The organism is Microscilla marina ATCC 23134 (assembly GCF_000169175.1).
In the GTDB taxonomy this organism is placed as follows: domain Bacteria; phylum Bacteroidota; class Bacteroidia; order Cytophagales; family Microscillaceae; genus Microscilla; species Microscilla marina.
Map to the genome: position 1 here is coordinate 57,672 of NZ_AAWS01000017.1, position 115,343 is coordinate 173,014.

A 115,343-nucleotide genomic window follows, 5' to 3' on the forward strand; every position below is an offset into this window, starting at 1 on the left:
TCTTGCAACAAAAGACTCCTATGTTTGTTTGATAACCGACATTAAAAATTTGTGTGGGTATTAAAACCCAATTTTAATACTATTCTCAGAAAACTTAAGTTCATCCTGATTATATATGTTAGCCAGCGTCATGGCTTCTTTTACTTCATTTTTATAGCCCAGTTTGTCCGACAATTGCTGTGCTTTTCTCTGAGCCAATTTTCCAAACTCATACATGGCAATCAAACGCCCCTTACGTAGCAGCGCCTTATCTATTTTGCTAATGTGCGCATTAAATGTACACAGTATTTGAATATTAAGGCAGTCAGACAGCAAGCCATCTGCTACATTCAGCAGGTTTGCTACCGAAGCGTTTCGATAACCATCCCTTTCTTCTACTATGTTTTCAGCATCTTCAATGATCAGTATAGAATTTGGGTTGGCAATCAACAATGTCAAGAAGTCCGGCGAAGCAATCTTGTGGGCATACTCCGGCGGAATATAAATCATTTTTTTATCTATCAAAGAAGTCAAATAACGAATATAGCTTGTTTTGCCCGTACCCGGTATGCCATGCAACAGTACCAGCCCTTTATCGTCAGGAGTATTGAGCCTTTCTACAATAAGCTGATGAATGTCGGCAAAGTTGTCATTGTAATTGCTGCCAATATCCAGCACACTTTTCTTTACTTCAAAATCTTTGAGATACAAGTAATTATTATTCTCATACAACAAAAAAATCTTACCCTCAGCCTTGGTTTCGCCAAAGCTTTCTCTGATATGATTGACAATTGTATCAATAGTTTGTTGGGGTATATTATCGCTGTATAGAATTTTGATGTAACTATCATCCTCATCGAAGCACACCAACAGGTCTTGCTCAATGTGAATGATAAAGTTAGAAATGGTTATTTTGTCTTTTTTACGGGAGTAGCTTTCATATTTCCACATTTTATCTGCGTCTATATCAAAGCTTGATTGTATTTTGGCGAGAAATTTCTCAATGTCTACACTCTCGTAAAAAGCAATGACATTGGGAATAAGGCTATTAACAGCTACAAAGTATTTAGAGGCTTCAATCTGACACTGATAGTCTATAATATTGGCATAATCATAATTGAAAGAAACGGGTGAAGAATCATTTTGAAAAACATAATTTTTCATGTGCAAATCCTATTAAACTAATATTCGTATGGAGTTTATTTTCAAATCTAATGATTGATGCCGAATGATTGGGATAATATCAGTATTTTTTATTGGTAATCGGACAGATAAAATTGAAAGGATGCCTCAACATAAATTTGCGACATCCTCACTATATTAGTTTTGTATATGTAATTACTAAGTATCTATTAACCTACACTACCTTCCAGGCTAATCGCCAATAGTTTCTGAGCTTCTACTGCAAACTCCATTGGAAGTTGTTTAAGCACTTCTTTGGCGTATCCATTGACAATCAGCGCCACTGCAGCTTCTGGGTCTATACCTCGTTGGGTACAGTAAAACAATTGGTCTTCACCAATTTTAGAAGTAGTAGCTTCATGTTCAATTACTGCTGTAGGGTTGTCAGCTTCTATATATGGAAAAGTATGTGCTCCACACAAGTCACCCATTAACAGCGAGTCACACTGCGAATAGTTACGGGCATTGTGTGCACGTTTCATTACTTTTACCTGACCCCGGTATGCGTTTTGGCTATGTCCCGCAGAGATACCCTTAGACACAATACGACTCTTGGTATTTTTACCAATGTGAATCATCTTGGTTCCAGTATCTGCTTGTTGATAATTATTAGTCACTGCTACCGAATAAAACTCTCCAATAGAGTTGTCTCCCTTGAGTATACAGCTGGGGTACTTCCAGGTAATCGCCGATCCAGTTTCTACTTGTGTCCAGGATATTTTTGAATTTACCCCATCACAAATACCGCGTTTGGTTACGAAGTTATAAATACCTCCCTTACCGTTTTTATCACCAGGATACCAGTTTTGTACAGTAGAGTACTTTATTTCGGCATTGTCCATGGCTATCAACTCAACCACTGCAGCATGCAATTGGTTTTCGTCACGCATAGGAGCAGTACAACCTTCAAGGTAACTTACATAGCTACCTTCGTCAGCTACAATCAAAGTACGTTCAAACTGCCCGGTTCCCGCAGTGTTGATACGGAAATAAGTAGAAAGTTCCATCGGACAACGGACACCTTTGGGTATGTAACAAAACGAGCCGTCACTAAATACAGCAGAGTTCAACGCCGCAAAATAGTTGTCGTTGGTAGGTACTACTTTACCTAAGTACTTACGTACTAACTCAGGATGTTCCTGAAGAGCTTCACTCATAGAGCAAAATATGATTCCCAACTCTCCTAATTTTTCTTTAAAAGTAGTGGTAATAGACACACTATCTACTACGGCATCTACCGCAACTCCAGTAAGTCGTTTTTGCTCTTCTAAAGAAATACCTAGCTTCTCAAAAGTTTTCAGCAACTCTGGATCAACCTCGTCGAGGTTGTTTAGCTTTGCTTTTTTCTTAGGAGCAGCGTAATATATAATATCTTGATAGTCAATCTTTGGGAAGTCTACATTTTGCCAATTGGGTTCAGTCATTGTTTTCCATTGAGCAAACGCAGCCAGGCGCCACTCAAGCATCCATTCTGGCTCATTTTTTTTGGCTGATATAAAACGAATGGTGTTTTCATCAAGACCTTTAGGAGCCGATTCGGTCTCTATTTTGGTCTCAAAACCATATTTGTAGTCAGAATTGATGTGTTCTTCTAATATGTCGGTTTCTTTACTCATGCTACCCAATTTTGCATTCGTTATTTAGAATGATTATAATCTTTACAAAATTACAAGTAATTGTACAAACTATCAAAGTTTGTTGAACCTAAAACCCAAAAGAGGTGCTTTTTGTTTAAAAAAAATTAAGTAATTAGATTAAAAGTGATAGTATTACTATTTTTTTGAGAAGTATTATTACCAAACCAACGACTTTGAACCTGCAGAAAACATCAAATATGAGCATTATAATCATTACTTAATTTTCTGTTATGTACAATGCTTTCGGTACTCTTCGCTTATAAGATCAACCCCAGTGGGATGTGCCAATCCCAGTTCAATTGCCAGCGACCATTGGTGGCAAGCCTGTGCTGTGTTACCTATTTCGTGATAAGCTTTCCCTTTTAAGTATAGAATGTACCCTTTGTCAAAATCTGACAAGGGAGCATTTAAAGCCTGACCTAGTAACCTGATTGTTTTACGGTATTTTTGTTCTTCAAAAGCCATATCAGCTTGGTTGATCATTTCAATGGCGTCATTACGCGAGATTTTTGGGAATAAATTTTCTGGAGAGTCACTCATTTTCTTTCCATCGTGCTTATTGTCACACATAAATTTTATAGTGTCATATTTAACCATGTCTTTAGCATTGACAGGTATTTGGAATTTAGTAACGTGCTCAAAATAAGTTTCTGGTTTTTGGGGCAAATACGCACAACTGACTGAGGCATTTTTTGCGCTCGTAGCAGCGCTACGGGCAATAAAAATAACGAAAGGCAGTGAAGCGGATTTATTCTAAATCGGACAGTTATTGCGAACACGTTACTTAGCCAGCGGTTATTTTGAAGCATTGTATTAAAAGAGCTCATAGCTTGGTTGTAAAATAATGATGCATCATTGATTTTACAGCCTATACTTGACCATATACAACAACAGGTTGTATGAGAGGTAAAGGTGATAAGTGAATAGGATGGGGTTGAATAAATTGGCAGAGATTAGCTTGAGAATGGTTGATGTGGGGATTTTTGAAAGATGAGTTCACAAATGTAGTAAAATTCACGGGAGTAATAAAATATTCTGCCTATTAACTATTGTCATGTACCTAATAATTAGGCAATTATACCTATACTCAAAAGTAGGAAAAATCTACAATTTTGATATTGAGTGAGGAGTTTTTCTACTTTTAACCGTTTATGAGACGGTCTTGCAACATTGGGAACGTCATCGAATGCTTATAGATAAACTATGCGTTTTGTTTGGTAAGAGAGGTGTTCAGGTGTAATAATGCCCGATGTAAACTGCAAATGGTTTACAAACTTTATTTAATCATCAGTGAGTCATTCAATGGATATAATAGACTGTCACTATATTAATAATATAAATTGTATCTATTTTATATTACTGTGTATATAAAACTGTGTACTAGGCAACTAAAAGCCTGTTGTAATATTAGTTGTATGATATATTAAATATGAAGGAATTTAGTCTGGTGTTGAATCCGTTTTAAAGGGTAATGTTATTATCTGAGGGATATAAAAGGTTGGGTAAGGTGTCTTTTAATTCACTTGGTATTTAGACAATGCTTCTTCTACAAAGTCTACTCCTAAAGAATGTACTATATTTAATTTTTGTGCTTCATTCCAGTCAATGCATGCTTCTTCTATGTTGCCTACTGCTTCATAAGTACAACCTCTCATATACAGTGTGTAAGCCAGGTTATTGAGCGTAGTGCCCAAGTCAATGACTCTTGTATAGTATTGTATGGCTTCGTTATAGTTATTAGATTCAAATAACTGCTTGGCTTGCTGCATGAGGATAATAGCTTGATGACTGCGCGAGAGTTTTGCTTTATTATTCTTCATGATATTGTTTTTAATATAGCTTGGGTTGGTTAAAGTAGTCATAATAATTCCTGAAATTTATAAGGTATGTTAAGAAAATATAAGTGTTGGGCGCCAGAAATCAAGTTTTTGTTTATTCCCGACTATATTGACCAAACGTGTTGAATTTTATAAGGTTTCATATTTTTATTGAATTGTAAAACATTTTATAAGCCATGTGATGATTTATTGTACTTTTACAATAATCGCGCAAGCTTGGCGTTCGATATGCCACCTGTAATCTTGCTCCATTTTCGGTTTATTGTAGGTGCTGAGAGGCTGCCTCCAGTGTTTTTAAGCGGGGAAATTTTTGTTCGGCTTGGGCAAGGCTATATTGAAAGCTTTTTACCACATTATCTCGTTGTTTTATGTTGTTTTTCAACTCCTTGACCAACTGTTTATTTTTGATAATCTGCACTTGAGCCTTTTTTACTTCGAGAGAATTCAAATAACTAAAATGATTGGTACGTCTTTCTAGTTTTCGGTACCTCACCCTGAGTTGTTTGAATTTTTCAAGTATTGCCCCATGCTTGCTTAACATAGCATCTGCGAGTGCTACAGGCTTTTCTTTTTGTTCAAGTTTTGCCTGTACTAAACCTTTGATATGTCCCATCACCAATCCATTAGATTTTACTACCCGCTCTTGTTTCCATATTTCATTATGCCCTATCTTTTGTAGTTGTCTTATTTGATAGTCTACTTGGTTAAGGTGTCTCAAGTAACGACGGAGCTCAGTAATTTGCCTGTAATGCTTTTGCATACCTTTGCGTAAGCGTTTGATGTATATTTGATTGTGTTTGATGAGGCGTTCAGCTTGTACTACCATTTGTTCGCTTTGTGCATTGAGGGCGTTGAGGTGGGCTATGCGTTGACGTTTTTGTTCAATGGCTGTTTGCATACTCTTGACAAGTGACTGTTTGCGGAGGATCAAGGCGTTAATTACTTTTTTTGGCGCAGTGCTAAATATCAACGCAAGGCAAAGGGCGATTAGATTACATTTTAAAATGGCAGTTTTGCTGTACCACTCAAACTGTCTGAGTATTCTGCGTTTATCAAGTGGGATAAAGGTGTGTTGTTGTTCGTTGACCAGCTGCCGAACTTCTTCTAAAAACCTAGCGTGAAAACGATTGCCTTGTTCACGAAAGTAAATAAAAAGTAATAAAGCTATGAAGAATAAACCCAAAAATACCTGCAAAACAGGTAGCCAGTTTGTTAGCTTCCAAGGGAACAAAAATATAAACAGGGTAATGCCAGTACCTATAGCTGCCAATGCTATAAGAACCATCACAATACCACGAAGTTTGCGGGTAGTAATAAACAGTGCTTGCCAAGGTTTTTCGTTGGCCATTTCAGCTGTGATCACAAACCAAGCCTGCAACCGTTTATGCCATTGTTTAGAAGTTTTGTCAGGAGCTGGTAAGCTATTTAAATCTTGCATCAAAAAAACTAAAATTATGAATTATAGCACAAGCCAAGTGGTTATATTGGGTGCACTTGTTACAAATACCGCATTTTTCTGTTTTATCCAATGAATATTACTTTTATTTGCAAAAATTTTGTTGTCAAGCCTATCAATGAACTACTTAATTCACAACGTAGAAATAATAGACAAGCATTCCGAATTTAATCGCCAACGCAAAAGTATTCTCATCGAAAACGGCGTAATTACTCAGATTTCTGATATTTCACCTACACAATCTACTGACCACTTAACGGTCATTAGTGGGCAAAATCTTCAGTTATCGGCTGGTTGGTTCGACATGCGCGCATCGTTTTGCGACCCCGGATTTGAGTACAAAGAAACACTCTCTACCGGATGTAATGCTGCTCAGGCAGGAGGTTTTACTGAGGTAGCCGTATTGCCCAACACTCAGCCAGTAATACAAACCAAAAACGAGCTGGCTTATCTAAAAAGCCATAATTTAAGACATTTGGTTCAAATTTACCCAATAGCTGCGGTATCTGTCAATGCAGAAGGCAAAGAGCTTACCGAAATGTTGGATTTGCACACCCATGGGGCGATCGCCTTTTCTGATGGAATACAACCTGTGTGGCACTCCGACATATTGGTAAAAACTCTGCAGTACCTTCAGAAATTTGACGGGTTGCTTATTAATCGCCCAGAAGATTTGATGCTTACCCGCTTTGGAACAATGAATGAGGGCGTGAGCAGTACTATGCTGGGGCTTAAAGGCATGCCTGCTCTTGCCGAAGAAATGATGATTAGGAGAGATTTAGACTTCTTGGCTTATGCTGGAGGTAAAATTCACTTTTCTGCTATTTCCAGTGCTCGTTCGGTGCAATTAATTCGTGAAGCTAAAGCCCAAGGCTTGCAGGTGAGTTGTGATGTGGCAGCACACCAAATTGCTATAGATGATGCTGCTTTGATGAGTTTCGATTCGTTTTTAAAAGTAAATCCTCCCTTCAGAGGAAAGACAGACATAGAAGCGTTGCTGGAAGGGTTACAAGATGGCACAATAGACGTAGTAGTGTCTGATCATCGTCCACAAGATGAAGAAAGTAAAAACCTAGAGTTTGACCTTGCCGAGTTTGGTGCACTAGGGCTGGAAACAGCTTTTGGAGTATTGAATACTTTTGGTAAAAAACACCTAAGCCTGGAGGATAAAATAGATAAGCTCACATTTAGACCAAGGCAAATCTTGAAACTGCCACAAGCACATATAAAAGTAGGGGAGGAGGCCAATCTTACCCTGTTTGATGCACAACAAGAGTGGACAGTAGAACCAAAGCATATTCAGTCAAAATCTAAGAACTCTCCATTTTTGGGGACTACACTTACCGGGAAACCTGTCGCAGTGTTTAGTGGGGCTCAAACCAATTGGCAAGAGAAAAATTAATCAGGTTAGTTTTTAATTATTATTGATAAAATAGAAAGTATGAAGCAGTTACTGAAAGTTGGAGCGATCACCGGATTGATTGGGGGAGGTCTTTTCATGCTATTTTTTCTGATTCTTTTTTGGGCAGTAGATAACCCTATGGAAGCCGGCTATAAATCAACCGATTTCTTTGTATATCTTGCGGTGTTTGTGGTGTTGTATTTTTTGTACCGTTATCAATTAAGCTTCCGTCAAGGGTTCTTAATGGGTAACGTCACTACACTAGTAATGGTGGTAGTGTCAGTATTGTTTATGTATTTGTTTTTAGGCAGTAAAAGTAATAGTGTGTTAGATACTCACATTAAAACCGAAATAGCCTTACAGGAAAACTCGCCAAGTAAAGCAAAACGCATTGAGAAGTTAAACAAGCAAGGCAAAAATGGGCAAAAAATATTTGATGATTATATACAATCGTTAAAAGACTGGAAGAGAAGTAGTTGGTTATCTCACGTGATAGAAAAAGAATTTATGTCTAAAATATTTTTAGGCATTATTATCTCTTTGTTGTTGTCTCTAGTACTTAGAAAATACAAACCTAAAGAACCTATGCCTACAGTACAGGAATAGGTTATAATTTATACTAATAAACAAACTATGGCACTGGCAAAAAAAGGGTCAAGAAGCATATTGGTAGACGAGGTTCAATACAGATGGAAAGCCCGTAGCGAACCAGATGGTACCACCCATGTGGTAGTAGAGCTCTACGATACCCCTCAGCAATCAGTAGTAGCATTTTTTCAATCTACTTTGCCCAATAACCCTGAAGAACGCCGAGCCATTACCCCTGCTACAGTCAGTGCTATAGTTACTTATGCGCTAGAGAATGGGTGGAATCCAGAAAAAAAAGCCAAGCAATTGAATGTAGGTTTTTTAGATGATAAAATCACGGTCTAAACAGGTTTAAATATGGGGTGGACAGTGATTAAAAGAAAACTAGGAAGAGCTGGAAGTATCAAACAACGTACTGCCCGGCAACGAGAGTGGGACAAAACCCATGGAGAGGGCAATTGGGCAGTAGGGTATGTACTAGATGGAGAGTTTGTAAGTCAGGATGATGCCTATCACTCAATATATTATGCCAGCTATGTTGCCCATTTTGAAAACCACTCACAAGACCTCAAAGAACTAATAACTACCGCTAAAATGCTGCGAAACCCTCATGCTGAAGCTACTACTGGAGTAGACCTGCAGGTTCCCGCCATCCAGCAATACCTCGACGAGCATCATTTATATTTGCAAGGCACCCAAGTAGTAGATATAGGCTCTTGGCAAGGAAAAGCCTCTCATGCGTTGAGTATACGACTGAGTCCTTTGCATATTAAGTTTGTTCATAATCCTAAAATGACCCTTGAGAAGTTTTGGCAGGAAAAAAAGTGCCTGGCTATTTGGGAAGAAGATTAAGTATATCTGGAGATTTTCATTATCTTACTAAGAAGTCACCTTGGCTTTTAGGTTGAAAGTGAAAAAGTGAGGCGATGTTTGATTAATAAATTTATAAACATTTGAAAATAAGCGTACTATGAGTATGTTAGTTGCTGATGGAACAAGGTGTACCTAGAACCTTGTCGGGGCTTCTAATTATTGATCGTAACTGTTATCTTAAAAAAGGCAATTATTTCTATGCAAGACACTTTCTCAAACAAAATAGTAAATATAGGCTATGATGCTAAGCTTCAAATTATGCGTATTAACTATAAGGGGTTTGGAGTTTCGGAGCTTTATCGCGAAGCAGTGACAAAAAGCTTTGAAATTGCTTATAAATATTTGTGTAACCGTTGGTTAATCACGCAGGCAGAGTTTAGGGGAGTAAGCCCTCAAGACAGCCATTGGCTTACCAATGAATGGGGACCTTACATTGCAGCTAAGTATAAAGAAAAAGGCATTGCAAGGCGCAAGACAGCTGTAGTAAAAGCCGACAATGTTTTTACAGATTATATTGCTGAGAAAGTAGCCGAGGGTTTGCAAAACAGTGAAGAATGTCAGTTTTTTGATAATGAAGAAGCTGCCCTTGCCTGGTTGTTAGCCTAATATCTTATATCAACCGTGTTACTTTAGTTCGTAGGTATAAAATGGAGTGATCTCCAGCGAACCTCCTGTTTTGGCGTACAGTTTTTTAGCTGCTTCATTGTCCATAGAGGTACCAACAAAAATAATGGCAATGTGTTGCTGATAACAAGTTTGCTTCAAGGCTTCAATGAGTGCAGTAGCAATCCCCTGTTGTCTTGCCTCTTTGTTTACTCCTATTTCAAACAAAAACATCTCTGTTTCTTCAGTATCAAACATTTCCATTTCATAGGCAGTTAACCCTCCTACTACTTGATCGCCCATGATTGCTACATAGGCGTGAAAGCTCTTTTTGGTGAGTAGCTTGTTCAAATACTTTTCCCTGGGATAAATCACTTGGGTGGCTCCATCGTCTGTATGCCAAGCCTCAATGAGTTGCTTGGCCAGTGCTACATCTGTCCGAGTAAGCTTTTTGATGGTGTAATGCATGGTGCTATCTATTTAAAATGTGAGTTTGGATTAGGTATATATAACTTTTGAGAACTTGGTAAAACTATGTTAAGTAATTGATAGTCAAACTGTTTTTAAAATATCAATTTATTTGGCAGCTCTAAAAGTGTTTGAGTAACAGCGTCTTTCATTCCGCCTTAGTTTGTTAGCGTTAAGAAATTACCTTACGGTGAGCTCGGCACAGCGTAGCTGTAGCCATCGGTTTACGTAATGAAGCCGATAAAACAGATCACTGAGTGAGGTACGAGCGAATGTTTGAGCTGTTCGGCGTAATGAAGTAAATTTTAGCGAGCAAACTACAGATACTATCTGCGAAATCAAGCTTTTTGATATAATTTTTTCAAGATTTTGAGTTTATTTTAAAAAACGGTTTTATCTTTACTTTACCCAAAAGGAGTTATTTAATAACTACCTAGTGTAGGAGGGCATTCTTGCTCTTCTACAACTTTTTGTTTTGCATAGTTGAGATCAAAGTTTTCTTCTTTTTTCCATAAAGTATACATCACTACCAGAAGTTTCCTTTGTACTGCTGTATAGGCTTTCATCTTTTTCTTGGTTCGTTCAAATACTCTTGAATATAATTCCTGAAAAATATTTTCTTGCTTGACTGTCTTGAGGGCAGGAAAGTGTAAAGCTCTTCTAATATGTGTATTTCCTTTTTTAGATATACGTGTTTGCCCAACATATTTTCCTGATTGATGTTCAACAATATCATACCCTGCATAGCTAGTAAGTTGTTTCTGGCTGCTAAATAGCTCAAAGCCATTAGTTTCAGCGACAACCACCGCAACAGTTAAAATACCTATTCCATAAATAGTAGTTAAACGCTTCATTTTTTCGTGTAACACCTCATCTTTCTTGGTAGTTTCTAAAATCTGTTGATGAACGCTTTCTTTTTGCTTCTCGAGAAATTTGAGGTGGTTTTTAAGTTGTTTTAGGACAAACTTATTAGGGTCATGGCTATGCTCAAGCGCATGTAGGCGATTATAATTTTGAGTGAGTTCTTTTTGAATAACCTCATAATAACGCGCGATTGTGCGTAATTCCTTTAAAACAGGACTAATTGGTTTCCAATAACGAAGGTTTTGACGAGCACCATTTTTGCCAAACCTTGGGCATCTATCTTATCAGTTTTGCTCTTGATCCCCTCACTTTTCAAGAATGCTTTTGCTTGATTAGGTAACACCACGATTACTTTATGTGCTTTTTCATAAAGTGTCCAAGCTAGGTTTTCGTGGTAAACACCTGTAGCTTCCATTAAATATTCAGCCTCTGTTATTGAGTGTTTATTTAGGTTTTTTTGTACCCAATGGTTAAATTCGCTAAAACCTTTGGTATTATTTGAAAACTTCCGGCTGGCAATTACTTTAAAAACTTTCTGACCATTGCTACCCATAATACAAGCTCTAAAATCTGCTTTGGATATATCTAAAGCAATCCCAACTTGAACGAAAGTTATTTTTTTCATAAGGCATAAAATTAAACGATGAATCACCTACTTCTTACTCAACTTCACTTATGAGATGCAGGCTATAGAACACATCTATGCCTTGGATACTTAATTCAATTTAGAGTAGAAAGGTAGATGATTGTGATCTCTGTAGTGCTGTATCTATCTTGTGATAGTACTTAGCGGCGGCTATGTAAGAACTATTGTAATCATCTACCATTTAGGTTTTATCTAATATAATGATTTATGTGTTATTTTAAGATAAGGTAAAGATATAAGCGGCGGAGCTTGAACTCCGAACTTGATTCGGAGCTTTTTTTGGTTCGTTTTTTTAGCTACAGAAAATCCATGATCCCGAACTTGATTCGGGGAAATGAACGGATGCTGAGGTTCACGAAACTTGGTTTTATTTCAGAACCTTGCTGATTATGAAGCCAAAATGATTTTTGCCAAGTTTTCAATAACTTGCTTGTAATGGAAGGATTTACATAATCTGTAGATTTGACTAGAGGCGATAGTGCAACGTTGTTCCTTAGTGTAGATTTTATAGTGTACGTCAGTTACTATCGACCGTGGACTATGGACAAAGGCGCACCCAGAACTTTCAGTTAAACAAGGTTTAAGGAAACAGCATTGGGCGATAGTGGTTGAAGGTTGCCATAGTTTATACTACTTTACCATTCCAACCCATGATGCCACCTCTTAGGTTGTTTACCTGTTCAAATCCCTCTTTAGCCATAATTTTACAAGCCTTGGCACTACGCATACCACTGCGACAATATACATAATAAGTTTTGGATTTATCTAAACCTTGAAGCTGGTTCTTAAATTTAGGGGTCATTACATTGATATTGCGTGCTTTTGGAATATGACCTGATTGAAACTCGCCTGGAGAGCGTACATCTAATAGTTGCGCTCTTTGATCGTTTTTTAATATTTCCTGGAGTTCACCTGAGCGAATGGTTTGGTAAGTTGCTCCTCTGGAACCTCCCAATAATTTTAACAGTTTTCCTAACATTATATAATAGTATTTATGAACATATTTAAATGTATCAATGTAAAGTTAATAGTTTTGGATTGAAAAAGATAGTGAGGCCTTGCTTTTTATGCTACAAATAGTGGTACAGGCAACCAGCTGAATAGTGTACTGACTGATAAATAAAATATGATGATCAGAACAGTTTTTTATAAATACTTTACCCAGGAATCACAACTTGTTAATTTTCCCCAGCCAAATCTCTCCTAATACCAAAAGACCTCATTTTTTTTTTTAGATTTGTTGTTGAATTAGCCTCTTTTAGGCTCCTTATTCAAATAAAAAAAATAATTGGCTTGTAAAGCACTGATAAACAGTGGTTTGTATTTAAAATTAAAAACAAAATTCAATGCTACGTACACATACTTGCGGAGAACTTAGGATAGACCATGTAGGGCAAAAAGTGACCTTGTGTGGTTGGGTACAAAAAAACAGAGATAAAGGCGGGTTGATATTCGTCGATATTCGTGATCGTTATGGGGTTACCCAATTGCAAGCCGATGAAACCAATACTGATGACCAAGTAGTAGAACGTTTGCGCCAACTAGGGCGTGAGTTTGTTGTATATGCTACAGGCAATGTCATTGAGCGTGCATCTAAAAACCCCCAAATGCCTACAGGTGATGTAGAGGTGCAAGTAACTGATATAGAGATATTAAATGAGGCTAAAGTGCCTCCTTTTTTAATAGAAGATGATACCGACGGAGGAGATGAGTTGAGAATGCAATATCGTTACCTTGACTTGCGCCGTAATGTAGTACGTCAAAAACTGGAATTGCGTAATCAAATCAATCGTGAGGTACGCAACTTTTTAGATACTCAGGATTTCATTGAGGTAGAAACCCCGGTCTTGATCAAATCTACTCCTGAGGGTGCCCGTGACTTTGTGGTACCTTCACGAATGAACGAAGGGCAGTTTTATGCCTTGCCTCAATCCCCTCAAACTTTTAAGCAATTGTTAATGGTTTCAGGCTTTGACCGCTATTATCAAATCGTAAAGTGTTTTCGTGATGAAGACCTCCGTGCCGATCGTCAGCCTGAATTTACTCAAATAGACTGTGAGATGTCTTTTGTAACGCGTGAAGATATTTTGTCTACTTTTGAGGGCTTGATCAGGCACCTATTCAAAACAGTGAAAGGGGTAGATTTGCCTGAAGTACCTGTAATGGAATATGACGATGCTATGCGCCTGTATGGTTCAGACAAACCCGATACCCGTTTCGGGATGGAGTTTGTAGAACTAAATGATGTGGCTCAAAACAAGGGTTTCAAAGTGTTTGATGATGCCCAATTAGTAGTAGGTATTTGCGCCAAAGGCATTGCAGAAGAATATTCTCGCAAAAAAATAGATGAATTGACCAACTTTGTTAAACGTCCACAAATAGGTGCAAAGGGCTTGGTATATGTAAAATACAACAAAGATGGCAGCTTTAAATCTTCTGTAGACAAGTTTTATAGTCAGGAAGATTTGAAAGAGTGGGCGGTAAAAATGAATGTCGAACCTGGCGATATGTTGTTAGTGCTTTCGGGTAACACCAATACTGTACGCAAGCAACTCAACGAATTACGTCTGGAGATGGGCAATCGTTTAGGCTTGCGTGATCCTCAAAAGTTTTCGGCTTTGTGGGTGGTAGATTTTCCATTGCTTGAGCAAGACGAAGAGACCGGAAAATGGCATGCCATGCACCATCCGTTTACTTCACCCAAGGCAGGACAAGAGGCATTACTAGAAAATGACAGCCAGTTGGCAAATATCAAAGCCAATGCTTATGATATGGTCATCAATGGTGTAGAGCTAGGTGGTGGGTCTATCCGGATTTACCAACGACCTATGCAAGAAAAAATGCTTTCTTTATTAGGGTTTACCCCAGAAGAAGCCAAAGCCCAGTTTGGTTTTTTGATGGACGCATTTGAGTATGGTGCTCCGCCTCATGGAGGCATTGCTTTTGGTTTTGACCGTATTTGTGCTGTTTTTGGTGGGGTAGACTCTATTCGGGATTTTATAGCTTTTCCTAAAAACAATTCAGGGCGAGATGTGATGATCAATGCTCCTTCGGCCATTGACAATGAGCAATTGACTGAGTTAGGATTGAAACTAAACCTGGTAGAGGCAGAAGAAAAAGTAACAGAGTAAATTAAACAAGCCTTAAAACCATAGTTGTTGATTGTTTTTTCAACGACTATGGTTATTCTCAACAAATAGAGAATATTACCTGAATATGAGGGCGTGGAATGGAAATTGTTATTAGCTTGTAGTTAGTCAATGAGGCATTTGTAATACTATATTTTTTAATACCCAATAATCAACATTTAAATTAGTTCAACGTTTTTAAAAAAAGAACAGCAATCTAATTACTACCACATTGTTTGTATCTTTGCAATCAAATCAGGGATGCTGGTATCCAACTAAACACCAATCTTTTTACAATGAAAGTCAGAAGTGTCACACAACATGGGCTGTTTCAAAGCATCAGATCAAAATTGTTGATAGCTTTTTCTGCTTTCTCTCTTATTGCCTTTTCCATTGTATTTGTATTCTTTTGGCTTGAGCGCCGCCAACACCGCATTGAAGATATTACCAAAAGCCTTACCCGTCTTAATCTACAAATCAATGATGTAAATAGCCTTGAGAAAGATTTTTTTAGTGATGATGTATTTGACAAAAACTTTTATGTAACAGGTAAAAGTGATTATCTCTTGAAACATACCGAATTACTTGAGCAAATCAAACGTGAATTGACCCTTTTGAGCGATGTAAAAGATTTACAGCGTAAACAACTTGCTCAAGAAATTGTAAAAGTAAATCGCCAAATTAATAAACTTGAAAAACTATTCGAACAACTAGTGCAAATTATTCGAACGAAAGGTTTTAAGGACGTTGGTTTACAAGGGAATATGCAAAATTCTATTAGTCAGTTGTTTAAGAAACAGTCTGAATATAATTTGACAGAAGTTTATATCTTGAAAATTCGCAAACATGAAAAAGATTTCATCATAGCCAAAGAAATTCAATACGTAGAGAAGCTTAAGCAGGCGGTGGAGATTGTGCGTCAAGAAGTTAAACAAAAGGTGCAAGATAGGCAGGCGCAAGCAGACTTGTTGAATGATTTGAATACATACCAACAAGCCTTTTTAGATTTGGTAAAAATAGAAAAACGCATAGGTTTTCATAACCAAAGTGGCTTAAAAAAGAAACTCAATGATTCGCTTGAGGAGCTTGAAAAAAACATTCAGCAAATAGATACCCTGGTTTTTGCTGCTGCCAGCCGGGTAAGAACAGTAGTAAAATATACCCTGGTTATTTTGCTCATATTTTTTGTTATACTGAGTATGTTCTTAGGGTATTTTGTAAATCATAAATTTGGTAAACCCATTGCCCGCCTGTCTAACTCAATCAATTGGGTGATTCAAAATAACTTTAATGAAGACAGCAAAATCTATCAGATCAACAACAAGGATGAGATAGGGCGACTTGCCAATGACTTTCAGCACATGCTAGAGGCAGTTCAAGCCCGTACTGAGGAGGTAATGAAGCAAAAAAACTTGTTGGAGAAGAAAAACCACGACATTACCAAGAGTATTAATTATGCCAAGCGAATTCAAGATGCCAAGCTTCCTCAACTTAGTACAATCCAGGAAGTTTTTCCGCAATCTTTTATTATGCTCAAGCCACGTGATGTAATCAGTGGTGATTTTTACTGGTTTTCGGAGGTAGTAGATAAAAACGGCGATACCAAGTATGTCATTGCCTGTAGTGATTGTACTGGACATGGGGTGCCTGGAGCTTTTATGAGCATGATTGGTTCAGATTTACTCAATGAAACCGTTCACGAAAATAATGTGATTGAGCCTCACCTTATTTTAAATACCTTACACGATAAAATACGCAAAGCCCTCAAGCAACGTACTACTGGCAACCGCGATGGAATGGATATTTCTATTGTGGTAATAGATAAAAAGAACCAAGTAATGGAGTTTGCCGGAGCAAATACGCCAATTGTATATATCCAAAACCATGAACTTACCCTGATCAAAGGTGATAAGGAGGGCATAGGCGGGCTTGAAAATGAGCGTGACCGTGATTTTACCCATCACACCATCAAACTACGCCCCAAATTGAAGACCTCATTGCCAACAGCAGTGGCTTCGCATTTATCGCCCGATGTTACCCAAAGCGAAGAAGAACGGTACTCTCCCACCACTTTTTATATTTTTTCTGATGGCTACCAAGATCAGTTTGGAGGGGCTAAAGGACGTAAGTTTATGTTGAGACGGATGACTGATTTATTTCTGAAAATATATCAGAAACCAATGAGTGAGCAACACGAAATTATGGAACGTACCCTTGCTAACTGGGCAAACGGACAACGACAAATAGATGACATCCTTGTAATGGGCATACATTTGCCATAAACTCACCCTAAACATTCTCTGTTTCTCTCCTAACAATTGCCTTCCTGATTTTTCATAAACCTCTGATTTATTCTAAACTGCCTTCGATTTTTAAGAGCTATCGTTGCATGTCACTAAATTAAATTCTATTTTTGCACTCATTTTTTTAGAAAACTATATATAATTTGGTTTTAAATAGAGAAGAAAAGTGGATACGGTAAGTTACAAAACCATTTCGGCTAATAAAGAAACTGTTCAGAAAGAATGGGTCATCATTGACGCAGAGGGCGCAGTGTTGGGACGTTTGGCTAGTGAAATTGTAAAAGTTTTGCGTGGCAAGAACAAGCCTTCTTTCACACCTCACGTAGATTGTGGTGACAACGTTATCATTATTAACGCCGAAAAAGTGCGCCTAACTGGCAAGAAGTGGAGTGATAAGAAATACGTTAGACATACTGGTTACCCAGGTGGTCAACGTTTCACTACACCTAATGAATTGATGGCTAAGAATCCTGCGCTTTTGATTGAAAAAGCAGTAAGAGGGATGTTACCCAAGAATCGTTTGGGGAGAAAAGTATTTCACAACATGCATGTATATGTAGGTAGTGAACACAAGCATGAGGCCCAACAGCCCCGCAAAATAGAACTAAAATTCTAATGCTTTTAAAGAAGTTCACCAAAGCAGGTGAAAAACTAAGAATTTCATGACAGACGTTAAAGAAGTTAAAATTATCAATACTATAGGGAGGAGAAAGACCTCAATTGCACGAGTGTATTTGCAGGAAGGATCAGGACAGATCACTGTAAACAAGCGTGATTTTGCTGAGTATTTCCCTACTGATGTTTTACAGACTATTGTAAAGCAGCCAATCGTGGCCGTAGATGCAAATGAAAAATTTGACATTCGTGCAAATGTGACAGGAGGCGGTGTTGCCGGACAGGCAGAGGCTCTGAGACATGCGATTGCCCGAGCATTGACGTATAAAGGAAAAGCAAAACAACGTGACGCTCAAGAGCAAAAAAGAGCGATTGCGACAAATGCAGAAGAACAACCTGTATTTACCTACCCTGAGAAACAAAATTATGCTCATCTGATAGATGCCGATGCCAATCGGGAGATTTTGAAAAAGGAAGGACTACTTATTCGTGACCCTCGTATGGTTGAGCGTAAGAAGTATGGTAGAAGAAAAGCACGTAGAAGATTCCAGTTCAGTAAACGTTAAACCAATCAGAGCATGAGTAGAGTAGAATATAAAGATTTGCTTGACGCAGGTGTTCACTTTGGACACTTAACTCGCAAGTGGGACCCAAGAATTGCTCCATACGTGTTTATGGAGAAAAACGGTATCCACATTATTGATTTAAATAAAACTTTGGTTTGTTTAGATGATGCATGCAATGCATTGGCTAAAATCGTGCGTGCTGGAAGAAAGGTAATGTTCGTAGCAACCAAAAGACAAGCACAAGAAATTGTAGCTGAGGAAGCCAAAAGACTAAGAATGCCTTACGTAACTGAACGTTGGTTGGGTGGTATGCTCACTAACTTTGCTACAGTGCGTAAATCATTGAAGAAAATGTCTTCAATGGACAAAATGATGAAAGAAGAGGCTTTCAAAAACATGGCAAAGCGTGAGCGCTTAATGATTACTCGTGAGCGCGAAAAGCTTGAAAGACTATTGGGTGGTATTGCAGACTTGACCCGTTTGCCTGCTGCACTATTTGTAGTTGATGTTAAGAGAGAGCACATTGCTATTGCAGAAGCTCATAAGTTAGGTATTCCTGTATTTGCTATGGTAGATACTAACTCTAACCCTGGCGCTGTACAGTTCCCTGTGCCTGCCAACGATGATGCATTTAAATCAATTCAAGTGATTACAAGCACCGTAGGTAAAGCAATTGAAGAAGGGCTAAGCGAGAGAAAGAAAGACAAAGAGGAGCAGAAGTTAGCCAAAGAAGAGCAAGCTAAGCGTCAAGTAGATGCGAAGGCAGAAGAAGCAAAAGCTGAAGACACAGAGAAAACTGACAAGGTAGAAAAAACCGAAAAAGCAGACTAAATATTTGGTGAGCTTTGCTCGCCTGGTTATAAAAATATCTAGTAACTTACTTAAATCAACATTGGGTCAATAGGGCTAATGTTGATTTTTTTTTTTGATAAGTACCAAGGCAGCATTACACATACCTAATGAGTAGATGTAACTACCATATTATGAGTAAGTTGCTCGTATAGCTAATTACCTGCTGTTACTTATAATGGTGTAGGTTGCCTTGTAGCATAACCTGACCAATCAAGTCAAAAGTGAGTTACTGTTTGTAATATTCAAAGTTTTGCTTTTTTGTTTTCAATGTTATCATTGATTCAACTATTTTTGCACATATCGGAATGAAACACTTCATTCCTTCATCTTTATTTTATCAAACCTTATAAAATTACGAAAATGGCTATTTCAGCACAAGACGTAAAAAAACTGCGCGAAATGACTGGCGCAGGTATGATGGATTGTAAAAAAGCACTTCAGGAAGCTAATGGCGATTTTGATGAAGCTGTAACCATCCTACGTAAAAAAGGACAAAAAATATCTTCAAAAAGAGCTGATAGAGAAACTACCGAAGGGGTAGTATTTATAAATGAAACAGAAGACGGTAAACAAGCAACGTTGGTTGCCTTAAACTGTGAGACTGATTTTGTAGCCAAAAACGAAGATTTTGTAAACCTTGGTCAGGCGGTTTTGAAAGTAGCCACTGACAATGCCCCTGCTGACTTGGCTGCCTTGAAAGGCTTAAGTATCGATGGTCGCTCTATCGAAGAGCATTTGACTGACTTAATGGGTAAAATTGGAGAAAAAATAGAGGTTTCTGCTTATGAGCAACTAAAAGCTGATAAAGTAGTTTCTTATATTCATAGCAATGCCAAAATCGGTGTTTTGGTAGCTTTAAATGGCGACAGCAGTGATGAAGTAGCTGGCGTAGGGCGTGACATTGCCATGCAAATTGCGGCAATGAAGCCTGTATCAGTAGACGAAACTGGAGTACCTGAAGAGGTAAAACAACGCGAAATGGAAATTGGAAAAGAGCAAGCCCGCAAAGAAGGAAAGCCTGACAATATTTTGGAAAAAATAGCGATGGGTAAACTCAACAAATTCTACAAAGAGAATACTTTGTTGCACCAACAATTTGTGAAAGATAGCTCTAAGACTATCAAGCAAGTATTGGCTGATGTAAACAAAGACTTGAAAGTAGATACCTTCAAATTGGTGTCTATTGGTTAAGCAATAGTACATTGCTTATCGCAAATAAAAAAGCCTGATAAACATTTGTTTATCAGGCTTTTTCTTTGGGCTGTTCTAGCAACGATGCCCACAAAAAAAGCACCTTCTTGATCAAGAAGGTGCTTTTTTATTTGATTATAATTTTACTTGTAGATTTAAATTATTTTTGAACTACAAAAGTGATTTTAGCTACACGGGCAGTACCAGTTCCAGAGATTTCATCTACTTTGATGTAACCTTTTTTACCAGTAGCACCATCTTGCACAAAACTATACACGCTACCCACAGCAATTTGAACTGACTTGCTTGTAGACTTAGTAATGTTGTTTTCTACATTTAATGCGGTTACAGCTCCTAAATCAGAAGGTCCACTCGACTCAGCCTTAAAAAATGTAGTTCTTGTAGCAGTCATTGCAGGGTTACCAGCGTTTAGACCTGAACTTACACGAGCATCAGGAGAAATCAAAGATGGTCCACCAGTGTTACCTACACCAAAAGTAATATCAATATCTGCTTGGTTTGCCTGAGCTTCAGAAGATTTGAATACACCAGCTTTAGAAGTAGCTAAGTAACTACCAAAAGTAGCAGTTTCTGCTCCTAATGAAACAGTAGCTGTACCACTCAATAATGGAGCAGCTCCACCACCACCTTGTCCAACTGCGGCTACAGTATATTTGGCTTCTGCGGTTACATTTTGGTCGCTGTTATCTATCAAAGTAACAGATACAGTTACCTCTTGACCAGCATCTTCGGTTACATCTACAGTAAAAGTAGCCGAGACAGCTGTGTCACCAGCGTTTATTCCACTCAAAGTAAATGGAGCATCAACACCACCTACAGTTTTTTTACCACTTCCAGCTTTGTAACCACCAGGAAGAGCAGCAGTTAATTTATAAGTAATTTTATCGCCTTTTTCGTAACTAGGGTTAGTGGCTGTACTGGCATCTGCCAAGGTAGCGGTTGGAGCGGTTACTGTCGCATCCTCGCTTTTTTTACAGCTACTAAAAAATACAACACTTGCTACTGCGATTAGTGAAAAAAGTTTAGTCAATGATTTTGTCATTGTTTATGAGATTTAAATTGTTTAAAAAATATGGTTTAATAAATAGGTCGCAAATTTAGAAGAATGAAAGGTAATGAAGTTAATTTTATTACCTTATTTTTTTCTCCCTTACTTTTTCTTCTTCAGGGCTCTTTTTCTTTTGCGTTTTCCTTTACGGGTATCAGGATATAATGTTACATCAATAGTACCACCTGATCCCGAATTTATTTCTTCTTTGATAAATTTTCGTTTAGAAAATACCAATACCGAACCTGCGCCAGCTTTGATCTTATATTGACCACTATTATTAGTAGAAACGCCAATGGTAGTTCCTTTGATCATGACAGTAATACCAGAAAGGGCGTTGCCTTCCATGTCTTTTACTGTGCCGCTAACTATACGGCTCTGCGCCTGAATTTGTGTCGAGGCAGCCAAGAAAAATGCAAAGAAAAACAGAAATAGGAATTGTTTTTTCATAATTCAAGTTGTTTATGTGATTATTCTAATATGATTATTTTTTAGTCAATATTTGTTCAATCCGATGTTTCAAATCATCCATAGACATTGCCCCTGACTGTCTCCAAAGCGCATTCCCTTGATAAAACAATATAAACGCAGGAATGTTTTGTACCTGGTATTTCTGAACAATGGGTTGATTTTTTTCTACATCAATTTTTATGATTTTAATTTTACTATCCAACTCAGTCGCAAGTGCTTTTAATACAGGAGCCATTGTTTGGCAAGGAGCACACCAGTCAGCGTAAAAATCTACCAACACAGGTATTGTATGAGTGGTAATAAGATCGTGAAAACTCTTTTTCATAAATTTTAGGGTAATGACGCAAAACCATTTGGTAGAGTTGTCAAAAAGCTCAAAGCTCTGCCTTTATTTCGACGAACTTACTTAATTGTTCTACGAAACCAATAATTGATGTTTTTAGAGTTTTTGTACTATTCGAATGAAAAGTTGTTATAGAGTGGCAAGTATTTGTTCTACCTGAGTTTTGCTCATTCCGGGGCGAATTTTATTGCTGTATAGAATTTGTATAAGTTTTTTATCAATAGAGGTATACTGGGTAGCACGCGAAAATTTTTGATAAAAAATACTCTCAGTGTATTTGTGTGAGTCATTCATTAATCCCAATGCTTGAGTAAGTTCTTCTCTTAATAGATGCTTGCGGGTGTCAGGGGCTTTCATCAGACTGGTGTTTACATACATGCTGCCTTTATCTATGCTGTTTTGTGGGGTAAAATATACATAAAACAAAGCAAGGTTTCGGTTGGCGTATTTTCGGGCGTTGGGTTCTATTTTGTTGGTGTAGTCATTAGATGAGCCGAAAAAGATGAAAAAATTGGCTTGAGCTTTACTAAAAACTCGTTGCATTCTGACGGGGCGTATCAGTTGATTAAGTTCCCCAATAATTTTGTTGAGTTCAGTTTCCAGCGCGGGTATTTTTTCACCCATCACAAAAATTTTCATATCTTTTGTCCACTTCACAATTTTGCGGCCTTTTCCAAACTCACTACCTACAGCTATTTCTTTAAAATAACTTTTTACTGCTGATGAGTAACCTTGGGCAAAGGTAGTAGATGAGGTTCCCAGTGCTATAATACTGCACAAACCTATTATAACAAGTTTGTGAGAGTAGAGGGTGTATAAAAATTTATTCATTATGATAGGTGCATTTTGTAATGTTCGTAAAAATATTATGTATAACCTTGATGACTCAAACGTAAAACTGTGTTTTTGGTTAAAAGATTTTATATTTGTTTTACAAATAAGTCGGCGAAATGTTCTAAATCGACTATGAAAAATGTAACTAAGAAGATTAAAGTATAGAATTATGCGAAGATTATACAATATATTATGTTGGTGGATAATGGTAGGGGTACTCTTGCCGATGTTAGATGTCCAGGCACAGCAAAAAAAGGTTGTCACTGTCGAAGATGTTTGGCAGTTTAAGTTTTTTGCGCGAGGGGTAAGAGGAGTAAACTGGATGAAGAATGGTCGATACTATACCACCCGCCAGGGAAACAAAGTCGTCAAATTTGATATCAATACCCGTAAGGCAGTGGCCACACTGTTTGAGGGGGAGTCGCTACGTTTTGATGCATATGGTCTAAGTGCCCGAGAAGATAAGTTGTTATTGGCTACTCAGACCGAGGCAATTTATCGTCGTTCGTCTAAATCATATTATTATGTATACGACATTAGTACCAAAAAACTAGACAAACTCACCAATCAGCCTGGAAAACAGTTGCACGCTAGTTTTTCGCCTGATGGTAGTAAAGTAGCTTTTGTACGTGATAACAACCTGTTTGTGGTGGATCTTGCAACTAAAAAAGAAACGCAAATTACCAACGATGGTCAGTGGAACCATATTATTAATGGAAATGCTGATTGGGTATATGAAGAGGAGTTTTCATTTAGTAAAGCATTTTTTTGGTCACCCGACAGCAAAAGGATTGCTTTTTATAAATTTGACGAAAGTAAGGTGAAAGAGTATAATATGCAGCGTTGGGGAGGGCAAAAACAACCTTATGCTATAGATTATAGATTTAAGTATCCTAAAGCAGGCGAAGACAACTCTACCATACAAATATTGGTGTACAATGTGGCTACTGCCAAAAGCATGAAAATGGATATAGGCGCTGAGCAGGATATGTATATACCCCGCCTTAGATGGACTCAAAACCCTGAACTATTGTCTATAAGACGTTTAAACCGTTTACAAAACAAACTTGAATTGTTGCATGCCAATGCCAGCACTGGTAAAACTCAGGTAATACTTACCGAAGAAAGTAAAACTTATGTGGATGTAGATTTTACAGATGACCTGACGTATTTGAAAAATGGAAAAGAATTTATTCATACTAGCGAAAGAGATGGATATAAGCACGTTTATTTATATAAGCTCAATGGCAAATTAGTTCGTCAGATCACTAAAGGTAATTGGGAAGTGAGAAATTTGGCTGGTATTGATGAAAAACGCAAGCTTTTATATTTTACTTCTACTGAAGTATCACCCTTGGAGCGACATTTATACCGAATTGATATGAAGGGAAGAAAAAAGGTGCGTATGACCAAGGACAAAGGTACCCACCGAATTAATTTTAGCTCTGACTTTAAATACTATATTGATACCTACAATGCAGCTGCTATGCCTACAAGAGTGAGTTTGCATGAAGCGCCTTCAGGTAAGTTGCTACAGGTATTGGAGGAAAATAAACGCCTGAAAAAACGCTTAGAGAATTATCAGATTAGTTATAAAGAGTTTTTTACGCTCAAAACTTCTGAAAATGTATCGTTAAATGGCTGGATGATAAAGCCCCACAACTTTGATAAAAATAAAAAGTATCCAGTGCTCATGTTTGTATATGGAGGGCCAGGCTCGCAACAAGTAACCGATAGTTGGGACGCGTACAACTTTTTTTGGTATCAGTTATTGGCAAGCAAAGGCTATATGGTCGTGTGTGTAGACAACCGTGGTACTGGTGGTAGGGGGAGAGCCTTTAAGCACGTGACCTACAAACAATTGGGTTATTATGAAACCATTGACCAAATAGAAGCGGCTAAATACTTAGCAAAACAGCCTTATGTAGATGCCAGCCGAATAGGTATCTGGGGCTGGAGCTATGGTGGTTATATGTCTTCTTTATGTTTGATGAAAGGAGCTGATGTATTTAAGACAGCTATTGCAGTAGCCCCTGTGTCTACCTGGCGTTTTTATGATACGATTTATACTGAGAGATTTTTGCAACGCCCACAGGACAATGCTGAAGGGTATGATAAAAATTCTCCGTTGAACCATGTCAATAAACTTAAGGGCAACTATTTACTGGTGCATGGCACAGGCGATGATAACGTTCATTTTCAGAATGCGGTAGAGTTGCAAAATGCGCTTATTAAAGCAGGTAAACAGTTTCAGTCTTTTTATTACCCTAATCGTACCCATAGTATTTTTAGCCAAAATGCTCGTCCACATTTATATACTATGATGACTAACTTTTTATTGAAAAATTTATAATTATTATATACCAGAAATGACATATCGCGATTTTTGGCAAAGACAAGGGTGGTTTTTAGGGCTAACCCTTGTTTTTGTTTTTAACACACTTTTTTTAACAGCACAAGGAAAGTGGGTGAGAAAAGCTGATTTTCCAGGAAACTTGGGCACATTGGCTGTAAGTTTTGTACTTGACAATAAAGCTTATATAGGTACAGGGGTAGATAAGTTTAGTGAACTTACTGATGCTATGTGGGAGTATAATCCTGAATTAGATGAGTGGACTCAAAAGGCTAACTTTGCTGGAGGGAGTCGCTCAGGGGCTATTGGGTTTTCTGTAGGTAACAAGGGGTATGTAGGTTTAGGTTTTAGTGCTACTTACAAAAGTGATATTTGGGCTTATGATCCTACCGCCAACATTTGGCAAGCTAAAAATAGTTTTACAGGAAGTGTTAGGTCTGGTGGGGTATCTTTTGTGATTAATGACAAGGCTTATGTAAGTACAGGTTATAACGGAAGCCAATATTTAAATGACTTGTGGGAATATGACCCTGGAAACGATCAGTGGAAACAACGTGCCGATTTGCCTAATGGCAAAAGAAGTAATGCAGTAAGTTTTGTTTTGAATGACAAAGGGTATATAACTACTGGCAACTTGGGCTTTTTGGGGTTTAAAGATGATGTATGGGAATATGACCCTGCAAAAGATGAATGGACTAAAAAGGGACAGTTTCCTGGGGGAGAGCGAATATCTGCCACTTCTTTTGTAATAGATAACAAAGCCTATATTGCTACAGGAAGTTTTACTAATGACTTATGGGAGTATGATGTGGTCAATGATAGTTGGACAAAAAAGGCAGATATAGATATAGAGGGTAGAACTCAAGCAATAAGTTTTGCTTTAGGCAATAAAGGTTATGTAGGATTAGGAAGTGGTGGGTCAAGTGAAAAGCAGATATGGCAATATACTAGCTCATTGAATGAAACCCTGGAACAGGGACTACAATTGACACCAGCCAATAATCATCGATTAAGCATAAAAATAGATTTGCCCCAGGTTGGTAATTTAGCCATTAGAGTATATGATTCGGTAGGCAGGTTAGTATTGGTAAAAGATGCCATTAAGAATCAAACTGTATACAGTGTGCATTTGCCTTTGGCCAGTTGGGCAAATCAAGTGTTAATTGTAAAGGTGGTTTTTAATCATTCAGTTGTTACTCGTCGTTTTTACCTCCAATAGATTAACAAGAAAATAACACTCTGTATAAAGGGTTGATGATTAGGGGTTTATAATAAGTATAGGTGCGTTGTTTACACTTTAACCCAAGGTTTATATAGGGGGTGGTTGCTCTCTGTTGCGTCATAAGAACACCAACAAAGTAAGCATATCCAAATACCCAAGCCTTCAAAGTACAATCAATAAACGGTATGATAGTATTTACAAAGATACCTATAAGTGGTACAATTGTATTTGAGGGAAGTAATTTAGTGGGGTTATGCTTGTTTTTTTACCATAAAACCTTATATTTATCATATTATCACCCTATTTTAAGTCTATGAGCATTACGAACTACGTGCGAATCTTTGGGCTTTTGGTTGTGTTATTGTCAGGAGAATTTATTCAAGCCCAAAATTATCAAGGGTTTCAGTTTAAAAAGCCCCACCGCAAAAAACTCAAAAGAAGTTTCACTCAATACAATAACCTGATTATAATTCCTGTCCAAATTAATGGTTCCAAACCTTTTAATTTTATCCTTGATACCGGTGTGGGCAGTACCCTTATTACTGACCCTTCGGTAGCTTTAGCCTTAGATTTGCCTATGTTCCGAAAACTTAAAGTAGCTGGAGTATCAAGTCAAAATCGGCTTAAGGCACATGTATCAAACATTGAATCTATAAAAATATTCAAGCATATAGTAGCCCTCAAGCAATATGTCATTGTACTGGAAGAAGATGTACTCAACCTTTCAGGGTATGCTGGTATTCCTATTCATGGCATTATTGGCTACGACTTGTTCAGCAAGTTTATTGTAAAAATTAATTATGATTACCATAAGATTACACTTTACAACCCTGAACGTTTTAACTACCGCAAAAAGAAAAAACATGAAGTGTTGCCTATCAGGATAGAGGCTAAAAAACCAATATTAGAGGCAAAAGTATGGTGTGAGCAGCACAAACAGGCGGCACCAGTAAGGTTGGTGTTTGATACAGGAGCAGGACATGCTTTACTATTGTATCAAAACTCCAGCCCTGGTATAAGCCTTCCCGCAAAAACGATCAAAGCTCATTTGGGGGCAACTTTGAGTGGCAACCTTATAGGTAAGCTGGGTAAGCTAAAGCAAATACAATTAGGAAAATATACTTTACCCCAGGTGGTTACTTCATTTCCCGACTCGTCGTCCTATGTTTCTATGAAAGCTTTTACTCCCAGAAATGGTAACATAGGGTTGGGCATTATCAAACGTTTTCATACTATTATAGACTATCCCAATAAGCGTTTGATTGTTAGACCCAACCGCCACTTCAAAGATCCCTTTGATTATAATAGACTGGGAATGGAAATTATAGCCAAAGCTCCTGCGTACAAAACTTTTTATATTGCACAAATGCGTGAAGACTCGCCTGCAATGAAGGCAGGGTTGAAAAAAGGAGATCAGATACTGGCCATTGATAAAAAACCTGTATATAACATGAACATCTCAGAAGTATATGGTAGGTTGTATGATCATAAGAAAAAAACAGATAAAATCTTTATATACGCCTTGAGAGGGCAAGAGCTGATTATTGCTACGCTAAAAGTGGCTACATCGCTTTAAACTTATTGTGATATTGTCATTGTATAGGGAAGTCAGGCGTACACTGCCTGACTTTTTTTGTTCGATCCTGACAGCTTGAGGGTGAAACATTAGCGGTATTGGGTATAGACCTATTTTGGCGTATTTTGAAGAGCCAGATGTGCTACACTAGTTCAATATGTCCGAATTTGCCGTGTTTTATGGGTAATTTGTGTGGTTAAAAATGTCATTTTGACACGTTTTTTAGCTTCTGGGGGCTTGGCACAAGCATTGATCAATACCCAAGTGTAAACTTAGGAAGTGGATGATGGGCATACAGATATAATCTATAACTATCACTACCATCATAGCCTGGTTTTAAATCAAAATCACAAAAAAAATTACTCTAAAATATAATTACTAATAAAATGGGAAAGATCATAGGTATTGACTTAGGTACTACCAACTCCTGTGTAGCTGTGATGGAAGGCTCTGAGCCGGTAGTAATCCAAAATAGTGAAGGAAGACGTACAACCCCTTCTATTGTCGCGTTTTTGGATCAGGGTAAAGGTGAGCGAAAAGTAGGTGATCCGGCAAAGCGTCAATCTATTACAAACCCTCAGAACACAGTTTACTCTATCAAACGCTTTATGGGTAAACGTTATCAGGAGGTAAGCAATGAAGTAGGACGTGTACCTTACAAAGTAGAAAGCGGTGCAAACGATACTCCCCGTATCCGCATTGGTGACCGTTTATATACTCCTCAGGAGATTTCTGCAATGACTTTGCAAAAAATGAAGCAAACAGCAGAAGATTACCTGGGAACAGAAGTAACAGAAGCTGTTATTACAGTACCTGCTTATTTCAATGATGCAGAGCGTCAGGCAACCAAAGAAGCTGGACAAATTGCTGGTTTAGAAGTAAAGCGTATTATCAATGAGCCTACTGCTGCGGCATTGGCTTATGGTATGGACAAGCGCGACAGAGATATGAAAATTGCGGTGTTTGACTTAGGTGGAGGTACATTTGATATTTCTATCCTTGAGTTAGGCGACGGTGTTTTTGAAGTAAAATCTACCAATGGTGATGTACACTTAGGTGGTGACAACTTTGACGAAAGGGTAATTGACTGGTTGGCAGAAGAGTTTCAGAAAGACGAAGGACTTGACCTTAGAAAAGACCCTATGGCTCTGCAGCGTTTGAAAGATGCAGCAGAAAAAGCCAAAATTGAATTATCAAGCTCTACTTCTACTGATATTAACTTGCCTTATATTATGCCAGTAGATGGTGTGCCTAAGCACTTGGTACGTCAGTTGAGCCGTTCTAAGTTTGAACAATTAACTGATGACTTGATTCGTGGTACTTTGGAGCCTTGTAAAGAGGCTATGAAAGACGCTGGCTTGAGTGCATCTGATATTGATGAAGTAATTTTGGTTGGGGGATCTACCCGTATTCCAAAAATTCAGGAAGAAGTTGAGAAGTTTTTTGGTAAAAAACCTTCAAAAGGAGTAAACCCTGACGAAGTGGTGGCAGTAGGTGCAGCTATCCAAGGGGGAGTTTTAACAGGAGATGTAAAAGATGTACTATTACTAGATGTTACGCCTCTTTCTTTAGGTATTGAAACTTTGAATGGTGTATTTACTAAATTGATTGAGTCAAATACGACTATTCCTACCAAAAAATCTGAAACATTCTCTACAGCGGCCGACAATCAACCTTCTGTAGACATTCATGTATTACAAGGTGAGCGCCCATTGGCAAAAGACAACAAATCAATTGGACGTTTTCACTTAGGTGATATTCCTCCGGCTCCTCGTGGAGTACCTAAAATAGAAGTAACCTTTGATATTGACGCCAATGGTATTTTAAATGTATCGGCTAAAGATCAAGGTACAGGCAAAGAGCAACGTATTCGTATTGAAGCTTCTTCAGGACTTTCTCAGGAAGAGATTGAAAGAATGCGTGCAGAGGCACAAGCCAATGAGTCTACTGACAAAGAAGAGCGTGAAAAAATTGATAAAATGAACGCGGCTGACTCATTGATTTTCCAAACTCAGAAACAATTGACTGAATTTGGTGACAAAATTTCAGCGGATAAAAAAGCGCCTATAGAAACTGCTTTGGCAGACTTGAAAAAAGCACATGAGGCTCAAGACATTGGCGGGATTGACTTGGCTACCAAGGCTCTGAATGATGCTTGGTCGGCTGCTTCTCAGGAAATGTATCAGGCACAACAAGAACAACCTGGTGCTGATGCTGGTAATCCTGGTGGAGGTGATCCAAATGCCAATGCCAACGGTAACGGCAAAGACGATGTTACAGACGTTGATTATGAAGAGGTAGACGGTGATAAAGACAAGAAGTAGTTTGTCTGAATCATTTTGAATATATTAATAAAAAAACCGAAGCGAGCGCTTCGGTTTTTTTATTTTGGGAATGATCTAAAAAGTAATTTGTGTGTTGTTGGCGGTGCTACTAATAGATTGACTGATAAAGTTAATCATCTTTCTTATTTCATCTCCTGATGTCCCTACTTTTGCCAAATGTTGTACGCCCATTTCTTTTTGGGCTTGTTCAAACTGTGCAGCATTACCCACCCCAAATAAAATAGTGGTAAATGAAAAAGCATTTTGTTCTTCAGCAATTACCTCATTTATTTTGGTTTTTACGGTTTTGGCAGGTGTATTAGAGCTATTGTCCATTCCATCAGTAATGATAAACAACAATGTTTTAGTCATCACTCCAGACGCTTCCAGGTTTTCGCGGTAATCCATAGCCATTTTTAACCCCTGAGCTGTGGCATCATATAAAGCTGTGCCTACGCCTGAGGGCTTAAACTTAATAGTGGGAATACTCTTAATGGGTTGAAAACCACTTTTTACGTGTACATCATTGTTAAACTCTATAACCGATACCATCAATTGGTCTGCCACGTGCGACTTTTGCATGGTTTGGGTAAAATCGTTGAAAGCGTGATTTAGGTCTTTCTCATAAGAAGCTATAGAAGGTGAAATATCTATAATGAATACTGCATTGATAGTTTCGTCAACCTGTACCTCATCAGGGTTGAAATTATTAAAATTGAGATTAAAATCTATTGCATCAAAATCGCTCATAATTGTAGGTTTTATAGTATGTGTAACTGTTTATAATTGCACCTGGTCAGATTTTACAAAACGTAATCCACGTTTTTTGGCTTCATCATAAATAGGGTCACCCAAATGTCCCATGTTGGGTACGTCTGACATACAGTCTTCAATAATGATCATTTTGTCGGCTAAACCGGGAGCATAGTCCAAAGCTTGTTTTATGCTGGTAGCTACGCAGTGTGAACGTGCCTGACCCGCCACATATACATTCTGAAAGTTTTCCAATGTTTTGACCAAACTCTGGTTAAGTTGAGTTTCGGGGCGGTCAGCTACCGGAATTTGTGCCATAAAAATTCCAAAATGCTCGGTTAATGGATAAGTACCTTTGGTTACTGCCTGATAAAACTTACCACGTCTTGTCCAGTGTTTTAAGGCATTCATGAGATTGTCATCCAAGGCACTTCCTTTAGAGCCTATCAAACAATGCTCTGGCCAAATACAATGGGGAAACTCTCCCTGTGCCTCTAAGTCTTGCAGGTATTTAAGCACTTTTTCGGGGTAAAACCGAGGTGTCCACTTGCCTTCTTGAGCATCTTTGAGGCCAATGATACTAAAAGGAGCCGGAGGGTTGCCACCTTTGTCTTGCCAAAACCCAGGATGAGAAATGTCATTGACTGGATGAGAATCTAATGTAACACAAATATGGTCTACCTTGTCGGCTTGATCGTTGATAAGCTTGCTTAAACGCTCCATGTCTTTTTCGGCACCAGGCACATAAAGTGCTCCATTAGGGTGGCAAAAGTCATATTGAGCATCAATGATTAACAGCGCATTTTTGTTTGCCATAAATGATTGGTTTAGTAATGAATGAATAGTTAGGCTGTAACAATCCACTGTAGTTTGTATGTTGTAGTTTACAGCTTTAATAATTACGTGAAGAAGTTTAAATTAAACAAAAAAAAAGAAGAGTTTTAATCACCTACTCCCTTATTGCGATAGTTCCTCAAGCTTCTCATCCAACCCTGCGCGATTTTTTTAATGACTAAACAAACAACTTAGGAACGTGATCGCCCCGTAAACGGGATTTCGGGCATAGCCCTCAACAATAACCCCGATAAGAAATCGGGACTTTGAAGCTGTCCGGTTTAGAACATATTAGCTTCGCAGAGCTTGAACTTCGTTCTGCGGTTCTCTTTACTGACTTTCGTTACCCCGGCAGTTCCGCCGGGACTATGAGCTTTTATTGTCCGTAGCTATGGCTACGACTGCAAAAAGTGCCTCAGCCAGCCTCGAGTATACGCCCTCAATCTCGACACTTATTTTGAACATGTTCCTTGGTAAAAGTCAGGGTTGGCACCACATCTGCGAAATACTTTATTTTTAGTAACAATTTTTTTATATTACTGCAGTTATCTATACAAATTTATAATCTATTTTATGGTAAATCATTACTGTAGCCCACCATTACTTTTACAAAAACTAACCCTTTGGGGGCTTAGGTGGTGGCTACTAGTATGTTTTTTTACTTCACCAGTTTTTTCTCAGCGCCCTGCCGAGAAAGACAGCCTGCTCCAACTTCTCCAGACCCTCCCTGATGATACCAATAAAGTAAATGTGTTGAATAGGTTGTGTTATTTGTGCCGTGCAAACGACTCTAAGAATGCGTTGTTATATGGGCAAAGAGCAGTAACTTTATCAGAAAAACTTAATTTCCTAAAGGGGGTAGCTTTTTCCTATTTTAACCAAGGAAGAGTATACAGGATTTTAGGGAAATATAATGAGGCTATTTTACACCAAGAGAAGGCTTACACTAGGTGGGGAAAGTTAAAAGATTCTATTGGGTTAGCGGAGAGTTTACGGGAGTTTGGCATTGGCTATAGGAATACGGGTGATTTCCCTAGGTCTCTTGATTACTTCTTGAAGGCAATAAAAATATATGAGGCATTAGAAAATGAACGAGGGATTGCTAATACTGCGGCAAGTATAGGAATGCTGTACTATAAACAACGGAATTATGATCAGTCATTAAATTATCATAAAAAGGCATTAAAAATTCATAAGCTGCTAAATAGTGAAAAGAGTTTGGCGATTGATTATAATAATTTGGGAAATGTATACGCTGATTCAAATAAGCCAGATACTGCTCTTTATTATTACAATTTATATAAGAGAATTAAAGAAAAACTGAATGACCAGAGAGGTGTTGCTATTGCTTTATCTAATATAGGTTATGTTTTTGCAAAGCAGCAAAAATTTAATAAAGCTATTGTTAATCAAGGTCAGGCACTAGCTATTTATAAGCAGCTTAACTTAAAAAAAAATCAGACGTACCCTTTACAGTATTTAGCCGAGGCTTATGCTGCTAAAGGCGATTATAAAAATGCTTATAAAAATGGAAAAGAAGCTTTAAAAATTGCAAAAAGTATAAAAGCAAAGCATCGTATAATTGAAATTACACTTTCCCTATCTAATGTTTACCAACAAGCAGGCGATTATAAAGCATCGCTGGATTATTTTCAGCAATATAAAGCTTTTAATGACAGTGTTTTTAATACTAAAAAGTCTCAGCAAATTGCAGAAATGGAGGCTAAGTATAAAGGTGAAAAAAAAGAGCAGGAAAACAAGTATTTAAAAAATGAGGATATTAAAAATAAAGCACTATTACAACAAAGAAATAACCTGATTGCTGCCATTACTTTTGGTGCTTTATTGTTGATTATGTTGGCAATGGTGCTTTACCAGAGCAACCAACGTAAGCAACGCACCAACCAGGTGTTGTTGTTGCAAAAGCAAGAAATAGAAGTGAAAACCGAAGAAATACTTGCCCAACGTGATATGTTGGAGCAACAGCATAAAGACATTCGTGATAGCATCAACTATGCCCGCAAAATACAAACTGCCATTCTGCCCTTATCTGAGGAGATTTCGGCGGCAATTCCTGAGCATTTTATTTTTTACCAGCCTCGTGACATTGTCAGTGGCGATTTTTATTGGTTTGCGGCTGTAAAAGACGAAGATTCTGGGCATAGTAAATATGTAATCTCTGCCTCAGATTGCACTGGACACGGGGTGCCAGGAGCTTTTATGAGTATGATTGGCAACGATTTGCTCAACGATTTGGTCAAGGCAAGGCAGATTACCCAACCCGATAAAATTTTAAACAAGCTCCATAAAGGAGTACGTAAAGTATTGAATCAGGAAGTAAGCGAAAATACCGATGGCATGGATATCTCGTTGTGCGTGATAGACCCTATAGCAAAAACCATTGAGTATGCAGGTGCCAACAGTGCCTTGGTATACGTAAAAGACGGCGAACGCACCCGGGTAGCGCCTGATCATACTTCGGTAGGGGGCGATATGCCCAAGTTTCAGGAAGGGTTCACCGCCCATACCATTTCTTATGCTGATGCGTCAGTGATGTGTTATTTGTATACTGATGGTTACCGCGACCAGTTTGGGGGCGATCGGGGTAAAAAGTTTTTACGATCGCGGATGCAAGAGTTGATTTTTTATATTTCAGAACTTTCCATGCAAGAGCAACGCCGTCAGGTAGAGGAAACCATCAATGATTGGATGAAAGCGGGTGGGTTTGAACAAATGGACGATATGTTGGTGATGGGGTTTAGATTAAGCTGATGCCTCTACTCTAGCATTGTTTTCCCCTTAGGAATGGACACAAAAAAACCTCACAAAAATTGTGAGGTGATATATCTTCAAGCGTTTGTTTTGTTGTTTAGCAACGACCATAGCGACGCATAAATCGTCTTAAATGGCGTACCATCTGGCGACGGCTATAGCCTGCTTCTTGATACCAATGTGCCATTTTTTGAGGATCATTTTGCCACAAATCCATGAAAGCATCAGGGTTTTGTTGAGCAAAGGCCGTTGGGTCTTCTCCATCCATTCCTCCTTTTACCTGATTCATTTCTTCATTTGATAATACTGTCCACTTGTTATTCAGTTCGTTCGTCATATTGGTATTCGCGATTTGTAAAAAATTAATTAAATCAATTATTAATACATTCTGTCTTTTATACTCCCTTGTATACTTAAAGGTTGCAGAAAGTAAACGTCTTTTTAGTCTAAAAAAATATTTAAATGCACGTTTGTAAGGTTTGAAGGTAAAAGTTGTTTTACTGAGAATATTTAGGTGTCTTACTGCGTAATAAAATTTGGTAAATTTAGCTTTTATTGGTTTAAAATATTAGTTAATGCTCTGTTTATTATGTTTTTGGTCGTTCAGGTAGATAATATTTGGTGGTGCACAGAAGTATAAGTGGGGTGAAAATTTGTTAGTATTATTAATAAATGTGTGTTTTTGGTTATAATTATACCATTATATGCTTAAAAAGAATGTGTAAAGGTACTTTTTATACTTTGTTAAGAATATGCTAATTGATAATATTTGGGTTTTTCCTACGTTTCAGTTTTCAAGTATTCACCCATTATATAATCTTAATGGCGTGTTTCCACATTCTATACATTCCCCTAAGGTGAGGGTACAATAAATCAAGTTCTAGCCTACCTTTACCTGAAATACTAAACCCTTGTTTTTCGTAAAAGCCAATGGCTACCTCTTGTGTGTCCATAGCTTCTAACCATACTATAGTGTGCCCTTGTTTTGCTGCCCTTTGGGTGGTCCAGTCTATGAGGGCTTTACCTATACCTTTTCCCCTTACATTATTGTCTATATAGATTCGGTGTAACTTGGTAGCAGGTTCGTTTGGTAAATCAACTAAAGAAGCGTTGTCTAGCAAGCGTAATATGCCTACTATTGTTTCATCATACACTACAAAACAATACAAAGAGTCAGGGTCTTGTAGTTCCTGTTGGAAGTTTTCCAGTCCATAAATAGTATTTATATAGTGTGTACCCTGGTCTTTCCAAAGGTGTTGGTAAGCCTGCGGATACACATGGTGCATCAGGCGTAATAAGGTAGGGTTGTCACTGATACCAATTTCATGGAGAATCAGGTTATTTGTTATTTTTATCAATGGTTCTTTGCTTTAATTCATAGTAGGAAGTCATTCCTATGATTTGATCGATATTTAAACAGTTTACCTAGTACCTTAAACATTAAGTAAATGCCCTATTATTTGGGATGAGTTTTGTTTTCTGACGCACTTCAAAAATCGCGCATAGCCTTAGCTACGCAAGTTTTTTTTAAGTAAAGTTAGTGGGCAAAAATCGCCGAAATAACCGAGGCTACAGTTCTACTGTGCCGAGCTCTGCTTTAGCTAATGGGTTAGGTGTTTAGTGTTTGAGGTACTAGTGTTCACCTTCCAGCTTTTTATATCAGGGTTAGAGCCCTGATAAATAACAGTGTCCAAATAGGAGCTTAAATATTAATTCACTCATAAAAAAGTGGAGGTAACTTCTTATAAGCAGCAGCAAGTCTTGGGTACCGATGCATATTGGTGAAATTGGTTATAAACTAAAAATAAGCTAATGACATGTATTTAATTATGGCTCAGTACTAGGTGAATCTCTACTAATATACAAGTTTGGATAGTTTTGTAAAAGAAAAACAGTGTTGACTATTTGAATCACTCTGGTAGTGATGAGTAGGAGGAGGCAGAATTTAATAGAGCAAAAGAAATGATAGATTGGAAGAACAGTGTATTCAATACTAGATACTCTCTTGGAGAGAGTAATAAAATACAAAGAGTTGAAATAATGATAGATTGGTGGCGAATGATTTTGTAGAGTTATTTAAGCTTCTTTTTCCAGTACTTCTTCTAACAAGTCTTTACAAATCTTTACTTTTTGCTGAAAATTGAGCCAGGCAACTGCATAACCTAAGCCTACAAAACCTAAAGATGCCAAAAAATACCATAAGTTATGTTCGGCAAACAACAAGAGTAGTCCTAGGATTAAACTAAACACTAGAGCTACCGACATAAAAAAACGTGTACCTTTAAGCAGGGTATAGTCAATAAATAAAATACAACCTTTAGAGGTGGACTCAATTTTACCGTCAATTACAGGCATAAAAGATTCTGGATAGGTAACTTTACGTGAAATGCGAAATCCAGCTTCTTGAATGGCTCCTCGAAAAGGATAGTCTTGCTCCAAACTACGGGCAGGTAACAGCCAGTGCTCAGAAAAAGCATCTTCTTTTACCTTGGCAGGCTTAATGGCAGCCTCTAGCTTGTGTGCAATTTCATCAATAGTATACCCTGAGACAAATACAGAGCTTTGGCGGGGAAAAAGTTTCATAATGTGTGAGAATATTTTAACTGTCAGTTCATAATAAATAGTCAGGAATCTTAGTATTGTCAAGATAATAATTAATTCATTAAAAACTAAAAAGCTATTTGGGTTTTTAATGAGAGATTAAGAGAAAATAGATAGAAGCAAATCAACTATAGATTTGAACCTGTACTTATCTTCTGTTGCGACAAAATTCATACCTTTGTCTACTCCAAATAACACCCAAATAGCTTATCAATGCTTATTTTATCGCTATTGTATGGCAACGCAAGATATTTCCACATTGACATCCTTGGGTAGTCGGCTTACCTCTACCGTTTCGCGGGCTGGTGCATCTTCACCAAAATAACTACCATAAACTTCATTAATACGACCAAAGTTATTCAGGTCTTTTACAAAAATAGAGCATTTGGCAATATTAGAATAGTCCATATTAGCTGCTTTGAGTACTGCCCCAAGGTTCTTCATTACTGCGTGGGTTTCATCCTCTATGCTGCCCTCTATTACTTTTCCATCTATCAGCGCTACCTGTCCTGAAACATACAAAGTGCCATTTACTAAAATTGCTTGGTTGTAAGGTCCTACTGGAGCAGGTGCATCGGCAGTTGTGATAACAGTTCTAGCCATTGTTTGTTTTTTTATGTTTGAAAATAGTCAAAATGAAGAGTAAAAGTTAGGGAGTTTGCAATAAATAGTCTCCCAGGTTTTGGTGAATGGTTTTGATCAAAGACCAGGCGCATTTTAAGGGCGTAGCAGCGCTACGGCCGCAAGGTGCAACGAAGTATTTGGACAAAAAAATCGCCAGAAATGGGTAGCTTATTTTTTGTATGCTCCCTTAAGCTGCAAGCATTAAAAAATATACATTTTGCTTGTAGCAAACCTTATTACTAATCAACTATGCCAAAACTACTTTTTTTTTGAGATTTACCAGCATATCTTCTACCATAGTTGCCAAATTATATTGGTGCTGCCATCCCCAATCCTGACGCGATTGAGTATCATCAATGCTATCTGGCCAAGAGTCAGCTATTTGCTGGCGTCCGTCGGGTTTATAACTTATGGTAAACGCTGGAATATGCTTCTGAATAGCCTGAGTGATTTCTTTAGGAGAAAAGCTGATAGCTGCCAGGTTATAGCCTGTACGTGTCTTGATTTGATTGGCAGGAGCATGCATCAAATCCAAGGTTCCTTTTACAGCATCAGGCATATACATCATAGGTAGGTAAGTGTCTTCAGACAAGAAGCACTCATAGGCATTGTTTTCCAGGGCTTTATAAAAAATATCCACAGCATAGTCGGTGGTGCCTCCTCCTGGCAAAGCGTTGTAACTAATCAACCCAGGGTAACGCAAACAACGGGCATCTACTCCAAACTTGTCGAAGTAATAGTTACACCAATGTTCGCCGGCTTGTTTACTAATACCATACACTGTAGTAGGGTTGATGATGGTTTGTTGAGGAGTATTTTGTTTGGGAGTATCAAAACCAAACACCCCAATAGAACTCGGAAAATATATTTTGTTGAGTTGTTTTTCGCGGGCAATCTCCAATACATTGAGTAGGCTTTCCATGTTGAGTTTCCAGGCAAACAAGGGGTTTTGTTCACCTTTGGCAGACAGCATTGCTGCCAGGTGGTAAATTTGAGTAATTTGGTATTTGTTTACCAACTCAGCCATTTTTTTGCCATCCATTGCGTTCAGTTCTTCAAAAATACCCTGTTCTTTAAATGCAGGATCAGCACAGTGAATATCAGTAGCCACCACATGGTGTTCACCATAAATGTTTCTTAAAGCAACCGTCAACTCCGTGCCTAATTGTCCACATGCGCCAATTACTAAAATATTTTCCTTAGTAGTCATAAATACTTCTATGTTATTAAACTATATTATTTTTTGTATATATAAAGTGAAACACTTCAGGTAAACTTGGGGTGGATTTACCCAACACCTTGAAAGTGCAAGCAATACAGGAAGATGCCTGTCTTAGTGATCATATAACGATAGTTATTTACTGCAATATATTAAATATAACTATACAAAGATATATTTTGATATATTGACGAATAGTAAGCTGAAAAGATTGTTTTAATGAACAATTAATGCAGGGTATATAATTTTGATTAACTATATAATTACCTTACAAAAATGGATTTTGAAGAATTTTTAAAAAATAAAAAAATTGACGAAAATTTGTTCAAAGAAAAAGAACATGCGCGTTGGCAAGAGTGGAAAACCCTTTTTGAGCAGATGCACCCAAACAGTTTTACTGCCCAAAAAAAGTTTTTAATCAATGATATACGCCGAAAATATTTGTTGAAAGAGTAGGGTTTTACAAGGTAGCTTCCCAAAGCTGGGTAAGTTCTACAAAGTGAGCTACCGATAATTGTTCTGCTCTTTTATTGAGCATTTCATTGGGTTTGAGTGTGTCGGGTAATTGGATAGACTTAAGAGCATTACGCAGGGTTTTTCTACGATTGTTAAAGCCCTGCTTTACAATTCTCTTAAAGAGTTTTTCATCGCAATCGAGTTTTTTCACCTTATTTCTTTGCAAAGAAATTACCCCAGAGTATACCTTGGGTGGAGGATTGAATACATCGGGCGGAACCGTAAAGTCATAGCTAATATGGTAGTATGCCTGCAGTAGTACACTTAGTATGCCGTAGGTTTTACTACCTGGTTGGGCAGCTATGCGTTCGGCTACCTCTTTTTGTAGCATACAGACTACTTCCTGTACTTGGTCTCTGTGGTCGAGTACCTTAAAAAATATTTGAGAAGAAATATTGTAAGGAAAGTTGCCTATAATACCTATAGATTGCTGTTTAAACAGCGCCCCCAAGTCAATATTCAAAAAATCTCCTTCTGTAATGTAAGGTACCAAGGTTGGGTAGTGCTTATGCAGATATTCTACCGACTCAGTATCTATTTCTATTATATGAGTCTGAAAATTGTCAGATTTCACCAAAAAATCGGTCAAAACTCCCGTCCCAGCACCTATTTCTACTATAGTTTTATAACCATTGTGCTGTTGCACCTGATTTACAATGCGTTCAGCAATCGATAAATCGGTTAGAAAATGTTGTCCCAGGTGTTTTTTAGGCTTGACCATATTCGAAATTATGCATATTTGATAATTAGTACTAAATTGAAATGCTTATTTGAAAAAGCCTTTACAACAGGTAAGGCAGATAAGCATCCGAAAAACAAAACTAAGCAAACCATTGCTTCATTTAGCTTAATCAAGACAAATATTATAGATTTGTAGCCCAAAATCGACAAATACTTATGCAAGTAAACCTTTTATACCGTTCAGATATTAACGCAAGTCAAAACCTTGTAGTAATTGTACAAGACCTTCAGCAGGCACAGTCTTATTGTACCAGTGAGCAAGTATGGCAGTATCTTCAGAAACAAGTAAAAGACGAAAAAAAAGAACAGGTCAAGCTGATTCATCTCAATCAGTTTACACACCATACTTTTGTGCTGTATAGTCCTCCACAAAACAAAGCTGCCTATTACCTCAAAGAGAGTTATAGAAAAAAAGGACACGAAATAGCCTCTATATTAGCCAGTGAAGATTTATCCGATTTGCAAATAACCAACGCGGTAACAAGTGATATTGCATCTGAAGCAGTATTAGACGTGGCAGAGGGTGTTTTGTTAAGTACTTATGAGTTTTTGAAATACAAATCAGACCCCAGAAAACTTCATCCGCTTGTGCAATTGACATTGTCAGGGCAAGGATTGACTGAAGCTAAAATAACAGCGTTGAACAACACTGTTCATGGAACCTTTGCTGCGCGTAATTTGGTGAATGAGCCATTTGTGTATTTGACGGCACCACAACTAAGCGAAGAAATTAAAAAACTGGGTAAAGAGGCAGGTTTTGAGGTAGAGGTATTTGACAAAGCGCAAATACAAGCCCACAATATGGAAGGCTTACTTACAGTAAATAAGGGAAGCCTTGATCCACCTACTTTTAATATATTGACACATAAACCTGACAATGCCATCAATGAGCATCCCTATATTTTGGTAGGCAAAGGGGTGGTGTACGATACAGGAGGGTTATCGCTCAAACCTACTGGCAATTCTATGGACTTTATGAAGTCAGACATGGGCGGGGCAGCTGCTGTAGTGGGCAGTTTGTATGCTTTGGCAAAAAACAACGCGCCTGTGTATGTCATAGGTTTGATACCTGCTACTGACAATCGCCCAGGGCAAAACGCGATTGCACCAGGTGATGTGATTACATACAGTAATGGCAAGAGTGTAGAAATAATGAATACGGATGCTGAAGGAAGGCTAATCTTGGCAGATGCCTTGATTTATGCGGCCAGGTTTAAGCCTCAATTGGTGCTAGACTTTGCTACCCTTACTGGATCAGCAGTGCGGGCTTTAGGCAATCATGCCATGGTAATGGTAGGTACCGCCAATAGAGATATAAAGAGTCAATTGCTCCATAGTAGTGAGCAGACTTATGAGCGTATGGTAGAGTTACCTTTGTGGGAAGAGTACGGCGAGCCGCTTGAGTCAGACATTGCTGATATAAATAACTTGGGCATATCTGAGGCTCAAGCCATTATCGCAGGAAAGTTTTTGGAGCATTTTGTAGACAATTACCCTTGGATACACTTAGACATTGCAGGCACTGCCTATTTGCATAAGCCTCAAACTTATAAAGGTAAAAATGGAACTGGTTCGGGGGTGCGTTTAATGTATCACTTTTTGACTAATCTGGTAAAATAACTATATAATACATAGGGAGAGGTTTACTCTTCCAGCACTAAATTTAAAAAACAAGCAAGCTTTATGGCAGCAGAAGACAATAAACCGGTCATTGGAATCACCATGGGAGATTACAATGGTGTAGGTACCGAGGTAATACTAAAAGCCCTTGCTAATAAAAGAATTCTGAAAATATGTACGCCCGTGATTTATGGGTCAATGGCGGTAATATCTAAATATAGAAAAATACTTAAGCTGGACAGCTGGTATATAAATCAGGTAAATCGGGTCACCCAAATTAGTTTTAAAAAAACAAATTTGGTGCACTGTACCAAACAGAAAACCCCAGAAATAGTACCTGGAAAAGTGAGTCAACAAGCCGGTGAATTTGCCTTAGAGTCGATCGAAGCGGCCACTAAAGATTTAAAGCAAGGGTTAATTGATGCAGTAATCACTGCCCCTATTAATAAACATACAATTCAAAGCCCTGATTTTGACTTTCCGGGGCACACCGAATACTTTACTACTCAGGCAAACATTACCGAAAGCCTCATGATGATGGTATCTCCTTCTATGAAGGTAGCGGTTTTTACCGGGCATGTGCCATTGGCAGAAATAAGTCAACACATCACCCGTGATAAGATGTTTTCGAAGGTGGCCTTACTGCAAGCTACATTACAAAAAGACTTTAATATTCAAAAGCCAAAAATAGCTGTACTAGGGTTGAACCCACACGCAGGTGAAGAAGGAATGTTGGGTAATGAAGAACAACAAATTATTAAGCCAGCAGTGATAGAAATGAAAAAGAAAGGAAACCTCGTATTTGGACCTTATCCAGCAGATGGTTTTTTTGGTACTCATGACTACAAAAAGTTTGATGCAGTGTTGGCAATGTACCACGATCAAGGGTTGATACCGTTCAAAACTTTGGCCTTTGCAGATGGGGTAAATTATACTTGTGGGCTTCCTTTTGTAAGAACCTCTCCTGACCACGGCACAGCTTATAAAATAGCAGGCAAAAACCTGGCAGATGAGACGTCGTTTCGAGAGGCAATTTTTACTGCTTGTGATGTGGTGAAGAACCGAAAACTACAAATGACTGACCAGGCATAAGACGCAAGTGACTGTATATAATTGTGGTTGTTTGAGTAGAAAACAGTGGGGAGATGGCATATAGGTAGCTAAAATATTTATATGAGCCCATATATTTTTTTTAATTAAAATTATCTGACTAAATTTGCGCATTCATTTTCAAGGCATAAACTGTGAAAGAAATAGCAAACTATAATATAGAGTTATTTAAGATGGCTCTGGGAAAGCATCGCTACGAGTTTAATTCACGTAGTGATTTTTTTACTGCTTTTCCCAACAGTTTGGTTCAAAAAGGTGAATTTAATGTACTATTAGACCTGGAAAAGTCTGAAACGTTGTTAAAGCTCGATTTTCAAATTCAGGGTAAACTTGAGTTAGAGTGTGATCGTAGTCTTGAATTGTTTGATTTTCCCTTTGAGGAAGAAAGAAGCCTCATTCTAAAATTTGGGGATCATAGTGAAGCATTGACAGATGAAATAGAAATCATCAATCGCGACAAACAAACAATTAATATAGCCCAATATGTGTATGAATTCATTGGATTAGCTATTCCAATGAAAAAACTGCATCCAAAGTTTCAGCAAGAAGAGGGTTTAGAAGACATAGAAGACGACGAAGAAAACTCTACATTTGTGTATAGTTCTAAATCATCTGATAGTACCAAGCAAGCCCACGAAGAGGACGATGTAGACCCTCGTTGGCAAGCACTTAAAAATCTAAAAAATAAAGATTAATTAGATTTAATTTTTTCAAAACATTAAAAAAATAGTAGTGTCATGGCACATCCAAAACGAAAAATTTCGAAACAACGACGCAACAAACGTAGAACTCACTATAAAGCAACTGAGCGTACTATAGCTGTTTGCCAAAACACTGGCGAGGCTCATTTGTACCACCGTGCCTACGTAGTTGACGGCAACCTTTACTATCGTGGTAAAATGATAGTTGAAGACTACGAACCTATCGCTTAAAATCCTTTTTTCTTTTCTTTTACAAAAAAGTTTACAATATTAAAATATAATATTATGTAAACTTATTACAGGTTTAAATGCAAAAGCTGGATATGAGAGTTGCAGTAGATGCAATGGGTGGTGATTTTGCCCCTGATGTTGTTATTAAAGGATCCTTATTGGCCTCAGAAGAGGTAAATAAGAACACTAAAATTGTTTTGATTGGGCAAGAAGAGGCAGTTCGTACTGCCTTTTCCCAACAAAACCAACCCATCCCATCCAATATAGAAATTATAGATGCCCCCGATTTTATAGAAATGGGCGAAAATCCCATTAAAGCATTACAAAAAAAGCCTAAGTCCAGCATTTCTGTTGGGTACAACCTCCTTAAAAATAAACAAGTAGATGCTTTTTGTAGCGCAGGAAATACTGGTGCTATGATGGTTGGAGCTATGTTTAGCGTTCAATTGATCCCTGGTATTATTCGTCCGGTCATTATGGCGTATGTACCCAAAGTAAGTGGTGAAAAAGGAATTATACTAGATGTAGGTGCTAATACAGACTGCAAACCCGATATATTAGCTCAATTTGCGCAATTAGGCAGTTTGTTCTGCCAGCATGTATTAAAAATACCTGTTCCCAGAGTAGGACTTATAAACCTTGGAGAAGAAGAGGAAAAGGGAAATTTGGCCGTCAAAGAAGCTCACAAGTTATTGACAAATCATAAGCATATCGAGTTTGTGGGAAATATAGAAGGCAGAGGTATTTTTCTTGATAAAGCTGATGTGTTGGTATGTGATGGATTTGTAGGTAATGTGGTGGTGAAAATGGCGGAGTCAATGTTTGATATTATAAAAAAGCTGGGAATTAGTAATGAGTTTTTTGATGACTTTAACTCAGACGTTGTAGGAGCCAGCCCTATTTTAGGAGTAAATGGTAATGTGATAGTTGCACATGGAGCATCAAACGATCTTGCGATTAAAAATATGATCCTGTTAGGACAGCAAATCACTGAAAGCAATATCACTGAAGAAATCAGAGAAAGTTTTATTGTTGAATCATCAGTGAAGTAAAAATACCTGTTTTTACGAATACACCCTTAATCCAAAAAAATGCCATGACAAAATTAAGAGCTGCTATTACCGGAGTGCAAGGATATGTTCCAGACTATATCTTGACCAATCAGGAACTGTCTAAGATGGTAGACACCAATGATGAATGGATTACTACTCGTACAGGAATAAAAACAAGAAGAATACTTAAAGGAGAGGGCTTGGGTACTTCCCACATGGGAGTCAAAGCAGTGCAGGGATTATTGGAAAAGACGAATACTAAACCAGAAGAAATTGACCTGCTTATTTGCGCCACTACCACTCCTGACATGGTCTTTCCGGCTACAGCCAACCTTATAGCAGATGGAGTAGGAGCCACCAAAGCTTTTAATTACGACGTACAAGCAGCTTGTTCAGGATTTTTATACTCACTGTTTACTGCAGCACAGTTTATAGAAACTGGCATGTATAAAAAAGTAGTAGTGGTGGGGGCCGATAAAATGTCATCTATTATTGATTATACTGATCGTACAACCTGCGTGATTTTTGGTGATGGAGCTGGTGCAGTCTTGTTAGAAGGCGATGATAGTGGGGTTGGAGTACAAGATGCAGTGCTGCAGTCTGATGGGTCGGGCTGGAAACACTTGCACCAAAAAGCTGGTGGGAGTCGTCATCCACCTACCAAAGAAACTGTAGAAAACCGTGAACATTTCGTATATCAGGAAGGCAAGCATGTGTTTAAACATGCCGTAACAAACATGGGATCTTCAGTTGTAGAGTTGATGAAACGTAATCATCTGACTACTGCTGATGTAAACTGGTTAAATCCACACCAGGCAAACATGCGCATTGTAGATGCTACAGCAAAAAGCATGGGACTGGACGAGGGGGTGGAATCTGATAAAGTAATGATGACCATTAGCAAATACGGAAACACTACCAGTGGTACGCTTCCTTTAAATTTTTGGAACTATGAGCCTCAGCTTAAAAAAGGAGACAATATTATATTGGCTGCTTTTGGTGGAGGTTTTACCTGGGGAGCTGTATACCTTAAATGGGCGTATGATGGTCAGGAAATAGCAAAGCGGGAAGAATATAAACACTTATTACCAGATTCTTAAGAAATATACACATTAAGTATAAAAAACAGAATACTTATGAAAGCAAAAGAAATCAGAGATTTAATAGATTTTATTTCCAAGTCGGGGCTTGCTGAAGTAAATATCGAGTCAGATGACTTCAAGATTAGCATTAAGCGAAACACTCCGGTAAATGTAACTGAGGCTCCAGCTACTTTGGTAGCTGCTCCTACAGCAGTCACTACTCCAGCAGCTCAACAAGTAGTTGCACCAGAGAATAGTGTGGCGACTGCAACAGAAGCACCCACAAGCAATGGGAACAACAATGCTGTGGATGAGTCAAAGTTGATCACTGTAAAGTCACCAATGATTGGCACTTTCTATAGGTCTTCAAGCCCCGAAACCCCTCCATTTGTCAATATTGGCGATACGGTAGAGACTGGAAAAACTGTTTGCATCATTGAAGCAATGAAACTGTTCAATGAGATTGAATCTGATGTATCAGGGACAATTGTCAAGGTGTTGGTTGACAATGCTACACCCGTAGAATACGACCAACCTCTGTTTTTGGTAGAGCCTAATTAAAAGACTGTATTATTTTTTGTATTGCAGACTAGTTTAAATACACTACCTCATACTATTTATTCTGAGGAAGTCACGATCATTCCATAAGCAAAGAAAACATATTCTATGTTTAATAAGATATTAATTGCAAATAGAGGCGAAATTGCTCTTCGAATTATTCGTACTTGCAAGGAAATGGGCATTAAAACAGTAGCAGTGTACTCTACTGCTGACCAAAGTAGCCTGCATGTACGTTTTGCTGACGAGGCGGTATGCATTGGACCCCCTGCTAGTAAAGACTCTTACCTTAAAGTTCCTAACCTGATAGCTGCTGCCGAAATTACCAATGCAGACGCGATACACCCAGGTTACGGTTTTTTATCAGAGAATGCAGATTTTTCTCGTATTTGTGCTGAGCACGACATCAAATTTATTGGTGCTTCTCCTGAAATGATTAACTCTATGGGAGACAAGGCTTCTGCCAAAGATACTATGAAAGCTGCCGGAGTCCCGGTTGTGCCAGGATCTGATGGCTTACTAGAGTCGGCAGAGCAAGGTAAAAAACTAGCCGTAGAAATTGGTTATCCTGTAATCATAAAAGCGACTGCCGGTGGCGGTGGTCGTGGAATGCGAATTATCAAATCAGATGAGGAGTTTGAGAATGCCTGGAACAGTGCTACTGCTGAGGCAGAGGCTGCTTTTGGTAATGCTGGCATGTACATGGAAAAATTTGTAGTGGAGCCACGCCATGTCGAGATTCAAATTGCAGGAGATCAGTCAGGCAAAGCTTGTCACTTATCCGAAAGAGATTGCTCTATTCAGCGTCGTCATCAGAAGCTGGTAGAAGAAACACCATCACCTATTATGACACCTGAGTTGCGTGAAGAAATGGGGATGGCAGCCGTTAGAGCTGCTGAAGCCATTGGTTATGAAGGAGTAGGTACTGTAGAGTTTTTGGTAGACAAATACAATAAGTTTTACTTTATGGAGATGAATACCCGTATTCAGGTAGAGCATCCCATTACAGAAGAAGTAACTGACTTTGATCTTATCAAAGAGCAGATAAAAATTGCAGCTGGTATCGCCATTTCTGGGCAAAACTACACACCTAATCTTTATTCTATGGAGTGTCGTATCAACGCCGAGGATCCAGCTAAAGGTTTTAGACCCTCTCCAGGTAAAATTACTAACTTGCATATACCAGGTGGGCACGGAGTAAGAGTTGATAGTCATATTTATGCAGGCTATGAAATCCCTCCATTTTATGACTCTATGATTGCCAAGTTGATCGTAACGGCTCAAACGCGTGAAGAGACCTTGGTACGTATGAAAAGAGCCTTGCAGGAGTTTGTGATAGAAGGCATCAAAACCACCATCCCATTCCACATTAAGTTAATGGATGATGAAAACTTCAAAGCTGGTAACTTTACTACTGCATTTCTAGATGATTTTGACTTTTCGGATTTGTAGCGACTTTTTCCTAAATGGTTAAAAAATAATGAAAACCCCTTGTGATGAGCAAGGGGTTTTTTTTGTGAGTTTATCTTTTTGGGAAAAGATATTATTTATATATTGCTTTGTATCTAATCATTAACTTATATCCCCATGAGTGATAATAATATAGCAAATGATCGCTACTCTAGAAATAACCTATTTATCAATCCAGACCAACAAGAAAAAATTAAAAATGCAAAAATACTTTTTGGGGGGGTAGGGTTGGGAAGTGTCATAGCAGAAACAGCTTTGCGACTAGGGTTTGAAAATTTTGTGTTTTTAGACGCTGACGAGGTGGAAATTAGTAACTTAAATCGGCAAAATTATACACTGGAAGATGTTGGTAAACCAAAAGTAGATGCTATAACCCAGCGTTTACAGGCTATCAATCCAGACGTTAAAATTGAGTACCATCAAGTGTTTTTGGATGAGGGTAACATGAATTCTTTTGTGGATGAAAGTGTTTCTGTAGCTGTTAATGCATTGGATTATGATACTACAGCCCCTTTCACTTTTGATAATGCTTGTCTGGAGTATGGTGTTCCTATTATTCATCCTGGTAACTTAAGTTGGGGAGCTATGACTTTTGTCATAACTCATGATAGCATGAAGTTAGATGAGGTATTGAAGTCTTCTGAGGTAGATACTGTGTTAAGCTTTTTATGGTCACAAATTCAAGAGCAGCATTCTCATTTAAATTTGGACTGGTTTAAAGATATACCACAAAAGGTCAAAAGTAATCCACAGTTACCGTTACCACAGATGTCGGTAGGAGCTAACTTAGTAGCAGGGCAAGCTGTTACGATTATGTGCAACATACTGGATAGTGTAGCTATCAAAACTTTTCCTAAAATATACTTTTTGAGTACTTTGTAGAACCTATAGAACATTAGTATAGTAATCTTACAATTTTTGTATTTGTACATTACTGTGTTTACCATTCAATATATCAATTGTTTATTCAAAATCTGGCATTTAATTTCATTGTGACTAATGCAATGGGATTAAGTGTGTATAACTAATGGTTGTGCAATCTCCTGTTGAAATCTTGTTACCGCACTTTATGAAAACTGTTTGTTGTATAAAAAACAGGAGGTGGAATTCAATTAAACTATCAAATTATATATACTCTTGATGGTGTAGCATCAGGCTAGTGTATTAATATCAGTAAACTTTAATGTGTTATTTTTCATAGATTTAATAAATCTTTTACTAAATTATGTTAAATCTTAGCCCTAAGTAATGATGATTATATTTTAATTTATAACAAAAGACTTAGGTGTATTTTTTGAGCAAAAGATTACCTTAAACGCATTCATTAATATAAAAATATAAACAAGTATGCCTCGAATTAAACTATCTCAAGACGATAATAAGTATTTTACTTCTTACTTTGACGAAGATTTGGGCATGTATGAGCTTTTCTGGAATAAAGAAAGTGAAGACATGGAAGATGAAGACTATAAGACATTAATGCTAAAAGATAAAGAACTATTGGTTGCTTACCCAGATGTAGACTTTTTTCTTTTAGACAATCGTAATTTCTTATTTAGCATGTCACCTGATTTACAAGAGTGGTCAGCGAGAGAAATAACTTCTAAAATGTTTGAGAAAAACCCCAATATTAGAACTGCTATCTTGGTAAGTAGTGATTTTATTGCTCAGTTGTCTATTGAGCAAGCTATAGAAGAAGATGAGCAAACAAATGAAACGACCAAGTATTTTGAGGATGAACAAGAAGCTAGAGAGTGGATTTTAGGTTTATAATAATTATCCTGAGTAGCTAAGTGTTAGTACACGTATAGTTGCTTACTATTGCTAAAATCAATACCATGGTAAAAAATACTATATATCAAAAACTAGCAAATAAGCTTAATGAAATATTAGGTGTTGATAAATTTACCCCTAAGAATACAAGCATTTTTGCAAAATTATTGGATGAGAGTCTAACTCAAACTTACTTAGATGAATTAGAAAAAGTGGCTCATACTAAGGGAGAGAATACAACATTTTCTAAAAATACGGTTTTATATAACCCTTTTGAAGGTGAGAGTAAAATTACGCTTGGAGATAACTGTGATATCAGAGGAGAGTTGATTATCACTAACTATGGAGGTGATATTTCCATTGGAAATGATACTTACTTTGGTGCAGGCAGTCAGATCATTTCAGGGCATAAGGTTACTATAGGTACAAACGGATTTATTGGTTATTATGTGTTAATTGCTGATTCTAATCACCACGAAACAGACCCTTATTACCGTGAACGTTCATTTACAAAGTCTATGGCTCGTGATAAAAACTCAATGACGAGTGCAGAAATTTTTTATCAGACTAAAGACAATAAAGCCACCCCTCATGATGTGATGACAAAAGTAGTAGTAGATGAGGTAAAAATAGGAAACCACGTATGGATTAACCCATTTGCTACAATACTTAAGGGAGTGACTATTGGTGATGGAGCCATTATAGCAGCCCATGCTGTAGTGACCAAAGATGTTCCAGCTTATAGTATGGTAGCTGGAAACCCCGCCAAGGTGGTACAGACTGGGGTTGGCTTTGACAGAGGTACATTAGAAAGCGATAGAAAAACAACAAATGAAAAGTTTTCAAAGGCTTACCCTGTTCCTGAAGGTGTTAGTATCGTAGAAGAAAGCATACAAGGTGTTATCTGTTATTGGTTTACACCAACAGAAATAAAAAACGAAAGATTAATTTTATATCTACATGGTGGAGCATATGTACAAGGTTCGCTCAAGTCACATCAAGGTTTAGTAGCTGATATTGCTATACTTACGGGCTCTGAAATATTATTTGTTGAATATAGTTTAGCCCCAGAACACCCCTACCCAACAGCAGTAAACGAGCTAATAAAAGTGTATAGTTGGCTTATAAGTGATGAAGCTAACAACAAAAAAGTAAATGCTGATAATGTCATTATGATGGGAGATTCTGCTGGAGGAGGCTTAGTACTTGCTACTCAAATAACGTTGCTAAACGAGAGTACCGAGCAGAAATTACCTGCTTTGAATATATTGTTAAGCCCTTGGGTAGATTTAACTTTTTCTTCTGATTCTTGGAAACGGTTGATAGCTTCAGATAAGGTGTTGACGGAGAATGGGAAAGCTTTGAAAGAAGCAGCTGCTATGTATAGAGGAGTTTATGAAACTACTCATCCTGGTGTATCTCCTGTGTATGCAGACTTGACAGGGCTACCTCCTACCCTTATACAAATAGGTACACATGATAGTTTATTAGACGATAGTATAACATTGGCAGATAAAGCAGCGTCAGCTGGAGTAGAAGTTGCTCTAGAGGTATACCCTAACCAACCCCATGTTTGGCATTTAACTCATAAAATATTATCTGAAGATGTTGATAAAGGTATTGATCAAAAGTATATTAACCAAGCAGCAAAAAAATCAAAAGAAGCACTTGATAATCTTGCCGCATTTATAAAACACCAATATCATGAGTAATCACATCATTTCTATAGGCCATAATAGTTATTATATCTCTTCTTTTGACAATAACTTAATGTTGTATGAGTTAATTTGGTTGCCAAATACTGCCAATATGAGTGAAGATGACTATAAGATAGCGATGCTGTCAGATCAAAATAAGTTGTTTAATAATTATGATGTAGTCAATTTTTTGTTATTAGACAACCGTGATTTTTTGATGACTATGTCACCTGAGTTGCAGGAGTGGTCAGCGAAAGAGATTACGTCTGAAGTAATGGAGGCAAACCCTCAACTCAAAATAGCCTTGGTCGTAAGCCAAGATATATTTAGTCGAGTATCAGTGAGCCAAGCAGTAGAGGAGGATGAGACGATGGATAGAGTTACCCATTATTTTGAAAACAAGGAAGAAGCTTATGATTGGATTTTATCTCATCATAAAAAGCATAATTTTAGCTAGGAGCTAAGTTTACTTTCTAAAACAGAAAAACATGGCAAAAATCACCCTCTCAAATAATCAATATTTTGAGTCTTCATTTGATCAAGAGCTTAAACTGTATGAGTTGATATGGCATAAGGCAAGCGAAGCTATAGAAGATGATGAGTATAAAGCTTTGATGAATGCTGATCGTGACAAAGTATTGCAAGAATGTGATAAACTAAACTATATAGTAATCAATATCAAGGAACGCATGGATACCATGTCGCCAGAATTGCAGGAATGGTCTACTGCTGCTATTTCTTCGCAGATTTTTTCTAAGTATAATGTATTAAAAATTGCAGTGATTGCCAGCAAAGATTTTTATACTCAAGTATCTGTAGAGCAAGCCATTGAAGAGGATAATATAAACGAAGGAGTAGTACGTTATTTTGAAGATGAACAACAAGCCACCGAGTGGATTTTAGGTTTATAACTTATTATATTTTGTTAGCCAACCTTGCGCTAACTTCATTTCTATTGTATTCAGACAAAATAGTATTGTGTTGTACCCTTTCTCCCACAGCAGCTATGTATTTAGTGTAGCAATAGATGGATAAATTTGAAGCATTTTTGTTGATATTTGAATAATGGTTCATTAAACCAAAGATTCATTATTAAAAACTGTTTCTATGATCACATTTTACCCCGGACCCTCCAAGGTTTACCCACAAATAGGAAAATATACCCAACAAGCAGTTGAAAAGGGCATTTTGTCGCAAAACCATCGCAGCTCTGCTTTTGTCGAGCTTTCAAGTCAAACCATCAGTTTACTGAAGCAAAAGCTGACTATACCACCTGACTATTGGGTGTTTTATACTTCGTCGGCTACTGAATGTTGGGAAATCATTGCCCAATCGTTGATACAAAAGCAAAGTTATCATGTATACAATGGAGCATTTGGTGAAAAATGGGCAAAGCGTACTCAAGAACTAGGAATCAACACCACTCAGTATGCTTTTGACCCTGCCACTTCATTAGACATTCTGCAATTGACCATCAACCCAGCCCACGAGCTCATTGCTATTACACACAACGAAACCTCCAATGCGACTGCTTTGTCTTCCACGTTTCTGCGTGATTTAAGGCAAAGTTTTCCAGCACAGCTCATTGCAGTAGATGCTACTTCATCATTAGGAGGAGTACAGTTAGACATTTCGCAGGCAGATGTCTGGTATGCTTCAGTGCAAAAGTGCCTGGGTTTGCCCGCCGGAATGGCAATTATGCTGTGTTCACCCAAAGCAATTGAACATGCTTTGGCAATCAATGAACGAAATCATTACAATAGTTTGGCTTTGATGATAGAAAAAATGCAAGATTGGCAAACAACTTACACGCCCAATATCTTGAATATTTACTTGTTGAATCAGGTTTTGCAACAAGTTCCCAGCATAGAGAAAGTAGATAAAATGGTGAAGCAAAGAGCTCAGGCATACTATAGTTTTTTTGAAAAGATAGAAGGCTTACAGTTATTGAACGAAAATCCAGCAGTAAGATCAGCCACAGTAATTTCGCTAAAAGGTAGTTTAAATCGAATAGCCCATATTAAAGATTTGGCAAAGCAAAAAAATATTATTCTGGGCAATGGTTATGGTAAATGGAAAGATACTACCTTTAGAATAGCCAACTTTCCTGCAATTGAAGATTTTGAAATAGAACTATTGAAAGATTTTTTTAACACTATGATGAGTTGATAAGTACTTTAAATATTCTTTTATTACAACCCTGAGGTAAATATTTTAAAACATTATACCTTTGCGCCATTCAAATACAGCCACCTAGTGTGCGTGTTGCTTAATTGTATTTAAGTAATAAGTGTACGGTGGTTTTTTTTATGGTGTCCTTAAATTGAAAGGAGGTAACAATGTTAAGTTTAAAAGAAATTTTATCAGTATCTTTAGTGCTTTTTTCTGTAATTGATATCTTAGGTTCAATACCTATTGTCATTGACCTTAGGCAAAAAGCCGGTGAAATTCAGTCGGTGAAAGCCACTCTGGTGGCAGGGGTAATTATGTTCGTGTTTTTGTTTCTGGGAGAATCTATCCTTAGACTTTTCGGAATAGATGTTGCCTCCTTTGCCATTGCAGGGTCGTTTATTTTGTTTGTGTTGGGGGTAGAAATGGTGCTTGGAGTACACTTGTTTAAGTCTGCCAATGATCCTAAAAGTACTTCTATAGTGCCGCTGGCTTTTCCTATCATTGCTGGGGCTGGAACAATGACCACCATTGTGTCATTAAGAGCAGAATATGCTCAATTGAGCGTGGTAGTGGGTATATTTGTAAACCTGATATTTGTTTTGATAGTTCTAAAATCATTAGGATGGATTGAACGAAAGTTAGGGCAGGCAGGAGCCGATGTGTTAAGGCGCATATTTGGAGTGATTTTATTGGCAATAGCCGTTAAGTTGTTCAAAACCAATGTTATGTTGCTTTAGTGTGCTATAAAGTGAGAATAAATTTATATATTTGATAGTCAGCTGCTTATAAAGTAGCTGGCTATTTTTTTGAGAAAAAATAGAATGCAGGGGGATAGATTTGCCCTGACAGATGTACATAAAAGCAAAGAGGGAGAAAAATAGAATGCAACTTATTGATAAACTAAAACAGGGGGATCAAGAATTATTACAAGCGATTTATCATCAGCATAAAAATCGTTTTGTAAATATTATGAAAGCCCGCTTTCCTGAATGTGATGTGTTGGTGGTAGAAGATGCTTACTCAGAAGCTGTAGAAGTATTGTTTAACAATATTAACCAAGGAAAGCTCACCCACATAGAGCAATCAATCGAATCATATATTTTTGCAATTGCAAGAAATAAACTATACCGGGACTCTAAAAAAGCCCAACAAAATCTCAGACTAAGTGTTGACTTGGAAGATAAGTCAGAACAGGATGTTTGGGAAACAGAGCGGCACCTTATGTCTAAGTGCTTAGAGCAACTGGGCGAACGGTGTCAAAAATTATTAAAACTATTTTATTACAGCTATAAATCTCTTCAATCAATCACAACAGAAATGGGTTTTGGTGATACCCAAAATGCTTCAGCAGCAAAATATAAATGTTCGCAAAAATTGAAGAAAAGGATGCTAAATGAGATGAAAAACCAACGTCATTAAAAAGGAAAGTGACAAAATTTATGGATGGTACAATGAGAGATAATGAATCAAAGTTTGAGCTAATAGAAAAATATTTTGATGGCAGACTAAGTGCTGCTGAGCGAAGTGTTTTTGACCAGCTAATGGCCACAGACCAGGAATTTATCAGTGATGTAGACGATTACAGAAAGTTAACCGCATTTACCGACTTTCTGGATGAAGAAATCTTATTGAAAGGTTTGGATCTGAGCCTTACAAATAAAAAAACTAACTCAAACAAACATCAACTAGTAGCTAATGCACCCCTTAACCAGAAAGATCAGCGCGCAACTGTTAAACCAATATTTTTTCCACGTAGAGTAAGCAACCGTTATGCCGCTGCTATAGCTTTACTTTTTGTAAGTTTGGTAGCCGTAAGTTTGATGTTTTCAAACATTGATTGGAATCAAACCTCAAGCAGTAAAAACTCTAAGGTGCTTACTGTAGAGTATGAGCGCAAAGACAGCAAACCCACTAAGATACCTGAAAAAACAGCAAAGACTGTGACAGAGAAAAAGCCAAAGGCAACACAAGAAATGGCTTTTTTGGCTACCAATTTTGAAGTAAACGATACATTTGAAAAGCTTATTTTAGAGCAATCAAGTGTTTTGAAAAATCGTAGTGAAAACCAGTCCAAATTAAAGTTTGAAATTATCCAACCACAAAAAACCCCATCAGTGGGCAACGAAATGCTCATTCAATGGAAATCGAATGATGCTTCAGTTGAAAACATCACTGTAAAAGTATACAACAATAAAAACCAGATTATGAAAACATATAATTTTCCGAACAAATCTGGTAAAACAACTTTGAATACCCAGTCTTTGAAACAAGGGCTTTACTATTGGCGAGTAATGAGTACGGAGACTGAAGAAGTTTTATTTATTGGTAAGTTTACCAAAAAACAGTAATACTTCTTAAAAGATGATAACCAGTACCTTAAACATTAAGTAAATGCGCTATTAGCTGAAGCAGAGCTCGGCACAGTAGAACTGTAGCCTCGGTTATTTAGGATGAGTTTTGTTTTCTGACGCACTTTAAAAATCGTGCAGAGTTAGTTTACAATTCCGATGCATATCGGAACCGGAGCTACGCAAACTTTTTGAAGTAAAGTCAGCGAGCTAAAGACTCCAAATAATGTGGTAGGAATTTAGTTTCCAGTGCACTAGCCTCAAAAGGCAATAAAAACATAAAGAGCAAATTAGCTTAAAAATAATAATTCCCTCAATATTTTTTGGTAAAAAGCACCTTGCAATGCAGGTGCTTTTTCTTTTCGATATGATTACTACTCTATGCCCATAATTCGCTTGATAGTAAATTTATCATTGGTTTTAATAGCGGTTTGTAGAGCCGCTCTTTGACTAAAAGGAATGTCTTTGAAGTTACTAATAGGTTTACCGCTGGCGTCTAACTTACGCACAGCCACCTTATAGCGGGCGTTTTTTATCCAGCCAAACGGCAAAATCATTTGACTGCCTCCCCCGGCTAAAAACTGAGGAGGAGATTTGGTGCTCAACTGTGGTCCAGCTAAACCTACACTAATGATGGTTCCTTTCGGTATTTGTATTTTTGCCTCCCAGGTAACAGTATTGCCCCAGGCAGTAATTAAAGCACTTTCTTTGATAGTTTTTTCTTTACTTTTGATAGGCTTCAGTGTGACGAAAGATCCCCCCAGCGTAGCGACTCCACCAAATACCCGATAAAATGTAGTAAAACTAGCATTGGTACTGCCCGTAGCATATTGTTGATAATAAAACGTGTTTGCGGGTACTGGGTAAATATTGGCTTGAGTAATCAGTTTTTTTACTTCTGCTTTTACCTGATCTTTGGACATAGGCTTCCAGCCTTTTTTCATGGCAGTCACTATAGGAGCTTTGTAAGCTTCAGAAGGTACCTGATCGTATCCAGAAACAATATTGGCAATGGAATTTTGAGTGGTTGTAGGAGTTTTAACTGTTTTGCAACTCCAGAAGCTTGTCACTAGTAAGGTCAGGAGTAAAGAACTAACCGAGTGTTTAGAGATAGTTTGCATAATCTAATGTCGATAATTTGTGAATGCATAAATATGTTCGTTAAATCCTTGGAATAAAAGCTTTTACATAAAAAAAACTCTCTTTTAGAAAATCCAAAAGAGAGTTTAACAATCATCAATCTTACAATAGTTTAGCTATTTACTATTTCCTGAGTAGTTTGAGGACTTCGTTGACCATGTATAATTTCTTCGAAGGCTTCTTTCAAATAAGGATACTTGAGGGTAAAACCTAATGCTTGCAAACGCCCTGGCACTACTTGGCGGCTTTTTACAATCAGTTCGGTTTCGGTACCAATAAACCAAGCACCTATTTCGAGCATCCATTGCGTGGCAGGCAAACCAAAAGAAACGTTCATGACCTGCCTCAAAGTTTTCATAAACTTTTGATTGGGCTCAGGGTGGGGGCTCGAGACATTCAATACTCCTGTCACTTCTTTGTGTGCCATTAACCACTCTATTATCCGTACAAAATCGTATTCGTGTATCCAGCTAATGAATTGATTGCCTTTGCCTTGAGTACCACCCAGACCGCGTTTTACTAAATTCATAAAAGGGGGAATTACTCCGCCTTCACGCCCAAGTACCATGGCAATCCTTAACATCAATTTACGAGTATGAGGTGTTTTCATTTTGTCAAAAGTAGCTTCCCATTTTTGACATACATCTACCGAAAAACCACTGCCAAATTCCCCAGTAGCTTCATCCATAGGGCGGTCTAGTGCATGGCGGTAAATAGTAGCCGATCCGGCATTGATCCAAAGTGCAGGTGGGTGCTCACATTGGGCTATAGCTACCCCTATCACCTCGGTAGAGAACAAGCGTGAGTCGTAAATTTGTTGCTTGTTTTTCTTATTATAACGACAATTGACTGTTCTTCCTGCCATATTGATGACAGCATCTGCTCCCTCAAAAGTAGTTGCCCAACTGTCTAAATTTTTGCCATCCCATTGTACATATTGTACACCGTCTTTTTGCGTACTTTTTTTTCTGGTTAATATAATCACCTCATCGCCTTGTGCCACAAAATGCCTGGCCATTACCTGACCTATAAATCCAGTACCACCTGGTATTACTATTTTTCTTTGCTTGTTCATGTTCTTATTAGGGTAGTGGGTACTTGCTTACAACGTTCTGTTTTTAATAGAAGTTTCAGAATTTTCTGAAAGTTTGATTTTATTATTGCTTTTTATGTCTCCGAAAAATCAGAAAACCTAAATTTTGCATTCTCCTACTTGTTTTCTACCTTCAATTTTCTTGCGGAGCGTTTGCTCCAGTGCGGAACTATTACAAAATACACAATCATTATGTACGAGACTCTTAAACCTGTATTGGAAAAAGAACTGGCTGAAATAAAAGAAGCTGGTTTATATAAATCAGAACGTATTATTACCTCACAACAAACCGCCGACATTACCACCGACGAAGCGGGTGAGGTGATTAACTTTTGTGCCAACAACTATTTAGGCTTGGCAAACCACCCACGAATAATCAAAGCAGCCCAAGACGCCTTAGAGAAGTATGGTTTTGGAATGGCTTCGGTGCGTTTTATTTGTGGTACTCAAGATATTCACAAAGAGCTTGAACGTCGTATTTCTGAGTTTTTTGGCACTGAAGACACCATTTTATATGCTGCGGCTTTTGATGCCAACGGAGGAGTTTTTGAGCCTTTGTTCAATGCTGAAGATGCCATCATTTCTGACCAGCTAAACCACGCCTCTATCATTGACGGCGTAAGACTGTGCAAGGCTCAGCGTTTTCGTTACAAACATAACGACATGGCAGACCTGGAAGAAAGGTTGAAAGAAAGCCAAAACTGTCGCCACCGTATCATTGTAACTGATGGTGTTTTTTCGATGGATGGCACTATAGCCCAAATGGATAAAATTTGTGACCTTGCCGACAAATACAAGGCATTGGTAATGACGGACGAATGCCACTCTACCGGATTTATGGGTAAAACTGGGCGTGGTGTGCCAGAACATTGTGGGGTAATGGACAGGGTAGACATTGTAACAGGTACTTTGGGCAAGGCTATGGGCGGAGCTTCTGGTGGTTTTACTACGGGTAAAAAAGAAATTATAGAAATGTTACGCCAGCGTTCACGTCCTTATTTGTTTTCTAACACTTTGGCGCCTGCCATTGTAGGAGCGTCTATTGAGGTATTTAAAATGTTGTCAGAAACTACTGCTTTGCGCGATAAGCTGGAAGACAACACAACTTACTTCCGTGAAAAAATGACTGCTGCCGGGTTCGACATCAAACCAGGTGTACATGCCATTGTGCCCATTATGTTGTACGATGCACCACTTTCACAGAAGTTTGCCGAAAAACTCCTTGCTAAAGGCATTTATGTCATTGGGTTTTATTACCCTGTTGTACCTAAGGGGCAAGCACGTATTCGGGTGCAAATTTCGGCAGTGCACGAACGTCACCATCTTGACAAAGCCATTGAGTCGTTTACCGAAGTGGGTAAAGAATTAGGAGTAATATAAATCATTTAAAATATACCTGTCGGTGTTTCAATGCTGGCAGGTATTTTATTGAAACATACATGCAAGACTTACTAAAAGACTACCCTTCGATAATAGAACAAAAAATAGCCTGGGGCGATATGGACGCGGCACAACATATCAACAATACTGTATATTTTAGGTATTTTGAAAGTGGACGCATTGCTTATTTTGATGAGATTGGTTTTTCTGATTTTGACCAAATAGGACCTATCCTTGCCGAAACCAGCTGTCGTTACCGCATTCCTTTGATACACCCTGACACTATCTCTATTGCTACCCGAATACAAACAGATAGCTTTTATGAATTTGGATTTGTCATGGAGCATGTGGTAGTAAGCCACCAACACCAGCAAATAGCTGCCAAGGGTACATCTCGCATTGTGAGTTATGATTACTCGAAACGAGAAAAAGCCCCCTTGCCACAAGTGCTCAAAGACAAAATGTTAGCGTGTGAACGCAAATAATTAACACCAATCAAGCCTAAAAAAATGACTTACCAAATTATAGCCCCCACTGCACCCAAGGTGCCCATTGTGATAAGTGTACCCCATTGTGGAGTAGCTTTTCCTGACGATATTAAGTCGCAATATGTACCCGAACTGATTGCTCAACCCGATGATACCGATTGGTTTGTAGACCGTTTGTATGATTTTGCCCCAGCCTTGGGTATTACGGTGATCAAAGCGCACTATAGCCGTTGGGTAATAGATTTGAACCGTAACCCTGAAAGTAAACCTTTGTACAACGATGGCAGAGTAATTACAGCATTGACACCTACTACCAATTTTCTGGGCGAATCATTGTATATAGGGGCAACTCCTGACCCTGCCGAGGTGCAACGAAGGCTAGAGGCGTACTACTTGCCTTACCACCAAAAGGTAAATGATTTGCTGGATGATTTGCAAAAAGATTTTCCCCACGTGTTGTTATACGATGCACACTCTATCAGACAGGTAGTAAAAACCATTCATTCGAATCCTTTTCCTGATCTGTTGTTGGGAAGTAACGACGAGAAATCGGCGCATGCAGCGTTGATTAAAGTTTCGCTTGAAGGTTTGGCCGCTGGTGATTACTCTCTTGAACACAATACACTTTTTAAGGGGGGGCACATCACTCGTTCGTTTGGGCAACCATCGCGCAAGCGGCATGCACTACAGCTCGAACGCAGCAAAACTTTGTACATGAACGATGCTGAAACTGAGTATGCTCCCAAGCGTGCCGAAAAGTTAAAAGAAATCTTAAAACCTATGTTTAACCAATTGATAACAGCATTGGGAAATTTGGATTGATATAAAATAAGTTGTTGATAGTCAATTGTTTAAGTATTTATAAAGAATAAAGTAGTGGCTTATTATCAGAATTAAATACTGATCTTATAGTTGACTACTTGCAGCTTGTGCTGAATTAAAACTATATTTGCTCAAACTGTTTTAAAAGACCCAGGTACCATTATGGACTTTACGCTCTTTTTCGATGCATTAGACAAGACCCTTTTTGAAGGAATAGCAGGTACTGATACTTGGTATGAACATGTGCAGGTCTATGATAAAAGACCGATAAAATGGGAAAAAAAGCATTTAGCAATTGTTGGGGTAACCGAAGAACGGGGTACCCAAACCAATCAGGGAGTGGCAAAAGCCGCCAACGAAATACGTAAACGCCTGTATCGCCTGAAGAAAGGCAAAGGGGCTTATCAGATTGTAGATTTGGGTAATTTACGCAGTGGTATGAGCCTCGAAGAAACCTACACTCGTTTGCGTCAATCCTGTGAGTTTTTACTCAATAAAAACGTGATCCCTATTGTATTGGGAGGGTCACACGACCTGACTTTGGGGCAGTTTTTAGCATACGAACAGGCAGGTAAAATTATCAATATGGTAAATGTAGACGCTTGCATAGACCTTGAGCAAACTCCCTTGCCAGATATGAGCACTTGCCATGTACATAAAATGCTTACTCACCAACCCGGTTATTTGTTTGCTTTTAGTCACTTAGGCTATCAAAGTTACCTTAACTCCCCTAAAACTCTCGAGACCCTCGAAAAACTCAATTTTGATGCATACAGTGTAGGACAAATGCGGGACGACCTGAACGAAATAGAACCTGTGGTGCGCAACGCCGATATGTTGAGTTTTGACCTGACAGCCATCAAAATGAGTGATGCCGTAGGTAACCGAAATGCGCAAAACTTTGGGCTAACCGGCGAAGAAGCTTGTCAGATTTGTTGGTATGCGGGGTTAAGCGCACGCTTGAGCTCTATTGGTTTTTATGAGTACAACCCCGACGAAGATGTGCGCCATCAAACGGCTTCGTTGATTGCTACAATGATTTGGTATTTTGTAGAGGGGTATTATCACCGCACCGATGAGCTCAACTTTAATGGCAACGCCTTTATGAAATATGTAGTTTCGAGACTAAACAACTCCAGCAACATTATATTTTATAAACACAAGGTGACCCAAAAATGGTGGATGGAAGTACCTTATCCTCAGACAGTTACTTCTAATAAAGAGAAAATGATTGTACCTTGTAGTTATAAAGATTACCAAAAAGCCAGCCGTGGCGATATACCCGATCGTTGGCTAATGACTTATAATAAGTTGGGGTAGTTTGTTGGCATGGTGGGCGACCAATGCTGGTATTGTTTTGTGGTCATACCTGCCAAGCTTTAAAAACCTGGCAGGCATAAAATTGATTAGGCTTGATGAGCGTGTAAAAAACTCAAATCGTTGAGTAAGAAACGGATTTCTAAAAGCCTTTGCTCTAAATGTTGGGCAACATTGGGTAAACCCGGTTGTTGACAATGTTCAATGAGTGCATCGGCGTTGAGCGCAAAAGCCTCGATACGGCTGCGAACCGATTGTTCAAATAATGTGATGTCTAAAGCAATGGGTGCCTCTACACTTTGGGCAGCCGATACAAATGTTTTATATTGCATGCTAATAAATATTTATTGTTTATTAAAAGCCCTTGAGGGAAGTTTCCAAGCTAATACCTCTTGGGCTATATTCTCACCCTGAGAATATGGTGTAAAGATAACTAAAAAACCATCAAAATCAAAGGGTTTTGAGTTTTAATATATTGATATTCAGTGGTTTATATATTGTGCTTGCTTGCATTACCATTACCTCAAAAATACTTCCTTATACTCTCATTTCAATGCATTGATTACAATAAAAATGCGGTATTGACTCCCCATACACTAGGGATGTAATGTGCCAATTTTCAGCCTTAAGTTTGCAATGGTAAAAGCTGTAGACTATTATTATATTTGCGCCAGCAAATAAATTTCTAATAGAACAATGACAAAACCCAACAAATTTATTGTAATAGAAGGGCTGGACGGTTCAGGCAAGTCAACCCAGCTTAAGCTCATCACGGCTCACTTACAAAATGCAGGGATCAAGTACCAACACATTCATTTTCCGGTCATGGGTGAGGGTTACTATGGGCAACTTACGGCTGAATTTTTACGTGGCGATTTGGGTGCCTTAGATCAGGTACACCCCAAAATAGCGGCTTTGATATTTGCGGGTAACCGGGTAGAGCATTTGGAGCAAATCAATCAATGGCTTGCCGATGGGTACGTAGTCATTGCCGATCGTTATGTCAACTCTAACATTGCTTTTCAATGTGCTAAGTTTGACAACCAAACAGAAAAAGACACCCTCAAGAAGTGGATTCTAGAGTTTGAATATGAATTTAATTTGCTGCCTCGACCGGCTTCTTCTCTGTTTTTAGATGTTCCCTTTGCTTCGATCAAAAAATCATTGACCAACCAACGCGAAGGCGACGACCGGGCTTATTTGCAAGGCAAAAGTGATATTCACGAAGACTCACTCGATTTGCAAGAAAAAGTGCGCCAAGAGTACTTACAAATGGTCAAAGAACAACCTGACTTTCATTTGATCAAGTGTTCAGACGAAAAAGGTAATTATTTGCCTCCTGAGCAAATCCACGCCGAGATAAAAGCAAGGTTTGACCAATTGAACGAAGGATAAATGCTTACTTTAGAAAGAACTCATTCGGACAACGAAGATTTTATAGACCTTATCAAACACCTGGATGCTTACCTGAAGGTGCAAGATGGCGAAGATCACGATTTTTATGCCCAATACAACAAGGTAGACGCTATACGCTGGGTGCTAGTGGCTTATAGCAATGGAGTAGCGGCAGGCTGTGGGGCTATCAAACCCTACAATGAGCAAACCATAGAACTCAAACGTATGTTTGTGCATCCCGATCATCGAAGTAAAGGCGTTGCTCAGGCAATGCTGCAACATCTGGAGCAGTGGGCTGCCGAAGAGGGGTTTACCACTTGTGTATTGGAAACTGGAGTAAAGCAAGTAGAGGCGATTAGGTTATATACCAAGGCGGGTTATGAACTGATGGATAACTACGGGCAATATGCTGGATTAGCCACCAGCGTATGTATGAAGAAAGCATTGAAGTAGGCGAATGTAGCCGAGCGGCATATCAAGTGATTCGATGAGACATTGTGCTTCCCCGTGTAAAATCAATAAGTGATTGCAATGAAAATAAAAAACAAGCGACCTTATCTTGTGATAAGATCGCTTGTTAGTTTAATACTGCCCAGTAGACAACATAACCAGTGTACAGGCAAACACAGGCTCTATGCTATTGTCTTTGGCAAGTTGCGCCAACTCCATGTTTTCGGTACCAGGATTAAAAATCAAGCGTTTGGGTTTGGTTTTTAATATATAGTCATACCATTCGCTTTGGTGGCGAGCCCCAATATATAGCGTAATGGTATCTATATTGCCGATTACCTTTTTGTCATTGATGATGTCTTTGCCAAATACTTGTCCCTTTTTTATACCCACTGGAAAAATCTCGTGACCATATCCAGTGAGGCGGTCTGCCGCCAAAAAAGCATAACGTGAGGGGTTGGTGGTTGCTCCTAGAATCAGTGTATTTTTCATTGGTTGATTTACTTTTTTTTAGTTATTCTGAGGGAGGTGCTTGTGCTGTTTTTTCCTCTTCTTGTTGTTTGTTCAGCACCTTTACATCGTCTTGTACTTGCTTGGCTATATGCCAAAAATTTTCCTCAGTAATTTTAGCCAACTTTTCTTTTTGTTCTTCTGTAATTTGTAGTGTACTCATAATTTATGGTATTTTAACTATACAAACATTTATTGTATAACCAATTTTTTAAAGGATGGATAAGCCTGCCAAACCAGTCTTATCGAGCACTTAGAGTACTATTTTTATTTAAAAAAATCAAATAAACTTCGATAACCCTACTTATTTGCTTGATAACCAGTTTTTTATATTTTTGCATGCCAGCATTAATTAGGACAAAAAACAGTTAACAGTGCCGGATATTTTTGAAAACACTTGAGGAGTTAACAGATTCTGGCGAATGTTGATTAACTTTATAATAACAATTGACATCAAGTTTATAGCAAACAGGCAGGCAATTTTTCTAAGAGCTGACCTGCCCTCATTCAAAACAAGAATAAATGCTTTTTAAAATATACAGTTCTTCGGCAGGTTCGGGCAAAACCTACACACTTACCAGAGAGTACCTGAAACTTGCCTTGCAAGGAGACCAACCCCACTACTTTAAATACATTTTGGCCATCACTTTTACCAATGATGCTGCCAATGAAATGAAGGCACGTATTGTCAATGCTTTGCAAGGGTTTGCCCAACCCGATACACTAGACGATAAAGCCCGAAAAGGGAGCGATCAGTTGTTGTTTGGCATAGCCGAAGAGCTAGGGGTAGCGCCTGAAAAACTCAGAACAAGAGCGCAAAAAGTATTTGTCAAAATTATTTATAACTACAGTGACTTTGCCGTAAGTACCATCGACCGATTTGTCAATAAAATTACCACTGCTTTTACCCAAGAGCTGGACATTCCTTATAACTATGATGTAGACCTGGACACAGACAAACTCTTAGAAACCGCTATAGACCGGGTACTGGCAAAGGTAGGGCGAGAAACCAAAGAAAACCTGTCGAATATATTGGTAGATTGGGCAGAAAAGAAGGCAGAAGAAGGTAAAAACTGGGCACAAATTGCACCCGAACTTGCTGACTTTTCTAAAGATTTGATGAATGAAAGGTCGTATAACTACCTCAACCAGTTGAAAAAATTGACCGTAGATGACTTTCAGATTATCAAAGAAGAACTCTTTAATTATAAGAAAAACCTTAAGAGTCAAATTGTAACCATTGCCGAACAAGGCTTGAGCCTCATGCAAGCGCAAGGGGTGGGAGTCAATGATTTTTTTCAGAAAGCCAAGGGAGTAGGAGGCTATTTTCAAAAGCTGGCTCAAGGCAAAGACCTGGAAAAACCTGCCAACAGCTATGTAATGCAAGCATTGAATAATAATAAGTGGTATTCGGGCAAGGCGCAACCTGGTATAGACGCCATTGCTCCATCGCTTGCTCAAGACATTGCCCACTTGCGAAACCTGAAAAGCATTTACTTGTTGGTGTCGTTGATTACCCCACATATTTACAAAATGGCGTTGATCCACGAGGTAGAAAGTGAACTGGAAGAACTAAAAATAGAAAATAACTCGATTCACATTTCGGATACCAACAAAAAAATAGCCGAGATTATCTCTAACGAACCCGTGCCTTTTATTTACGAAAGGGTAGGGGAGAAGTACAACCATATTCTAATAGATGAGTTTCAGGACACTTCGGTACTGCAATGGCAAAACCTATTGCCACTGGTAGAAAACAACCTTGCCGAGCACAATTTTAACCTGATAGTAGGCGATGCTAAACAAGCAATTTACCGCTGGCGGGGTGGCGAAATGGAGCAGTTGGTGCATTTATATAAAAACAATATTGGGGCATTGCTTCAGCCCTCGTTGATGCAAGAAAACACCTTTAACTTGTTGCGCGACCGTTATGCTACTTTGCACCAAAACCACTTGGCAGCCCAGTTGAAGCACAACTACCGCAGTACTCGTGAAGTGATAGAGTTTAACAACAGTTTCTTTCGCGATTTGGTAGACATGTACCGTCACGAGTTTCCATTGCTTGATCAAATATATGATGAAGATTTTGAACAGGCGATTCCCGAACAAAACACCAAAACCGGAGGGCATGTAGAAATACAATTTGTAAACAAAGATACCTACCATACCGATACCCTTGAGTATATTTTGGTCACCATTTCTACGGCGCTCAACCAAGGTTTTGCCAAAAAAGACATTGCTGTACTCACTCGTAGCAATGGCAGTGGGCAGGAAATAGCTGTTTTTCTGAAAAGTAAAGGCTTTCCTGTGATTTCTCAAACCTCTTTGTTGCTTGCCAGCGATGACAAGGTACACTTTATCATTGCTTTTCTTAAGCTAATCAAAAACCCGCACGACCGCTTGTTAAGGTCTGAAGTGTTGTATTTATTTTATCGGGTGATCAAGCGTATTACCCCTGATGATATGATAAATAATGTGATTAAAAGCTTGATTACAAAACCTATAGCCGAGTTTTTTGAACACATCCAAGGCGAAGGGTATGACATTAGCCAAGGAATGTTACAGCAATTGGGAGTCTACGAATTGGTAGAGAAGTTGATAGAAGTATTTGGGTTGTTTGAGCACCAAAACCGACTAGAATATTTGTTTCGTTTTCTTGACTTGGTGATTGAGTTTAACTTGCAAAAAAATACTACTTTGACCGATTTTCTGGAGTATTGGGAAGACAAAAAAGACGTAGTAAGTGTCAATACCCCCAAAGACCAGGATGCCATTACCATTACTACCATTCATAAATCCAAAGGGCTGGAGTATTCGGTAGTTATTTTGCCATTTGCCGAATGGGAGTACACCCCCAAACGTAACTCTACTATGTGGATTAACCTACCCCGCGAGGAGTTTACTTTCAAACACTCTAGCAACTACCTAAGTACCTCTATAGTACAGGTAAGTAGCAAGTTGGCCGAAACCCTGGTGGCAGACCAGTACCACGACGAAATAGAAAAAACATTTATAGAAAATGTAAACTTATTATATGTAGCTTTTACCCGTGCCGTAGATCGTTTGTATATTTTTACCCGTCTTGAAAATTTTGCTTCTAAAAAGCCCCCAAAAAGAGTGAGTACCTTGATGCATCAATACTTGCTCAATCGACAATTTTGGGAAGAAGGCAATGCTACTTATCCTATAGAAATGGGTGAGCCCAAAGCGCAGGGTGAGGCAACAGAAGAGGACGAAGACAAGTATTTTTATATAGATGAGCTCATCTCTACCGATATTCACAAAAGAGTAAAAAACACTGCCAAATGGAAACGGTCGTTGGTCGAAAAAGGCACAGAACAACCTGCCGAAGAAACCCCCGAGCAAGTGTAAACTACACATGTATTGGCTACAGCCAAAAAGCTCAACGATTGGTTAATCGCTGAGCTTTTTATTAATATATGACTTGCTGAAAATAAGTGAAACTATGAATTGTTAGCTACCTGTGAACCGAACCTGAAGCAGCTTGCTGTGATGAATTCAACGCAATTACGGGGTGCAACTTGAAGCTTGTCGTTTGCCCCCTGTGTGGGCTTCTTACTGTCCTAACAATATACCGGCAAGTAATTGTGCCAAAATATAATCGGCAAACAAGACGGCAATGGTACTACTGGTAACCGCATTGGTACTTGATTGCCCTACCTCTAACGCTCCACCTGTGGTAAAAAAGCCTTTGAAGGCCGAGATAGAAGATATTAGGTAAGCAAACACAAATGATTTGATAATAGCAAAGTAGATACCTCCTGGATTAAAGTCCCAACGGATGCCATAAATGTACTGTGATTCAGTAAGAGCTCCAGTGACTGTGCCTGAGATAAAACCACCCATAATAGACAAAAATCCGGCAATGACGCATAACATTGGAATGGTGATCAAAGCTGCTGTAATTTTGGGTAGTACCAGGTAAGAAGCAGCGTTGATGCCCATTACTTCTATAGCATCTACTTGTTCGGTAATACGCATAGTGCCCAGTCCACCAGCGATGTTTGAGCCCACTTTACCCGCCAGTACAATACAGGTAATGGTAGGGGCAAACTCTAGTATTGCCATATCGCGTACAATGGTGCCTATCACATACAAAGGTATGGCAGGACTCACCAGGTTATAAGCGGTTTGTACTGCGGCTACTGCTCCTATAAAAGTAGATGTAATGACTACAATAAATACAGAGTCTATGCCTATACGCATACATTCGTCTATGGTCAGGCGTACATATACTTTAAAACGTTCACGGTTGTAAAATAAGCTTGCAATGAAAATACAGTATTTGCCTAAAGTCTGCATATTTTTTTAATGATCAATTCTGTTCTAAGATTTTAAAAGTACATATTTTATCATCGACTTATGAACAATTTGCCTGATAAAATATGTTTGCCTTGTACATTGGAGTTTCGATACAAGCGATTTCTGTAAACGAAGTTATGATGAAATTTGTTAAAACCATAAAGGCTAACGTATCTTTATCCAATACGCAAAAAATAAAGATTTGTAAACAATCACTAATTTCAAAGGTTAAAATCCTAGCAAAGCTGCCATCCTTATCTTTTACTCAAAAGTACTTAAGTGACAGATATACAGACCTGTTTCAGGGCTTTTCCTAGTGTTGAAACAGTATTTTATAAATCTGTAGGCAACTTTCTTACAAAAACCAGTGTATCGTTGATACATTACCCAAAGCCAACTGGCGCATGAACAAAACATATATTCACTCCATAGGAACCGCCAACCCGGTTCATCAGATTGCCCAACAAACTACTGCCGAGTTTATGGTAAAATTTCTGGAACTATCGCCTCGTGAGGCACGCAAGCTCCAGCTATTGTACCGTGCTACGTCTATTGACTATCGCTATTCGGTGTTGGAGGATTACGCTAAAACCAATGATTTTGATTTTTATCCTAATACCGGCAACACATTTCCTTCTACTGCCCAACGTATGCAACAATACGAAAAACACGCTGCTACTTTGGCTACCGCAGCAGTGGCAAATTGTTTGCCTGCTAATTTTTCTGTGACCGAAATCACCCATTTGATTACGGTGAGTTGCACGGGTATGTATGCTCCAGGGCTTGACATAGAATTGGTAGAAAAACTGGGTTTAGCACACTCAGTACAACGCACTTGTATTAACTTTATGGGTTGTTATGCAGCTTTCAACGCACTCAAAATAGCCGATATAATTTGTCGTGCTACCCCCAAGGCCAAGGTGTTGGTGGTAGGAGTAGAACTGTGCACGTTGCATTTCCAGAAGTCGACTGCTAAAGATGATCTGGTGGCCAACGCCATTTTTGCCGATGGAGCAGCGGCAGTATTGCTTCAGGGGCATCCACCTGCCCATAAAGCCATTGCCTTAGAGGGCTTTTATTGTGACCTGGAGCCCGATGGCAAAGGAGATATGGCGTGGCATATCAAAGACCATGGCTTCGAAATGAAACTTTCGTCTTATGTACCTCAATTGCTCGAAGGCAAACTTAAGGCATTGGTAGGTAGGTTGTTGCAAAACTATCAGCTCAATATGCCTGATATAGAACTGTTTGCTATTCATCCTGGTGGGCGTCGCATACTAGAGCGTATCGAACAAAGCTTGGGTATTCCCAAAAAAGCCAATGCTACTGCTTATGAGGTTTTACAGCAATACGGCAATATGTCTTCGGTTACAGTGTTGTTTGTGCTAAAGCGTTTATTAGAGCAAGTAGGAGAGGAGCACCACGACCAACGTATTCTGAGTATGGCTTTTGGGCCAGGGCTTACCCTGGAGTCGGCATTGATGAAGGTGTTTTGCCCAAATGATTAGGTGGACATTGACCGCAATAAAAAATACCAACTTCTCATAAAGAAGTTGGTATTCAGAAAGACTAATTATAAACACACTCCGTTAGTGAGTATTTTTGATATTTTTATGGTTGTTGCTTACCTGTGTCAGGCACTTCGCAGCACTCGATGCTAGTGTGGTGATGATGCTTTACAATCTTGGGGCTTAGGTAAGGAATGCCCAGGTTGAGCCCTCTTACAATAAGCAATACCGCCAGGGTAATGGTAAATACAGGCACTAGCTTGTACATGCGGGTTTTGAGCTGAGGTTTGATAAAATTGCCTGCCAGTGCCACCGTGAGCATTACCGGAAAAGTTCCTGCACCAAACAGTGCCATATAAGCCATTGCCTGGGTTACGCTTCCTGTAGCTATTGCCCCCGCCATTGCTAAGTATACCAGTCCACAAGGCAAAAAACCGTTCAAGGTGCCAATCAATACATAAGACTTGGCTGTTTTTTGCTTAAACAAGTGCCCCAGGTTTTGTTTTACCCTAAATACCAGCTTTTGCACGGGGCGCAACATGTCAAGGCGACGTGTAAGGCGGTTGGGTAAAATAAAGAATAGTAATAAGAGTACCCCAACACCAATAGATAACCACTGCTGGGCACCAGACAATACCACTCCTCGCCCCAATACCCCTACAATAGCCCCCAACAAAGTATAGGTGAGTATTCGCCCCAGGTTATACAACACCCTGCTTTTGATCAGCTCGGCATTGTTACGCTTGCTAATGGGTAATGCAAAGGCAATAGGACCACACATGCCCACACAGTGGAAACTACCCAATAAACCCAATATAAATGCAGTGTATAATAACATAAGTATTTCTAACTACGGTTTTTATAAGTTGCTAAAAATCAACGTGATAGAAAAGTGTAGCTGCTTAGAGAACAGGGTGTACCTAGCACCTTGTCAGAGCTTCTAACCTTTAATTTCCACGTTACCATCTTTGGCAATGATAATTCGCTTTTCTACATAGTATTTTTTTTGAGCATCTTGCCAGTTAATTTTTACGCGCCAAAACCCTTTGTCAAACTTACAATTAGCTATAGGAATAAGCTGTATGCCATCGGTACCAGTTTCTACTGGCACTGTAAAGTCTTTGCGAGCATTTGCTGGCCGGAAAAACGTGACTTGCCCTTGGGTAGTATTTTTGGGAAATTTTAGTTTAAAAGTTTGATGTTTGCTGATATACTGAAAAGCAAAGCCTTCTTTTAAATTTTGAACATTCTTTAGTTTGTTGATTTCCTTTTGGTACTCAATCTCCTCTTTATAATAATCTTTAGACACCAAGTGAATGTTATCCTGACGCATTGCCTTGACCACCATAAACATGATCATGCCCACAAATACTATAATTACTCCAGTGATTTTGTGTCCCCAATTCATAGTTTTATATATTTTGAAGCCAGCAACCAAAGGGGTTGCTGACTTTTGATTTTAAGATTTGATATTTGCCTTTTTGGTTTGAAAGTGCAACTTGTGTCAGCCTCCTGGCCCTAAAAATACTGTATGGATAGTTTCTATTTTTTGTTTGCTATCCCATACCTCTATTTCTACCTCAGTTTTAAGAGATTTTACCTCACCTGGAGGTAGTTCCAGAACAAACACCCCCTCAGCAGTTTCACTTTTTGCTACTTTGAGCGTATTACCCGCAAAGTGAATCTTACCCTTGCTATTTTTAAGTTTAAAAGTAAAAGAGGCATTTTCGTTGCTCTTATTGATAATGCGGGCATTGTATACATTGGTAATATTACCATTAGGTAGTTCGCTGTACAAAGAACCTGGCGCACGCAATAAAGTAACCTCATACTTGCCACGCTCCATCAATAAAAAAGCCTGTAAGCCAATAAGAATAAATAAAACGGCGGTGTAAGCAAGCACCCGTGGATTGCGTAGTTTCCAGTTGGTTTTGTTTTCAATGTTATTGTGCGAGGCATACCTGATCAACCCCTTGGGCTTTTCTATCTTTTCCATCACAGCATCGCAAGCATCTATACAAGCAGTGCAGTTTACACACTCCATTTGCGAGCCATTGCGAATATCGATACCAGTGGGGCACACATGCACACAAAGCTTACAGTCTACACAGTCGCCTTGTGGTTTTTCCAAATCATCCAGGTTCAACGGTTTATTGCTATTTGCGGCACTTTGTTTTTTCTTGAGTTTTCCCCTGGGTTCACCACGTTCAAAGTCATAAGCTACCCCTACCGAATCTTTGGTAAGTAACACGCTTTGTAAGCGACCATAAGGACATACCGCTATACAAGCCTGCTCGCGAAACTTGGCAAATACGCCATAAAAAACTCCCGTAAACGCCATTAACCCAACAAATCCGGCAAGGTTTTCCGTCGGAGGTTTGGAGGCAATAGCAATGGTTTGCTCAATGCCTACCATATACGCCATAGCAGCGTGGGCAATAAGCAGTGAAATGGCGAAGAAAATAAGTTGCTTGCTTGTTTTACGAATGACTTTGTCTTTGTCCCAGGGGCGTTTATTGAGTTTCCGCTGTTGGTTGGCGTCACCTTCTATCCAGTACTCTATGCGGCGAAAAACCATTTCCATAAATATAGTTTGGGGGCAAGCCCAACCACACCATACACGCCCATAGGCTACAGTAAACAAAATGATGAATATAAAAAAAGTGATGGTAGCAAGTACAAAAAGGTGAAAGTCTGCCGGAAGGAATAACCTGCCAAACAAGACAAACTTGCGCTCAAATACATTGAACAAAAACAAAGGGTTGCCATCTATTTTGATCAATGGTGCCCCAAAAAACAAGATGAGTAATACTACTGACACCAGTTTACGGCGGTTGTAATACTTGCCTTTAGGCTTTTTAGGATAAAGCCATACACGTTTGCCCTTGTCGTCTACAGTGGCAATAGTGTCACGGTACTCTTCCGTGTCGATAATATCTTCTAAACTATTCATGTGTTTATTAATTGTCTTTTTTACGATGGTCTTTCTATACAGGGCAGTGTGCCTAATAGCCCTTAGGAATGGTGTAAAAATAAAGTTCTATAGTAACGCCAAAATATTTTGTTGGCAGGAGAGGCAAAAAAACGCGTCATAGCAGCGCTACGGCAAGTTTTTTTAACGAATTCTGTCAGCGAAAGATGACGTTAAAAATGTAAATTTATTTTGGTACTATTCCTTAAATTATGTGCTTATCTTTTTGGTAAAACTTACGGGCAGATACTCAATGATCTGTTTTGTCTGTAAGCCCCTCTATCATAGCCTGAGAAATCAACTGATATACTTTTTTCCAGGCAGTTTTCATTTCGTGTGTCCAGGCATTGCCCAACACTTGAGCAAGCATATAAAGAAATGCATTGCCAAAAGCCGTAAAATAGGCTGGCTTTACTTGATAGTTTACATGTCGTTTTGCCAAAAACTTTACTTCTTCTTTTATGTTGTCCAGTTTGTTCAACTTGGTAACAATCAAAGTGATAGAAGACATCAGCTTTTGATTTTGGATATGTGTGTTTGATTGAAACAAGCGTTTCACTTGTGGATTTTGCTTAAACAAGTAGTTGTAAAAAATATCGCCTGCCTCATCTCGATGCGCCAATACCGATACCCACGAATTGCGCACTAAATTTATGTCTTGTGTTGTCATTATTAATTACCTGATCATCAATACCAGATAAGCGGACTGCTACACAAGTGTAAGCAGTCCAGCTACTGGTATATTCCCTATTTCTTTGCTTCCAGTTTTTTACCTTGAGGTTCTTTGGCGTTGGCAGGTTTGGTACCCTGTAGAGTCAAAATATAACTTGCCACATTTTGCATCTCTTCAGGCTTTAAGTCTTTCTTCCAAGCCTTCATCCCGTTTTTAGCCCCATATTTAATGGTTTTAAACACTCCTTTAATGTCGCCACCATACAACCAGTAGGCGTCAGTAAGGTTAGGGCCGATGCCTCCCTCTGCATTTTTACCGTGACAGGTAACGCAGTTCTTGACAAAAATTGCTTTACCACCATCAAGCGCAGTGGCATCATCTTTTACAAACTTCACACTGTTTTCGTCAATGTTGTTTGCCTGAGTTTTTTTGTAAGCCTCTACCTGCTTGGCAGCCACCGCCATTTCGGTTTCAAACTCTTCTATTTGGTTAGGCAATGTACCTGTTACCTCATACAAGGCAATATATACCACCGCAAACACAATACAGATATAAAAGAGTGCTGTCCACCATGGGGGCAAGTGGTTGTCCAATTCGCGAATGCCATCATACTCGTGGTCAAGCATAATGTCTTCCTCGTCTTCAAGTGCCACCCGGTAGTTTTGCTTGTTCATCCAGTTTTTCCACATACCAGTGAGCAAACCGTCAGGTTTCAAGCCTTTTTCGCGTTGGTCTTTCAACAAAATAATGTTGAGCATAGATACCACATACATAGACACTGTAAGCACCAATACTGCAGCCACAATTAGTAATACAATGAGCATTACCATCATAAATTCAGATTTGGGCATACCAAAATAGCTTGATTCTTTGGCGGCAGTTCCTTGTGCCCATAATGGAGCAACACTGAACAAAGTGAGCATTGCCGCCAGCCACTTTGCTTTTTTATTGAGTTTAAGCAGACCCGTTTTTTGCCAGATCTTATAAATTAGTTGTCTCATGACTGTGTATTTTCAGAATGTTGAGATTCATTTTTTGTTACATCTAAATCCAGCGGTAAATGCCTCATTTCGCTGATGTGTTTTTTGTCTACCTTGAATAACCATATAATGAGCAGTAGAAAAAAACTAAAAAATATGATGAGTGAAATCACCGGAAAAACCTCGATGTTTTGAACTTGTTCGAAATAATGTTTAAACATTTTTTATGGTTTTATTGCTTCACTGTTAAACGACTGCCTGATGTAACGCCAACCATTTGACAGTGAAACCATTGAACAATCGTTATTTTTGGCTGACCTGATCTTGGTCTTTTACCTTAATGTCGGTTCCCAGGCGCTGCAGGTAGGCAATCAAAGCCACAATCTCTTTGTCTTTGCTTACCTTTATTTTATCCTTGGCAAGTTGCGTCACTATCTCAGTAGCTTGCTTGTCCATTTCATCAGCGGCCTGATTTTCAAACCCTTCAGGATAAGGAACTCCCAAAGTTCTCATCGCATTTATTTTAGCCTTGATACCGTCTCTGTCATAAGTTTGGGTCATGAGCCAAGGGTAAGGAGGCATAATAGAACCCGGAGATGTAAGGCGTGGATCGAGCATGTGGCGATAGTGCCAGTTGTGTCCATACTTGCCACCCAAACGGTGCAAATCAGGACCAGTACGTTTAGACCCCCACAAAAATGGGTGATCGTATACAAACTCGCCGGCTTTAGAGTATTGTCCTCCGTCAGGGTCGTAGCGTTCTACCTCAGAGCGGAACGGACGAATCATTTGAGAGTGGCATCCTACACAACCTTCTCTTATATACAAGTCGCGCCCTTCGAGCTCTAGTGGCGTATAAGGTTTCACTGCGGCAATAGTAGGCACATTAGACTGAATCAGGAAAGTAGGCATCAACTCTATCAATCCCCCAATCAAAATAGCAATGGTAGTCAATACCGTAAACAAAATAGGCTTACGCTCAAGTACCCGGTGCCAGGCACCTTTGTGTACCGCATGTTGTTTGGTTTCCATAGGAGGAGCCTCAGCATCTTCGTTGGCAAGAAACTTACCCTGCGCGGCCGTTTTCCAAAGGTTATACGCCATAATGAAAGCACCTGTAAGGTAAAGCAAACCACCAAAAGCACGGAGCGCATACATAGGAACAATCTGTAGGGTAGTATCCAAAAAGTTTTTGTAAGTAAGCAAACCATCTGGCTCAAACTGTTTCCACATCAAGCTTTGGGTAAAACCAGCCCAATACATAGGCAAAGCATAAAAAATGATTCCGAGGGTACCTATCCAGAAGTGAATATTGGCAAGGCGGGTAGAAAACAACTTGGTTTGCCACATACGTGGTACCATCCAGTAAAGCATACCAAAAATAATGAAGCCGTTCCAGCCCAAACCACCCACGTGTACGTGTGCTACGATCCAGTCGGTATAGTGAGCAATGGCATTTACATTCTTTAACGACAGCATTGGACCTTCAAAAGTAGCCATACCATAAGCAGTAATCGCCACTACCATAAACTTAAGAATGGGGTCTTCACGTACCCTGTCCCAAGCGCCACGCAAAGTCAAAAGACCATTCAACATACCCCCCCATGAAGGAGCAATCAACATAATAGAAAAAACCACCCCTAAGCTCTGTGCCCAACCTGGCAATGAGGTATATAATAAGTGGTGAGGACCTGCCCATATGTAAATAAATATCAATGCCCAGAAGTGAATAATAGAGAGCTTGTAAGAATATACCGGACGATTGGCTGCTTTGGGTAGGTAATAATACATAATACCCAAAAATGGAGTAGTTAAGAAAAACGCCACCGCGTTATGTCCATACCACCACTGCACCAGTGCGTCTTGTACGCCGGCATACAAATAATAACTTTTGGTAAAGCTAATAGGCAACTCAAATGAGTTTACCACGTGCAATACTGCTACTGTGATAAAGGTAGCTATGTAAAACCAAATAGCCACATACATATGTCGTTCACGTCGCTTGATAATGGTACCAATCATATTGATACCAAACACCACCCAAATCAGGGTAATGGCAATGTCTATAGGCCACTCAAGCTCAGCGTATTCGTGGCTGGTAGTGATACCCAGAGGCAATGTGATAGCTGCTGCAACTATGATCAGTTGCCAGCCCCAGAAGTGAACCCGGCTCAGTGCATCGCTAAACATACGGGCTTTGAGCAAACGTTGCATAGAGTAATACACCCCGGCAAACATAGCGTTACCTACAAAGGCAAATATGATGGCGTTGGTGTGGAGGGGTCGGATACGCCCAAACGAGGTGTAGGGTATTCCGAAGTTGAATTGAGGAGCAAAGAGTTGTATGGCTATCAAAAGCCCTACCGTCATCCCCACAATAGCAAATACTACAGTGGCAATGACAAATAGCCTCACAATCCCATTGTCGTACCGAAATTTTTCTACTTGCATGATTTAAAAATATAAGTTTAAGGGTATTCTAATCGCAATGTGGTTCAAAAGTAGGCACAAGCCTTTCGGCAACAAATGACATCTAACAGAGCAAAAACTGACAATTGTCATCTTTTGAAATGACCTTTTGATTTTATGGTGGGTTGTAACTTTGATGCTTGGTATTGGTAGTGGTGGCATGTTTGCCAAAGTAGAAGCAAGAATGTAGTGGGTATTCTCTATTTGCCAGGGTAATTGTTCTTATTAAAAGTAACGAAATACCGCACTTCTTACTAAATACCGTATAAAAACCTTCATTTTTAGTGTCTTTCATTTCCATAGGAGTAAAAAAATGAAATTTTATTTCGCTGACTGTCAGTTACTTAAAAAATAATTTCCAACTCAAAATGCTTTTGGTCTTTGGTTTGAATATATACTAACCAAAGATATTTAATAAGCTTTGTGGTTAGGAAAAAAAAACGAGATTCTGTTAGGGTCTCGTTTTTTACTTTAGTGCCCTGATCAAATCATCATATCTCTATCAAGCCCCCAATAATCATCCAACAATTGTAGGGGCGATTCCCTTGTGGTCGCCCTGGCATATACCACCCCAATAATCATCCAACAATTGTAGAGGCGATTCCCTTGTGGTCGCCCTGGCATATACCACCCCAATAATCATCCAACAATTGTAGGGGCGATTCCCTTGTGGTCATCCTCAAACAATCATTTTTCCAGGTGGGCAGTTACAAGGATTGCCCCTACTAACGAAATACCGCATTTGTTACGAAATATCGTATAAAAATCTTCATTTTTAGTGTCTTTCATTTCCATAGAAGTAAAAAAATGAAATTTTATTTCGCTGACTGTCAATTACTTAAAAAATAATTTTCAACTCAAAACACTTTTGGTCTTTGGTTTGAATATATTTTAACCAAAGATATTTAATAAGCTTTGTGGTTAGGAAAAAAAAACGAGATTCTGTTAGGGTCTCGTTTTTTACTTTAGTGCCCTGATCAAATCATCATATCTCTATCAAGCCCCCAATAATCATCCAACAATTGTAGGGGCGATTTCCTTGTGGTCGCCCTGGCATATACCACCCAAATAATCATCCAACAATTGTAGAGGCGATTCCCTTGTGGTCGCCCTGGCATATACCACCCCAATAATCATCCAACAATTGTAGGGGCGATTCCCTTGTGGTCGCCCTGGCATATACCACCCCAATAATCATCCAACAATTGTAGAGGCGATTCCCTTGTGGTCGCCCTGGCATATACCACCCCAATAATCATCCAACAATTGTAGGGGCGATTCCCTTGTGGTCGCCCTGGCATATACCATCCAAATAATCATCCAACAATTGTAGGGGCGATTCCCTTGTGGTCATCCTCAAACAATCATTTTTCCAGGTGGGCAGTTACAAGGATTGCCCCTACTAACGAAATACCGCATTCGTTACGAAATATCGTATAAAAACCTTCATTTTTAGTGTCTTTCATTTCCATAGAAGTAAAAAAATGAAATTTTATTTCGCTGACTGTCAATTACTTAAAAAATAATTTTCAACTCAAAACACTTTTGGTCTTTGGTTTGAATATATACTAACCAAAGATATTTAATAAGCTTTGTGGTTAGGAAAAAAAAACGAGATTCTGTTAGGGTCTCGTTTTTTACTTTAGTGCCCTGATCAAATCATCATATCTCTATCAAACCCCCAATAATCATCCAACAATTGTAGGGGCGATTCCCTTGTGGTCGCCCTGGCATATACCATCCAAATAATCATCCAACAATTGTAGGGGCGATTCCCTTGTGGTCGCCCTGGCATATACCATCCAAATAATCATCCAACAATTGTAGGGGCGATTTCCTTGTGGTCGCCCTGGCATATACCATCCAAATAATCATCCAACAATTGTAGGGGCGATTCCCTTGTGGTCGCCCTGGCATATACCATCCAAATAATCATCCAACAATTGTAGGGACGATTCCCTTGTGGTCATCCTCAAACAATCATTTTTCCAGGTGGGCAGTTACAAGGATTGCCCCTACTAACGAAATACCGCATTAGTTACGAAACATCGTATAAAAACCTTCATTTTTAGTGTCTTTCATTTCCATAGAAGTAAAAAAATGAAATTTTATTTCGCTGACTGTCAGTTACTTAAAAAATAATTTCCAACTCAAAATACTTTTGGTCTTTGGTTTGAATATATTTTAACCAAAGATATTTAATAAGCTTTGTGGTTAGGAAAGAAAAACGAGATCCTGTTAGGGTCTCGTTTTTTACTTTAGTGACCATCTCAGGTGTTGGGCTTTAGCCTGACCAACACTTGCCAACCCAGAAATTCTTACACAAGTCGTTTATGATGTTTCGAGTAGCATTGCTCAGGTCACCCTTCGGTAAGACCTTCGCGGAGGGGGAAAAAATACCGTTTCAGGTGTAGGTCTTTGGGCTTTATCCTGACCAACACTTGCCAACCCAGAAATTCTTACACAAGTCGTTTATGATGTTTCGAATAGCATTGCTCCGGTCACCCTGCGGTAAGACCTTCACGGAGGAGTGAAAGATGACAAGTCGAAACCCAAAAGGCCATGTCATTCTGAATAAAATGAAGAACCGAGCTTGTGAGTTCAGCGTAGCTAATCTGGTGGTATTTTACTACCTGGATACACTTACTTGCTCCAGGCACCACAACTACAAATTCCTTAAGTTGTCATCAGTAGTTTACGAGGGAGCAACTGGCTATACAAATAACATCTCAGGTGTAGGTCTTTGGGCTTTAGCCTGACCAACACTTGCCAACCCAGAAATTCTTACACAAGTCGTTTATGATGTTTCGAGTAGCATTGCTCAGGTCACCCTTCGGTAAGACCTTCGCGGAGAGGGAAAAAATACCGTTTCAGGTGTTGGTCTTTGGGCTTTATCCTGACCAACACTTGCCCTGATCAAATCATCATATCTCTATCAAGCCCCCAATAATCACCCAACAATTGTAGGGGCGATTCCCTTGTGGTCGCCCTGGCATATACCATCCAAATAATCATCCAACAATTGTAGGGACGATTCCCTTGTGGTCATCCTCAAACAATCATTTTTCCAGGTGGGCAGTTACAAGGATTGCCCCTACTAACGAAATACCGCATTAGTTACGAAATACCGTATAAAAACCGCGTTTTTTCAATCTTCTAAATTTTCATCAAGTCAAAAAAATAAAATTTTATCCCACTGACTATCAAACACTTAAAAAATAATTTTCAACTCAAAACACTTTTGGTCTTTGGTTTGAATATATACTAACCAAAGATATTTAATAAGCTTTGTGGTTAGGAAAGAAAAACGAGATCCTGTTAGGGTCTCGTTTTTTACTTTAGTGACTTTTCGGTTTTTCAAGAAACCACTTTACTTAATACAACTTGCAAAGCCTCGATAAACATATCTGCTTCGGTTTGCCCAATGCCCAAAGGAGGCAACAAGCGCAAAGTATGGGCCCCCGATGCCCCGGTAAAAATATGATGTTCAAATAACAATTGCTTACGTAAATCCCTGATTTCAAAATCAAACTCCAACCCAATCATCAGTCCCTGTCCTCTCAAATCCTTCACTGCGCCTATGTTTTTGAGTTGTTTCATCAAATAATCACCCACTTGGTGAGCGTTATTCATGAGCTTTTCTTGTTCCAACACTTCCAGTACAGCAATGCTTGCCACGCACGCCAAATGGTTGCCGCCAAAGGTAGTACCCAACATTCCATGCCAAGGCTCAAACCCTGAGCTGATCAATGCACCTCCCACCGGAAACCCGTTGCCCATGCCTTTTGCCATGGTAATGAGGTCAGGCCTAATAGTACTGTATTGATGGGCAAAGAACTTACCCGAACGACCATAGCCTGACTGTATTTCGTCTAAAATTAAGACCGTACCAGCCGCTTTACAAGCTTGCGCCAATCCCTCTAAAAACACCGGATCAGGCACTTGTACACCTCCTACGCCCTGTATGCCTTCTATAATTACCGCAGCTATGTCGTGCTGGTCCAACTCAGTTTTGGTAGCTTCTAAATCGCCCCAAGGCACTCTTACCACCGCGTGATTGGCATTGATTGGCGCCACTATTTTAGGATTGTCGGTAGCGGCTACTGTTGCCGAGGTACGCCCGTGAAAGCCTTTGGCAAAAGCCAATATTTTACTGCGCCCCGTATGAAACGAAGCTAGTTTTAAAGCATTTTCATTGGCTTCAGCGCCAGAGTTACACAAAAACAAGGTATAATCATCATAACCAGAGAGCTCGCCCAGTTTTGTGGCCAATTGCGCTTGCAATGAATTTTGCACCGAGTTGGAATAAAAACCTATTTGCTGGAGTTGCTCATTGATACGCTGTACATAATGCGGGTGACTATGCCCAATAGAAATCACTGCATGCCCTCCGTACAAGTCCAAATATTTTTGCCCGGTTTTGTCCCATACATAAGCTCCTTTGGCTTTGGTAGGCTCTATGTCAAATAAGGGGTAAACATCAAATAGTTTCATTGTTTGTTTCTTTAAATTAAGCATCAAGCGACCAACTCACTAAAAAATATCATATTTGCAAATATAATATTACAACCTCTTTTTTCACACACACACCGCCATCATATTGTTCAAGATTTGTTGCAAAGCAGTGGCAAACAAGTCTACATCGGTTTTGGCAAGCTTGAGCGGAGGCAATATGCGCAATACGTGTGTGCCCGATACCCCAGTAAAAATATGGTGCTTGTATACCAATTGTTTGCGCAACTCAGCTACCGGAAAATCGAACTCTACGCCTATCATCAATCCCTTGCCGCGTACCTCTTTGATGCCCTCTATCGCCCGCAGACGTTGTTGCATATAATTGCCTACCTCCGCAGCATTTTGTATCAACCCCTCTTTTTCAATAATCTCAAGGACAGCAATGCCTGCCGCACACGCCAAATGGTTGCCGCCAAAAGTGGTGCCCAGCATTCCCTTGCGTGGGGTAAACTGAGGGCTAATCAATACCCCGCCAATCGGAAAACCATTGCCCATACCCTTTGCCACAGTGATAATGTCGGGGCGGAGGTGGGTGTATTGGTGAGCAAAGAATTTACCCGAACGCCCATAACCCGATTGTATTTCATCGGCAATCAAAACAGTTTGGGTATCGTGGCAAAGTTGCTGCAGTTGAGTCAAAAACTGAGGGTTGGGCACATGGATGCCGCCATAGCCTTGAATGCCTTCTACAATGACTGCCGCCACTTCGCCCGACTTCAAATGTTGAGCAACGCTTTCAATATCGTTTAAAGGTACCCTGACCACCTCGTGTACCGTGTTTACAGGCGCCAGTTTTTGGGGCATATCAGTTACCGCAATCGCAGCCGAGGTGCGCCCATGAAAGCCACGGGTAAAAGTGAGAATTTTACGCCGTTGGGTGTGGTACGAAGCCAGCGTAAAAGCACTTTCGTTGGCTTCGGCTCCGGTATTGCACAAAAACAACGAGTAATCGGTATAGCCTGACAACTGGGTAAGTTGATGAGCAAGCTGTTTTTGTAAAGAGTTTTGGGTTGAGTTAGAGTAAAACCCCAGACTGTTTAACTGGTGGGCAATGCTTTGGATATAATGTGGGTGACTATGCCCTACCGACATGACCGCATGCCCTCCGTACAAATCTAAATACTGTTGCCCTTGGGTGTCTTGCACATATACTCCTTTGCCTTTTACCGGCTCTACATCAAACGATGGATATACTTCAAATAAGTTCATTTTTCTTTTTATATACTGGCTTCAGGTGGCGCTTTCCAAATCCGTCAGAACCCGATCGATTTTAATTTTAAAGCAGTGGTTTCGTCCCAGCCAAAAATCAGGTTCATATTCTGGACAGCCTGCCCGGAAGCTCCTTTTAACAAATTATCAATCATACTGATAATAAGCAGCTTATTATCGTGTTTTTCAACATACAACAGGGCTTTATTGGTATTGACCACCTGTTTCAAATCAGGGTTGGTATCGCTGACAAGCACAAAAGGATGATCGTGGTAATAGTCTTGGTAATACTGAGTAGCTTCTTCAGTTGTCCAATCACATTCGGTATACACCGATGCCATAATGCCTCGACTAAAATTGCCCCTTACCGGGATAAAATTAATTGCCCGTTCAAAGCCTGTTTGTAACTGTTGTATGCTTTGCCCTATTTCGCCAAGGTGTTGGTGTTGAAAAGCTTTGTACACCGACACATTATTATTTCTCCAGCTAAAATGGGTAGTGGCTCCTGGTGCTTGTCCTGCCCCGGTAGACCCCGTAATGGCATGCACATGCACTTCATTGTTTAAGACTTGTTGGGCTGCCAATGGCAACAAAGCGAGTTGGATGGCAGTGGCAAAGCATCCCGGATTGGCTATGTATTGGCTGCCTTGTATGCTGCTTTTGTTCAATTCGGGCAAACCATACACAAAGCTATGACCGGGGCGCTTAAGCCTAAAATCGTGGCTTAAGTCTATAACCTTGAGCTGGGGTGGCAATGGAGCGTTTTTTTCCAAAAACAATTGAGATTGCCCGTGCCCCATGCACAAAAATATAAGATCAACTTCGTCTAAAAACAATTGGTTCGTAAACGCCAGTGCAATGTCTCCAGCCAAATCTTGGTGAACGTGATGCACTGGCTTGCCCGCCTGACTGTTGCTATGCACAAAGGCAATGTCGATGTGGGGGTGGTTGACCAATAGTCTGAGCAACTCTCCGGCGGTATAACCCGCGCCCCCGATAATTCCTGTTTTCATAATATTAGAGCTTCAAGGTGTCAGTCACAAGCCACAAGAAACTAATCTGCCCTTGTAGCTTATCGCTAATTCACTGAATGATATATTGAGCGCTTCTAGGTGTCAACCAATGCTGAATGTTGTTTAACTGTGTTGAGCTCACTACGTTCGGTTCCTTAAGGATTGAGCATTAAAAAAATAGATGCGTGAGCCATCTGCAACAGGCTAAAGCTAAAGGCTAATGGCTAAAAGCTTTGTTAAGTAAACAGCATTGAGGTGCCAGCAACAAACCACAAGAAACTAATCCGCCCTTGTAGCTTGTCGCTAACCCCTTATACCTTATTCACTGAATGATATATTTTGTGGGCATTGCCCAGTATTTTAGTAAAACCCTTCACATCGTCGCCCGACCATTCGCGGTTCATTTCGCCATAGTGCCCAAACTTGGCTTGCATCAAGTCGTGGTCAGAAGCAATGCCGGCTATCTCAAACCTGTAGGGGTGTAGTTGTACAAATACCTGCCCGCTCACGGTGGTTTGGGTATCTGCCAAAAAGTGTTCAATGTTACGCATCACTGGGTCGAGGTATTGCCCCTCGTGTAGCAACATTCCGTACCAGTTGCCTAGTTGCTCTTTCCAGTACTGTTGCCATTTGGTCAAGGTGTGTTTTTCTAAGGTATGGTGCCCCTTGATAATGATGAGCGGTGCCGCTGCCTCAAAGCCTACCCTGCCCTTGATGCCAATAATGGTGTCGCCCACGTGCACATCGCGCCCAATGGCATAAGGTGCGGCCAATTTGTTCAGTTGATTGATGGCATCTACCGGGTTGTGGTATGTTTGGGCTGCCTCATTGCCCCATTGCAAGCCCTTCAGTTCGCCTTGTGCAAAAACTAAAGTTACCTGCAATGGCTCGGTTTGCTGTAGTTGGCTGGGGTATGCCTCTTCGGGCAAAGGCTGGTGCGAGGTGAGAGTTTCTTTGCCGCCTACACTTGTACCCCAAAGCCCTTGGTTGATAGAATAAGCTGCTTTTTCCCAATCATCGTGAATGCCATTCGCTTTGAGGTAGTCTATTTCCGCTTCACGCGAAAGCTGCAAGTCACGAATGGGGGTAATAATTTCTACTTCGGGCATGATAATCTGAAACGCCAGGTCAAAGCGTACCTGATCGTTGCCTGCCCCCGTGCTGCCGTGTGCCACATATTTGGCCCCCAACTCTTGGGTATAGTTGGCTACAGCCAATGCCTGAAACATACGCTCCGCACTTACCGACAAGGGATAGGTTTGGTTACGCAATATGTTGCCAAAAATGAGGTATTTCACGCATTCTTCGTAGTATTGATTGGTGCAATCGAGCACTTTAAAATCTACCACGTTCAATTGTTCGGCGCGTTGGGCAATCTGCTTGAGCTCCTCGTCAGAAAATCCCCCCGTGTTTACCGCCACAGCGTATACCTCCATGCCCTTCTCCTGGGCAAGGTATTGGGCACAGTAAGAGGTGTCTAACCCTCCGCTAAACGCCAGCACTACTTTGTTGTTGCTTGTATCAGTCATTTTTTGGCTTGTCTTTTTGAGGCTTGAGTTTTGTTTTTTGTTCCTGTATTTTATCCAGTTTTTTTCCCAGTTTTTCTTCTATTTTTTGGGCTTTCTTGTCTAGCTTTTCCTGTTTCTTTACCATGCGTTTTTCCTTGTGGTCTTCCAGTTTGGTCAGCACAAACTGCTTGTAACGCATCCAACGCTGGTACACCTTCATAGAGTGCTTCCATTTTTTTGGCGGTTTGGTTTCGGTGGCAGGGTTATCCTTGTCTTGCGCTGGGTCATAGAGCATACCCGTACACAAACAGTGCTTGCGTTCGGTGCGGGTGAGCACGTCATAATTGACACAACTTTGGCACCCCTTCCAAAAGGTTTCGTCTTGGGTAAGCTCAGAGAAAGTCACAGGTTTGTAGCCCAGCTCTGAGTTGATCTTCATCACTGGCAAACTGGTAGTAAGCCCAAACACTTTGGCATGAGGAAACTGTACCTTTGATAGTTCAAACGCCTTGGCTTTGATGCGTTTTGCCAGTCCTTCGCCCCTAAATTCGGGGTTTACAATCAAACCCGAGTGCGCCACATAATTGCCGTGCTGCCAGGTTTCTATGTAGCAAAAGCCAGCCAGGGCTGTGCCCTTAAGCGCAATCACCGCTTTTCCTTCTATCATCTTTGTTTTAATATATTCAGGGTCGCGCTTGGCTATGCCAGTGCCACGTACTTTGGCGGCTTCTTCTATCATTCGGCACACTGCTTCAGCATACCGCACGTGGCTTTCGTTGGCCGTTTCAACATGGGTAGTAGTCATACTTTTGGGTACTAAGTGTAGAGCATTGTTTGATGGGTGTTCTTGAGTGGTTAAAAAATGTTCGCTTCCCGCAAATGGAAAGTAAAGATTGCGTTTTTTTAACCTAAAACTGGTACTGAATACGCTATCCCACTGTTTTTTTGTAAAAAGTAACATGGCTTTTCACCCTAAGTAATCTGTAAAAAATAAATAGTAGATTGGATAAATGGAATCGTTAAAAACTCCATCAAAAGTATACAGTAAATGACTGCTCAATGTAACAAAACTTCAGGAAACTCTGCGTAAATCTATCATCAGATTTTGAAGGGCGGGGCGATTAAAAATCCCCCAAATTTGGGCAATATGTATTTGTTTCGTCCCCTTAGGGACGGGCATTGTTGCGGCGGGCGGCGGCAAGGGGCAATATGTAAGCAGTGCTATACATGAGGTTTGGGAGTGGCTCCCAATTCTTTTTTACAATTGTAATCGAATCTTAAGGGCAATGTCAAGTTTTTGGTAAGTATTTAACAGTTTGAAAGGTTAAAAACAATGAATAGTTATGCAAAAAATTTGCTTAGTACAAGTGTTGTGTAGGTAAATATAATTCCACCCTTATGCTCTTATTTCGTAAATACCCTTCAAAGGCGACTGGTATAAACAAGGTTTACTGCCTCAAATACCCACTCTTTAGCCACCCTGATATACCCAAAAACCCCAAAAAAAACCCATCGAAAAAAAGTCTGCCAGAGAAAAACCCGAAAAAAACCCGGTGATTTCCCACTGTTTTGTTTTCCCAAATATTTCCCCATTACTTTGTCAGCGAAATCAAATAAAAAGTCAAATATGTAATCTAAAACAAAAAGAAACAGAGGTATAGGCAAAACAACGGGGGTTTGCAGACTCCCGTTGTAAAATGCCCAAACAAACCTAAAGGATTGGAACCCTGGTTTTTGGCAAACCCAGTAGCTACCAAGTATTGCAGTACTTGAGCAGCCACAAGACTTACCAAAATACCTCCACTAAATTATTTACAAATCATTGGATTGCCCGCCATAGCAGCAGGGCAACATGGCATAGCCATGCCCATAATGATGGTACAAAAAAACAATTAAACACTATACCAATAGTTCAGCCCTGCCCGCCTACCAGCGAGCCAGTAGCTGACCCCTTGGATGCCAGGAGGCTACCGTCCTTAACGCATGAAGTTGAACCAAGCTTGAGTGTCCTGCCTTTTTCTGTCTCAGAAAACCAGGAGGTGGCTTCCTTTTGCCAGGGGTAACCAATGTCTACATAAGAAGGCAAAAATATAAACAACAACCATTCAACATTTGAGAGAATTATGAAAAATTATTTTATCAACAGAAGAAAAAAGCAAACAACCACCCATAACCCTTGGGGCAACCACCACTCGGTGTTGGCAAAGCTCTTGGGCGACCGCATCCTGGAAAAAAACAACCTGATGCTTGCCCAACAAACCATTGAGCAAAAATACCAAACAGCGGGCAAGATATTGGCAAAGGCACTGAGCCAGCCCCCCACAGAACAAAGGCAAGCGGCCTATGGGCACGCCCTGGGCAAACAACTCACCTACCGTTTTTTTGGGCAACTGCTCAAGCAACGTCGCCACCACTGGAGCGAGCTAAGTGTAGAGTATCAGCTCTATGCCTGCCTCAACCACGCCACCGACTTTTACAACGAAGCCAGCGACTTGCTCGAAAACGAAGAAGAGGAAGAACTTGCTGCCGATTTGCCCCTGACAGAAGGCATGCTGGAAGCCAGCAATTTTTTGCGGCAGTTTTTTCGCAACCTTGCCGAAACCCTGAGCAACGAAGGCACCGCCGAGCTAGACGAGTTGACCCGGCAACGAGAGGAGCTTTATGCGCAGGATAGTCGGGAGTAACTACGCTTCGCGCCAACAAACGACAAATGCCTGACAGGTATAGAAGGGAAGATAGAGAGCAGCCACGCTTCGCGAACCATAAAACCATAGAACAATAAAACAATAAAACCATAAAACCATAGAACAATTTAACAATAAAACAATGACCAAATACACTGCTAACCAAATAGTGACCCGAAGCGCCACTGGCTTGCATCTCACGCGGGCAAGCCAGGCACCCGAGTCACCGCATTCGCCCAAACGAGTGCATTGGGCGTGGGGCATCATACTCGTGTTGCTGTGGGCGTTGCTAGCGAGTAGCTGCAGCCCCAAGCTACAAAAAAGCTTGTACAACACAGGAATAGACCTTGCCACCGAGCAATTGGAACAACACACGCCCAAATTTAAACTCAAATTTGCGCGCAACAAGCACGGCTTTTACCACTACACTGGGCTCGAAACAGCCCCCCAATCTGGTACCGCTTCGGCGGCAGATTCGGGGCTGGGGTTGCGCCCCGAATTGCTAGTGCAAGCCCAAGTGTTTGCCACCAGCGACAGCAGCATACGCGCCGAGCTAGTGTTGCACTACGCCTACATGGGGCAATGGCTCAAAACCCACTTGCCCAAGCTCATCAGCCAACAAAAACAACAAAGCTGGAGCGGCTTGCAACAAGCCTTGTTGGGGCAAGTGATAGACTCGCTCATGGGGCACTTAGCGGCACGTTTGCCCAAGCTCGAAATCAACTTTTTGCGCAACCATACCCAGCACGGACTGGAGTATTTCTACGCCCGCGACAAAAACGGCTTGATCAGGAGCTTTGTGTCTACCCACCCCAACAAAACCCAAGTAGTATGGGTAGAGCCCTTTATCAACTATAGTTTGATCAACCGTTGGCTCAAAGCCGAAGGCACCAAACTGATTGACGAGTTGAACAAAGGCAGCGGCAAGACACCCAAGCCCCGTGCACCGTCGGCAGTAGCCCGCTAAACTCGGCTAAAACAAGGGCAACCTGTGCCCTCTTCAACCCGCTTTTTTTTAGGTTGCAAAAATGAGAAAAATGTTAAACCATTAAAAAACAAAGACTTAAACCCTTTGAATGGCATTGCTATGCCTTTATTTATCAACATTGAGAGTCATCAGTCGCCAGAAACGAGTTGCCTGACCACGGACTCCCGACTACGGACCACGGACTTCCATCTACCAAATTCATAAACAGTTAAAAATCAACGTATTATGAATTTGGTTAGTTGCTTGTAAAACAGCCTCAAGCTAATGGCTAAAAGCTAATAGCTTAAGGCTGTAGAAGCTCCCAACTCCCGACTACGGACTCCCGACTCCCAACTATGGACTACGGACTCCCGACTCCCAACTAAAAACTAAAAAAATGAGCAAAATAGACTTTACCAAAGAAAGCTTCACCAAGCTCGACCGCTTTATGAAGCAAAACGCAGGGCTCAACCTAGCCACTGCCAACCTAAAAGACGCCGCCTTGCTGGACGGCTGCAACTGGAACCGCCTCAAGCGCAGCCGCGAAGCCCTGGTGACCCAACTAAAGGCATACCAACGCTTGCACAAAATAGTGCCCGAAGGCAAGCCCGCCGAGAAAGACGGGATCATCAAGGCATTGCTGGGCAAAAACATTCATTCGAGCTTGCAAATAGCCTCGATGCCCCGCCAGCGGTTTATCCGCGAATACCTGCCCTTGTTCGACGGACAGGAAGAATTGATGGTGGAAACCTACCAAAACGCCTTGACCCAACGCAGCCAAGTGCTATTGCAATACATGCACATGTTGCAAAGCAATGAGCCGCACCTGGGGGCAGCAAGGATGTAGGAATTTAAATATGGTTGAATTTTTTAAAATGAGAGAATAATGGAGCCAAAACCAAAAAGAAAAGGAGGCTCAGGCAATCCTCCTAACAAAAGAGAAAGATCATTGACCACAAAAGCCTTGTCGGTTGTTTCGTCAAGCTTTTCGCAAGCCTCTTTTGATAAAACCATTCGAAATATTTTTGGAAAAAAAGCAGAAGGCACACTTTCCAATGCCTTTAACACTCCCCCTTCCGAAAATACCATTGGCATGGAGAGTTTTCGTGCTGAGGATGGAGGTTTGTTGGTAAGAATTCAAAATGCAGAACGGTTGGGCACAGAAGGCAATCGAAATAGTTTGGTTTTGAGAGATCATCTAGGAGATGATCCGCCAAGCGAGATTAGCTTTTCATTGACTGATTCACAAGAATCAAGGCTCAATCCTTTAGGAAAAAAGTTTGATAAAATCAACGGGGATGATGTTCAAAGACTTCTGAAAAAACTTACAGACAGTAAGGCCTATAGATATGAACTCGTTGCAGAGTCAAATGGCATTGTTACATTTAGGCGTAAAGAAAAAGAAAATTTGCCACTTTCACTTGTTCCAAAGAATAAGCAGGATTTATTCAGAGATGTTTGGTCTAGGCTTGATGCCACCAACCAACAAACCTTGATTGACCTTGCAGGAACAGGTATTTCTGATGAGAAATTAAAAATACTTGGAAATGGCTTGAAGCATGTTTCTGATGCCACCAACCAACAAACCTTGATTGACCTTGCAGGAACAGGTATCTCTGATGAAAAATTAAAAGCCCTTGGAAATGGTTTGCAACACGTTTCTGATACTACAAATCAGCAAGGCCTGATAGCACTTGCCAATGTTGAAGTGAGAAGATTAAAAATTCTTGCAGGTATTTTCAGCAAGATTAGCAATAATGTAAGCCAACAGGCACTAATTACGTATGCCAATCAATCAGACGTTAACAATAAGTTAGATGCTCTTAATAAAGACTTACAAGAGTTCTCAGATGATAAAAACAAGCAAAGTTTGATAGATTTTGTTGTGCATAATAACCCTGACACAGCAACATTGAACAGCCTGAAGACACTTTTAGGTAATCTTGCGCAAGGGACAGATGCAAAGAAAGAGAAAGAGAATCAACTATACTTGATTGAACTTGCAAAAACAGGAGCCTCACCAGATCAACTAAACGCTTATGCCGCCGCCTTACCAAGGATCAAAGAACGACTTGACAAAGCACGTTTGTCAGCCTTGGTGCAAAACAACGGCATTGATGCAACAGAGATACAGAAGATTGCAGATAGTTTGAGTAACGCTGGCAATCGTGCTCAAAGAGACAACGCTTTTTCAGCCAGCGGTAGAGAGTTTTTAAAAAGAGTTCAGGACATAAACGGTTTACAAGACCTTGATGGAGCAGCCCAGGCTTCTCTAATTTCTTTTGCAAGAGATCCCAATATTAAACCAACACACCTTAATCAGATAGCTACCCATCTACAAAGTGGAAAACTTAATGCCAGCAGCGATCAAAGGGTTCTTTTAAAAGACTTGGTAGTAGCCAATGCATCTAATGATAATATCGACTTTGTGAACAATAATTACATAGGTCTACAAAGGGAGATCAAGGTAGTGCTTAACGAGCATAGGACTAATCCTGGTTCACAATCTTTTTCGCGAGTTTTGGATGGTATGAAGAGTCTGATGCAAACTCAAGGCCAAACAGTCATCGAGAATTTTGTGAAAAATTATACGCTGGACGGGGATGCCCTTGACAACCTGGCGTTAGGGGATTTACTACCTGCCAGAATAGCACAAAGGCATCCCAATGTAAACTATAACCAGAGCAATAACCCCTCCCTAATACTCCAAAACGCAAAAAATGTCATCCTAGCCCAGCCAAATTTGAATGGTAAAACTGTTGCCACAGCAGCGCTTAAGGATAATTTAGGAAATGCAATTAATTTGCCTGCCAGTGTTTTTGTAAGTGGTAGTGATGCTGGTAATCTAAGCTCCCCAGCTACCGCAGGCTTGAATGATGGCAATGGAGGCAAGACTGGCAAAGGTAATGGAATGCTAAGAGAAAGTACGTTTAAAGTGATAGGTGCTCAGGGTACCCTTGCTCCAAGAAACACCGACAGTGAAGTCAAAATCCTGGAAAAGGTGCTGGAGTATTTACTAAAAAACCCTAGGCAACAGGCTACATCCATGACGCTTAACATCGAGTCCAATCGTCGTCCCTGCGCCAGTTGTACCGACTTATTCAAAAAGGTCAAAACTGATACCCAAACTAAGTTTAATGGACAAACACTTGCTGAAATATTCAAAAATGTAACCATCAATGTAACCTATCCTTGATGAAATAATTTTCAGATTTATGCTTCCCCATAAGCTAACAAGTTGGGGTAAGCTAAATTAAATAAAAATCATAAAACATTCATAATCAATGAGTAACGAGAACAACAACATTCCCGACTTGCCAGACTATGGCCAAATTTTCGGAGAATTCGATTTTAAAGAAGGCGACCAGGCACGTTCGGTGCTGTCTCCGGCGGCATATTTAGCCGACTTGCTACAGCTCTACGAAGACGAGTTCGAGGGCAATGTGCTACAGGGCAAACGCGCCGACATACCCGAGGTTTTGCTCGATGCCGAACAGACTTTTAGCATCATTCCTTACCTCGACATTGTAAACGAATTGCTGGAAGCCAAGGCAGACCCTGCGGGCAAAAACCCTTACGCCAACCTATTAAAAGAAGCAAAGTTTCCGCTCAACTTGCCTTTTAACCTAGAGAACGAACAGTTCAAAATGTATTTGCGCGAGTTGGGCATCAGTGCCGAAGAGTTGCACAAGTTGTTTGCGACCAGCCACAACGCTGACATTTTGGCAAACACTTACTTGGGCTTGTCTAAAGAAACTGCTGGTTTTTTGTTGGGGGAGTACAAAGATGCCGAACTGAACAAAATATATGGTGATGAAGAGGCTACAGCATTTGACTTTAAAAATACCAAAGCTTTTCCCGTAGCCACTTTTATGACCATTACTGGGCTCAAGCCCGAAGAAGTGCGCGAACTCTTGTTTCAAAACCTGAGTACTTCAGAAATTGCTGCGGGCGAAGCTTCCCAGTTTTTTGTGAATGCAGCAGCCAACGTCAAGGACGATGACAACGACGACAGCGTCAAAGCTTACGCCATGCTCGACGCCGACGAAGCGCACATTGTTTGGAGCGTAGCCGATGCCAACATTCCCGAAAGCTGGTTCGACCGTGCCAACCGTTTCATTCGCTTGGCGCGTGCCTTGGGCTGGTCTTTTACCGACCTCGACTTGGTGTTGCGCACTTGCTGCGATAATGATTTGGTGGGTTCGTTCCGTCGCCTTGCCATCATCAAAAAAATGCAGGCGCTTACCGAGTTGCCCATCGACCAAGTGTGCAGCTTGTTTGCCAACATGAACACCTTGGGGCACGGCAACAAAGATAAGGCGGCCGATATGCCGCTCGACTTGTTTAACCGCGTGTACAATGGGCGTTGGACGGAGATAGACAAGCAGTTTTTTGCCCCTGAGGGCATCACTGCCCCCGTGCATTACCCTATTGCCAATGACGCTGACCCTCAATACACCAAGTTGGCGTTCCCGGTAGCCGATAGTTTGTCTGCCGACAATGCCGAACTCAGAACACGCTTGAGCAAAGCCTTGGGAGTCAGTGAAAACGATTTGGTTTTCATCATTGCAAAATTGAGAAAAGAAGGCATAGCCCCCTTTCAAGCCGAGGTACATCTAGAGAATAGCTTTGCTGCCTTGTCGTTGTTGCATCGGGTGGTGGCACTTGCCCAAATGTTAGACACATCGGCCGAAGAGTTGTTGATGTTGTTTGATGTGTTGGAAAAAGACCCCGCCATCCGCCTTTACAACAATTTTCAATTGTTTATCGACGAAGGAGGCAAAACCACTCCGCACAATTGCTACAGCATCATTGCCACCGAAAGCATTGCCCACCGCATGTGGTTGGTGCAAACCTTGTGGAGCCTCAACCAGTGGATGCAAAAAACTGGCTTCACCGCCGAAGAGTTGCAAGCTATAGTGGGCGACCGTTTTTGCGATTTGGCGGAAGCCGACGCTGAAGACTGCCCCGAAGACACGCCCGAAGTGTTGGGCCTGATGACCCAACAAGCCCAAAAGCTGGAAAAGGCGCGCGAAGCCAGCCAAAAAGCCGACCTTGAATTGTTGAACCAGATGTATCAGCAGTTTAAGCCCCTGGCATTTGGCAACGATTTGTTTAAGGGAGGACGTTTCGACGAGCGCCAATCGCGGATGCTTGCCGAAAGCCTGCTTGCCGAGCCTAAAGGCGTATTGTCAGCCGCCGATAGCCGCCTGATGTTTTACAAGGCAGACCAGGTACAGGAGATTGCCTACAAAGCCCTCAAAACCCTGGGGCACATTAGCCCGCTCGACTTCGAGAACCTGGGGCTGGAAGACGCCCTGCTCGACAAACTATACCACCAATTGATACTGAAGGGCTACCTCAGCCCCGAAGGTGTATTGCAGGAAACTGTCTTGCCCGCCGAGGCAAATGATTGGCTGGTGTCGACCAACCTGAGCCACTACCGCCACCCCTTGTTTATGCGTTTGCACGAGCTATACAAAGACGCTTTGGCAATCGTAGGCGACCAAGACGCGGTAGAAGTATCGTTGTACTTGTCTGACTTGCTCAAAATGGGGGTGGCAGAAACCCACGCCGAAGAGCTATTGAGCAACCTTGAGTTTAACCAATACTTAGATGCTAACGGGGCAGTGGTTGACCCTGCGTTTTTTGCTTACCCAAGCAACCTGGGACTGTTTGAGGTAAACGTAGACCTCAACGCCATGGCTGCCGAGGTACATGCCCTCTTGAGCGGAAAAATGGCGCAATTTACAGCGGGCAAACTCAAGCTCAACAAAGACGCTTTGGCGGAAGCCTTGCCCTTGCTTGAGATAGAGCTGGATGATTTGATAGAAAACCTGAAGTTTAACAAATACATCGACCACCACCATGTATTTACCAACAAGGCGGCTTTGCTTGCCACTGAGGTAGACGACTTCAAACTGGCGTTGATGTTTTACCCCCACCGCCACCAAATTCTTGACTTGCTCAAGCAGCAAATCACGGGTTTCAAACAAGGCTTTGACACCTTTACCAAAACCGACCTTAAGCCCTTGGCAACCCAACTAGTGGGCAAGCTTGCTTACCAAGGCATTGTTGCCGATCATTTAGAAGATGGTTGGGTAAAGGAAGGACACTTTAGCTTTTTCCGCGACGACACCAACGCCACCCAGCTAAACGCGGGCGCTTATTTTGGCGAACAAGGCAACCAATTGATCTTCAAGGCAATTGCTGGAGTGTTGGCAACCGCAAAAAAGTATGAGTTGTTTGCCGAAGATTTGATGGTAGGCGGGCTCACCCTAGAGGAAGCCACCAACTTGTACCGCATTTTGGTAGACGAGCAAGACATTGCCGACTATACCATTACGCTCGACATGTTGGCGTATTTTGCCAATGTAAACAATGCGCTGGATTTTAAAGTAGAAGGCTACGACGACTACAACAAGGATGTTTTCTTTGTGTTGCACGCGGTGGCAAAAGAAATGACCGCCGCCATTGCCGACATCGTTGCCAAAATCAAAGACCAGGCAATGCACCAGCAAACCGGGGTGTTTACTACCCTGCAAGACACCTTGGGCGTATCAGCTGAGGTAATGGAGGTAATTTGTGCCCACATATTCGAAACCAAAGAGGCCCTCATCGAAGCCCTCATGTTGCCCGTGTTGCAAACCGCTGGCGCGCAGGAAACCCTGGCAATGGTACCGCACCATCGCAGGTTCAAGACCGCGTTCCGTAGGGTCAAACAATTTGCGGGGCTGGCAAACAAGCTCAAGCTCAACAAGCAAGACACCCAGGTGGCATTCAGAGAGCAAGACTTGGTGCGCAAGTTTCCCGAAAGCCTTGCCCTGCCTGCCGAACTTGGTCACGCCAAGTTTGACTTTTTGCTTGAAGCCGAAGGCTTGGTGTACATGTTCCACGACACGAAATATTGGATATTCGATGCCCAAACCTATAATTTATTAGGCTTGCCGCTCGAAGCGCCTCGCGTGGACTTGATTGCCCTGTTTTGCAAAAAATACGGCAATTTACCGATCAATGCTGCCTTTGCCGACGCACAAAACAATGTGTGGATAGTGTCGGGCAGTGATTATTATAAAAAAGCAGCAGACGCGGCAGAGTGGGAGTTGCAGGAAGACCACGTTTGGGGCAAACTGCAAACCGAGTTTGAGGCTATAGAAAACATCGACGCCGCCTTTACCGACCGCAACGGGCGTACTTATTTGTTTGCGGGCGATCAATACATTCGTTATTCTGAAGGCTATGCCGCCCAAGGAGCGGGCAATCAAAGAATTGCCGACGAGGGTTACCCCAAAAAGATAGCCGACAACTGGCACCACGAATCTGCCCAAGGCAACTTGCCGATAGGTTTTGAGGAGTCGATAGATGCGGCATTTGCCCACGAGGGTAAAACCTTTTTCTTGAAGGAAAATCATTACATCAGTTCCGACGATTTTACCAAAAAGCACAACATCCGCGATGGCTGGGGCAAGGTGAAGAGCAATTTTCACGACCTCGACAAGGTAGATGCGAGCTGTACCGTTGACGAAAAGCTGTATGTGTTTTCGGGCGACGAAGTAATTGTATATACCGATAGCCTCGAAGCCGAAGGCGTGTTGATGCGCGAGGGGTCGCCTGTCAAATTAGACGCATTGTTTGCGGGCTTGCCCAAAGACTTTTGCAAGCACGGCGTAGAAGCTGCCTTTGAGGGTTTTGATCACAAGGTGCACTTATTTAGCCATGGCATGCATGTGGTGTTTGCTAAAGAAGGGGATGGTTTTGTGCTTGATAAAATAAGCGAAACCAAGGCAACCTGGGGCAAAGTGGCCAACGCCTTTGAAGACGGCAACGCCCAAGTAGACGCGGCATTTGTGGGGCTCGATGGTTACACCTACATTTTTAGTGGCAACCAACACTACCGCTATGCGGGCGAAGACTACGCCCACGCTGACGCCGAATACCCTAAAGCCAATGCCGACGCTTGGGACGGGCTCAAGACTATAGACGCCGCTTTTGTGCTCGATGGCAAAACCTATTTGTTTGGCAAAGATGCTGAAGACAAAGAAGTGTATGTGCGCTATTCGTGCAACGACTACAGCGAAGTTGACAAGGACTACCCCAGAGCGACCGACGACAATTGGTGGAACTTGCCTTTTGCCTTGACCAACAGCTTCAGCAATGCCGATGCGGTATTGAGCGGCAACGGCAAAACCTATTTGTTTGCTGGGCAGCAATTTGTCTATTTTGATTACATCCATCGTTGGTGGTCGGAGCCTGCCAACATTACTGATCATTGGAAAGATTTGCCGCTGGGCGCTAATGATAAAATAGACGCGGCTTTTGTGGGCAAAGATGGTTATACCTACCTTTTCTTTGCTGGTCAGTTTGCCCGCTATGCTGGCAGCAAGTGCGACCGCATGGTAGACGGCAAAACCCTCCGCATTGCCGAGTATTGGGGCAAGGTGCAAAACACCCTGCTAGACAGCGGAAAAGTAGACGCGGCGGTGACTCTTATGTCGCGCGAAACCGAAGAAATGACCGAAGAGGACAAGGCAAAGGTCATAGACAAAAACAACCCTATGCCCGAGCCTGTAGTGACCGAGCACGAACATACTTATTTGTTTGCGGGCACTCAGTTTTACCGCTATACCACCAATAGCCAAGCCGCTCCAGTATCTTACGATACCCAAACTGTAGACAGTGGCTACCCCAAAGCATTGACCGAGCTACACAAAGAGCCTCGTTTCAAGCACTTGACTATAGATTGTAGCCAGGGCATTGATGCCGCTTTTGCCGACAGGCGCCATGTGTATTTGTTTAAGGGTGACAAAATGCACGTGATTGCCGAGGAGTTGTACAGGGAGTATAATGATGGCACCATACCAAAGCCCATAAGTATCGTGACTGAAGACGGTGCTGTATACATGGGAGATGATGACAATGCGGGCTGGTTACGCTTGTCTGCAGCAGAAGGCAAAGAATTGCATAGCGAAATGACAAAGCCTCGCCTGATGCTGAACCAAGACATTCCCGAAAACTACCGCATGGGACTCGACAGTGTGCTACAGGGCACCGATGGCAACACCTACTTGTTTAAGGACAGCAAATATTTTGACCTTGAGCTTAAGCGGGAGTTTGACATTGCCGACGAGTGGGGACGTTCGTCGAACAAAATAGCCCATTGCAGCATGGTTGATGCAGCATTTGTGGGGCGCGATGGCAACACCTATATGTTTAGTGGTAACCAATATGTAACCTACGAAAAAGACGCAGACTACAGCAAAATCAAGGAAGCCCCCAAAAGCATTGCGGCAGACTGGGGCGGACTGGAGAGCGTAGACCTGGCTTTTGTCAAAGATGGGGTAACTTACCTATTTGAGGCACCCAACGAACAGGGCTACATGCGCTATGTGACCTATAGTGGCATGCGCTACGACGAGCCCGATGCCGAACCCTATACTACCGACATGAGCTGGTGGGGCATTCCTGCCTTGTATGTCAGCCAAGGGTTTGACAAAGTAGAAGCGGTGCTCTTTGAAGAGGAGCAGATGTACCTCATTCATGGCAACCAATATGTACGCTACGATGCCGACAAGAAGCATTGGCATTATCCCGAAAACATCAGCCGCTTATGGCGCGATTTGCCCGAGGTGCTTGACCCAGAAAACTGTCACAACCTCTTGCACATCAAGACGATTTTTAAGGGAAGCGACGAACAAACTTATTTCTTCTACGAAGACCAACTGAGCAAGAAAGATTACTTTGTAACCCTCAAAACCAATGGGAGTTTCGATGGACCTGCTTTGGTAAAAAGCCAATGGGGAATGCTCGACAACAACATTGCACAGGGGCAAAGCCTGGACGCTACCTTGGTAATGGGGCACTTGACCTACCTGTTTGTGGGCGACCAGTTTTACCGTTATTCGGGCAGTAGTTATCATTATTTGGACGCGGGGTACCCCAAGGCTATTTTCAACAATTTGAGAAAAGAGTCGGGCTTTGAACACCTGCCCCAAGATTTTAACGGAAACATTCAAGCGGCTTTCGCCGATAAAGGAAGCATTTATTTGTTTACCGCAGATCACAAAATACATGCAGTGTCTACCCACACCGAACGTTGCTACAGCATCGACCTATTGGGCAAGTTGCGCAACAACCTACAGACAGAAAACAAGGTAGACGCAATTCTGACTGCCAAATTGTACGCCAAAAACGATTCAGACAAAAGCGTGGTGGTCGCGGAAAAAGCAGTTTATTTGTTTTCGGGCGACCAATATGTGGTGTATTCGGGCGACGACCTAGAGTACATAGACGCGGGTTATCCTAAAACAATTGTAGGCAGCTTGGCGCAAGACTTGGGCATTACTGGTAATTTGCCCGCATTGCTTCACTTGGGCATCGACGCGGTATTTAGCGGAAGCGACCAAAAGTTTTATTTCTTTAAAGACGAGCAATACTTTGTAAGTGACGCCAGCGATCCAGCCAAGGTCAAAGACATTTGGGTAGGCAAAGCCAACAACTTTATGGCAGATGATGTCATGATAGATACTGCCTTTATTGCCCCCGATGGCTACTTGTATGTGCTCAAGGGCAACGAGTATATCCGTTATGCCCACCCCGACAATGAGTTGATGGCAGACGACCACCCACAGTTCATTACCGACTTGTGGAGAGATTTGCCAGACGGGAAACCAACGGGTAATAATTTCCAATTGGGCATCGACCATGCTTTTGTGTTTGAGGGCAGAACTTATTTGCTCAAGGGCGAAGAATATGTACGCTATAGCAAAATGCCTTACCATTGCATGGACGAAAACTTTCCGCAGCCGTTGGCGGCTCGTTGGGGGGCTTGCCATGCCGATTATTTGCTGACCGACCTGAAGGCCATTGCTCAGATGAAGCAATTGAGCCACACTTATCAGTTTGAGGAGCAAACCCTGAGCAGCTTTTTGCACAAAGAACAAGGCTACAAAAAAACGCCTTATCGCTTGTTGGCAGGGCTGTTTGGTTGGGACGTAGAGGAAGTAAAATGGCTCAAGCGTCACCAGGTGTTTTTGAAAGACCACCTGAAAAGCAGCGACTTCGAAGAGCACTTCGACCTAGAGATGGTGTTGCGCATGGCAGCTATTTTTGCCGTGACCGACAAACTAGGGGTGAAACCTTCTGAAGTGTATGACAAGGTATGGAAAAAGCTATACAAGAGCACTGAAGATAAGCTGGGCGAAGTAAGCCAAACCCTGTACGAATACTTGGGTGCGCTCAACAGTCCGCAAGACTGGGAAAAACTAGCAGCCAGGCTACACAACGAGCTCAATGTGGCAAAACGCGATGTGTTGGTGCCTTATGTGATTCACCACGATGACAAACTGAGCAATGCGCGTGACTTGTACCAAAGCTTGTTGATTGATGTAGAAATGGGAAGCTGTGGGGTAACCTCAAGGGTGAAGGAAGCCATTGCCGCTACTCAGTTGTATTTCCACCGTTATTTTATCAGCCTAGAGGCGCCTACTCCAGAAAACGATGATGTAGATGGAGAGGTGAGAGAGCAAGCGGTAAAACAACGCTTGAAGAAGTGGTGGGAATGGATGAAAAACTACCGCGTGTGGGAAGCCAACCGCAAGGTGTTTTTATATCCCGAAAACTACATCCGTCCTGAGCTGCGCGATACCAAAACCCCCGCCTTTGGGCAAATGGAAGACGACCTACAGCAAGGCGAGATCACCGAAGACCTGGTGCTGAAGGCATACAAAAAATACATTGACGAATATACCACCGTGTCGGGCTTGACGATATGCGGTGGCTATGTATACGATGATGCCATCAACGAAGCCGACAAAAACCTGGTATTGTTTGGCTATACCAAAAGCGACCCACGCGTGTATTATTACCGCCTGGCTGCTTTTTATAACGGCGATACCGACGGCGCTTTGTGGGGCCCCTGGCTAGAAACCAACCTCCAGATGGAAGCCGACAAGGTGTATCCAGCGTTTGCCTTTGGCAAAGTATTCTCGTTTTGGACACGTACCGAAAAAGAACTCGAAGGCGCCAGCGAAGGCACCGTAAAAGCAGTGGGAGATTCGGACGATAAGTCTATCACCTCGAACGGAGCCGCCGACCATGTGGTCAAAATCTTTTATTCTTATTATAACCTGAATAAAGAATGGGCAGTGCCTCAAACTCTGCGCCTGAAAAAGGAGCTCTTGATAAGAGCAACGCCGCGCAGCAATGCCGACAAAGAAAAAGCAACGGTTGCCAATCCGGTGGCATTTTCTAACACGATCTCAAACGTAGAGCTTGCCGTAGAGAAGTCTACCAAAAGAGACGAAAACGATCACGAAAACATCATTATCAAATGTAGCTACTGGGTGGGCGATCCTCGCTTGGTAGAAGCCGTGATCAAGAACTCGACGCAGGTATTGGAAAACTATAGCATTGATATTTCGCTCGACGAGGCAAAAAAGCGCGTAGAGCATAAATACAAGGCTTTTTACCTGACCCAAGGGCTCGACAGTGGGGTAGAACCCAACGCGGGAGCATTCCCGATAAACGACGGGCGCGAGGTGTTTGAACGCCTCATGGCAAGCAGCGAAAACTTTGACGAAGTGGCAAGCAGTATTTTCTTGAACACTGCCAAAGACGCCACCAACAACCATTGGTTTAGCTTCGACTACAAAGAAGCCAGTTTCTTGTGCAAGCCTAGCGAGTCGTCGTCTGACTTTAGCGAGCAATCGCACCTATTGGCTAATTTGAGCAACTTGCCCGATGGTGTTACCTCGGTAGACGCCATCACCAGAGCACCCAACGGGCACATTTATTTGTTTGTGGGCAACCAGTTTTACCAAAGCCAAGAAACCGACAAGGGACTGGAGGAATGTACTTGGAGTGCCGCAAAAAATAACACCAGTCGCTGGGCACTTGGGCATTCTCAAATAAGCCGAACGGGGCAAGTAGACAGTGTTTGGACAAGAAACAATGGCAATACCCACATGAGCTTGGGCAATGAGTTCATTACCTACAATGGCGATGGCTTTGAGGTGGCAGAAAGTGCCCCAGGTACGTTGGCTAATGAAGCGTTTAAATGGCCGAAGTATGAAGCAGCATTTGACATGCCTGACGGTACCCCTAATGGCGTTGGCTATGGTTTCTTGGGAGACAAGTACAAAACCACTCGTGATATAAATACGGAAAAGCCTATCAAAGACCGTTGGTGGAAGGTAAAAAACAATATTGCGGAAGACAATCAGGTAGACGCCGCTTTTGTGTGGAATAATAAGATTTACTTAGTCAGTGGCGACCAGTACTTTAGGTATTCAAGCGTTGCTAATATTGGTAAGGCTGATGTGGGTTATCCCCGCAAGGGCACTTTAGATGCCTTGCTGATGGATTTGGGAGCTAGTTCTTCGGAGGTAGCTAACGTGCAGGGCAAGCAAATCCGCAATGCAGTAGTGGATGGCAGTACATTTATTACGGTTACCTCTGACGGATTAAGGTATGAGTTTGACCTGACAAAGAAAGAGTTGGAACGGGATGGTTCAAGAACTTACGATGTAGCCTTTACCTTCGGGGGAGAAGATAGGTTGTATATTTTCGGTTCTCCCAGAAGGGCGGCTGGTTTTGCCTTGAATGGATTCATTTACTTATTTGATAATGGGAAATACCTGAAAACCACCACTTTCCAAGAAGAATGGGTAGATTATAACTGGAGTAGTGCCTCATCTATTAACAGTGTGTGGGGTAATACAACCAACAACATCCAAGACGGAGGCAGCATGGACGCTACCTGGGTAACTGATACCCATTTGTTTATGACCTCGGGCAACCAATATGTACGCTATACTTTAGAGGGCAATGTTATCCCTGACATAGTAGACCCTGGTTATCCTAAAGCCACTGCAGGCAACACCGACGGTTTACCCGAATGGAGTAAGGTAGATGCGGCTTTCCATAAAGGCAACACCACCTACTTCTTTAACAACAGCACCCAGAAGTATGTGACCTCGGCAAACCTGAGCAATGAGCTGAATATCAAGGACAAGTGGGGCAAAGTGCCTAATAAGTTTTTGGCAACCAGCCAAAAAATAGATGCGGCGGTTGCCCACGATGGCGCCTTGTTCCTTTTTGCCAATGGTCAATACGTGCGCTATACGCTTAAGGGTGATAACACCGTGGGCAGCCTGACAGACGATGGTTACCCAAAAGCCCTGAGCGAAAACGTGGATGGTTTCCCAAGACAGGCCATTACTGCCGCCTTTACACGAGACAGCAACCAAGCAGATGCTCCTGCCACGCCATTTTTGTTTTATAAGCAGGGAGCTACTATGATGTACGCTGCCCAAGGTGCGCCTGTGGGTAAACCCGTAGAAGGCAATTGGTTCAATGTACCCAAAGGCTTTTTGACTGGACTAAAGGCAGGGCTGAACGATAGCAGTAAGATGTATTTGTTTGGTGATGTAAAAAATGCCAAGGACGAAAAAATAGGCGACTACATTGCGTATGAAAAAGCGGGCGAAGACGCCAACCTGCCTGTCGAGAAGTTACACAGCAAGTACGACATCATTCGCATTACCTCAAGTACAGGTACCGAACTCAACAAAAAGCTGTTTTATCAAGATGGGCTCGAGGCTTTGCTTAGCCTGGAAACCCAGCGCATTGACGAAACCCCTAAGTTTAGTTTAACCAAACCGTCTGACTCTACCACCATTAGGCTAGAAGAAGGAGAGGTAAACAAAGAAAGGGTGCCTTTAGAAGAGGGCTTAGACTACCAAAGCGCCAACAGTATTTACTATTGGGAGATTTTCTTCCACGCGCCTTACCTCATTGCCCAAAACCTGAACACGGGGCAGAAGTTTGACGAAGCCAAAAAATGGTACGAGCATATTTTCGATCCATCAGAAGCCGAGTCTAAAGGTTTTTGGAAGTTCTTGCCTTTCCAGAAAGAAGGCATCAACAAGATCAATGATTTGGTGGAGTTGTGGGGAGTTGTAAAACCTGAAATTGCCAAACTTACTGCTTTGGTAAGCACCGAAGAGTTGGCAAACATGCAAACCGAAGTAGACGCTTTGGCGAAGCTTGCCGAAGAACTCAACGGCAGACAACTGCCCGAAGGACATTGGCCAACAGCCGAAACCTTGAGGGATAAAGCGGCGGAGCTAGAAACCAACTCAGCTACTCCGCAGCCTTTGAAGGCCGAACTCAAGAAGTTGATCAATGCGTTGAACACGGCACAAACCGCCTACGAGAAAACCTCGGTGGGGCAAGTGCGTCAATACCTCAACGATCCGTTTGACCCACACGCCATTGCAGCCTTGCGCACGCCAGCCTATCAAAAGGCAATAGTGATGGCATACATCGACAACCTGATAGACTGGGGCGATATGTTGTTCCGTCAATATACCCGCGAGTCGATCAACGAGGCGCGTATGCTCTATGTGTTGGCGTATGACTTGCTGGGCGAAAAGCCCCAAAACATGGGCAAACGCATTTTGTCGGACAGCAAGACCTATGACGATTTGGTCAATGATGAGGATGTGTACGAGTTGTTGCTCGACCTAGAGAACAACGCCGATAACACCGCACCTGGTGGCACAGGTACCCCCAACGACACCATCTTGAACCCTTACTTCTTTGTGCCCGAAAACGAATTGTTTATCGAGTATTGGAATAGGGTAGAAGACCGCTTGTACAAAATCAGGCATTGCCTCAATATTTTGGGCATCAAGCAAGACTTGCCGTTGTTTCAACCCCCTATAGACCCTATGGCGCTGGTAAATGCTGTAGCCGGGGGCGGTGGCTTAGGCGCTGCCTTGGGTGGTATGTCGGCTGCTATTCCTCATTACCGCTTTACTTATATGCTAAGCAAAGCCCGCGAGCTTACTGGAAAGGTGACCCAGTTTGGCAACGATTTGCTGGGTACTATTGAGAAAAAAGATGCCGAAGAGTTGAGCATTTTGCAAAACAAGCAAGAAGGGCTCATTCTTGACCTGAACACCCAGATCAAAGAAAAGCAAATTGCCGATGCCATCGAGAACATCAAAAACCTCGAAGAAAGCAAGCGCAGCGCCGAGCAGCAGAAAAAGCACCACGAAGACCTCAAAAAGAATGGCATGCTCTCGAGCGAAGCCAGTCAAATTCGTATGATGTCGGTGTCGGCAGGTATTCAAACCGCCGGGGCATTGTCTCACATTGTCAGTGGGTTGTCTTATATAGTGCCCCAGGTAACCGCCGGCCCATTTAGCTTTGGGGTAACCACCGGAGGACGCAATATAGGCGCCATGCTCGAAAAGTTTGGTGATGCCATATCAGCTTCGGCAGAGCCACTAAGTACCCTAGGCGAGATATTTGGCATGCAGGCCCAGTTTGAACGCATGGAGCAAGATTGGGATTTACAAGTCTTGATGTCGACCAGCGAAATCAAACAACTTGAGCACCAAATAGCCAGCGCCCAACTGCAAAAAGAGATTGCCGAGCGCGAACTTGAAATTCATCAAAAGGACATTAAAAACAACGAAGACGTTGCCCAGTTTATGAAGGACAAATTCTCGAACGAGCAGCTCTACGGCTGGATGGCAGGCAAACTGTCGGGCATGTTTTACCAAACCTACAAACACGCCCACGACTACGCCAAACAAGCCGAACGCGCTTTTCAGTTTGAGACAGGCAGCAAAATGGTAGACGTCAATTTTGTGCGGGGCATGTATTGGGACAGTACCCGCAAGGGCTTGCTTTCGGGCGAAAAGCTGGATTTGGACTTAGACCGAATGGAAAAAGCCTACATTGAGCAAGACAGCCGCAGCCTAGAGATTACCAAAAACATCTCGTTGCTGAAGCTCGACCCGCTGGCTTTCTTGCAGCTCAAAAACAAGGGCATGTGCGAGTTCCGCCTCAACGAATCCTTGTTTGACTATGACTTTCCGGGGCACTACAACCGCCAAATCAAGACCATTTCGCTGGCGTTTGACATTGGCGAGGGGCAAACCATCAATGCCACCCTTACCCAGTTGAACAACAAGGTGGTGATGGAGCCTGACGCCAAGGCGGTGAAGTACTTGTTGAACCCTGTAGAGGAGCAACCAAGTAGCATTCGCACCGACTGGAAGGTAAACCAACAAGTGGCTTTGTCTTATGTAGATGAGTACACCGAGAACAACGGCATGTTTGAGATGAACTTTGCCGACGAACGTTACTTGCCATTTGAAGGAACCGGAGCGGTGTCGTCGTGGCGACTAGAGTTGGGCGGCAAGCAGGGCGATTACAACCTCAACGATTTGCTTGATGTAACCGTGAAGTTGCGCTACACTGCCGACCAGGGCGGCGAAAACTTTGCCGCTGCCGTAAAAGGCGCGCTTAAACCTTACGAAACTGCCAGTTTCTTCGACTTGGCGTACAACTTCCCCGACCAGTGGAACGAGTTGATGCTGGGCGATGGCAAGGAAATGACCTTGAACATTCGCCGCGACATGTTCCCGGCAATGGCAAGCGCCCGCATCATGGGCATTTTGGTGAGGTACCAATACGAAGGTGACAAAACCGCCACCTTTAGCCTCAACGATGCCTATAACCTGGGCAACAACAAATATGTAGATGCGGCTGGACTAAGCATTGCCAAAAACGGCACGGCTTGGAAGTTTACTGTCAAAGGTGATAAAACCGCCATTAAAAATGCAGAAATGGTAGTGGTGTACAAGGCGAAGGTGTAAAGAGGTAGATGGCTGGTATTGTTTCGCGGCGCTCTATGGTTTAATGGTTGCGCCAAGCGAGGCAAAATTACCCGCCAAAACTGAATCACTGATCATTGCACGTCTTCTGGTGGCAAAGTCTGCCAGAAGCGTGTTTTTTCAAATTGTTTTACTGTGGCAACGCATCGCGAGACAATGTAAATCATGTCATTATTTAAAAGGAAAAAGCTGAAAAGTTCTGGGAGCGATTTAGTCGATGGTTGATAGTCGATAGTGGCTAACGCATTCTATAAAATTTCCACTAAGGAACCGAGCCTGCGAGCTCTACATCAGCTAAACAGCATTGGGCGACGGTCAACAGACGACATATTTACTAAAAAGCAACATGTCTTCTGGTGGCAAAGCATTGCGAAACCATAGAACAATAAAACCATAGAACAATAAAACAATAAAACCATAGAACAACAAAGCCGAAACAATACAAATCATGTCATTATTTAAAAGAAAAAGAAAAAAACGCAAAAAGAAGGAACAGGAAGCGGCGGCGAAAGCCAGTGCCGATGCCCCCAAAACCAAAAAGCGCAAAAGCGCGGGCGACGAGGGCAGCGATGCTGACGGCGAAGGGAGTAAGCGGCGCGCTGAACGGGCGGGCGATGAAGACCCCAAACCTGTGACCAAGGGCAAAAAGCCCAAATATGACCTTGGCAAGGGGCGCAGCGTGTACCCCAGCAAAGACGCCAACGGTAAAACCGTGTACTTGCCCAAAGAAAGCGACGCTTCGGAGGCAGAAAAAGCCAAAGGCTTGTTTGTAAGCGATGAAGATGCCTTGGGCGACCAACCGGGCAAAGAACTGGTAAAAGACGGTCAACCCAAAAAAGACTTGGGCAAGGGACGCGACATTTACCCCAGCAAAAACGCCGAAGGCAAAACCGTGTATTTGCCCAAAAAGAGTGAGGCTTCGGATGCCGAAATAAGGGCAGGGGCTTTTGTAGACGATGCTGCCGCTGAGGGCGATGCCCAAGGGCAAAGCTTGCAAGCGGGGCTGAAGCCCAAAAAGGACTTGGGCAAGGGGCGCGACATTCACCCCGCCAAAAATGCGGACGGCAAGCTGGTGTATTTGCCCAAAAAAAGCGAAGCCACTGACGCCGAAAAACGGGCGGGTTTGTTTGTAGACGATGCCGCCGTGGAAGCCGCCCAACCCAAGGGCAAAGCCCCCGCCGAAGGAGGCAAACCCAAATATGACTTGGGCAAGGGGCGCAACATTTACCCTACCCAAGGCGAAGACGGCAAACTGGTGTATTTGCCCAAAGAAAGCGAGGCAACCGATTTGGAGAAAAGCCAAGGTTTGTTTGTGCGCGATGCCGACGAGGGCAACCCCGCCCGCAACACCGCCACCGACCAAAAAGGCGACACCAACGGTAGCCAACACCAACAACGACGCAGCGAACGGGCGGGTAACTTGCCAGCGGCAAACCCCCAAACCGAAACAGACAGCGGCAAGCCGCGCGACTTGGCAAAACGCCCCGTGCCCGAAGCCCAAGATGGTACCCCGCTGTGGGACGGTAAAACAATGCCCGAAGTGGACGCTGAAGTGAGCCAAAACTTGCTCAAAAACCTGAAGCCCAAATACGACATTGGCAAGGGGCGCATGCTGTACCCCACCGAAATAGCGCCCGGCAAAATTGGCTATTTGCCCCTCAAAGACGAGGCAAGCCCCCAAGAGCAGGAAGCTGGCATTTACCTACGGCTGGTACCCGAAGAACCTCTAGAGGAATTTTTGGCGCGAAACCAAGCCGAAGTGCCTGCCGCCAGTTACGAGGTGGGCGAGGGCAAGGTAAAAGCCCGCTCCGAAACGGCGCTGGCTCAGGCAATCAGCCGCCACCAACCCTTGGTGCTGCGCTCGCAAAAGTATTTGAACGAGCTGGCCGAGGCTGCAACTGGCTTGGGGCAGGAGTGGGAGAGTTGAGTTAAATTATTTTTTCCCGCCGTTGCTTGTGTCTTCACAAGTAACCAATAAGCGGGCAAATACCTGTCAGGTTTTCTTGGCTTCGTCGTAAAAACCTGACAGGCACGGAGAAATTACTCCCGCCGTTGCTGGTGTCTTCACCAGCAACTAAGAGGGATTCATCATTGGGCAGCTTACCCGACAGGTGCGACTAAATGCTTTGAGGGATGCCCAATGGTTAAACTAATGTATTTTTTAAGATTTTTAAATTTTTTGAGATAATGAGAAGATCAAGTAATGGGACTAGCCCGCCTAACAAAAGAAAAAGGGGGAGAATATCTACAGCTGTGGATGCTGTTTTGGGAGGGAAAAGCAGCAAAAAAAACGAAAAGACAGCGAATGCTAATGACATAAAAGCCGCAAGTAGCAAAGCAGGCATCACTGATATAAAAAACAGTTATCAGGTTGCCTCAACACCTACATCCAGTGGTTTTGAAAGCCACCATGCGGACAATAATACAAAGGTTTACATAAAAGTACAGGACTTTGACAAACTTGATGAAAGTGCAGGTTTGTTTCTAGAGCAAATTAAAGGAGAAGGAGAAGTTTTCCCAAAGGAGGTTACAGTAGATTTGACTGATACGAGTCGTTTGAGAAACTTGCCTGGTAGTAGCCTTGCTTTCTCTAAGCCCGAAAGAGAGGGCTTGCCATCAACAGGTTCTTACGGGGTTGGTTCGGAAGAGTACAGCACAATCCTCAAGGACAATGTGATTGGCAAAGCAATGAAAAGTGCCAGAAAGAAAGCTGAGGAAAAGAGGTTAATCAAAGAAATCAAAGTCGATGAAGAGAAGATTACATTTGTAATGGAATCGGAGTCAGAACAGGTTGATAGGCAAAAATTTGAGGCTGGCTGGGTTGACGCACGGAAAAAGGAAATAAGCGGTGTAAAAAAGAAAGGAATAAGTGTACAAGAAGAGGCGAAAGCAGAGTTCATAGAAGAATTTATTGATTATCTGAATGCTCCTGAAAGCACATTTTCCCTCAAAGAGCGTGTAAAATGGAAGGACGTAAAAGGCGAAGAGGAAGAAAGGCAAGGATTTAAGAAAGACGCCTGGAACAAAGTACAGGAGTCAATGAATGCAACAGTAATATATCGTAAAACTGGGTCAAAGCTATTTCCTGGAGGACAAGGACATCCTGCATTGGATAACAAAACCCCTGATTATTTTATAGGAATCCCTGACCCCTCTGAAGGTCCAGCCATCGCAGACGCCGTATCCCTAAATGTTCCTGAGCGGGGTAATAAAAAGGTTATTAAGACTGATGATATTCGGAAAGCAATTGAAAGTAAAGTCAGAAAATATACAACAAGTGCAGGAGAGCAAGCAATCGCAGTATCTGTAGTGGTTAATTTGTCTGGTGGGACTGAGGATAATATGAAGGACGTAAAAAAAGCTATCAGTCGGCTTGAAGTGAAGTTGGTAGGAGGAAAGACAGCAAAACCAGCCCAAGTATTTCTAGTAACAGGCAATGAGGTAGAGGTTGTCGATTTTCAGAGCGAAGGTGCTGAAGGTTCATCTCCTCCAGTTACTGAAGAAGCCTAATGGCATGAGCCAGAGCTACTCTACCCCGCTTTTTTGTACTGTCTTCGCCTCGGTTGTGTGTCTTTATCAATTTATAAATCCCGCAATGCAGGGGCGATCGAGACCTTATAATAAGTCGTCTTTTAGGTCTGTGAGCGGTTTGATTTGTGGAGACACAAATCAGGGCGAAAGATTAAATATCCGCCGTTGCTTGTGTCTTCACAAGTAACCAAATAGAGCAGGTTGGAGCTTATTGCTACACAAAAACCAACCATCCATCCACCATGCACCCTTGGCGCATGGTGGATTTTTTTGAACCAAATAAGGGAGAGTTTGACCACTTATACCCAAAAAACGACCACTTATACCACTTTTTTGGAACTAAATAAAAGATGATGTACTCTTGTCAACACTGTAGACCTGAAATAGTGAGGCAGCCACAAGCGCTTTACTATCCACTACAGGTAGGCATCATGCATTGGCAGTATGCCAGTTAATACCACATTATTACTTACTTAAAATTAAAACAATATGAATAGAATCAATCACTGTGTCAAACCACCAGGAGAGGCTCATGTTATCACCGAAGTATTGATAAGCAACGTCTGATCAAACGCCTGACAACTGCCCATCGCAGCGGCACATCCTTTCAAGCAGCTCAAGCAAAGCAACGTGTTTACAATCCCTGTTGCCAAAGCGCCCTTATCCCAGAAATCACAACATAGGTGGGCGTATATTTAATGTATTACACTCAAAGTAAAAAAAGAACATGTTATGCAACTAACAACCAACAAAACAAACAAACGGCAAAACGACCGACAATTAATTGATTCAAGAACACTTAAATATTATTCAATATTCAACCGTCACAGGCTTGCTTGTTAGCCTTCCTCAAGAGAAACCCTCAATTCATTATAAGCACATCATACCCTCGAAAGAAAAAAGCATGAAAAAAAGCATTGTGTATACACACAATGCTTTGGGTAAATCAGTCTTCAGCCCCTGAGTTATAAACTCCAGGGGTAAGTAGATTGGTCTTCACGGTTTTTTTCTTCAATGAGCCGCTTTTCAAGTGGGGCATGGTAGCCATAAGACGGAGGAGGATCACCCGGAGGAGGATCACCGCTTCCACAACAGCCCCCCGTAATAAGCAACTGCCCTTTTGAATGAATTGCCACTGTTTTGAATGATTCAAAACGTGTTTTTTTCTCTTGATTTAACATAATTAAAATAAGGTTAATACATGTGAACTAAAAAAGTTATGGAACCCTGCAAAACGAATGTTTATATTATCATCTGGAGTATTTTATTGGGCCTCTCGGCAAATGCCCACGCCCAAAATCTTGATTACACTTTTTATGCATCCAAAGCCAAGCAACTACACCTGAGTGCGCCCGACAGTGCTTTGTATTATGCCCAACAAGGTGTAACACTTACCGACAACAAAGCCCGCAAGGCTTATCTGTACTACTTGATGGGCTATGTGGCAAAAGGCAACAAACAGCTCAATCAGGCAGTCGCTTATTATAGAAAATGCCTAAAGTATGCCGATGTTACTTACCAAAAAAAGGCGTATACCTCACTTGCCAATATTTATTTAGAAAAACGCAAGTATCATCTCGCCAAATCTACTTTGGATATGCTGTTAACCTATACATTGAGTAACTATGACAAACTGCATGTGTACAATGTAAAGGCGAACATATTCAGAAATACAAAACAGTTTGGAGCTGCCAAACTATATTATGGCAAGGCTTTGAGCTTGAGCTTTGAAAAAATGAGCAAATCCCATAAAAATCAGGTTGCTGGCATTTTTTGGGACTACGCCCAAATGTATTTTTTGTGGAGTAAATATTTAGAAGAGCGTGGAACAGTCGCTCAGGTACAGGAGAAGTTGTGTAAAGCCATTGATTTGCATCAGCAAGCCATTGCTCTCAGAAAAAAAAATGCGCCTGAAAAAATGGCAAGTGCTATAGCCAATGGTTATGCAAAGGTAGCAAATATTTATGATTTACAAAAAAGTCCTGAAAAAGCCCTATGTTATGTAGACAGCAGCCTGGCAATCAAACACCCGCATTTGCCTACTCAAATGGAGGCGTTGAGCTATAAAGCGGCCATTTTGCAACAAATGCAGCAGTATTCGGCGGCTTATGGCTATTATAAAAAAGCAGATAGCTTGCTGACCACCGTTAACCAAAACCCGGAGTTGCAAAAACAGGACAAAGCCTTTTTTACTTCTTTTGGCCAAACCCTGAAACACAAGTATGAGCGACTCGCCAAAAGTGGCATTGACAAGGGGCACCAGCTACAAAGCCAAATAGACTACTTTGCTTTGTTTGCTACTATAGGAGCCACCCTTTTGGTACTGTTGTTTTTGGTCTTACTTAAGTGTCAGGTGGGGCGTTACCGCCAAAGAGTGGCGCACCATAAGGCCAGGGCGAGCCAAAAGCTGGACGCTCAAAAGGTGCGTTTTCAGACGCGCTTGCACAAACTGGAGCACACCAAAAGCGAGCTGGAAGAAGAGAAGCACTTGTTGGAAGATGACTTGCTCAGGCTGGAAGCCAACAAACAAATAGAACTGATGGCAGAACTTGCCAAAGCCGAAATGCGGGTGTCTACCCTGTATGAGCTAGAAGATTCGCTGAACCGACACGACGACACCCCCCGCTGGATACAGGCCATGGTAGAGCGCAAGCTCAAAGAGCTGAGAAACTGCGACGAACTGATGACCCGCATTGCCACGGCTTACCCTTATTTTGCCGAAAACCTCATGCGGGAAATAGAGCAACGCCAAATAGTGATGACCCAACCCAAACACCTGCGTTTGATTTTTTTGCTGGTAGCAAAAAAGTATGGGGTCGACAATGACTTTATTGCCCGGATGTTGGGCTATACCAAGGCGGGTATCAAAAGTGCCAAGAACATATTGGCGCAAAAATTTGGCTACGACAGTACGGTAGACTTTGAGGAGTTTTTGATGAAATTGACCGAAATCAGACCGGTTGCCAAGGGCTTATTTATTACCAAAAGCCCGAAAAAAGCCTCCTGACAAAAAAAAGTTTGATAAAAACCCTGATAAAGACCTCGGGGTTTTACTAATATTTGTTTTCCCAAAAATACTCTCCTTCCTTTGCTTGCGAACTCTGACGGAGTCGTAATGTTTAGAAAATGGAGTATATAAACAGATGCTTGGTTAGACTGAGAAGTTGAAGACTACTTATTTTAATTGTTGGATGGTTTTATGGTTGTGCAAAGTGTTGCTCAATCACGTGCCATCAAAACAATAGATCAAACATGGGTAGCTTGAGTAAAACGACTTGGTTTGGCAAAGTATGTCAACAAAAAAAGCCAGAGGTTTGCAGACCTTTGGCTTCTTATACTGAAAAGTGTATTGAAACAATTGGATTGGAACCCCAGTTTTTAACACACTTTGGAAGATTTAACAAAGCAATGTGCTGAAGTGCTGAAAGGTATTGGAGTACCCGTTCAGAAGCACCAGTTTGCTTTGATAGGGGCGCAAGTTAATCATTTTTTGCGAAAACCTATCGCCTCTCTTCTTTTTCAAATATAAGTTTTGCCCCCTGTTGGCAGGCAATGCCTGCCAACAGACCGGGACTGCTATGCCCCAGCGCATAAACAGCGCAAAATAACGGGCAACCATTGACAATAGTCCATAGTATTTAGTCGGTAGTCCATAGCTGATTCGAGTAAATGTTTACCTTGTTAAAGACTGTATACTCACTTTATTTTTAAAAGGGTTTCAGTTTTAGCCTACACCAACCAGTTAAATAATTTTTAAATTCATAAATGACTGATTACCAGCAAACAACTTTCACCAAAAGTACTGCGGAGTATTGATTGAATAATCACCATTTAAACAATAAGAAGGGAGAAAACAATGATTAATACATTGATCAATTTAAGGAAAAAAGCAACGGCTTCTGCCCGGCAGCCATTGCTAAGCGTAGACTCAGCCGCCAGCGTATTGGACAGGCTGCTACAGGGCAATACGCTGGAAGCTACCCAACTAGAGCTTGCCCAAACCGAGGTTAGCCGTCGCTATGAAGCCGCCACCCGGCAACTGGCAAAATCGCTGGATCGGCAAGACGAAGCCAGCCAACGCGCCAAATATTGGATAAACCTGGGTACCCAACTGACCTACCGCCATTTCAGCGAACTATTGGGCAGCCGCAACCTGGTGTGGGCCAAGCTCGGTACCGAAGACAAACTATATGCTTGCCTGAAAGAAACCATTGAGTTTGACAAAGAAGCCGAGCAAATCATCCGGTTTGCCTCTAGAGTATACATGTACTCGTTGCCCTTTGCCGAGGGCATCCAGGAAGCCACCCGCCATCTGCTGCCCTTGTTTAACAACCTGGTGCACACGGTAAACAACGAGGGCACCCTAGAGCTGGAAGAATTGCGCCAGCGCAGAGGTAAGTATCAGGGGGAGGGAGATTTGCCAGAAGAAGGAAAGCAAGAAGAAGGAGAA

General features: G+C 41.1%; 92 protein-coding genes (1 of these 92 only partly in view). 51 read left to right on the plus strand and 41 right to left on the minus strand.

The features are described from left to right. Positions 1-60: 60 nt before the first annotated feature. The 5 genes from M23134_RS38350 to M23134_RS17205 form a co-directional block, all read right to left on the minus strand. Entirely contained in the window at positions 61-1,143 is a 1,083-nt protein-coding gene (locus tag M23134_RS38350; RefSeq protein WP_002698335.1) for an AAA family ATPase, read from the minus strand. Between the two features lie 188 nt (positions 1,144-1,331). After that, positions 1,332-2,777: a Fe-S cluster assembly protein SufB gene (gene sufB / locus M23134_RS17190; protein WP_002698337.1), complete on the minus strand. Its 1,446-nt coding sequence runs from the start codon at positions 2,775-2,777 to the stop codon at positions 1,332-1,334. A 249-nt stretch (positions 2,778-3,026) separates the two neighbouring features. Then, positions 3,027-3,368, minus strand: coding sequence for a hypothetical protein (locus tag M23134_RS17195; protein WP_157558524.1), 342 nt, complete (start codon positions 3,366-3,368; stop codon positions 3,027-3,029). 944 nt (positions 3,369-4,312) lie between these two features. Continuing rightward, positions 4,313-4,618, minus strand: coding sequence for a tetratricopeptide repeat protein (locus tag M23134_RS17200; RefSeq protein WP_198145037.1), 306 nt, complete (start codon positions 4,616-4,618; stop codon positions 4,313-4,315). A gap of 277 nt (positions 4,619-4,895) precedes the next feature. Beyond that, positions 4,896-6,074, minus strand: a complete 1,179-nt coding sequence (locus tag M23134_RS17205) for a reverse transcriptase family protein (RefSeq protein WP_002698343.1) — start codon at positions 6,072-6,074, stop codon at positions 4,896-4,898. 136 nt (positions 6,075-6,210) lie between these two features. Between M23134_RS17205 and M23134_RS17210 the strand changes: the two genes are divergently transcribed. The 5 genes from M23134_RS17210 to M23134_RS17230 all read left to right on the plus strand — a co-directional run bounded on the left by M23134_RS17210 (position 6,211) and on the right by M23134_RS17230 (position 9,561). Beyond that, positions 6,211-7,494 (plus strand): dihydroorotase, encoded by a 1,284-nt coding sequence (locus M23134_RS17210; protein ID WP_002698345.1) that lies wholly within the window; start codon positions 6,211-6,213, stop codon positions 7,492-7,494. Between the two features lie 39 nt (positions 7,495-7,533). Further along, positions 7,534-8,100 (plus strand): DUF4199 family protein, encoded by a 567-nt coding sequence (locus M23134_RS17215; protein ID WP_045113762.1) that lies wholly within the window; start codon positions 7,534-7,536, stop codon positions 8,098-8,100. 27 nt (positions 8,101-8,127) lie between these two features. Beyond that, positions 8,128-8,427 carry a hypothetical protein gene (locus M23134_RS17220; protein ID WP_002698349.1) on the plus strand — a complete coding sequence of 100 codons (300 nt, stop codon included), beginning with the start codon at positions 8,128-8,130 and terminating at the stop codon, positions 8,425-8,427. A gap of 12 nt (positions 8,428-8,439) precedes the next feature. Further along, a complete protein-coding gene (locus tag M23134_RS17225) occupies positions 8,440-8,934 on the plus strand; it encodes a hypothetical protein (protein ID WP_002698350.1) in 495 nt (164 codons plus the stop codon). Between the two features lie 219 nt (positions 8,935-9,153). Beyond that, a complete protein-coding gene (locus M23134_RS17230) occupies positions 9,154-9,561 on the plus strand; it encodes a hypothetical protein (RefSeq protein ID WP_002698352.1) in 408 nt (135 codons plus the stop codon). A gap of 18 nt (positions 9,562-9,579) precedes the next feature. On the opposite strand, the gene M23134_RS17235 is transcribed toward M23134_RS17230, so the two are convergent. The 4 genes from M23134_RS17235 to M23134_RS17245 all read right to left on the minus strand — a co-directional run bounded on the left by M23134_RS17235 (position 9,580) and on the right by M23134_RS17245 (position 12,515). Next, positions 9,580-10,026 carry a GNAT family N-acetyltransferase gene (locus M23134_RS17235; protein WP_002698353.1) on the minus strand — a complete coding sequence of 149 codons (447 nt, stop codon included), beginning with the start codon at positions 10,024-10,026 and terminating at the stop codon, positions 9,580-9,582. A gap of 422 nt (positions 10,027-10,448) precedes the next feature. Beyond that, positions 10,449-10,880 (minus strand): IS110 family transposase, encoded by a 432-nt coding sequence (locus tag M23134_RS42130; protein ID WP_053337319.1) that lies wholly within the window; start codon positions 10,878-10,880, stop codon positions 10,449-10,451. A gap of 215 nt (positions 10,881-11,095) precedes the next feature. Continuing rightward, the gene (locus tag M23134_RS42135) at positions 11,096-11,515 is read right to left on the minus strand and encodes an IS110 family transposase (protein ID WP_002698357.1); all 420 of its coding nucleotides are present in this window, start codon (positions 11,513-11,515) and stop codon (positions 11,096-11,098) included. Between the two features lie 646 nt (positions 11,516-12,161). After that, the gene (locus M23134_RS17245) at positions 12,162-12,515 is read right to left on the minus strand and encodes a rhodanese-like domain-containing protein (protein ID WP_002698359.1); all 354 of its coding nucleotides are present in this window, start codon (positions 12,513-12,515) and stop codon (positions 12,162-12,164) included. A 367-nt stretch (positions 12,516-12,882) separates the two neighbouring features. On the opposite strand from M23134_RS17245, the gene aspS reads away from it, so the two are divergent. From aspS to tsf, 6 genes are all read left to right on the plus strand, one after another. Next, positions 12,883-14,667, plus strand: a complete 1,785-nt coding sequence (gene aspS / locus M23134_RS17250) for an aspartate--tRNA ligase (RefSeq protein WP_002698361.1) — start codon at positions 12,883-12,885, stop codon at positions 14,665-14,667. 293 nt (positions 14,668-14,960) lie between these two features. Next, positions 14,961-16,946 carry a SpoIIE family protein phosphatase gene (locus M23134_RS17255; RefSeq protein WP_045113763.1) on the plus strand — a complete coding sequence of 662 codons (1,986 nt, stop codon included), beginning with the start codon at positions 14,961-14,963 and terminating at the stop codon, positions 16,944-16,946. A gap of 187 nt (positions 16,947-17,133) precedes the next feature. Next, positions 17,134-17,583, plus strand: coding sequence for a 50S ribosomal protein L13 (gene rplM / locus M23134_RS17260; protein WP_002698364.1), 450 nt, complete (start codon positions 17,134-17,136; stop codon positions 17,581-17,583). A 46-nt stretch (positions 17,584-17,629) separates the two neighbouring features. Then, complete coding sequence (locus tag M23134_RS17265) at positions 17,630-18,148, plus strand: 30S ribosomal protein S9 (RefSeq protein ID WP_002698366.1); 519 nt, start codon at positions 17,630-17,632, stop codon at positions 18,146-18,148. A 12-nt stretch (positions 18,149-18,160) separates the two neighbouring features. After that, the gene (gene rpsB, locus M23134_RS17270; protein WP_002698368.1) at positions 18,161-18,979 is read left to right on the plus strand and encodes a 30S ribosomal protein S2; all 819 of its coding nucleotides are present in this window, start codon (positions 18,161-18,163) and stop codon (positions 18,977-18,979) included. A gap of 381 nt (positions 18,980-19,360) precedes the next feature. Next, positions 19,361-20,191: a translation elongation factor Ts gene (gene tsf / locus M23134_RS17275; protein WP_002698370.1), complete on the plus strand. Its 831-nt coding sequence runs from the start codon at positions 19,361-19,363 to the stop codon at positions 20,189-20,191. Positions 20,192-20,351: 160 nt separating this feature from the next. Here the strand turns inward: tsf and M23134_RS17280 are convergent, their stop codons facing one another. From M23134_RS17280 to M23134_RS17295, 4 genes are all read right to left on the minus strand, one after another. Beyond that, positions 20,352-21,254: a hypothetical protein gene (locus M23134_RS17280; protein ID WP_002698372.1), complete on the minus strand. Its 903-nt coding sequence runs from the start codon at positions 21,252-21,254 to the stop codon at positions 20,352-20,354. Positions 21,255-21,362: 108 nt separating this feature from the next. Next, positions 21,363-21,710 carry a carboxypeptidase-like regulatory domain-containing protein gene (locus tag M23134_RS17285; protein WP_002698375.1) on the minus strand — a complete coding sequence of 116 codons (348 nt, stop codon included), beginning with the start codon at positions 21,708-21,710 and terminating at the stop codon, positions 21,363-21,365. Between the two features lie 34 nt (positions 21,711-21,744). Next, positions 21,745-22,056 carry a thioredoxin gene (gene trxA / locus M23134_RS17290; RefSeq protein WP_002698377.1) on the minus strand — a complete coding sequence of 104 codons (312 nt, stop codon included), beginning with the start codon at positions 22,054-22,056 and terminating at the stop codon, positions 21,745-21,747. Positions 22,057-22,203: 147 nt separating this feature from the next. After that, positions 22,204-22,905, minus strand: a complete 702-nt coding sequence (locus M23134_RS17295) for a DUF2927 domain-containing protein (protein WP_045113764.1) — start codon at positions 22,903-22,905, stop codon at positions 22,204-22,206. A 172-nt stretch (positions 22,906-23,077) separates the two neighbouring features. Here M23134_RS17295 and M23134_RS17300 point away from each other — a divergent pair, with 172 nt between their 5' ends. From M23134_RS17300 to dnaK, 4 genes are all read left to right on the plus strand, one after another. Continuing rightward, the gene (locus M23134_RS17300; protein WP_157558525.1) at positions 23,078-25,261 is read left to right on the plus strand and encodes a S9 family peptidase; all 2,184 of its coding nucleotides are present in this window, start codon (positions 23,078-23,080) and stop codon (positions 25,259-25,261) included. A gap of 16 nt (positions 25,262-25,277) precedes the next feature. Then, entirely contained in the window at positions 25,278-26,480 is a 1,203-nt protein-coding gene (locus tag M23134_RS38365) for a kelch repeat-containing protein (RefSeq protein ID WP_002698383.1), read from the plus strand. A 316-nt stretch (positions 26,481-26,796) separates the two neighbouring features. After that, entirely contained in the window at positions 26,797-28,059 is a 1,263-nt protein-coding gene (locus M23134_RS17310) for an aspartyl protease family protein (RefSeq protein WP_053337320.1), read from the plus strand. 386 nt (positions 28,060-28,445) lie between these two features. Then, a complete protein-coding gene (gene dnaK, locus M23134_RS17315; protein WP_002698387.1) occupies positions 28,446-30,383 on the plus strand; it encodes a molecular chaperone DnaK in 1,938 nt (645 codons plus the stop codon). A 75-nt stretch (positions 30,384-30,458) separates the two neighbouring features. Here dnaK and M23134_RS17320 read toward each other — a convergent pair whose 3' ends face one another. Further along, a complete protein-coding gene (locus M23134_RS17320; RefSeq protein WP_002698389.1) occupies positions 30,459-31,133 on the minus strand; it encodes a vWA domain-containing protein in 675 nt (224 codons plus the stop codon). Positions 31,134-31,163: 30 nt separating this feature from the next. Beyond that, entirely contained in the window at positions 31,164-31,952 is a 789-nt protein-coding gene (locus tag M23134_RS17325; RefSeq protein WP_002698391.1) for an isochorismatase family protein, read from the minus strand. 591 nt (positions 31,953-32,543) lie between these two features. Between M23134_RS17325 and M23134_RS17330 the strand changes: the two genes are divergently transcribed. Then, positions 32,544-34,742, plus strand: a complete 2,199-nt coding sequence (locus M23134_RS17330) for a tetratricopeptide repeat protein (protein ID WP_002698393.1) — start codon at positions 32,544-32,546, stop codon at positions 34,740-34,742. A 97-nt stretch (positions 34,743-34,839) separates the two neighbouring features. Here the strand turns inward: M23134_RS17330 and M23134_RS17335 are convergent, their stop codons facing one another. The 5 genes from M23134_RS17335 to M23134_RS17355 form a co-directional block, all read right to left on the minus strand. Beyond that, positions 34,840-35,079: a hypothetical protein gene (locus M23134_RS17335; protein ID WP_002698395.1), complete on the minus strand. Its 240-nt coding sequence runs from the start codon at positions 35,077-35,079 to the stop codon at positions 34,840-34,842. Positions 35,080-35,551: 472 nt separating this feature from the next. Then, on the minus strand, positions 35,552-36,100 hold the full coding sequence (locus tag M23134_RS38370; protein WP_002698398.1) for a GNAT family N-acetyltransferase: 549 nt from the start codon (positions 36,098-36,100) through the stop codon (positions 35,552-35,554). A gap of 718 nt (positions 36,101-36,818) precedes the next feature. Further along, entirely contained in the window at positions 36,819-37,325 is a 507-nt protein-coding gene (locus M23134_RS17345) for a hypothetical protein (protein WP_002698400.1), read from the minus strand. A 246-nt stretch (positions 37,326-37,571) separates the two neighbouring features. Beyond that, positions 37,572-37,946: a Rid family detoxifying hydrolase gene (locus M23134_RS17350; RefSeq protein ID WP_002698402.1), complete on the minus strand. Its 375-nt coding sequence runs from the start codon at positions 37,944-37,946 to the stop codon at positions 37,572-37,574. 268 nt (positions 37,947-38,214) lie between these two features. Next, a complete protein-coding gene (locus M23134_RS17355; protein ID WP_002698406.1) occupies positions 38,215-39,177 on the minus strand; it encodes an NAD-dependent epimerase/dehydratase family protein in 963 nt (320 codons plus the stop codon). Between the two features lie 285 nt (positions 39,178-39,462). Between M23134_RS17355 and M23134_RS17360 the strand changes: the two genes are divergently transcribed. Beyond that, entirely contained in the window at positions 39,463-39,642 is a 180-nt protein-coding gene (locus M23134_RS17360) for a hypothetical protein (protein WP_002698408.1), read from the plus strand. A 4-nt stretch (positions 39,643-39,646) separates the two neighbouring features. On the opposite strand, the gene rsmA is transcribed toward M23134_RS17360, so the two are convergent. Next, a complete protein-coding gene (gene rsmA, locus M23134_RS17365) occupies positions 39,647-40,423 on the minus strand; it encodes a 16S rRNA (adenine(1518)-N(6)/adenine(1519)-N(6))-dimethyltransferase RsmA (protein WP_002698410.1) in 777 nt (258 codons plus the stop codon). Between the two features lie 176 nt (positions 40,424-40,599). Between rsmA and M23134_RS17370 the strand changes: the two genes are divergently transcribed. The 17 genes from M23134_RS17370 to M23134_RS17450 all read left to right on the plus strand — a co-directional run bounded on the left by M23134_RS17370 (position 40,600) and on the right by M23134_RS17450 (position 56,257). Next, positions 40,600-42,063, plus strand: coding sequence for a leucyl aminopeptidase family protein (locus M23134_RS17370; protein WP_002698413.1), 1,464 nt, complete (start codon positions 40,600-40,602; stop codon positions 42,061-42,063). 63 nt (positions 42,064-42,126) lie between these two features. Beyond that, positions 42,127-43,155, plus strand: a complete 1,029-nt coding sequence (gene pdxA / locus M23134_RS17375; protein WP_002698415.1) for a 4-hydroxythreonine-4-phosphate dehydrogenase PdxA — start codon at positions 42,127-42,129, stop codon at positions 43,153-43,155. 152 nt (positions 43,156-43,307) lie between these two features. Beyond that, positions 43,308-43,868 (plus strand): YceD family protein, encoded by a 561-nt coding sequence (locus tag M23134_RS17380; RefSeq protein WP_002698417.1) that lies wholly within the window; start codon positions 43,308-43,310, stop codon positions 43,866-43,868. Between the two features lie 42 nt (positions 43,869-43,910). Beyond that, on the plus strand, positions 43,911-44,105 hold the full coding sequence (rpmF, locus tag M23134_RS17385; RefSeq protein WP_045113766.1) for a 50S ribosomal protein L32: 195 nt from the start codon (positions 43,911-43,913) through the stop codon (positions 44,103-44,105). Between the two features lie 92 nt (positions 44,106-44,197). Further along, complete coding sequence (gene plsX, locus M23134_RS17390; RefSeq protein WP_045113789.1) at positions 44,198-45,157, plus strand: phosphate acyltransferase PlsX; 960 nt, start codon at positions 44,198-44,200, stop codon at positions 45,155-45,157. Between the two features lie 44 nt (positions 45,158-45,201). Then, positions 45,202-46,257, plus strand: coding sequence for a beta-ketoacyl-ACP synthase III (locus M23134_RS17395; protein WP_002698421.1), 1,056 nt, complete (start codon positions 45,202-45,204; stop codon positions 46,255-46,257). Positions 46,258-46,293: 36 nt separating this feature from the next. After that, on the plus strand, positions 46,294-46,800 hold the full coding sequence (accB, locus tag M23134_RS17400; protein ID WP_002698423.1) for an acetyl-CoA carboxylase biotin carboxyl carrier protein: 507 nt from the start codon (positions 46,294-46,296) through the stop codon (positions 46,798-46,800). Between the two features lie 105 nt (positions 46,801-46,905). Beyond that, the gene (accC, locus tag M23134_RS17405) at positions 46,906-48,249 is read left to right on the plus strand and encodes an acetyl-CoA carboxylase biotin carboxylase subunit (RefSeq protein WP_002698425.1); all 1,344 of its coding nucleotides are present in this window, start codon (positions 46,906-46,908) and stop codon (positions 48,247-48,249) included. Between the two features lie 135 nt (positions 48,250-48,384). Further along, entirely contained in the window at positions 48,385-49,149 is a 765-nt protein-coding gene (locus tag M23134_RS17410) for a HesA/MoeB/ThiF family protein (RefSeq protein ID WP_002698427.1), read from the plus strand. A gap of 465 nt (positions 49,150-49,614) precedes the next feature. Beyond that, on the plus strand, positions 49,615-50,040 hold the full coding sequence (locus M23134_RS17415) for a hypothetical protein (RefSeq protein WP_002698429.1): 426 nt from the start codon (positions 49,615-49,617) through the stop codon (positions 50,038-50,040). Positions 50,041-50,105: 65 nt separating this feature from the next. Then, complete coding sequence (locus M23134_RS42755; RefSeq protein ID WP_002698430.1) at positions 50,106-51,752, plus strand: alpha/beta hydrolase fold domain-containing protein; 1,647 nt, start codon at positions 50,106-50,108, stop codon at positions 51,750-51,752. Further along, the gene (locus M23134_RS17425; RefSeq protein ID WP_045113767.1) at positions 51,745-52,194 is read left to right on the plus strand and encodes a hypothetical protein; all 450 of its coding nucleotides are present in this window, start codon (positions 51,745-51,747) and stop codon (positions 52,192-52,194) included. Before M23134_RS42755 ends, M23134_RS17425 begins: the two co-directional genes overlap by 8 nt. A 31-nt stretch (positions 52,195-52,225) precedes the next feature. Further along, complete coding sequence (locus M23134_RS17430) at positions 52,226-52,648, plus strand: hypothetical protein (protein WP_002698432.1); 423 nt, start codon at positions 52,226-52,228, stop codon at positions 52,646-52,648. A 196-nt stretch (positions 52,649-52,844) separates the two neighbouring features. Beyond that, the gene (locus tag M23134_RS17435; RefSeq protein WP_002698433.1) at positions 52,845-53,906 is read left to right on the plus strand and encodes an aminotransferase class V-fold PLP-dependent enzyme; all 1,062 of its coding nucleotides are present in this window, start codon (positions 52,845-52,847) and stop codon (positions 53,904-53,906) included. Between the two features lie 170 nt (positions 53,907-54,076). Then, on the plus strand, positions 54,077-54,646 hold the full coding sequence (locus M23134_RS17440) for a MarC family protein (protein WP_002698434.1): 570 nt from the start codon (positions 54,077-54,079) through the stop codon (positions 54,644-54,646). Between the two features lie 145 nt (positions 54,647-54,791). Continuing rightward, positions 54,792-55,328, plus strand: coding sequence for an RNA polymerase sigma factor (locus tag M23134_RS17445; RefSeq protein WP_002698435.1), 537 nt, complete (start codon positions 54,792-54,794; stop codon positions 55,326-55,328). A gap of 32 nt (positions 55,329-55,360) precedes the next feature. Next, entirely contained in the window at positions 55,361-56,257 is an 897-nt protein-coding gene (locus M23134_RS17450; RefSeq protein ID WP_157558526.1) for an anti-sigma factor, read from the plus strand. Positions 56,258-56,631: 374 nt separating this feature from the next. On the opposite strand, the gene M23134_RS17455 is transcribed toward M23134_RS17450, so the two are convergent. Both M23134_RS17455 and M23134_RS17460 read right to left on the minus strand, forming a co-directional pair. Next, a complete protein-coding gene (locus M23134_RS17455; protein ID WP_157558527.1) occupies positions 56,632-57,378 on the minus strand; it encodes a hypothetical protein in 747 nt (248 codons plus the stop codon). Positions 57,379-57,509: 131 nt separating this feature from the next. Then, on the minus strand, positions 57,510-58,472 hold the full coding sequence (locus tag M23134_RS17460) for a TIGR01777 family oxidoreductase (RefSeq protein WP_002698438.1): 963 nt from the start codon (positions 58,470-58,472) through the stop codon (positions 57,510-57,512). Between the two features lie 210 nt (positions 58,473-58,682). On the opposite strand from M23134_RS17460, the gene kbl reads away from it, so the two are divergent. The 4 genes from kbl (at position 58,683) to M23134_RS17480 (ending at position 62,500) form a co-directional block, all read left to right on the plus strand. Further along, positions 58,683-59,870: a glycine C-acetyltransferase gene (kbl, locus tag M23134_RS17465; protein ID WP_002698439.1), complete on the plus strand. Its 1,188-nt coding sequence runs from the start codon at positions 58,683-58,685 to the stop codon at positions 59,868-59,870. A 59-nt stretch (positions 59,871-59,929) separates the two neighbouring features. Beyond that, on the plus strand, positions 59,930-60,355 hold the full coding sequence (locus M23134_RS17470) for an acyl-CoA thioesterase (protein WP_002698441.1): 426 nt from the start codon (positions 59,930-59,932) through the stop codon (positions 60,353-60,355). A 24-nt stretch (positions 60,356-60,379) separates the two neighbouring features. Next, positions 60,380-61,180, plus strand: coding sequence for an N-formylglutamate amidohydrolase (locus M23134_RS17475; protein ID WP_002698443.1), 801 nt, complete (start codon positions 60,380-60,382; stop codon positions 61,178-61,180). A 162-nt stretch (positions 61,181-61,342) separates the two neighbouring features. Continuing rightward, positions 61,343-62,500, plus strand: coding sequence for a formimidoylglutamase (locus M23134_RS17480; RefSeq protein WP_002698444.1), 1,158 nt, complete (start codon positions 61,343-61,345; stop codon positions 62,498-62,500). An 86-nt stretch (positions 62,501-62,586) separates the two neighbouring features. On the opposite strand, the gene M23134_RS17485 is transcribed toward M23134_RS17480, so the two are convergent. Continuing rightward, positions 62,587-62,829, minus strand: a complete 243-nt coding sequence (locus tag M23134_RS17485; protein WP_002698445.1) for a hypothetical protein — start codon at positions 62,827-62,829, stop codon at positions 62,587-62,589. Positions 62,830-63,193: 364 nt separating this feature from the next. Between M23134_RS17485 and tmk the strand changes: the two genes are divergently transcribed. Both tmk and M23134_RS17495 read left to right on the plus strand, forming a co-directional pair. Further along, positions 63,194-63,892 carry a dTMP kinase gene (gene tmk, locus M23134_RS17490; protein WP_002698447.1) on the plus strand — a complete coding sequence of 233 codons (699 nt, stop codon included), beginning with the start codon at positions 63,194-63,196 and terminating at the stop codon, positions 63,890-63,892. Beyond that, entirely contained in the window at positions 63,893-64,345 is a 453-nt protein-coding gene (locus tag M23134_RS17495) for a GNAT family N-acetyltransferase (protein WP_002698450.1), read from the plus strand. It begins immediately after the preceding gene. Between the two features lie 129 nt (positions 64,346-64,474). On the opposite strand, the gene M23134_RS17500 is transcribed toward M23134_RS17495, so the two are convergent. Both M23134_RS17500 and M23134_RS41205 read right to left on the minus strand, forming a co-directional pair. Next, positions 64,475-64,834, minus strand: coding sequence for a CoA-binding protein (locus M23134_RS17500; RefSeq protein ID WP_002698452.1), 360 nt, complete (start codon positions 64,832-64,834; stop codon positions 64,475-64,477). A gap of 22 nt (positions 64,835-64,856) precedes the next feature. Further along, positions 64,857-65,015: a hypothetical protein gene (locus M23134_RS41205; protein ID WP_002698454.1), complete on the minus strand. Its 159-nt coding sequence runs from the start codon at positions 65,013-65,015 to the stop codon at positions 64,857-64,859. A 359-nt stretch (positions 65,016-65,374) separates the two neighbouring features. On the opposite strand from M23134_RS41205, the gene M23134_RS17505 reads away from it, so the two are divergent. Then, positions 65,375-68,224, plus strand: coding sequence for a UvrD-helicase domain-containing protein (locus M23134_RS17505; RefSeq protein WP_002698456.1), 2,850 nt, complete (start codon positions 65,375-65,377; stop codon positions 68,222-68,224). Between the two features lie 204 nt (positions 68,225-68,428). Here the strand turns inward: M23134_RS17505 and M23134_RS17510 are convergent, their stop codons facing one another. Further along, complete coding sequence (locus M23134_RS17510; RefSeq protein ID WP_002698459.1) at positions 68,429-69,175, minus strand: MlaE family ABC transporter permease; 747 nt, start codon at positions 69,173-69,175, stop codon at positions 68,429-68,431. 404 nt (positions 69,176-69,579) lie between these two features. Between M23134_RS17510 and M23134_RS17520 the strand changes: the two genes are divergently transcribed. Then, the gene (locus tag M23134_RS17520) at positions 69,580-70,683 is read left to right on the plus strand and encodes a type III polyketide synthase (RefSeq protein WP_002698461.1); all 1,104 of its coding nucleotides are present in this window, start codon (positions 69,580-69,582) and stop codon (positions 70,681-70,683) included. A gap of 103 nt (positions 70,684-70,786) precedes the next feature. Here M23134_RS17520 and M23134_RS17525 read toward each other — a convergent pair whose 3' ends face one another. The 12 genes from M23134_RS17525 to M23134_RS17585 all read right to left on the minus strand — a co-directional run bounded on the left by M23134_RS17525 (position 70,787) and on the right by M23134_RS17585 (position 86,982). Continuing rightward, positions 70,787-71,521, minus strand: a complete 735-nt coding sequence (locus tag M23134_RS17525; protein WP_002698462.1) for a sulfite exporter TauE/SafE family protein — start codon at positions 71,519-71,521, stop codon at positions 70,787-70,789. Between the two features lie 102 nt (positions 71,522-71,623). Next, positions 71,624-72,091, minus strand: coding sequence for a FixH family protein (locus M23134_RS17530; RefSeq protein ID WP_002698463.1), 468 nt, complete (start codon positions 72,089-72,091; stop codon positions 71,624-71,626). A 96-nt stretch (positions 72,092-72,187) separates the two neighbouring features. Continuing rightward, entirely contained in the window at positions 72,188-73,636 is a 1,449-nt protein-coding gene (gene ccoG / locus M23134_RS17535; RefSeq protein WP_002698464.1) for a cytochrome c oxidase accessory protein CcoG, read from the minus strand. 268 nt (positions 73,637-73,904) lie between these two features. After that, the gene (locus M23134_RS17540) at positions 73,905-74,324 is read right to left on the minus strand and encodes a globin domain-containing protein (protein WP_002698465.1); all 420 of its coding nucleotides are present in this window, start codon (positions 74,322-74,324) and stop codon (positions 73,905-73,907) included. 77 nt (positions 74,325-74,401) lie between these two features. Then, a complete protein-coding gene (locus tag M23134_RS17545) occupies positions 74,402-75,328 on the minus strand; it encodes a cbb3-type cytochrome c oxidase N-terminal domain-containing protein (RefSeq protein ID WP_002698466.1) in 927 nt (308 codons plus the stop codon). Further along, complete coding sequence (locus M23134_RS17550; protein ID WP_002698469.1) at positions 75,325-75,528, minus strand: hypothetical protein; 204 nt, start codon at positions 75,526-75,528, stop codon at positions 75,325-75,327. Before M23134_RS17550 ends, M23134_RS17545 begins: the two co-directional genes overlap by 4 nt. Positions 75,529-75,610: 82 nt before the next feature. Beyond that, entirely contained in the window at positions 75,611-77,758 is a 2,148-nt protein-coding gene (gene ccoN / locus M23134_RS17555) for a cytochrome-c oxidase, cbb3-type subunit I (protein WP_002698470.1), read from the minus strand. Between the two features lie 3,375 nt (positions 77,759-81,133). After that, entirely contained in the window at positions 81,134-82,270 is a 1,137-nt protein-coding gene (locus tag M23134_RS17565) for an aspartate aminotransferase family protein (protein ID WP_045113771.1), read from the minus strand. Positions 82,271-82,354: 84 nt separating this feature from the next. Next, positions 82,355-83,500, minus strand: coding sequence for an aspartate aminotransferase family protein (locus M23134_RS17570; RefSeq protein WP_002698480.1), 1,146 nt, complete (start codon positions 83,498-83,500; stop codon positions 82,355-82,357). Positions 83,501-83,544: 44 nt separating this feature from the next. Next, entirely contained in the window at positions 83,545-84,513 is a 969-nt protein-coding gene (gene argC / locus M23134_RS17575; protein WP_002698482.1) for an N-acetyl-gamma-glutamyl-phosphate reductase, read from the minus strand. Between the two features lie 311 nt (positions 84,514-84,824). Beyond that, positions 84,825-86,042 carry an argininosuccinate synthase gene (locus M23134_RS17580; RefSeq protein WP_002698484.1) on the minus strand — a complete coding sequence of 406 codons (1,218 nt, stop codon included), beginning with the start codon at positions 86,040-86,042 and terminating at the stop codon, positions 84,825-84,827. Further along, complete coding sequence (locus M23134_RS17585; RefSeq protein ID WP_002698486.1) at positions 86,035-86,982, minus strand: GNAT family N-acetyltransferase; 948 nt, start codon at positions 86,980-86,982, stop codon at positions 86,035-86,037. Before M23134_RS17585 ends, M23134_RS17580 begins: the two co-directional genes overlap by 8 nt. 1,162 nt (positions 86,983-88,144) lie before the next feature. Here M23134_RS17585 and M23134_RS17600 point away from each other — a divergent pair. The 7 genes from M23134_RS17600 to M23134_RS17630 all read left to right on the plus strand — a co-directional run bounded on the left by M23134_RS17600 (position 88,145) and on the right by M23134_RS17630 (position 110,872). After that, on the plus strand, positions 88,145-88,705 hold the full coding sequence (locus tag M23134_RS17600; protein WP_002698494.1) for a hypothetical protein: 561 nt from the start codon (positions 88,145-88,147) through the stop codon (positions 88,703-88,705). A 142-nt stretch (positions 88,706-88,847) separates the two neighbouring features. Further along, positions 88,848-89,672 carry a hypothetical protein gene (locus tag M23134_RS17605; RefSeq protein ID WP_002698496.1) on the plus strand — a complete coding sequence of 275 codons (825 nt, stop codon included), beginning with the start codon at positions 88,848-88,850 and terminating at the stop codon, positions 89,670-89,672. A gap of 397 nt (positions 89,673-90,069) precedes the next feature. Next, a complete protein-coding gene (locus tag M23134_RS17610; protein ID WP_002698498.1) occupies positions 90,070-90,519 on the plus strand; it encodes a hypothetical protein in 450 nt (149 codons plus the stop codon). 39 nt (positions 90,520-90,558) lie between these two features. Beyond that, positions 90,559-92,868, plus strand: coding sequence for a hypothetical protein (locus M23134_RS17615; RefSeq protein ID WP_045113774.1), 2,310 nt, complete (start codon positions 90,559-90,561; stop codon positions 92,866-92,868). Positions 92,869-92,956: 88 nt separating this feature from the next. Then, a complete protein-coding gene (locus M23134_RS17620) occupies positions 92,957-107,344 on the plus strand; it encodes a Tc toxin subunit A-related protein (RefSeq protein ID WP_002698504.1) in 14,388 nt (4,795 codons plus the stop codon). A 466-nt stretch (positions 107,345-107,810) separates the two neighbouring features. Next, a complete protein-coding gene (locus M23134_RS17625; RefSeq protein WP_002698505.1) occupies positions 107,811-109,289 on the plus strand; it encodes a hypothetical protein in 1,479 nt (492 codons plus the stop codon). A gap of 260 nt (positions 109,290-109,549) precedes the next feature. Further along, positions 109,550-110,872 (plus strand): hypothetical protein, encoded by a 1,323-nt coding sequence (locus M23134_RS17630; protein WP_157558528.1) that lies wholly within the window; start codon positions 109,550-109,552, stop codon positions 110,870-110,872. Between the two features lie 986 nt (positions 110,873-111,858). On the opposite strand, the gene M23134_RS17640 is transcribed toward M23134_RS17630, so the two are convergent. Continuing rightward, on the minus strand, positions 111,859-112,074 hold the full coding sequence (locus tag M23134_RS17640) for a hypothetical protein (RefSeq protein WP_002698509.1): 216 nt from the start codon (positions 112,072-112,074) through the stop codon (positions 111,859-111,861). A 38-nt stretch (positions 112,075-112,112) separates the two neighbouring features. On the opposite strand from M23134_RS17640, the gene M23134_RS17645 reads away from it, so the two are divergent. Next, a complete protein-coding gene (locus M23134_RS17645) occupies positions 112,113-113,900 on the plus strand; it encodes a tetratricopeptide repeat protein (RefSeq protein ID WP_045113776.1) in 1,788 nt (595 codons plus the stop codon). A 390-nt stretch (positions 113,901-114,290) separates the two neighbouring features. Here the strand turns inward: M23134_RS17645 and M23134_RS17650 are convergent, their stop codons facing one another. Further along, entirely contained in the window at positions 114,291-114,512 is a 222-nt protein-coding gene (locus tag M23134_RS17650; RefSeq protein ID WP_002698515.1) for a hypothetical protein, read from the minus strand. A 237-nt stretch (positions 114,513-114,749) separates the two neighbouring features. Here M23134_RS17650 and M23134_RS17655 point away from each other — a divergent pair, with 237 nt between their 5' ends. Next, positions 114,750-115,343: the 5' portion of a hypothetical protein gene (locus tag M23134_RS17655; protein ID WP_002698516.1), read on the plus strand. It continues 15 nt past the right edge of the window; the window shows 594 of its 609 coding nt (coding positions 1-594); the start codon lies at positions 114,750-114,752; its stop codon lies beyond the right edge, outside the window.

Coding starts and splice junctions, on each gene's coding strand:
- M23134_RS17480 (WP_002698444.1), top strand. CDS start 61,343: ATGGACTTTACGCTCTTTTTCGATGCATTAGACAAGACCCTTTTTGAA.
- M23134_RS17325 (WP_002698391.1), bottom strand. CDS start 31,952: ATGGCAAACAAAAATGCGCTGTTAATCATTGATGCTCAATATGACTTT.
- M23134_RS42130 (WP_053337319.1), bottom strand. CDS start 10,880: ATGAAGCGTTTAACTACTATTTATGGAATAGGTATTTTAACTGTTGCG.
- M23134_RS17580 (WP_002698484.1), bottom strand. CDS start 86,042: ATGACTGATACAAGCAACAACAAAGTAGTGCTGGCGTTTAGCGGAGGG.
- M23134_RS17430 (WP_002698432.1), top strand. CDS start 52,226: ATGGCAAAAATCACCCTCTCAAATAATCAATATTTTGAGTCTTCATTT.
- M23134_RS17625 (WP_002698505.1), top strand. CDS start 107,811: ATGTCATTATTTAAAAGAAAAAGAAAAAAACGCAAAAAGAAGGAACAG.
- M23134_RS17525 (WP_002698462.1), bottom strand. CDS start 71,521: ATGTTATTATACACTGCATTTATATTGGGTTTATTGGGTAGTTTCCAC.
- ccoN (WP_002698470.1), bottom strand. CDS start 77,758: ATGCAAGTAGAAAAATTTCGGTACGACAATGGGATTGTGAGGCTATTT.
- M23134_RS17355 (WP_002698406.1), bottom strand. CDS start 39,177: ATGACTACTAAGGAAAATATTTTAGTAATTGGCGCATGTGGACAATTA.
- M23134_RS17350 (WP_002698402.1), bottom strand. CDS start 37,946: ATGGCTAGAACTGTTATCACAACTGCCGATGCACCTGCTCCAGTAGGA.
- M23134_RS17650 (WP_002698515.1), bottom strand. CDS start 114,512: ATGGTTGCCCGTTATTTTGCGCTGTTTATGCGCTGGGGCATAGCAGTC.
- M23134_RS17620 (WP_002698504.1), top strand. CDS start 92,957: ATGAGTAACGAGAACAACAACATTCCCGACTTGCCAGACTATGGCCAA.
- M23134_RS42755 (WP_002698430.1), top strand. CDS start 50,106: ATGGTAAAAAATACTATATATCAAAAACTAGCAAATAAGCTTAATGAA.
- M23134_RS17545 (WP_002698466.1), bottom strand. CDS start 75,328: ATGAGACAACTAATTTATAAGATCTGGCAAAAAACGGGTCTGCTTAAA.
- M23134_RS17335 (WP_002698395.1), bottom strand. CDS start 35,079: ATGACGAACGAACTGAATAACAAGTGGACAGTATTATCAAATGAAGAA.
- M23134_RS17205 (WP_002698343.1), bottom strand. CDS start 6,074: ATGCAAGATTTAAATAGCTTACCAGCTCCTGACAAAACTTCTAAACAA.
- M23134_RS17605 (WP_002698496.1), top strand. CDS start 88,848: ATGACCAAATACACTGCTAACCAAATAGTGACCCGAAGCGCCACTGGC.
- M23134_RS38350 (WP_002698335.1), bottom strand. CDS start 1,143: ATGAAAAATTATGTTTTTCAAAATGATTCTTCACCCGTTTCTTTCAAT.
- M23134_RS17285 (WP_002698375.1), bottom strand. CDS start 21,710: ATGAAAAAACAATTCCTATTTCTGTTTTTCTTTGCATTTTTCTTGGCT.
- M23134_RS17245 (WP_002698359.1), bottom strand. CDS start 12,515: ATGTTAGGAAAACTGTTAAAATTATTGGGAGGTTCCAGAGGAGCAACT.
- M23134_RS17255 (WP_045113763.1), top strand. CDS start 14,961: ATGAAAGTCAGAAGTGTCACACAACATGGGCTGTTTCAAAGCATCAGA.
- M23134_RS17235 (WP_002698353.1), bottom strand. CDS start 10,026: ATGCATTACACCATCAAAAAGCTTACTCGGACAGATGTAGCACTGGCC.
- trxA (WP_002698377.1), bottom strand. CDS start 22,056: ATGAAAAAGAGTTTTCACGATCTTATTACCACTCATACAATACCTGTG.
- M23134_RS17410 (WP_002698427.1), top strand. CDS start 48,385: ATGAGTGATAATAATATAGCAAATGATCGCTACTCTAGAAATAACCTA.
- M23134_RS17330 (WP_002698393.1), top strand. CDS start 32,544: ATGGTAAATCATTACTGTAGCCCACCATTACTTTTACAAAAACTAACC.
- M23134_RS17360 (WP_002698408.1), top strand. CDS start 39,463: ATGGATTTTGAAGAATTTTTAAAAAATAAAAAAATTGACGAAAATTTG.
- M23134_RS17570 (WP_002698480.1), bottom strand. CDS start 83,500: ATGAACTTATTTGAAGTATATCCATCGTTTGATGTAGAGCCGGTAAAA.
- dnaK (WP_002698387.1), top strand. CDS start 28,446: ATGGGAAAGATCATAGGTATTGACTTAGGTACTACCAACTCCTGTGTA.
- M23134_RS17585 (WP_002698486.1), bottom strand. CDS start 86,982: ATGTTACTTTTTACAAAAAAACAGTGGGATAGCGTATTCAGTACCAGT.
- tsf (WP_002698370.1), top strand. CDS start 19,361: ATGGCTATTTCAGCACAAGACGTAAAAAAACTGCGCGAAATGACTGGC.
- M23134_RS17230 (WP_002698352.1), top strand. CDS start 9,154: ATGCAAGACACTTTCTCAAACAAAATAGTAAATATAGGCTATGATGCT.
- accC (WP_002698425.1), top strand. CDS start 46,906: ATGTTTAATAAGATATTAATTGCAAATAGAGGCGAAATTGCTCTTCGA.
- M23134_RS17455 (WP_157558527.1), bottom strand. CDS start 57,378: ATGCAAACTATCTCTAAACACTCGGTTAGTTCTTTACTCCTGACCTTA.
- M23134_RS38365 (WP_002698383.1), top strand. CDS start 25,278: ATGACATATCGCGATTTTTGGCAAAGACAAGGGTGGTTTTTAGGGCTA.
- pdxA (WP_002698415.1), top strand. CDS start 42,127: ATGGCAGCAGAAGACAATAAACCGGTCATTGGAATCACCATGGGAGAT.
- M23134_RS17615 (WP_045113774.1), top strand. CDS start 90,559: ATGGAGCCAAAACCAAAAAGAAAAGGAGGCTCAGGCAATCCTCCTAAC.
- M23134_RS17210 (WP_002698345.1), top strand. CDS start 6,211: ATGAACTACTTAATTCACAACGTAGAAATAATAGACAAGCATTCCGAA.
- M23134_RS17495 (WP_002698450.1), top strand. CDS start 63,893: ATGCTTACTTTAGAAAGAACTCATTCGGACAACGAAGATTTTATAGAC.
- M23134_RS17565 (WP_045113771.1), bottom strand. CDS start 82,270: ATGAAACTATTTGATGTTTACCCCTTATTTGACATAGAGCCTACCAAA.
- ccoG (WP_002698464.1), bottom strand. CDS start 73,636: ATGAATAGTTTAGAAGATATTATCGACACGGAAGAGTACCGTGACACT.
- M23134_RS17395 (WP_002698421.1), top strand. CDS start 45,202: ATGACAAAATTAAGAGCTGCTATTACCGGAGTGCAAGGATATGTTCCA.
- M23134_RS42135 (WP_002698357.1), bottom strand. CDS start 11,515: ATGAAAAAAATAACTTTCGTTCAAGTTGGGATTGCTTTAGATATATCC.
- M23134_RS41205 (WP_002698454.1), bottom strand. CDS start 65,015: ATGAGTACACTACAAATTACAGAAGAACAAAAAGAAAAGTTGGCTAAA.
- M23134_RS17550 (WP_002698469.1), bottom strand. CDS start 75,528: ATGTTTAAACATTATTTCGAACAAGTTCAAAACATCGAGGTTTTTCCG.
- rpsB (WP_002698368.1), top strand. CDS start 18,161: ATGAGTAGAGTAGAATATAAAGATTTGCTTGACGCAGGTGTTCACTTT.
- M23134_RS17460 (WP_002698438.1), bottom strand. CDS start 58,472: ATGAACAAGCAAAGAAAAATAGTAATACCAGGTGGTACTGGATTTATA.
- M23134_RS17520 (WP_002698461.1), top strand. CDS start 69,580: ATGAACAAAACATATATTCACTCCATAGGAACCGCCAACCCGGTTCAT.
- M23134_RS17445 (WP_002698435.1), top strand. CDS start 54,792: ATGCAACTTATTGATAAACTAAAACAGGGGGATCAAGAATTATTACAA.
- kbl (WP_002698439.1), top strand. CDS start 58,683: ATGTACGAGACTCTTAAACCTGTATTGGAAAAAGAACTGGCTGAAATA.
- argC (WP_002698482.1), bottom strand. CDS start 84,513: ATGAAAACAGGAATTATCGGGGGCGCGGGTTATACCGCCGGAGAGTTG.
- accB (WP_002698423.1), top strand. CDS start 46,294: ATGAAAGCAAAAGAAATCAGAGATTTAATAGATTTTATTTCCAAGTCG.
- M23134_RS17265 (WP_002698366.1), top strand. CDS start 17,630: ATGACAGACGTTAAAGAAGTTAAAATTATCAATACTATAGGGAGGAGA.
- M23134_RS17415 (WP_002698429.1), top strand. CDS start 49,615: ATGCCTCGAATTAAACTATCTCAAGACGATAATAAGTATTTTACTTCT.
- M23134_RS17485 (WP_002698445.1), bottom strand. CDS start 62,829: ATGCAATATAAAACATTTGTATCGGCTGCCCAAAGTGTAGAGGCACCC.
- M23134_RS17320 (WP_002698389.1), bottom strand. CDS start 31,133: ATGAGCGATTTTGATGCAATAGATTTTAATCTCAATTTTAATAATTTC.
- M23134_RS17630 (WP_157558528.1), top strand. CDS start 109,550: ATGAGAAGATCAAGTAATGGGACTAGCCCGCCTAACAAAAGAAAAAGG.
- M23134_RS17370 (WP_002698413.1), top strand. CDS start 40,600: ATGCAAGTAAACCTTTTATACCGTTCAGATATTAACGCAAGTCAAAAC.
- M23134_RS17500 (WP_002698452.1), bottom strand. CDS start 64,834: ATGAAAAATACACTGATTCTAGGAGCAACCACCAACCCCTCACGTTAT.
- M23134_RS17215 (WP_045113762.1), top strand. CDS start 7,534: ATGAAGCAGTTACTGAAAGTTGGAGCGATCACCGGATTGATTGGGGGA.
- rsmA (WP_002698410.1), bottom strand. CDS start 40,423: ATGGTCAAGCCTAAAAAACACCTGGGACAACATTTTCTAACCGATTTA.
- M23134_RS17220 (WP_002698349.1), top strand. CDS start 8,128: ATGGCACTGGCAAAAAAAGGGTCAAGAAGCATATTGGTAGACGAGGTT.
- M23134_RS17425 (WP_045113767.1), top strand. CDS start 51,745: ATGAGTAATCACATCATTTCTATAGGCCATAATAGTTATTATATCTCT.
- M23134_RS17475 (WP_002698443.1), top strand. CDS start 60,380: ATGACTTACCAAATTATAGCCCCCACTGCACCCAAGGTGCCCATTGTG.
- M23134_RS17505 (WP_002698456.1), top strand. CDS start 65,375: ATGCTTTTTAAAATATACAGTTCTTCGGCAGGTTCGGGCAAAACCTAC.
- M23134_RS17295 (WP_045113764.1), bottom strand. CDS start 22,905: ATGAATAAATTTTTATACACCCTCTACTCTCACAAACTTGTTATAATA.
- M23134_RS17540 (WP_002698465.1), bottom strand. CDS start 74,324: ATGACAACACAAGACATAAATTTAGTGCGCAATTCGTGGGTATCGGTA.
- M23134_RS17195 (WP_157558524.1), bottom strand. CDS start 3,368: ATGTGTGACAATAAGCACGATGGAAAGAAAATGAGTGACTCTCCAGAA.
- M23134_RS17310 (WP_053337320.1), top strand. CDS start 26,797: ATGAGCATTACGAACTACGTGCGAATCTTTGGGCTTTTGGTTGTGTTA.
- M23134_RS17200 (WP_198145037.1), bottom strand. CDS start 4,618: ATGAAGAATAATAAAGCAAAACTCTCGCGCAGTCATCAAGCTATTATC.
- M23134_RS17640 (WP_002698509.1), bottom strand. CDS start 112,074: ATGTTAAATCAAGAGAAAAAAACACGTTTTGAATCATTCAAAACAGTG.
- M23134_RS17530 (WP_002698463.1), bottom strand. CDS start 72,091: ATGAATTGGGGACACAAAATCACTGGAGTAATTATAGTATTTGTGGGC.
- M23134_RS17470 (WP_002698441.1), top strand. CDS start 59,930: ATGCAAGACTTACTAAAAGACTACCCTTCGATAATAGAACAAAAAATA.
- sufB (WP_002698337.1), bottom strand. CDS start 2,777: ATGAGTAAAGAAACCGACATATTAGAAGAACACATCAATTCTGACTAC.
- M23134_RS17280 (WP_002698372.1), bottom strand. CDS start 21,254: ATGACAAAATCATTGACTAAACTTTTTTCACTAATCGCAGTAGCAAGT.
- M23134_RS17300 (WP_157558525.1), top strand. CDS start 23,078: ATGCGAAGATTATACAATATATTATGTTGGTGGATAATGGTAGGGGTA.
- plsX (WP_045113789.1), top strand. CDS start 44,198: ATGAGAGTTGCAGTAGATGCAATGGGTGGTGATTTTGCCCCTGATGTT.
- M23134_RS17600 (WP_002698494.1), top strand. CDS start 88,145: ATGAAAAATTATTTTATCAACAGAAGAAAAAAGCAAACAACCACCCAT.
- M23134_RS17435 (WP_002698433.1), top strand. CDS start 52,845: ATGATCACATTTTACCCCGGACCCTCCAAGGTTTACCCACAAATAGGA.
- M23134_RS17440 (WP_002698434.1), top strand. CDS start 54,077: ATGTTAAGTTTAAAAGAAATTTTATCAGTATCTTTAGTGCTTTTTTCT.
- rpmF (WP_045113766.1), top strand. CDS start 43,911: ATGGCACATCCAAAACGAAAAATTTCGAAACAACGACGCAACAAACGT.
- M23134_RS17450 (WP_157558526.1), top strand. CDS start 55,361: ATGAGAGATAATGAATCAAAGTTTGAGCTAATAGAAAAATATTTTGAT.
- M23134_RS17225 (WP_002698350.1), top strand. CDS start 8,440: ATGGGGTGGACAGTGATTAAAAGAAAACTAGGAAGAGCTGGAAGTATC.
- M23134_RS17510 (WP_002698459.1), bottom strand. CDS start 69,175: ATGCAGACTTTAGGCAAATACTGTATTTTCATTGCAAGCTTATTTTAC.
- tmk (WP_002698447.1), top strand. CDS start 63,194: ATGACAAAACCCAACAAATTTATTGTAATAGAAGGGCTGGACGGTTCA.
- aspS (WP_002698361.1), top strand. CDS start 12,883: ATGCTACGTACACATACTTGCGGAGAACTTAGGATAGACCATGTAGGG.
- M23134_RS17610 (WP_002698498.1), top strand. CDS start 90,070: ATGAGCAAAATAGACTTTACCAAAGAAAGCTTCACCAAGCTCGACCGC.
- M23134_RS17345 (WP_002698400.1), bottom strand. CDS start 37,325: ATGAAACTTTTTCCCCGCCAAAGCTCTGTATTTGTCTCAGGGTATACT.
- M23134_RS17645 (WP_045113776.1), top strand. CDS start 112,113: ATGGAACCCTGCAAAACGAATGTTTATATTATCATCTGGAGTATTTTA.